Consider the following 114,575-nt stretch of genomic DNA (forward strand, 5'->3'; position numbering starts at 1 on the left):
AGCCCGTGCCCGGCCTCGTCCTGCACCTTGGCGAACAGGATCGCCTTGCGGCGCAGCGACGGGGCACGGGTGATCCACTCCCCCTCGGGCTGCATGCCGATGATCTCCGAGTGGGCGTGCTGCGCGATCTGCCTGATCAGCGTCCTGCGGTAGCCCTCGGGCATCCAGTCCCGCGGCTCGATCCGCTGGTCACGCGAGAGCGTCGCGTCAAAGTGCGCCTGTAGCTGCTCCGTCATCGATACCAGCTTCCCCAACCGACCATTCGTTCGGTACTCAGTCTGACGTGTTTCCGGCGGCCGAGCAAGACCCTTTCGCCGAACGAAAGCGGCCCAGGACACCCCCGAGGGGTACCTGGGCCGTCTGTCGAAGCGGTCCTGTCACACGTTCGGCACCTTCAGCTTGTCCCAGGTGACCTTGCCGGGGATGCCGTCCGCGTCCTTGCCCTTGAAGCCGAGCTTGTGCTGCCAGGCCGCGTAGGAGCGGCGGTCGGCCTCGGTCCACTCGGGGCTCGGGCCCTCCTCGTAGCGGCCGCAGCCCTCGGCGACCAGGCGGCGACCCATGGCGGTGATGATCGGCGACCGCTGACCGACGTGGAAGAAGCCGCTGCCCGGGAAGGGCTCGTACGCCGGCTTGGGCGCGGGCTTCGGGTCGGGGCCGGGCTCGCCGCCACCGCCGCCCTTCAGCCGCTGCGCGATGCGCTTGCGCATGCCGTCCATGGTGAAGCCCCGCGGGTCCTGCTTGCCCGGCTGCCACTCCTTGTGGCCGATGACCGAGCGCTCGCTCCAGCCGTGGTGGCGGCAGATCGCGGCCGAGACCTTCTCGATGGCCTCCTTCTGCGCCTCGGGCCAGGGGTCCTTGCCGTCGCCGAGGTTGATGCATTCGAAGCCGTAGAAGTGCGCGTTGCCGTCGGTGTCGGCCTCGTTGTCGTGCGGCAGCCTCGACTCGTTGATCACGGCGCGCAGGACGTCGCTGTCGCCGAGGCCGGCGTGGTTGGCGCGGCCGTTGCCGACGAGGTGGATCTCGCCCTTCTTGTCGATGACACCGTGGCACAGCGGGCCCGGCAGGCCGGAGTAGCCGTTGTAGCAGATGTTCACCGAGTTCTCGGTGCCCTTGGTGACGGTGTGGTGGATCATCACGCCGTTCACCGGTCCCCAGGGGCCCTTGCTGTTGCGGTTGTGGGTGCGCCAGCTGCGGACCTCGTGGACCGTGAGGCCCTCCGCGCGGAGGATCTCCACCATCTTGGATGCGCTCAGGGGCTTGGCCATTACTCGTCTCCCTCCGCCGCGGCCTCCGCTTCCGCCGTGGTCTGCGACCTCCCGCCCGAGGGGTCCTCCGCCAGCTGCTCCTCGCGGCGCGCCTGCTCCTCCGCCGCGAGCGTCGCCTCGTCCGCGGCCGGGATGCTGTTGGCCAGCGCGTTGAAGGCCAGGCGCAGGTCGACGGTGCTGCCCTCGCCCTTGACCAGGGCCAGCGGCGCGAAGCTGCGCACGATGCCGGAGGGCCCCTGGAGCAGCGGACGGCGCGCCGCGTCCGTGGGCCACTCGACGCTGCCGGTGGCGGTGCGGGCGGGGATGATCCAGTGGTCGCCGGTGCGGTAGGCGGCGCCCTTGGCGAAGTACACCTCGACGCCGTCCTCCAGCGGCACCCACTCCCCCTCCGCGACCGGGATCGCACCGCCCTTCAGCGCGGTCGTACGACCCTTGCGCCTGGGGCCCTCGTGGTGGTCCCAGCGCCGCAGGTACGGGTTGAGGTGGGGCAGCCGCCCGACGGCCGGGTCGGGCTCGGCGGACAGGCGCACCCGGCGGCCGGGCAGGTCCAGCTCCTCGACCCGCAGCAGGGGCAGGGGTTCGAGGCGGGAGGCGTACGCGGTGTCGACGAACTCCACGTGGTCGCCGACGTCCAGGTCCAGCTTGTCGTCGTGCCCGAGGGACGCCAACTGCACCCAGGTGCCGTCGAGTTCGTCGACGGGGAACACCACCGAGCCGTTCTCCCGGGACCACTTGAAGGTGGCGTCCTTCGCCTCGCCGCCCGCGTGCACCTCCACCCGGTACAGCTGGTTCTCCTGACCCCGGTAGCGGGCGTCCGGCCTGACCAGGCAGGGGTCCTCGTCGGCGTGGTCGGGCCGCCGGCTGCGGGCGGCGAGGCGGGCGGTCGGCGCCGCCTGCTTCTGCGCCCACTTGTCGAAGGCGGCCCGGACGACCTCCTTGGACGGGTTGCTGTCCTCGATCTCCAGCGCGGCGAGGGAGAGCGGCAGCACCTGCCAGACGACCTTCACGCGGGCGGCGGTGTCCGGCATGGCCGCGCCGAGCGCGACCTCGCGCAGCGCCGGGTCCTCGGCGGCGGAGACGGCACGCTCCCAGACCTGCAGGTAGACCACGAACGGCGACTGGGCGGGCGAGGGCAGGCGGTCGCCGGGCTTCTCCGGGTCGCGGAAGCCGTCGGGCTGGTCCCAGTAGGTCCAGTACGCGGGCGGGGCGACGGTGTCCTGCTCCGCGGAGTCCGCGGCGTCTTCGTCCGGGACGGGCACGCCGGGCGCCGGGCGGGTCGCGTCGCACAGGATGCCGTCGACGTAGTAGCGGCCGCCGTGGATGTGGAGGGTGTCGATCTCGTGCTTGCCGCCCACGTAGTCGATCTTGAAGCCCGCGTTCCGCGCGGGACCGCCGTACCGGCCGATCAGGTCGGCGGTGAGGGTGCGGGCCTGGTGGAGCTGGATCGCGGTCTGCTCGTTGATGTCCGCGTCGAGCTGGACACGCCCCTGCTGGGCGATGACCGCCGAGTAGCGCCGCTGCGGGCGGAACGTGAGGCGGGAGAGGTCAGCGTGCATGAAGGGGGTCCCCCTGGTTCAGGAAAGTGCGGGTAGGGCTTACGGCGGCGGCGCTCATCCGATGGCTCATGGCTCGCCTCACGTCACGAAGAAGATCCCGGCGTCCGTGCCCGCCGGGGTGTACTCCGCGAGCCGTGCCCTGAGGCCGTCCTCGCGCTGCGGCCGGTACAGGTCGTGGAAGGCGCCCATCTCCGCGCCGTCGTCCGCTCCGCGCCGGATCTCCTCGGCACACCGGTCGGCGAGCAGCCCGTACCAGGGCGTGCCGTACCGCTCGGAGGTGAACAACGGCCTTACCCGACCGGCCTGTCCGGGCCCGGCCAGGTCCGGCTGGCAGCGGTAGCGGCGCGGGGTGCGCGAGCCGGCCGGCACATACGAGTACCGCATGCACCCGATCCCGCGCCGGGCCACGTGCAGCCTGCCGGTGAAGACCGAGTTCTCGGCGATCTCCACGGCGTGGGTGTGGATCTCGCCGATGACGGTCGTGCGGTGCAGATGCAGCACCGCGTGGGCGTGGCGGCAGTCCGGCGCGGACAGGGCCTCACGGTCGCTGCCCGTGGCGTCGAGGACGCTGTCGCGCAGGTGGATGTCGAGGGGCTCCTCGCTCACCTCGTCGCCGATGACCTCGATGGTGCCGAGGATGCTGTGCTCGACCTGGAGGCACGCGGTGGTGCGCTCCAGCACGATGCTGGGCTCCTCCGGCGAGTGCGGCTCGCACTCGGGCTCCAGCGACCAGCCGGGGACGAGCGTGGAGTGCCGTACGACGACCGCGCCCACGGGGCCGGTGACGTTGATGCCGCGTCCGGCGACCAGCAGGCCGTCGAGGACGATGCGCGGACGCTCGTGCGGGGCGCAGTCCTCCGACACCGCACGGATGTTGAGGGCGTCGGGGCGGTTGCTGTACCAGTCGAGCAGGCGTATCACCGGGCGGGTGCCCTCGGCGGCCCGGACCTCGAGACGGTCGCCGGGGTCGAGGTCGAAGTCCAGCTGCTCCTGGTAGGCGCCGCTGTGCGTGATCTCGATGATGCCGGCGGGGCCGGTCCGGTCGGCCCGGCGGTCGTGCTGCCAGGCCCGGTAGGCGTCCATGATCTGGCGGTACGGCTGCCCCGGGCCGACGCGGTACACCTCGGCGTCGGGACGCGGCTCGCGGTCGAGGCGGTCGTACTCGCCGCCGCCCATGTCGGCCGCGAACGCGTGGTGGTAGTCCACCCACACGCCTTGCCGGGGTGCCGACCGCGACCCGAACGCGATCCGGCCCAGCTCCGGGTCGACGGCCACCTGACCGCGCCCCGGCCGGTAGCGCCAGTCGGACAGGTCGGCGACCACGATGTCCGACGGCGGTACGGGCTGGTCCTCGCCGTCGCGCCGGATGACGAGGCTCTTGCCGGGGCCGTAGTAGTCGGCGAGCCGGTCGTGCAGCTGTCGGCGGGTGATGAAGGCCGGCACGTTGTCGATGGTCGCGATGTGGGTGGGCGAGGGCTCCGGGAAGGGTTTCGTCACCAGCGGGGTGTCGTTGCCCAGGATGGAGAACGTGTAGAGGTTGCGGGCGCGGTCGATGCAGTACGCCGGGGACCGCGTGAGCGAGTGCGCCTTCAGCCGCCAGACGAAGAGCGCGACCCCCGCCGGGGTCAGACCGCCCTGCCGGTGGCGGGAGTCGGCGCGGCGCACGTCGACCGTGCGGGCCGTCGCGCCGAAGGGGCCGCCCGCGAGGTCGAGGGCGGAGTTGTCGCGCAGGTCGACAAGGCGCCCGCGCGTGCCGCGGTGCACGCCTGTGTCGCCGTGCAGCTTCACGGGCTGGGTGTGGGAGACCTGCCGGGACAGCTCGACGGCGCGGGCGGGCCAGCCGGCGACCCGCTCGGAGAGTTCCTCCAGGAGGTGGAGGGTGCCCTTGCGGCGGCGGTTGGCGACCGTGGCGGCCACGTCGGCGCGCGGCGCGACGGCCTCGGCGAGGGCGGCGCGGCCGCCCTCGTGCAGGCCGGTGGTGAGGACGCGCTCGTAGCCGGGCAGGGTGCGGTAGCCGACCAGGTCGCCGAGGTACGGCAGCACCCAGGGCGCGGCCGTCTCCACGAACAGGTCCTCGTAGCCCTGCCGGACGCCGTCACGGACCCGGTCGAGCTGCTCGGCGATCACCGCGAGCAGCGCGCGCAGGGGCTCGCCCTCCTCGGCGTCGCGCAGCAGGTGCCAGCGGGGCAGCAGCGCGGCGAGGCCGTCGGGCTCCCTGGACGCCGTCGCAGGGGTCTGCGTCTCGAACTGGACGTCCGGGGACATCACTTGACCTCCGTCAGAATCAGGGTGTCCGCGGCCTTCGGCGACAGCAGCGCGAGCTGGGCCGGGCGGATGCCGCGGAAGACGAACACCGAACGGCCCTTCGCCAGGCGCCGGGTGTCGGTGATGTCGGGGTTGAGGCGCAGGAGTTCGGCGAGCGGGACGCCGTACTTGGCGCAGATCTCCGACAGCGTCTCGCCGTTCGCGGCACGGACCGTGTGGATCTTCTCGTCGTACGCCGCCTCGTGCGCCGGGACCGACGCCCTGGGCGGGCCGGGGTCGGTGAGGATCCCGGTGAGCTCCTCGGGCGTGGCGGACGCGGGGACGCCGGTGAAGACATCGACGTCCACGTAGTCGACGCCGGGCACGGAGTGGGCCGTGGCCAGGACGTCGGAGAGTCGTGCGGGCCGACCCAACTCCCGTCCCTCGTAGCCGAGTCGGCGGAGCAGGGCCTGGCGCAGCCGCGGCTCCACGATCTCCCAGGCGTGGTCGGGAGCGACCTTCACCTTGGCGGCGAGGAGCAGCAGGACCAGCTCGCGTGCGTCCACCCGGACGGGAAGGTTCATGTCCCCGTACTCGGTCAGCGCACCGCGCAACGCGCGCAGGGTGTCGGAGTCTCCGTCGATCGGCACGTCGTCCGTGCCCGCGACCGTCACGTGCAGCACGCGCCGCCGCCCGTCGAAGAGTTCGCGTGCGGCGGCCCGGCCGATGCCGGCGCGGGAGCGCGCGAAGTCCTCGTAGTCGGACGCGGAGACCAGGCGATCGAGGGCCGAGACGGCGAGCGGGACCGTACGGCGGGTCAGGCCGGGCCCGTCCGCGTCGGCGCCGCCCCTGGCCGGGCGCGGGTTGGTGACCTGCGTGACGCCGAGCGGGCGGGTGAGCGGCTGGGTGACGCGGTCGGCGGCGACGTTGGCGGCCTTGCCGGTGCCGAAGCGGTAGCGGGCGCGGATGTTCTCGTGGCCGGACGGCAGCCGGGCGCCGTTGATGCCGTCGCCGAACGTCACCGTCGTCCGGCCGTCGGCGGTGGAGCCGGTGATGTAGACCCGCTCGCCCGGACCGCGCCCGGCGAGGCTGTCGACCTCGTGCCAGAGGACACCGTCGACCCGGATCTCCAGCACCGGGGTGGCGCCGAGGGGGTTGTCGTCGGCGAGCCAGGTGAGCGGGGACTGCCACAGCGCGAACGTCTGGTTGACACGGTCCGAGTCACCGCTGCCGATGGCCTCCTCGCGGCTCTCGCCGTGGGTGGCCTCGACGACGTTGCCGAGGATCCTGACCGTCTCGCGGCGGTAGCGGTGGGCGAGGTCGGCGGTCAGGGTCAGGCGGGTGTGGACGTGGTCGCCGGGCAGTTGCGGGTCGACGGCCGGGTCCGCCGCGGCGATCGTGACGACCTCGGTGGCCCGCACGCCCGCGGTCCCCGGGATGTCGCTGCGCTCTCCGCCGACGATGAGTGTCCGTCCGGGCCGCAACCCGTCGTACAGCGTGGCCAGTTCGATCTCGTTGCCGTGGACGTCCTCGCCCAGCGGTTCGTCGGCGAGGCGGAGCGGTTCGCCGGCCGCGTGGACGGTGGTGTCGCGGATGTGCGAGAGCAGGACGTCGAACTCGTCCAGCCACGGGTCGGCCAGGGTGAGTTGGGTGCCGCGGCCCGTGATGCCGTAGTTGGTGTACGCCGCCGTCCGTGCCGCCACCACCTGGGTCGTGACGAACGCCAGCTTCGGGTCGCCGGGGACGCCGCCCTGGGCGCCCTTGGCGGGGCGCTGGATCGCGACCCAGCTGCCGACCGTGATGCCGGTGTGCACCGTGTCCAGCTGGAGGACGCGTCGGTTCAGCGGCTCGGGCTTGCTGGCGATCACGACCTCGACGTTGGGCTCGGTGGTGCCCACCGTGTACTTGAGGCTGACCTCGTACTCGCCGTGCGTGAACTGCTCGCTCGTGTTCGGCCGCAGCGCGATCTGCTCGGACGTGCCGTTGTGGACGCCGACGTGGACCAGGCCCTCGTCGTCCGGGCGGGACACGAACAGGGTGCGCTCCGGCAGACCCGACTGGAAGCGGGCCGTGACGCCCGGTTCCTGGGAGTCGGTGGGGCGGCGGTTGAGCCAGCTGAGGTCACGGTCCTGGCCGGAGCGCACGGACAGCTCGACCTGGCCCGTGCCGAGCGGGAACCTGACCGGCTGGGCGACCGGCAGGTTCTCGGCGCGCTGGTCGGAGCTGCTGCCCTCGACGTACTGGAACTCGGCCCGGACCGGCGTCCGGCCCGCCGTGTCGTACACGACCCGCATGCTCGCCAGCACGGCCCCCGTGAGCGGCCAGTCGGCGGTGCGGATGACCCGTCCGCGGTCGTCCTGGACCGGCTTGAGGGGGGCCGTGGCGCCGAAGGGGGCGGCGGTGACGCGCATGGCGAGCAGTTCGCGCAGGAGTTGGGGGGTGCCGGGGGCGGCGGCGGTGCGCCAGGCCGGGTAGAGGGTGCCGAGACCGGGGTTCAGAGCGGAGAGCAGGCGCGCGGTGTCGCTGCCGGGGCGCTGGTGACCGGTGCCGCTGTGCGGGGCGGGCGTTGAGGCGCGCAGGGCGGGGAGGACAGCGCCCAGGGCCCGGAGGGCGGCCGTACGAGGGTCCACAGCCCTCTTCGCAGACTGCGCCTGCTCGTTCTCGGCAGGCTGGGCAGGCGCCAGCTCCAGGGCTCTCTCGGCGAGTTCCGCCAGCACCGCCTCCAACTGCTCGAACCAAGCGGCAACGTCGTCGTACGGCTCGGCCAGCACCTGCGCCTCCCCGAGCCGCGCCACGGGCTCAGCGAGCCGAGCCGCAAGCCGCTCGGGCGTCTTGATGCCGTCCAGGTCATCCCGCAGCGGCGCCAGAACCTGATCCTCGAAGTCCTCGATCAACCGACTGACCGGCCGCGGATTGGGCACCTCGGGCGTGGGCGGCTCATCACCCGGCTCACCCGGCACAGCAGGCGGGGCCGTCCAGCGCCGCACCTCATCCACGAGTTCCTTGAGAGTCGGCGGGGCCGACTTCGGCAGCGAGATCGCGGTGATCTCGTCGTCCCGGTCCACGCGCGCCTTGGCGACGGACAGCAACTTGCGTTCGCCGCCCGCCTGTTCACCGAAGACGAAGAGCAACTGGTCGCCGGTCCGGAGCGAGTTCGCCGTGCCCTCGACGAAGATCTCCGAGCGCCGCTCCAGGTCCTCGGGGGTGACAAGGGAGGGGCGCCGCCGCCGGACCTTCAGCTCGTTCCAGTCCCAGCGGGCCGTCAGATCACGGCTGGTCTCGAACGTGAGGGACTGCTCGTCGGCGGAAGCAGGCACGCTGTGGCTGCGGGCGCCGCGCGGAATGGTGACGGGCAGGGCCTCCGCGCGCGGGTCGCGTTCCAGCGTGTACGCCAGGTGGGTGGCGGCGGCGACGCCGGGGCGCGGGCGGTGGCCGACGAGGCGGCCGAGCAGGACCAGGGAGCGGTGCTCGTTGGCCGTGCGGATGTACGCCTCGTCGGCGATGCGCTCGGAGTGGAAGGTGAGCAGGTCACCGAGGACCGCGGTCGCGTCGAGCAGGCCGATCGCCGGGTCGTCCGGGGTGCGCACGGTCAAGGTTCCCAGCGCCGGGTACGCCGGTGAGGCGAGCCGGTCGAGGAGGGCGGCCCGGAAGGAGCCGTACTCGCCCACGCGGTAGTCGAGGGCCGTGCGGCCGGGCGGGTTGTGCACGGGGGCCGGGGCGAGCCGCTCGTCGTGGCCGCCGCGGCAGGCGCCGCCGCAGGTGCACTCGTCGATCGTCGAGTCGGTCGTCATCGGGCACCTCCCAGGGAAATCGCCAGCCGGCCGTTCTCCGGCCGGTCTGGGTCGTTGTCACAGGTGGCGATCTCCAGCGGGCCGAGCCGCAGCACGCCTTCCTCCTTCTCTCCTCGGTCCGGCTCGAACAGCCGCTGCAGCCGGGTGACTTGGACGCTCTCCACGCCGGGCACCGCCGCCGCGACGGCGACCAGACGGCTGAGCCGTACCGGTGCGCCGAAGGTCAGCGCGTCCGGGTGGAAGAAGCCCCGCACACCGCTGCCGAGCACGCGGTACAGCTCGGCCAGGATCTGCCCGTGCTGGTGGCCGGGCCGGGCGCACACGGTGAGCGCGATGTCCAGCGGGACCAGACGTGCGGCGCCCACCACGAGGTCGTGGCCGATGCGCCGGTACGGCTCCAGGGCCTGGGCGACCGAGGCCAGCAGCTCGGCCGACGGGGCGCCGGTGCCGTACGCGTCGATCGCGACATGCGCCTCCTGGACGCTGCCGGTCCAGCGCAGCTCCGCCGCCGCCCGCTGGACGCCGGGCAGGGCGGTGGCGAGGGCCGCGTAGTCGTCGGCGGTGACCGCGCGCAGGCGGGTACGGCGCAGGTCGAGCGGGGCCAACTGGCGTACCTGCTCGACCGGTTCGGGTTCGGTGCCGCCGGTGGCGGGCAGCGGGTTGCGGACCACGGCGGCGGGCGGGGTCTCGCAGTCGGACTGGACGACGAGGTGGTTGATGGCCTCCGCGCCGACGTTGCCGGCCGTCCCGCCGCCGAGCCGGTAGTGCAGGGCGAGCCGGGACCCGGGCGTCGGCTTCGCGCCGTGCCGCCCGTCGCCGAAGCGCAGGGCGAGGCGGCCGTCGTCCTCCAGCTCGCCGACGAAGTACCGGTCGCGGGGGCCGCCGGCGAGCAGGTCGCGGCGCGGCTCCCACACCGTGTCGTCGTCCGCCTCGTGGAGGCGTACGGCGGGCAGGGCGCGGCGCGGGTCCTGGTCGAGCGCGGCGGTCGCGGGGCCCCGCAGCACGGGCTCCTCGGGGTGCAGTCCGGCCGCGTACGCCGGGCCCCAGCTGTGGGCGATCTCCCAGGCGATGTCGCCGTCGAGCACGGTGCCCGCGCGGGCGCGCGCGGTGAGGACGTCGATCCTGCGCAGCTTCGCGTCGAGCAGCTCGTCGCTGCGGTGCAGGAGTTCGCGCAGGGCACGGACGGGGTGGCGGCGCAGCTCGATCCGCTCCAGGATCTTCAGACCGTAGATCACGGTGAGTTCGGCGATCTCGGCATCCGCGAGGCCGTCCCGGTCGCGGGCGCTGCGCCACAGCTCGACGAGCCGCTGCCGGACCCGCCCCGGAATCGCGGCGATCCGCTCGGCCTGTCCGGCCGCGACGGTGCCGGCGTCCGGGAACGGCACCGCCTGCGCCACGGGCGCGCGGCCGAGGACGGGACGGAAGCGGGGCTGGATGCCTGGGTAGACGGACTGGGCGAGCAGCGTGCGCAGGGCGGCGGCCTGGGCGTACGCGGTGCCGGGGACGACATGCTCGTGGCGCTGACCGGCACGCTCCAGACCGATGCCGGACCTCACCGTCGCTGCCTCGCCAACCACCTGGAACAGCTCACGGACGTCGTCCGGGGTGAGTGCCTCGCCGGATTCCGCCTTGTCCGTCAGCGAGTTGATGAGCCGCGCGGGCGCGTTGCCCTCGTCGCGGTCGTGGCAGCCGAAGGCGGGTGGATCGCAGGGGGCGACCACAGCGGGCACCTGCGGGACCGTGAACGTCTCGGGCAGCCCGTGCAGGGTACGTCCGTGGTCGACGAGGACGACGTTGCCGCGGGCGAGGGTCACGTCCTCGACGGGCAGGCAGTCGCGGCCGCCGCGGGTGGTGAGGCAGAGCGGGAAGCGCAGGGCGTCCTCAGTGGCCCACGTGACCTCCAGGACCGGCTGGTCCTCGATGCGATCCACGGCGGGGGTGACGGAGGTCAGGCGTACGGCCTGCCGGTGGCTCGGGTCCGCGTCGCCCGGTGTGCCGGTGCGCGGGCCCTTGATCTCCTCCAGGACGAGCACGTCGCCCGGCCTGAGGTCGAGCTGCCGCTCGCGGCAGGTCTCCGGGTCGACCCACGCGTCGCGCAGGGTGGCGGAGGTGGCGCCCTTCGGGAGGGTGCAGACCTCGCCTCCCCACGTCCACAGACGGATGGCATTGTGCGCGACCCTCAGCTGGAGCGGGTCGGCGGTGACGACGGGTTCGAACACCTCCACCGAACCGCGCTCGTCGAGGTCGCCGAGGTCGGCCTCGTCGATGACGGTGCCGGGTTCGGGGCGGTCGTGCGGGTCGAGGGTGCGGACGTCGACGGAGGCGAAGCGGTAGGTGCCCGGGGCGAGAGTGTGGTCGCCGGCCGTCTCGACGGCGACGTACGCGCGGGCGGTGCAGCCGTCGTGCATCGCGTAGTCGATGAGCCGGACGTGACGACGTACGGAGACGCGGCGGCGTGCGGTGTCGAGATACGCCTCGGTGGCGACCGCGTCCTGCTGGTAGCTGATCTGGTCACCGGTGTACGCGAGCAGCTCGACGAGGGTCGTGCCCAGGTCGGCGGGGTTGCGTTCGACCCAGTCGGGCGTGGTGAGCGCGAGCCGGTCGAGGAGCAGCTTGCGGATGGTGTCGTAGTCGCGGGCCGTGTAGTCGATGACCGGCGCGGACGGGAAGCCTTCGGGCTCCTGCTCGTCCTCCTTGCAGTCGAAGGGGGCCGGGCAGTCGGGCTGGAAGGTGAAGGTCGCGCTGTGGTAGCGCTGGTCGAAGCCGCGATACGGCTCCGTCCCGGGCCGTCCGTACGGGTCGGTCTCGACCAGGGAGAGCCGGTAGCGGGAGGTGTCGCCGGCCTTGTCGAGGGTGACGTAGAGCCGGTCGTCGAGCTCGGGGTCCTCCTCGCGCTCGACGCTGACGTCGACGGCGGTGATGCCGGTGATGCGGCGGCCGCCGTCGACGCGGACGTTCTCGGGGACGAGGCCGTGCGGGGCCTTGCCGAGGAAGGTGACGGTGAGCAGCAGGCCGTCGTCACCGACCTCGACGGCGTCGATGCCGTTGAGCTGGGCGGCCCTCACTTTGGCCCGCCGCGTCGCGGTGGTCATGCGGCCCTCCCTTCGAAGACGTCGTCGCGCCGGGCGCCGTCGGCGCGAACGACGTACGACAGGTACACGCGAACGACGTTGTCCTCGCTGACCACGTCGAGGGCCTCCACGTCGATGAGATCGCCGAGCCAGCGCTGCAGCGAGGCCTGGACGGACAGTTCGAGGGTGCTGATGAGCTCGGGGCTGGTCGGGGCGAAGACCAGGTCGAGGAGCCCGCAGCCGAAGTCGGGGCGCATGACGCGCTCGCCCGGGCTGGTGAACAGCAGCTGCTCGATGAGGTCGTGGACGTGCTCGCCGTGGCCGGCGTGCGCGGTGCGGCCCCGGCGGTCGGCGCGGAAGGGGAACGCGATGTCGCTGCGCGGGCGCCTGCTGGTGTGGCGGCTCATCGGACGGTGACCTTTCGCTGCGCGGCCTGGACGACGGGCGGCCCCTGCGGCACGAAGGCCGCGGTGAAGCACTCGGCCGCGGAGGTGTCCAGCAGCACGGGTGCGCCGTCGACGGTGATGCCGGTGCCGTCGGCGGTCCAGCGGACCGTGACGCACGGCGCGGGCACACCGTCGACGGTGTGCGGGCAGCCGGTGACGACGTAGCTGTGCGCGGCGGTGGCGACGGCGGCGCCACCGGCTCGTACGCCACCGGAGGGTGTGCCGGCGGCGGTGACGCGACCGCCGTGCGGGCAGCCGATCACGGCGTCGGCATCGAGCAGACTCCCGGGCATGTTCCTGGATCCCCCGTCTTTCTCATCGCTTGGAGAGCACGGTCAACTGGCCCTCGTTGATGGTCACTTCACGGCCGCGCAGAATGACCTCCGCTCCCGCGCCGGTCGCGATGACCACGGCCTCCTTGGTGATACGGATGTAGGCACCGCCCTGTGCCTGCAGGAGGATCCCCTGCTCGGCACCGGGCGTGTCGTTCATGACGAGCTTGTGCGCCTGCGGCGTCTGCACGACGACCGGCTTGTTCGGCGCGTCGGCCGCCAGCTCGCGCCGCGCGTCGGGCGGCAGCTCCTCGGCGGCGCCGTACCAGCACCCGGTCCACACGGGGAAGCTGGGATCCCCCTGCTCGAACTCCACCCAGACACCCGCGCCGGGCGGCGGCACCACGAACTGTCCCGACTCGGGCCCGGTGAACGGCAGACAGGGCAGCGCCCAGGTGGACGGCTCGTCACCGAGGACGTCCGGGACCTCGACGGTGATACGGCCGATGCGCAGCGGGTCGTCGTTGCTGACGACCCGGCCGCGGAACTTGCCGAGGTAGCGATTGCTGGGTGCCGCCATGGTGGAGGTGCTCCTGGTTGGTGGGTCGTGAGGTCGTGGGTGTCAGGGCCGGACGTAGTCGCTGCGCGCTTCCAGGCCCTCTCGGGAGAGGGTGAAGTTCTGCTGGTAGGAGCCCGGGCGCAGGTTGTGCGTGACGGACTTGACGAAGTAGTCGCCGTCGTACGCCCGTCCCGAGCCGCGTACGCCGACGAGCTGGCGCGGCTGGAGGATGTAGCCGTGCCGGATGACGTCGAGCGAGCCGGAGCCGGAGACGACGTCGGCCGATACGGCGGCGCGGGCCAGGAGTTCGGCCTCGGCCTGCTCGCGCTGCTGCTTGGCCGTGCCGGAGAGGGTCCTGCGTTTCAGCGCCGGGGTGGGCCGCTTGCCGAGGGGCGGGCGCAGCGGGCTGATGGACGGCTGCGGGAGCAGGGCCGACTGCCGGGTCTCGGGGTTCTGCCAGCGGGCCTGCGGCTCTTCGCGCGCGGTGCCGTCGTACGCGAACGTCAGCTGGTCGACCGTCGAGTTGGCGTCCATGTTGACGTTGAGGGCGTGCTGGCGGATGCCGAGGCGGACCTCCGGTCCCCAACGGGCCGAGGACTGGCCGGGGTTGGGGCCGGGCTCAAGATAGAAGGTGTAGCCGTTGGCGCGGGCGAGCTCGGTGACGTACTGCAGGTCGGTCTGCGTCTGGTAGTGCACCCGCAGGTCCTGGTGCGGGGGCTGGGCGACCTTCTCGGTGTAGACGTCGGGCCGGATGCCGTAGTCGGAGTACCGGCGCAGGATGGCGAGCACCCGTTCGGACGGCGGCAGGTTGGGGTAGCGGGCGGTGCGCTCCTCCAGGTCCATGAGAAGCGTCAGGTCCTCGCCGGTGACGGTGAGGGTGGAGTGGCCGGGCTGGTTGCTCGCTCCGACCTCGTGACGGACGATCAGCCCGTCGAAGAGCACGTCGGAGGTGCCCCGCACGGTCACCGTGACGATGATCCGGGTCTTGGGATCGAAGAACCCCTCGGGCAGGAGCCGTCGGCTGATGATCCCGTTCTTGGTGAGGTCGAAGGCCAGCTGGAAGCCGCTGCGCTCCCCCGCGGTCGCGGTGATCTGGGCGGACAGCAGGGCCTCGGTCACCTCGGCCGGGACGGGCCGGGCGAGCTTGGGCCCCATGAGGAGCGTGATGTGGACGGGGCCCTGCCCCACGGGCAGATCAAACACGCCGGTCTCCCCTGCCGCCGGGGAATCCGCCGGCGAGCGGGATGTCGATGACGCGCCCGGCCTCGTCGGTCAACTCGCGTGGATCGAGTACCGGGTTGGCGTCGGCTATCTGCCACCACTGGCCGGGGTCGCCGTAGTAGCGCTGGGCGAGGAGATCGGGGCGCTCGCCTGCGCCGACGGTGTGCGGCTGGGTCTCGTCGCCGTCCGGGGCGGTCTCGTCGAGCTGGGGGAGCAAGCGGCGCTTGGTGTAACGGACTTCGGTGCCGTCGGCTCGGCGGTGAATCCCGATCTCGGCGTCGTGGTACCGGCTGGTGCGCGGGTAGGGGTGGGCGCCCGGGATGGCGTCCAGGGCGTTCTCGTACGGCTCGATGTCGGCCATGGTCCTCTGCTCAGCCCCTTCCGATCACGACGTTGGTTCCGGTTCCGCCTATGCCGCCACTGAGCCCGAGCGAGCCGAGGCTGCCGCCGCGCGCGGCTGCGGCAAGCCGCTCCTTCTGCGCGAGGTGCGCCATGTAGAGGTCGGCGCCGCGATGCCCCGCGGGCAGATCACTGACCGTGAGGATCTTCATGCCGATGCTCAGGGATGCCCGGATCGGGTTCAGATTCACGTCGAAGGCGGACTCGTTGACGGAGAGCTCGGTGAGCCGGACGGGCATGACCCGCTTGCTGCCCCAGGTGAAGAGGGTCAGCGGCATCTCGATCGGGCTGATCTCGATGGCACCCTTCTGCGACAGCTTGCTCGCGGCGCGCAGCTGGGCGACGGTCGGCTGCACCAGCATCTCGAGCGTGGCGAGCTGCGGGTGGATGCCGTCCGGGGCCGCGATCTCGAACTGGTCGGTGGCGTCGATATCGGCGGTGAACTTCCAGGTCTCCTGAGCCGGGCCCTTCAGGCGGAGTGCCTCGTTACGGTCGCCGCTGCCGGTACCGCCGCCTCCGGCGTCACCGCCGTCGCCGGCGGACTGGGGGGCCACGCTGCGTTCCAGGGTGTCGGGGTTGAACTGCAGGACGATGATCCGCTGGGGGGTGCCGGTGTCGGGGTTGACGACGACTATTCCGGAGCGGATGGGTTTGGGGATGTCGGCGTAGCGGGTCATGCACCTACTCCATTCACGTTCAGGCCCGATGAACTACACATCCTCGCCGCGCCTCTTCTTCGCTGCCTCGAATGCCAGCAAGATTTGCTCCCTGATTCCGTCGACATCTTGGGACGACCAGGAAGCTATGACTTCTTCGATCGTCGAGCGATGGGCGTCCAGGTAGTAGCCGATGAGGAGGGCGAGCGCCTCGACCTCCAATTCCTTGTGCGGCAAGCGAGCGACCCTGGCCAGAATCTCCCCCACGGCGTCATCCTGCACGTGATTGAAGGCGAGGAGTGCGTCGACCCGGTCCTTCATCCTCCTGGATTCATCGAAGATTACTCCCGAAATCGCATCGACCAGTTGGGCATCAGGGGGGTCCACCTCGTCCGAATCAAGCAATGCGGCACCGGCCGCCCAAAGAGCGGAACTGAACACCTCGGAGGAATTGTCGGCGCTCAGCATCGCAGAGATGACGCCGGCGTCAGTGGAATCCCCAAGATCCCCCAGGACACGCAAAGCACTGGCGTGGTTCAGCCCGACATCGCCACCCTCGGCATCCTCGGACGGATAGGGCGGCGTGGTCAGCACCCGGCGGGCGACTTCCAGGACGGTCGACTCATGTTCCTCGTACGGGTGGGGCCCGCCGAACCGGGTCAGCGACTGCTGATACCGGTAGTGATCAAGCGCGACCCCGACCGCGACGACCGAGTCACTCTGCAGCAGTTCCAGGAATCCGTCGACACCAACCGCCCCGGAGGCAAGTCGGGCACGGACCTCGTCAAGATGGGCGTCCTGGGTGGCGTATGCAGCCCAATAGAACGAATCAAATGTCATTCCACTCATGCCCGTCCTCTCACCTCCAAGATGGCATCCTTCGGTATGCTCCCGCGAATCAGAATCTCCTGAGTGCGCACGACATCCTGCAGTGCCTGTCGCTCGCCCTTACCCAGTCCAGCGAGCCCCCAACGCGCCTGGTCTGCCGCATTCGTGAGGTCGAATATCTGACTTGGCGACACATGGAGGAGGTCGATCCTGACCGATCCGTACTCGCCACCGAGTCGATCACCCTGCGGGTTCCTCAACTCCTTGACCGGCAGCTTCGAGGTCGAGAAGAACGGGGTCACCCGCTTCACCGGGCCCCTTCTGTTCCTTTTGCCCCGCCGTCCACCGGACTCCGACTGGGGGCCGAGGACGTGCTCCTTCACCTGTCCAGGCGTGGCCGCCAGGTCAGGCATTTCGGCCGAGAGCCCGTCGCGCTCAGGCCGCTGGTCCCGCTCGGCGAGGTTGCGCTCGACTTCGCGAGGAACGAAGCTTCCGGACTCACTCTTGACATATTCCCTACCACCGCGGTCCCTGTACGCGGTCTGCTTCCCCTTCGTTTCGACGACCGTCATGTCTTCTTCCCGCAGCCTGCGCCGGAACTGACCGATCGCGGTCTTCTCCGGCTTCCCCTGGATGTTGCGCGGGTTGTCATATATCAAAACGACACTGTTCGGCGCCCTTTCTATCCACGCATCCTTCTTCCTGAACTGCCCGACCTCCGGATTCCACTCAAGCTTTCCCCGTCCAGTTCCACCACTGCCCTGGCCGTGACTCGAATCCGTTGAGTGTGCGACTCGATTGCCCCCCTGACCTCCGCCACCACTCTTACTTTGGGCACCACCCAGCACGCTGCCTTCGATGGCCTTCACCTTTTCAACCACCGCTTCCAGCGTATAGCTTCCAGTCAGTTCAGCCTTGATCCGGTCACGCAACTCGAGCGTCACCTTGTCCTCGGCGCCAAGGGGGAAAACTTCGAACTCTCCCTCCGCCGCAATGGCTGTTGGATTGAGCGTCGCGACAACATTGAAGTCATCTTCACCCTTGGCAGCGAGACTCGTGAGCCGATTCCAAACGCGCATCGCTGCGAGCGTCGCGTTCAGTGCCGGTGCAGGCAGGCCCTTGTCCAGCAGCCGTTTCAACTTGGGACGAATGCGCGCCACGATCTTCCGGAGCCGCTCGTCCTTCGACTCCTTGGAATTCTCGTCCTTCTTCTGCTTGTCCTTGTCCGTTTGGGACTTGGGCCGACCAGGACCGCTCTTCTCAGGCTTGGGCTTGGTATTGCCAGGACCCCGCCGGTCCGGCTTGGGCTTGGCCCGGTCCGGCTTCGGCTTTGTCCGGTCCGGCTTGGGCTTTGTCCGGTCCGGCTTGGGCTTGGTCCTGTCCGGCTTCGACTTGCCAGGGCCGTCCTTGTCCGGCCTGTCCTTTCCAGGCCTGGTGGTGTCTGGGCCGTCCTTGTCGCCCTTCGGCCCGGCCTTGCCCGGGGCGTCCCCTCTCTCGCCCTTCGGCTCGTTGGCGTCCTTGGGCTTGCCCGTGGTGTCCTTGTCGTCCTTCGGCCTGTCCGAGTCCTTGCCGTCGGCGCTCTTCGGCTTCGGCTCCGGCTTGGCCGGTGCTTCCGCCTTCGGCTTCGGCTTTGCCGCGGGGGTCGGCGTGGTGCCCGGCCTCTCGTCTCCGTCCTTCGGCCGGCCGTTCTTGTCCTTGCTCGTGGTCGGAGGCGTGGGCTTCTTGTCACCCGGCGTCTTGGACTTCCCGGGGGCGCCGCCAACCTTGCCCTGCCCCGGCTTCGGCGTCGTAGCCGTCGAAGCCTTCCCGTCCGCGCCCGGCTTCTTCGTCGTATCGACCGGGGGCTTCCTGTCCCCGCCCTTGTCGTCCGCCCCGTCGGCGCCCGCGCCCTTGCCCCCGCCCGGCTTGTCCCCCTTGCCCTTGCCTCCGAGCTTCGCCGCGATGCTCTTGAAACGGCGTCCCACCTTCGCCACGTACTTGCCGATGCCACTCAGCAACGCCTCATAGGCCAGCTCCAGAAGGGCCACGATGCCCGCCGCGACCGCCTTCGCGAAGAGGATGCCGGCGCCGCCCTGGCGGACCGCCTTGAGCCAGTCGAGGACGGCGCCCATCGCGCGCAGGATCTCACCGAGAGCACCGATGGCCGTACGGATGGCGTCGATGACCGCCATGACCCAGCCCGCGCCCGGGATCAGCTTGGCGATGACTTTGGTGATGACGATCTCGCCGATGATGAAGGGGAGTTGGGGGACGATTGCGTCCCAGGTCTCCTTGACGATCTGGTCCAGTGCAATGCCGCCCTTGACCAGCTTGTCCAGGATGGCCTTCGGGATGCCGATGATCTCTTCGATCTTGGACTGGAACCAGCTCTTGACGGCCGCCTTGACCTCGCGGAACAGGTGGTTCTTCGCGCCGTCCACCGCGGAGTTCTTGGCACCGCCCAGCCAGCCACCGGGGTCCGAGAGGAAGTCGACCGCGATGAGCATGAACTCGCCGAGCGCGCCCAGCAGCTTGGAGGCGAAGTCCAGCACGGCCTTCACCGCGCCGACGATCGCCTTGACCACATCCAGGAGCGCCTTCTTCAGGACGTCCAGGATGCTGCTCAGGAGTTTGCCGATGGCGTTCAGTAGGTCGGTGATCGCCTGCTTCAGCGCCTCGGCCAGGCGGTTGACGAGTGCGATGGCCGCCGCGATCAGATCCGTGATGAACTTGCGGATGCGGGCCGCCAGTTCGATCACCGCCCGCACCATCGCCAGCGCGAACTCGATCAGGTCCTTGATGAGGTTCTTGATCGCCTCGACGATGCCCTTGCGGGCCTCGTTGATCCAGCGCTCGACCGTTTCCTTGAAGTTCTTGATGAACCCGACGACCGCGTCGCGCGCCGCCCGGATGACCCGGACGATCGCGTTCTTGATCTCGATGACCTTCTGCTTGATCCAGTCGAAGGCCTTGGTGATCCAGTTCCCCGAGTCCTGGACGGCGCCGTCGCGCTGCTTCTCCGCGTCGCGCTCCGCTTTGGCACTCTCGTCCTGGATCTTCTTGTCGCTGCCCTCCTTCTCCTTCTCGACGTCGTCGTCGGTCTTCTTTTCCTTGTCCTCGACGTCCTTGCGGACCTTGTCGTGCCGCTCGGTCTTCTTGTCGCCGAGACTCTTGAGCTCCTCGTCCTGCTGCGTGCGCCAGTCCTCGCGCTGGGCGGTGACCTCGCCCATCGCCTTCTCGCGCTCACCGGCCTGTGTGTCGGTGTTCTTCGCGATCTCGGCGTCGACCTGCTGCTTGTGCTTGGCCTGCGAGTCGCGGAAGTCCCGGTCCTTGGCCTGCCGACCTTCGGACATGCCCTTCTGGCCGTCGCTGAACGCGGCCTGGAACTGCGGCCCTTGTTCGTGCTCGGCCACCTCGGAGGCCGCCTCCGGCGGTACGGCACCGGTCGCGCCGCCGCCCTCGACCGCGACGCCCTCGCCGCCCTGCGCCCCCGGGACCTGAGCGCTCAGCTCCTCCTTGGGGGCGTTGGGGTAGACCTGGTCCTCGCCCATACCCCGGTTCGAGTCGTCGCGAGCCGTCCCGACCGTCTCCTGGCCCTTGGCCTCGACATGGCCGTCCTGCTCACCGGCCGTCTGCTCCGCCGAGCCCTTCATCTCCACGCCCGGCGCGTTGCCCGCCTGGGCCTGCTTGAGCGCCTCGTCCTTCGTCGGCAGCCCGGCGAACTTGGCGGCCAGTTCCTGCGGGTCGACCTCGAAGCCGAGCCAGCTCGCGACCTTGCCGATGCCGAAACCGAGGGCCATCTTGAAGGTGTCCCAGCCGCTGGGCTCCTCGGCCTTCTCCGCCTCGATCTGACCCTCGGGCTCCTTGGCCCCAGTGACCTCGGCGTCCTCCTGCTCCGGAGCCTGGGCCTCCTGAGGCTTGTCCTGCGAGTACTCGGCAGGGGCGTCCGTCTTCGGCTTGCCCTGCAGCGTCTGCGGCGCACCCGCCGGACGCTGCATCGAGGGCGGTGCGGAAGCCAGCGTCTTGTGTTCGTCGCCGACCGTGCGGTCCACCGCGCCGCCGACTCCGCCCATGGCCTGAAGCGCCTTGTGCGGCTTGAGCTTCGAGGCCGTGGACAGGCCTGCTTCCGGGGAGACTCCGGCGAGGTTCGGCACCGGTGCGGAGTCCTTCTTGCCCTTGCCCTTGGCCGGAGCGGCCCCACCGCCACCGCCACCGCCTGCACCGCCGCCGCCACCGCCACGCGCGGCCTTCGGCGCGGGTGCGCTCTCCGGCTCGGCCTTCGGTTCCGGGGCCGCCTTCGCCGACGCGGGCTCGGACTTCGCAGCGGCGGCGGGCGCGGCTGCTGATCGCGCGGGCGCCGCCGACGTCTCCTTGCGAGCGGGCGCTTCCGTACCGCTCTCCTGCGCCGGCGGCTCGGTCGCCGACTCGGCACCCGAACCCCCGGAGGAACCGGGCGAGTTCACCGTGCCGCCACCCGCGCCGCCGGACGCGCCGGGCGCCGTGCTTCCGGCCTCGACGGCGGAGGCGTCCTGCGCGGACCCCGCGCTCTGCTCGCTCTGTGCGCCCTGTCCACCGGCCTCGGCCGAGCCCCCGCCGACGCCGCCGCCCCGGGCCGCTTCCTTAGCCCCGGCGTCACCCTGGGCCGACTGGCCGCCCTTCGCCTGCGGGGACTCCTTCTCCGGCGCGGCGCCGCCCTTGTCGCCCGCCGCGGCCGTGCCCTTCTCCTCCTTGTCGGCCGACTCCTTGGCCGCGCTGCCGCCCTCGGACCTGCCCTCCTGCTTGCCCGGCGCCTCCTGCACCGTGGTCTGAGCCGCGACCGGCCCGGCCTTGGGGTCGTCGCCGCTCTTGGGGTCCCGGGTGCCGGGCGCGGGCGGCGCGGTGGCGGCCCGCTCCAGTGCCAGGCCTCCCGCCCCGAGACCGCTGTCGGGTCCGCCCTCCGTCTCGGGGGCCGACGACTCCGGCTCCATGGCCGCGTCGGTCGGCTCCTCCTCGGGCTCGGCGGCCTCGTCCTCGGCGTCCTCCGCCTCCCGTTCGGCCTGAATCTGTTCGGCCTTCGTCGGTGGCGGCGCCGGGAAGGAGGGGGCCGCCTGTGCGGTCGCGGGCGCCGACGGGTCCAGTTTGTCCGCGGTCGGCACGGCGGACACGTCGAGGTCCTGCTGCGGTACGAAGTCCTCCGGCTGGAGCTTGACGTCCCAGGCGCTCGGCTCCCCTCCCCCGACCTCGACCTCGGACTCGCTGCCGGAACCGAACGGATCCTCGTCGGTCTCCTCCTCCTGGCCGGCGAGGTCCTGGTTGCGCTTGCCGTCGAGCGTGCTGAGCTTGCCGGGCAGCTGCGTGTCCTTGCCCGCCGCCGTCGGGGAACCCGTCGGCTTCTGCTGCCCCCGCTTGTCCTGCTGCTTCAGCTGCCGTCCGGCCGCGGCAGCCTCGGCCGCGCCCGGGCGGTTCTTCGCCGCGGACTCCTCCTTGCTCGCGGCGCGGGCGTTCTGCCGCTCGGTCTGCTCCTGGCCGCCCTTGTCCTTCTCCTTGCCGGCCGCGTCCCCTGACTTGTCCTTGCCGCCCGGCTCCACGGCACCCTTGCCCGACGCCGAGCCGGCGGACTTGTCCTCCCCCTGCTGTCTTCCGCCACCGGGTTCCGACGAGGCAGACGAGGACTGCTCCTGCCGTGAGGCGGCCCCACCGGGCGCGCCCCCGCCCCGCGGAGTGGTCCCGTGCTCCTGTGTGCCGCCGTTCTGCGGCGTGCTCCCGGCCGCGCCCTCCTCGAGGGCCCATTCCTTCTCCGGCCCGGGCGCCGGCGCCGGCCGCTCCTCCTCGGTCCGCCGCTCCTCGGCCGTCCGCAGGGCGTTCTCGCGCTCGGTCCGCACCTGCTGCGCGGCGTCGGGCTCGATCTCGGGGGCGTCGTGCGCATCCCGTTCGAGTCCGTCCTCGGCGTAGTCGTCGTAGGCGTCGATCTCGTCGACGAGGTCGAGCACCCGGTCGTGCTCCGGCGCGAGCAGACGGTTCTCCAGGCGGACGAGAACGCCGTCGAGCAACTCCTCGGGCAGCCGGGCGAGTTGCCTGCGAGTGCGCTGGGACAGGTCCTCGGGGTCGCCGCGCAGGGACCGTACGACGGAGTTGGCGAGGCGGTCGACGAGGGTCGCCGGGTCGATGGCCTCGGCGCGGTTGCGGTCGGCGTCGACGGTGGCGTACCGCAGCCAGCCGGGCGTGGCCTGCCGCTCCTCGACGTCCGGCGCGGACTCCTCCGTACGTGCCGCCTCGGGACGTACGAGATCCTGCGCCGCCGACTCCGCCTCCCGCTCGATCGCCTGCTGCGGCATGCTCACCGCGCCCAGCTCACGCCCGGCGCGCAGGGTGCCGAGGCCGTGCGGGTTCTGCACGGTGTGCAGGAGCTCGTGGGCGAGCAGCCGACGGCCCTCGTCGGTGCCCGGCTTGAAGGCGCCCTCACGGAAGAAGATGTCCTGGCCGACGGCGACCGCGTCGGCGCCGAGCAGCTCCGTCAGCTGCCCGGCGTCCCGGCCGGTGTGCAGGCGTACGCGGCCGAGGTCGTGCCCCAGCTGCTCCTCCAGCTCCCGGCGTACGCCGGGGTCGAGGGGCTGGCCTGCGCCGCTGACGATGTCCTTGGGTTCCGGCGTGCGGGACTTGGCGGCACGTTCCTTGCGCTTGCGGCGGCGCTGTTCGGCCGACTGCTCCGAACGGGCGTCCTGGGACTGCGAGTTGCTCACCGCGTCACCTCCCCGTGGCCGCTGAGCCCCTCGTGCACGACGCGGGCCAGCTCCTGGCCGAGGCGGCGGGCGGACAGCCCGGCGGGCAGCGGCGGCAGGCTCGTGAGCGCGTCGACGCTCAGGGCGCCGTCGGCGGCCAGCGGGACGCCGTGCGCGCGGACCAGCCGGGTCAGCTCCTGTTCGAAGGCGGCGGAGACCCGCTCCGGGTCCACGCGGAAGCCCTCCAGGGCGAGTTCGCCGATCTCCACGCGGATCTCGCGGGGCTCCGGCGACGCGGATGCGGCCGCCCGGCCCGGGGCCGTCCGGGTCGGTTCGCTGTTCACACCCATCCGCGGACCTCCGTCGGCGTCAAGGAGCGCTCCAGCTTCAGGTACTCCGTGCGTGCCGCCGCGAGCATGTGCCGCATCTGCAGCCGGTCGCCCTCCTCCGCGGCGAGGAAGGCCCCGGACAGGGCGATGTTGCGGATCGAGCCGCCCGCGACGGTGAGCTGGGCGAGGAGGTCCGGGTCGATGTCCTTCAGCGGGGCCCGCGACGGCAGCACCCGGCGCCAGATCTCGGCGCGCTCGTGCTCGGCCGGGAAGGGGAAGTCGACGACGAAGCGGATGCGGCGCATGAAGGCGGTGTCGAGGGCCTTCTTCATGTTGGTGGTGAGGATGGCGAGGCCGCGGTAGGCCTCCATCCGCATCAGCAGGTAGCTGACCTCGAGGTTGGCGTACCGGTCGTGGCTGTCCTTGACCTCGCTGCGCTTGCCGAACAGCGCGTCCGCCTCGTCGAAGAGCAGGAGGGCGCCGCCCCTTTCGGCCGCGTCGAAGACCCTGCGGAGGTTCTTCTCCGTCTCTCCGATGTACTTGCTCACGACCTGGGAGAGGTCGATGACGAACAGGTCGAGGCCGAGCTCCTTCGCCATCACCTCGGCGGCCAGCGTCTTGCCGGTGCCGGAGCCGCCCGCGAACATCGCGGTGACGCCGAGACCGCGGCGCAGGGTGCCGGCGAAGCCCCACTCCTGATGGACCGTGGCCCGCTGCCGTACGTGCGCGACGATCTCGCGCAGGACGCTCAACTGCCGTTCGTGCAGCACCAGATCGTCCCAGCCGGCCTCCGGCTCGATACGGCGGCCCAGCTCGTCCATGCCGACGCGGGCCTCCTCGAGACCGGCCCGCCAGGCGAGTTGGGCGGCGTCCAGCTCGTCCTCGTACGGCAGCCGGCGGCGCACGGTCGCGGCGGCGGACCGTACGACGTGCGGGGGCAGCTGGAACTGCGCGACCAGGGAGCGCAGTTCACCGTCGTCGAGGTCGGCGACGGGGTGGAAGGCCTGCGCCCACAGCTCGACCTGCTCCTCGTCGTCGAGGCGTGGCACGGCCACCCGTGCGCCGTGCGGCCGGTCCGTGCGCAGCGGGTCCTCGCTCGATACGACGACGGGTACGGCGGCCCCGGCCAGGAACGCATCGGTCGCCGCCCGCTGGTCGCGGTCCAGCTCGCCGACCTCGACGAGCAGCGCGGCGGGCAGCAGGATCGCCTCGCGCTGCCAGAGCCGGGCGAGCCGGTCGCGCTCGGCGGGGTCGGTGGGGATGTCCGCGGCGCCCATGGCGTAGAGCCCCAGCCCGGAGCGCGCGGCCGCCGCGGCGGCGATGTCCGCCCGGCTGCGCAGGTCGCCGCCGGTCACCTCGACCAGCAGCGGCGCGCCCGGGCTCGCCCCCGTCGTCCAGCCCTCGGCGGCACGGCTCGCGGCCAGGTCGTACGACGGCGGCAGCTGTTCCGGCACCGGGGTGCGGCGCAGGCGGCCGTGCAGACGGGCGTCCAGGTAGGGCGAGCCCAGCAGGAAGTGCAGGATCCGCTCGTCCAGGCGCAGCCGGGAGGTCGTGAGCCGGGACTCGTCGTCGAGCTCGACGATCCGCCAGCGCCGCAGCGGCGCCACGGGGGTGAGCGCGCTCCAGTGCGGTTCGGCGAGGGCGGCCAGGGCGAGGGAGAAGGTCGGGTACGCCCGCTGCGGATCACCGCTGGCCGCGGCGCAGCGGGCCGCCGTCGTGGGGTCGAGTTCGTCGGCGGCGGTGAGGAGGATCAGGTCCCGCTCGAAGGGGGTGAGGCCGAAGCAGCCGACGAGAGCGTCGAGGGGGGCGGTGCCCGGGGCGGCCAGGGGGGCCGGAGTCGCAGAGCCGTTGGCGTTCGGGGTGCCGGGCTCGGCGTCGGCCTGGGGCGCGGTGGTCTGTCCGGCGCCTGTGGCGTGGGCATCGATGCGGGACAGGACGCGTCGGATCTCCGCGGTCAGTGTCACGCCGGTGTCGTGTCCGTCCGCCGTCGCCGAAGTGCCCGGTGTGCCCGGCCCGTTCGTCCCCATGCCCTCACCTGCCCCCGTCGTTCCCATGCCGTCTCAGTTCTCGGTGCCTTCGGCCGCGCTGTCCGTCCGCGTGCCGCGCGCGGTGTCGCCCTGCCGTGTCTGCTTGCTGGGCTGCGCCGCCTTGCGGCCGCGTGCCGGAGCTTTGGCGGGCGCCTTCGCGGGCGATTTCGCGGCGGTCTTGGCAGCCGCCTTCACCGCGGTCTTGGCAGCCGTCTTCACTGGCGCCTTGGCCGTGGTCTTCCCCGCTGTACCGGCGGCGGGATTCTCCTGAATCTCGGCCTTCCCGGCCCGGCCCGTGGCCTCGACGTCGCCGCCCGACAGCGCGATTGGTGCCCCGTCACCGATCACCGGCGGCACCGGAGCGCCCGGCGCCCCGAACGGCAGCACCCGTACCTCGGGCCGCTCCACGGGCTTCGCCGGTACCGGTGTCTCGCGCCCGTCGAGGAAGATCAGGGACGCCTGGTAGACCACCGACAGCGAGTACGGGGTCTGGTAGAGCATCCCCCACAGCTTCGACGTCTCGTCGATGTCCATCACCGTCGGCGCGAACCGCACCCGCTGGGCCGCCTCCGCGAGGTCGCTGCCCGCCAGGTAGGGGCGCTCACCCGCCTGTTCGATGACGTCCTTCGGCAGGATCGGGATCTCGTGCAGGGTGCGCACGACGGCGCCGATCAGCCGCTGCCCGACCAGTTCCGTCTCGTCGCCGTACGCGCTGATCAGGTAGTGCAGGTCCAGGGCGGCGGCCGGCCGCTTGACCAGCGTGCCGTCGGACGCCCGGGTCGGCAGGTCGTTGCCCCGCATGGACGTGTTGGGGGTGACCTGGTACAGGAACACGTTGATGGTGGGCTGGTCCGGCGGTTCCGCCGGGGGCTTGCGCGGTTCGACCTTCACGGCCTCGTCGAACTCCGGGCCCAGGTTGGATTCGAGCAGCAGGGCGAGGGCCTGGGTGACATGGGCGATGGCGAGTGCGTTGCTCATGAAGTCGGTTCCTCGGTTCCTCGGTCCGTCATGTCACTCCCGCCCTCGCGCCAGGTACTCCGCCAGGCTCAACGTCGCCCCGGTACGGCCCCTTTCGGGCGTCCGCTGCCGGCCGCCGCCGGACGGTGCCGGTCCGGCCGTCACCTCCAGCCGCCCGATCTGCACCTGAACCACCTGCTCGGGCGCCTTCCCGGGCCGCCGGGCCGCGGCCTGCCGTACGGCGTCCCGGGCCGCCGCCGTGTCCGCGGCGCTCGGCCGCAGTGGGGTGGACACGGCGGCGTGGGGGGTGGCATCCGTGCCCGGGGGGATGGGCACGGACGCCACGTTCTGGGTGGAACCCTGTTCCGCACGGCCCCGGCCGACCGCCCGGTGCGCGGCGTCGGGTGTGGGGCGCGGGCCCGTGGTGACGGGTGCGACGGGGCGCAGCAGGGGCGCCTCGGGCAGGGCCCTCGGGGCGGGCTGCGGTGCCGGGTCCGCGGGGGTGTGTTCGGTGCGTACGACCGTCCGCTCGCGTTCCGTGTGCAGCCGGGCGGCGGGCGGCGCCGGATGCGGCGCCGCGTCCGGCCGTACCTCCGACGGCGTGCTGGACGGCCACAGCAGGTCGCTCCCGTCGTCGGGTTCCGGTGCCGTGGCCCGTACCGCCTCCACCCGTTCGAACGGGCCGGGCAGCCGGGGCCGGACCCGGGCCACGCCCGGGCGCGGCCCGGCGGCGGCCGGGGCGTGCCGGGCGATCAGCCGGTCGAGGAAGTCGGGAACCGGCGCCCCTTCGGCGTCAGACATCCGCACACAGCTCCAGGTAGTAACGGCGCCGCAGCGGGCTGAGCGCCAGGATCTCCGGCTCGCTCCAGCCGTACGAGGTGGCGAGCAGATGGACGTCGAGCAGCAGGTCCCGTGCCCAGGCGTCCAGTTCGGTCCAGAGGTAGGAGGCGATGTCGAGCTCGGCCCGGGTGCTCGCACCGCATTCGGGGCAGGCGACGTTGAGCGTCACGTCGGCTGCCGGGTCGGCGGCCTCGACGGCCTCGGCGATCCGGCGCTGGACCGGGACGGGCAGGTCGCCGGCGCCCACGGCGGTGCCGTCGCGCACCGCCGAGACGAGGCAGCGGGCGAGCAGGGCCGCACGCGGGTCCGCCGCCCGGGCCGCCGCCGTCAGGTCGGCGACTCCGGGCAGCCGGAACTCGAGGTCCCAGCCGTCCTGCCGGACGCGCACCACGGCCCCGGCGGACGGGTCGTCCCCGTCCACCGCGCCGCGCCGCCCGGCCGCTGAACCGCCCCTCCCGCCCAGCGACCGCGCGAATTCTCCCGCGTCCAGGTCGAACTCCATGTCCTCCCCGCACGCCGCGCACGCCAGCCGCACCTGCATCCGCTCCCCGAACAGGGCGCGGCGCAGCGCGAACAGGTCGGCCTCGCGCTCCCCCACCGGCAGCACGGGCAGGCTCGCGGCGTCGACGTCCGGGCGCGCCGTGCGGTGCAGCAGCAGGGCGCGCCCCGTCGGCGCCTCGGCGAGGCCCGCCTCCCAGGTGGCCAGCAGCTCGGCCGCCCCGGTGATCGCCATCTCGTCCCCCCTCGACTACCCAGTGCTCAGGCTGGGTTGAGGAAGGAGGGCTCCTCCGGCTCGGGCACCTCGTAGTCCCGCTCCCAGCCCTCGCACTCCAGCTTCAGCGACTGGATGGCCACCGCGTTGGCGTTGGCGTCCAGCTCGCCGAGGACCTGGTACTCGCTCGGCCAGGTCCGGTAGAGCTTGTGCGAGACGGCGACCTGGCCGGCCTCGTTGAGGACCTGGATCACTATGTCCTTGCGGAAGTCGGCGAGGGACACCTCGGAGCCGAGGCCCGCGCCGACCTGCCAGACCTTGTTGGCCCAACGGTCGAACTCGGGGTCGTGGGTGACGCCGCGCTCCAGGGTGATGCCCTCGAACTCGGAGCGGCCCGGCGACTTGCGGGGCGACGACGGGTCGCCGCCGTGCCGGTGCTTGACGACCTCCGTGGTCCGCTTCAGCGGACTGATCTTGCTGATGCCGGCGACCGTACGACCGTCCCACAGGACGAGGAACTTGAAGTTCTTGTACGGGTCGAAGCGATGCGCGTTGACCGTGAACTCAGCCATCGGATTCCTTCAGTTCTCCACGATTCCCCGCGCCTAGAGCGCGAACTGCCCGGACGTCTGCTGGATCTTGACGATCACGAACTCCGCCGGCCGCACCGGTGCGATGCCGACGAGGACGTTGACGATGCCGTTCTCGATGTCCTCGGCGGTCGTCGTGTCGCTGTCGCACTTGACGAAGTACGCCTCGCGCGGGGTGCCGCCCTTGAAGGCGCCCTGGCGGAAGAGGGTGTGCAGGTAGGAGGAGGCGGCGAGGCGGATCTGCTGCCACAGGTTCTCGTCGTTGGGCTCGAAGACCACCCACTGCAGGCCGCGCTGCAGGCTCTCCTCCACGTGCAGGGCGAGACGGCGTACCGGCACGTACTTCCACTCGCTGTCGAGCGCGTCCGAGCCCTCCAGCGTGCGCGCGCCCCACACGACGGGGCCGGTCAGCGGGAAGGTCCGCAGGACGTTGACGCCGAGCGGGTTGAGCAGGCCGGTCTCGCGGTCGGTGAGGTTGACGGTGAGCGAGTGCACGCCCGCGAGGCGCGCCTCGGTGCCGGCAGGCGCCTTCCACACGCCGCGCTCGGAGTCCGTACGGGCGATGACGCCCGCGATCGCGCCGGACGGCGGGAAGGAGCGCAGCCGCCCGGTGAGCGGGTCGGTGAGCTGGAGGTGCGGGAAGTACAGGCCGGCGTGGTTGCCGCGCACGGCGTCGAAGGCGGCGAGCCCGGCGCGGGCGGTGTCGACGCTGACCCAGGTGCTGGGCGCGTCGACCAGCAGGAAGATCCGCCGCTCGGCGCACAGCCGCTGGGCGGCGGAGATGACCGTGAGCGCGTCCTCGGTCTTCTCGTACGCCGCGAGCTCCGGCAGCGCCAGCAGGTTGACGTCGGCGACGCCGCGCAGCGCCTGGATGCCGGTCTTGTCGCCCTCGGAGCCGATGAGGTCGCGCGGACCGGGCGCCGCGCCGTCCTCGCCGCCCTCCAGCGGGAAGACCGGCGGGTTGACGGAGGCCTCCAGGCCCAGGTCGTTGGCGCACTCGCCGAGGAAGCGGACGACGTCCTCGGGGTCCGTCGAGCCGGCGACGACCTGGATACGACGGCCGAAGGCGGTGACCTCGACACCCGCGAAGGCGTGCTTGCCGGGCGCGTCGGGCAGGGCGCGCAGCTTGCGCTCCAGGAGCAACGCCAACTCGGCCACGGAGCACGGGGCTTCGCCGTCGCAGTCGGGGTCGTAGAGCGTGAACTCGCGCTCCACCTCGCCGATCTTGACGGTCAGGTCGACCGCCAGGTTCGGAAGCTGGTCCCCGAAGGGCTTGGAGACGGTGCCGGACGGGTCGGGGCGGCCCTCGCCGACGGCCTCGACGCGGATCAGGCGGGAGCCCGCGTTGATCACGGTCGGGGCGTAACGGCCGTTCGAGGAGTCCATGGACAGGCCCGTGAAGCTCTCGCGGGCGTCGCCCTTGGCGTCGTAGACACGCAGGTTGAACGTCTCGTCGGGGCACGGCGTGTCGTGGTCGACGGCGACCCGCAGGCCGTTGCCCCAGACGCCGGGCTCCTTGGCGTGCACTTCGAGGACCGGGCCCTCGCTGTGGCCCTCGGTGGACTTGAGGGTGACGCAGGCGGCCTTGCCGCTGCCGGCCTTGGCGACGCGGACGATCACCGCGACGGTGCCGCCGTTGCCGAAGAACTGGTGGACCGCGTAGCCGACGGCGCTCTGTGCGCTGAGGCCGCCGAAGCGGCGCTCGAACTCCGCGAAGCTGGTGACGCGTACCGGCTCGTTGAGCGGACCGCGCCGGGTGTGACCCACGAAGGCGGTCACGGACGTGGTCAGGGTCGAGATCGTGCGGGTGCTGCTGGGAAGTTCCTCGACGTAGACGCCGGGATACGTCGGCTTGGCGGCGCTCAGCGCGCTCATCGGCATTCCCCCTCCTACTCCCTGTCTCGGGTACCGGACAAAGGCACCAAGAGATGGCAGAGGGAGGCATTCCCGACTCGGAGCACGAAAACGCCACCCACAAGGGCGACGCCACTCACGTGCACCGCAACAGTTTTCCCCCGTCATCACCGTGGGCGATCGGCCGCACGGCTCAAGCAGCGCGCTTGTGACTCCTGATGCTCAAGTGCTCAACCCACCTTGGTGCGTTCGAAGTTGACCGAGCAAGACGCCTTCAGGCCACCCGGGGAGGGGGTTTGGTGAAGGCACTCTCGCGACATCCACACATCACACCTGCGCGCCCCGGCCAGCTGGTTCACGGATTCTGCACACAGGGTGCCGCCGTCGGACCCGGAGCGCCCCCCAACCCCCGCTGGAACCCCACACCCCCCACTGTTCGACTGGTCGCACACGCATGCGGCCTCCCCGAGTCGTCCACAACACGCCGTGGCCGGTTTTCCGACGGTGACGCGAAACCGCCGCACCAACGGCCGTCTTTGTGGGGCCCGTGAATTCTCGCGGTCATGTCTTGACGTACGACCGAGAGGGTTCACAGCCTGGCCGCCGCCGCGCCTCCCTGGACTCGGCGGCGGCCGTACGGACCGTCACCCGGATGACGCAGAACCTCTTCTGCGGCGACAAGGGCATCCTCCGGCCCGGCAGCGTCTCCGCCGTCACCCGCGACAACACCGGGTACATGCGGCGGATCCATCCGGCGTACGAACTGCGGCTGCCGCGCTGGTGGTTCCCCGGCTGCGAGGTCAGCGCCTCGACCCGGCGCATGACCTCGCGGCAGAACGCGCCGACCCCATCGGGATCGTCGATGAACTGCTTCGGCTTGACGCAGAACGTCGTGAGCCCTGTTCCAGCTGCTCGGGGATCGACGCGAGCGCTGCGCCGAGGCCAGCCGGGCAGTGGTTGTCGGGGAAGACGGCCTGGGTGCCGCCGATCATCTCCGGGTCGGCGCGGTCCCGGCCGGCCGCGGCCAGGGCGCCCCCCGAGCAGTCACAGGTCCTCGGTCCCCGGACGGCCGAGCGGATGGAACCCGTGTCCGTACCGGACGAGTCGGCGCAGCACCGGGCCGTGCAGGCGCTGTCCGCCGAACCACAGCCGCAAGGTCGCGGACCTCTGCGCCCTGGACCGTCCGCTGCTGAACCTCGACCCGCACGCGGCCACGGACGCCGAGGCGGTGATGACGGTGTTCGACGGACGGATCGCGTACGAGCGCTGAAGGCCCGGGCTCCTTCCGACCCATGGCCGCGCGAAGGGAACGCCGCTACCGTGATCGACCGGATTTTGCGCGGGAGAAGAAGTCGGGCGAAGAAGTCGGGCGAAGGAGTCAGGGTGGGCGCAGACGGGTCGGCGGCCGTGCTGGTGACCGGTGGCAGCGGGTTCGTCGGCAGTCATCTGGTCAAGCGGCTTCTGGAGCGCGGTTACGAGGTCCACGCCACCGTGCGCAGCACGGCCGACGCGGCGAAGGTACGGCCGCTGCGGGAGATGCAGGACGCGCATCCCGGCCGGCTGTCGCTGTTCGAGGCCGACTTGCTCACCGAGGGCGCCTTCGACGAAGCGATGAGCGGCTGCCGGGTGGTGTTCCATGTGGCGTCGCCGTTCCGCATGCCGGAGAAGATCAAGGACGGCCGCCAGGACATGGTCGACCCGGCCCTGCTCGGCACGCGCAACGTGCTGGCGGCCATCGAGCGGACGTCCACGGTCGACCGGCTCGTCCTCACCTCCACCGTGGGCGCGATCTTCGGCGACTACGCGGACGTCCTGGACATGGACGACGCGATCCTCTCCGAGCGGTACTTCAACACCACCAGCACGGTGGAGAACAACCCCTACCACTACGCCAAGACGGTCGCGGAGCGCGCGGCCTGGGACGCGGAGGCCGCCCAGGGCCGCTGGCGGATGGTGTCGGTCAACCCCGGCCTGATCCTGGGCCCCTCCCTCACGCCCGCCTCGGAGTCCGGCAGCCTGTTCCTGCTGGAGGAGCTGTTCAAGGGCTACTTCTTCTACGGCGCACCGGACTTCAGCTTCACCACGGTGGACGTCCGCGAGGTGGCCGACGCGCACATCGCGGCGGCGGAGAACCCGGACGCGAAGGGCCGTTACATCCTGGCCGCCCGGACCATGACGTCCTTCCACGACATGGCCCGCATCCTGCGGGCCCGGTACCCACGCGACCTCCGCCTCCCGCGCACCGCGCTCCCCCACTGGCCCGTACGCCTCCTCGGCCCGGCCTTCGGGCTGACCCAGGACTACATCCGCAAACACCTCGGCATCCGCTTCGAGGTGGACAACAGCCGGAGCGTCAGCGAACTGGGCATCACCTACCGCCCGGTCGAGGAGACGGTCCTCGACCATTACGCGGCGTGGCGGAGTCAGCGCGCCGCGAAGTGAATTCGGCCCTCGGTCTGCAGCGAGCGTCGAAGGTCACAAAAACGTATCGGACATTTCACACGTCAATCTTCACGTGAGGCACACAAGTTGGCTAGGTTACGCCTCAGGCCGCACGACGACCTCCGGCGAACCCGCCGGGACGTGCGGCCTCCGCCGAATCCGGTGCGCCCGGGGGGCCACTGGGACCGGGGACCCGACCGAGCTTGGGGCGAATCGGCCAACTGCCCTTGAGGGCAAGGGCGGTAGGGGACACCCTCCAACAGCCCGAAGCCTCCCCCAGAGCCCGAACGGCCTGGGGGTGCCCCCATCGCTGAACCGGTAGGCGGAGCACGGAAGGAGTACGTCGCCCATGGCGCCGGAACGCACCGCGCGTCCGGGGGCTCTGAGCCTCCCCGGCATACGCAATTCCGCACTCGCGTCGGCGGCCCTCACCTCTGTGGCCCTGCTCGCTCAGACGGCCAACGCCGCCCCTTCCGTCGGAGACGAGGCGCCGAGCCGCGAGGAGGTCAGCCGACGGGTCAGCTCCCTCTACGACCAGGCCGAGTCCGACACGGGGACCTTCAACGCCACCCGCGCGGCGGCGACGGGACCGCGCCAGCGCGCCGACCGGCCGACGGACGCCGGACGCGAGTCCGCCTCGGCGGTCCGGCGGGACGAGAGCAGGCGCAGCGACCCCGCCCTCGACAGCGTCGCCCGGCAGTGGTTCGACGTCGCCCGCTCGAAGCTGGGTCCGACCGTCCCGGCGAGGCTGCCGAGCGACCGGGTGCCGGACCGTCCGAGCGGGGCGCGGCCGGCGCGTACGGCGGAGCGTGCGGTCGAGGGCCTCACCGACCGGGGTCGCGAGGCATCCGGCCGCGCCGCCCTGGAGCTGCCCGCCGCCCCGGTCGCCGAACTGACGTCCGCTCCGGCCGCCGGAACGACTCCCTTGTCGGAGCTGACCTCCGGTCCCGTCGCCGCCCTGCCGGCCCCCCAGGCCTCCCTCGCCCTGCCCGCCCCGGCCACCGCGCCCGCGGCCGAGTCGACGGCCGATCCGCAGCAGCGCTCCTCACTGCGGACGACCAAGGAGCAGAGCCGGCAGAAACTCGACCGGGCCCGCCAGTTGCTGTCCGCGTACACCGCACAGCAGGGCACCGCGCTCACGCCGATCGACACCACTCCGGTCCAGGTACCGGCGGCCGAGACACAGTGGCAGGCACTGCAGGAGCTGGGAGCCGCCGACCTGACACCGGTCCCGGCCGGCACGACGGCCTGGCAGGACACCGCAGGCTGGTCTGCCGACCTCCCCATGGCCGCCACCACAAGCCGGACTCTCGGCACGGGTCAGCCCTTCGACACGGGCCAGGGACTGTACGCCGAGGCTCTCGACACGACCCCGGCCCTCGACACGAGCCCGCTTCCGGCCACGAACCCGGCTCCGGCCACGAGCACCGCCGACGCATCCACCGCACCCCAGGACACCCGAGCCATGCGGGCCCTGCACTTCGCCCGCGCCCAGCTCGGCAAGCCCTGCGTCTGGGGGACGACGGGCCCGGACGCGTACGACGGCGCGGGCCTCACCCAGGCCGCCTGGAAGGCCGCCGGCATCACGCTCCCGCGCACCCCGCAGGAGCAGGCGACCGCAGGCCGCGGCATCGCCCTCACCTACGTCGAGCCCGGCGACCTGGTCCTCTTCCACGCCGGCCACGTCGGCATCTACTCCGGGAACGGCATGATGATCCACGCCCCCGGCCCCGGCGCATCCATACGCGAGGAGTCGATCCACTACGCCGGTGAGGCGGCGATCCACAGTGTGATACGCCCTGCCTGATCCGCCGACCCGACACCGCCGGGACCGACTTCGGCACGCTGCATACGACGCTCAGGCCGGCTCCCGCGGGGCCGGCCCGCTCGTGCCTCGTACGACGAGCTTGGGATCCAGCACCGCCTCGCGCGGCTCCAGGTCCTGGTCCTCCAGCCGGTCCACCGCGAAGCGCACCGCGTGCTCGGCCATGAGGACCGCGTCCTGGCGGACGGTGGTCAGGCCAATCGGCATCAGGTGGGAGAGATGGCTGTCGTCGTAGCCGACCACGGACAGATCGCGCGGGACATCGACGCCTGCCCGCGTCAGGGCCATCAACAGGCCCATCGCACAACGGTCGTTGCCGGCGAGGACCGCCGTCGGCAGGGGACGCCCGCTGTCGCGCTCGGCCAGCAGCAGGCGGCCGGTCTCGATGCCCGACTGCTCGGTGTGCTCACCGGGGATGACGCGCAGCTCGGCCTCCAGACCGTGGCGGCGCATCGCTGCCCGGTAGGCACGCCGCCGCTCGGCCGAGCCGGGACCGCGGCCGCCGTCGATGTGCACGATCCGGCGGTGGCCCAGTTCGACGAGGTGGTCCATGGCCTGGCGTACGCCCTTGCCCTCGGCGGTGTGCACGCTGTCGACGCGGGCCTGGGGCACCCGGCGGCCGACCGAGACGGCGACCGTGCGGCGACCGAGGGCGTCGAGGTCGGCGGCCGGCGCATCCGGGCCGAGCAGGATCACCGCCTCGCAGCGGTGGCCGAGCAGCGCCTCGACGGCCTTGGCCTCGGTGCGGCCCTGGCCGGTGGCGGACAGCAGGACCTCGTAGCCGAGCCGTTCGGCCTCGGGATAGATGCCCTCGACCAGGTCGGCCTGGAAGGTCTGGTGGACGGTGAACATCACGCCGAGGGTGCGGCTGCGGCCGCGGGCCAGCAATCGGGCCGCGTTGTCCGGACGGTAGCCCAGCTCGTCGGCGACGCGCAGCACCCGCTCGCGGGTCTCCCGGCCCGCGCCCGGCAGGTCCCGGAAGACGATCGAGACGAGCGCCCGGGAGACGCCCGCCTTCTCGGCGACGTCCGCCATCGTGGGCCGCTGCCGGCCTGACGCATCCACCTGTGAACCCACCCTTCGACGCCGCTCACCTTAGCGAGGTCGCGAAATCTCCCAGCTGCAAGCTATTGACATGACATTTGGACCGAGGCCATCGTACTCGCACTAGAGCGCGCTAGTAGAGCGCGACAGCAGAGACGTCCAGTGACGCCTGTCCCCTCCCCGAAGGACATGCCATGGCAACGGCGCCAAACCCCCTCCGCACCACCATGGGCAACCTGTGCCTGGGCTCGGCCCGTACGGCTACCTCCCCGCCCCGAGGCATGGGACGACATGCTCACCCACGTCCGTCAGGCGGCCACGCCGACCGCCGAGCAGTGGGCGGGCTCAAGCGCGGCGTGTGCGTCTCCCCGCCGGCCGGCGTGCCCCAGCCCGCCGACGTCGTCACCGAACTCGCCGAGCTGGACGCCGAGTTGCTCCCGCTCGAAACCCTCGAAGCCGAACTCCGGGCGCGCTTCTCCTGACCGCCTTCTGTTCTCCCGTTCTAAGGAAAGAGAATGACCGTACGTGTAGGCGTCATCGGCGCCGGCTGGATCGGCAAGGAACACATCCGGCGCCTCACCGAGACCGTCTCGGGCGCCCGCGTCACGGCGGTGACCGACATCGACGACGCCCGCGCCGCGCAGGCGGCGGCACCGGTCGGGGCCCGGGTGCTGTCCGACGGGGCGACCCTGATCGCGGCGGACGACGTCGACGCCGTCCTCGTGACGTCCTGGGGCCCGAGCCACGCCGAGCACGTGCTGAACGCGATAGCCGCCGGAAAACCGGTGTTCTGCGAGAAGCCGCTGGCCACGACCGCCGAGGACTGCCTGAAGATCGTCGAGGCGGAGACGGCGCTCGGCCGCCGCCTGGTCCAGGTCGGCTTCATGCGCCGCTACGACGCCGGCTACCGGCAGATGAAGCAGGTCATCGACTCCGGCCGGATCGGCGAGCCGCTGATCGTGCACTGCGCCCACCGCAACCCGGCCGTCCCGGAGTCGTACACCTCCTCCATGGCCGCCCTGGACACGGCGGTGCACGAGGTGGACGTGCTGCGCTGGCTGCTCGACGACGAGATCGTCTCCACCCAGGTGGTCACCCCGCGCGCCACGAGCAAGCGGTTCGCACACCTGAGGGATCCGCAGATCATGCTGTTCGAGACCGCCAAGGGTGTCCGGATCGATCTGGAGGTTTTCGTCAACTGCCAGTACGGCTACGACATCCAGTGCGAGGCGGTCGGCGAGCAGGGCCTCGTCCGGCTGCCCGACCCCGCCGCGGTGGGCGTGCGCAGCGCCGGACAGCACAGCACGAAGGTGCTCACGGACTGGGTGGGCCGCTTCGTGGACGCCTTCGACACCGAGTTCCGCGAGTGGATCGCGGGCGTCGCAGCCGGGACCGGGCCCACCGGCCCCTCCGCGTGGGACGGCTACGCCGCCACCGTCATCACCGGCGCGACCGTCGAGGCCCTGGAGTCGGGCCGGGTCGTCGCCACCGACCTCGAGCCCCGACCCGCTCTCTACGGAGGCACCGCATGAAGATCGCCCTCGACCCGTACATGCTCCGCGCGCTACCCCTCGACGAGATGGTGCGCACGGTCGCGGAACTCGGCTACGAGTACGTCGAGTTGTCGCCCCGCGACGACTTCATGCCGTTCTTCCTGCATCCGCGCGCCGACGACGAGCGGATCGCGCTGCTGAAGAACGCCCTGCGCACCCACGGCGTCCAGCTGTCCTCGGTGCTGCCGCTGTACCAGTGGTCGTCGCCCGACGAGACGGAGCGGCAGGCGGCCGTCCGCTACTGGAAGCGCATGATCGAGATCACCGTCGACCTGGAATGTCCGTTGATGAACTCGGAGTTCAACGGCCGCCCCGAGCGCGCCGCCGAGAGCGAGGCGGCCTTCTGGCGCTCGATGGAGGAGCTCCTCCCGGTGTTCGAGCGCGAAGGCATCGCCTTGAACCTGGAGGCGCACCCGGACGACTTCTGCGAGGAGAACACCCCCGCCGTCGACCTGGTCCGCGCGATCAACAGGCCGTGGGTGAACTACCTCTACTGCGCCCCGCACTCCTTCCACCTGTCGGGGCCCGCGCAGGTCGGCGCCGACATCGCGGCGATGATGCGCTACGCCGGCGACAGGCTCCAGCACGTGCACATCGCGGACTCCTTCAACCACAAGGGTTCCTCCGGCCTGCGCTACATCCTCAACCCGCCCGGCACCCCGGCCCGTATCCACCAGCATCTGGACATCGGGCAGGGCGAGGTCGACTGGGACGCCTTCTTCGGCACCCTGCGCGAGCTGAACTTCGACGGCGTGGCCACGGCCTGCGTCTTCGCGTGGGAGGAGCGGGCCCTGGAGTCCTCGGCATTCATGCTGGACCGCATCCGCAAGGAGCTGGCCGCGTAAGGAGGTTCAGCCGGGCCGACGGCGGTCCGCCCTGCACTGTGCCAGCCACAGGGCGACCGCCTCGGAGATCGGCAGCCCGGTCTCCAGTTCGACGAACCCGAACTGGCCGCCCTGGTTGCACTCCAGGAACCACCAGATGCCGTCCTCGTCCTCGGCGAAGTCGAAGGCGGCGTACGCCAGTCCGGCCAGAGTGACGTACTCGTGCACCGACTTGCCGATGCGGTCGGGGACCTCGACCGGTTCCCAGGCGTGCCCGGTCTCGCCGTAGCGTCCGTCGACCTGACCGGGTTCGGCGGTCTTGCGTGCGGCGAACAACCGGCTGCCGACGCAGGTCAGACGGATGTCCGCCCGCTTGGGCACGTACCGCTGCAACAGGGCGGGCCCGGCCGCCACGGCGGAGAAGTCCGTGTCGGGCCCGATCAGCGTGGTGGGCAGGGCCAGCCCGGGTTCTCCGGGCGGCGGCCCCGAGGCGGACTTCACCACCACGTCCCCGTGCTCCTCGGCGAACTGCTGCGCCAGGCGGGGCGCGGTCGTGAAGACCGTCGGCGGTACGGCGAACCCGCTCAGGTGAGCGATCCGCAGCTGCCAGGGCTTCAGCCGGGCCTGGTCGGCGTTGCGCGGATGGTTCATCCACCGGGTCGCGGCGGAGTAGAGCATCCCGTACAACGCCTGACGGGTCTCGGCGGTCAGCCAGGGCGAGGGGTGTGCCGCGTGTGCGGCCGGCTCACCGGGCCTGCGCACCCATACGGAACGCAGGCCTCCCATGCTGAGCACATGCCCGTTGACCGACAGATGGCCGTCGAAGTCGCCGTGCGCGAAGTCGGCGGACAGCACGGCCTTGCCCGGCAGATCGGCGGGGTCGAGCCGCATCACGGGAGTCCCCGTCTCGTGCAGGCGGGCCACCACCATGTCGGCGGTCACGTCCTCCTCGGACGTGAGGATCAGTACGGTCATTCGCTCACGGTTCGTCAGTCGTCGAAGTGGGTCGCGGAACCGGCGGTGGACGTCGTCGTTCCGGCGGCGAGCAGGAGTTCCGGGTCACTGACCGCCGGGCGGCCGTCGGGCAGCACGTTCAGCTGCCGGGCCGGATCGAAGTGATACGGCGTCACCGCGTTCGGAAGCCCTTGGGCAAAGGCGTAGTTCAAGGTGAACGGTCGCACGCGAAAAACCTCCACGGACGTTGTCTGCATTACCGTCCCTTACGCGCTTCTTGCGTAAGGAATTCATCACTTTCAGCCACATCGGGGTGAAGGTCGTCACATCAACTGCACGAGTCGTGTGCACCTTCCCCACGGGACATCCATCGGATGGGTCGTCACATCTGTCACACGAGCCACAGGAAGTAACTGCAACCTCACGCTCGGCCGTCCGCGTCCCCTGGACACCTCAGGGCGTCGGCATCCCCCCGCCCTGAAGCCGTTCCAGGTCGGAGGGGCGGACCTGGATGACCAGGAGGGCGATCAGCGCGGCGATCGCGGTGAAGATCGCGGCGACGATGAAGGCGGCGGAGACGCCGGCGGTGAGGATCTCGTCGGCGTAGGGCGGCGGAAGCTGTCCCGTGCGTTCGAAGCGCAGCCGCTCGGCCGGGGTCGCCTGGGCCATGAAGGCGGGGATCTGCTGGTCGGCCTCGTTGTTGCTGGCCGTGCCGAACATCGTGACCAGGATCGACAGTCCGAGGGAGCCGCCCACCTGCTGGGTGGCGTTGAGGAGCCCGGAGGCGGCGCCCGTCTCGTGGGTGGCGACGTTGGACAGCGCCATCAGAGTCAGGGACACGAACTCCATGCCCATGCCGAGGCTGAAGACGAGGATCGGACCGAGGATGCTGCCCGCATACGTGGAGTGGACGTCGGTCAGCGTCAGCCAGGACAGGCCCCCGGCGGCCAGGATGGCGCCCGTCACCATGAAGGGTTTGGGCCCGAACTTCGGCAGGAGCTGGGACGCGAGCCCCGCGCCCACCGCGATGACCGCGCTCACCGGCAGGAAGGCCAGACCGGCCTGCAGTGGGCTGAAGTCCAGCACGTTCTGGACGAACAGGGTGAGAAAGAAGAACATGCCGAAGATCGCGGCGGCGAGGCTGAGCATCATGCCGTAGGTGCCCGCCCGGTTGCGGTCCGCGAACATGTGCAGGGGCGTGATCGGCTGCCGGGAGCGCCGCTCGATCAGGATGAACACCAGCAGGACGACGACGGCCGCCCCGAACGCGGCCAGCGTGAGCGGGTCCCGCCAGCCGTCCTGCGCGGCCCGGATGAACCCGTACACCAGCAGCACCATGCCGATGGTCGAGGTCAGCGCGCCGGCGATGTCGAAGTGCCCGGGATGGCGCTCGGACTCCCGGATCCAGCGCGGCGTGGCGAGCGCGATGAGCACCCCGATGGGCACGTTGACGAACAGCACCCAGCGCCAGGTGAGCCACTCGACGATGACCCCGCCCGCGAGCAGCCCGATCGCGCCGCCCCCCGCCGAGACCGCGGCGAACACCCCGAACGCCCGGTTGCGTTCGGGCCCTTCGCGGAAGGTCGTACTGACCAGGGAGAGAGCGGTCGGGGACGCGATGGCGCCGCCGACGCCCTGCAGGGCGCGCGCGGCGAGGAGCTGCCACTCGTTCTGGGCGAATCCGCCGAGCAGCGAGGCGAGCGCGAAGAGCAGCACCCCGAAGATGAAGACGCGCCGTCTGCCCAGGATGTCGCCGGTCCGGCCGCCGAGCAGCAGCAGACCGCCGAAGGTGAGCGTGTAGGCATTGACGACCCAGGACAGGCTGGTGGTGGAGAAGTCCAGGGCGCGCTGGATGTGCGGCAGGGCGATGTTCACGATGGTGATGTCCAGCACCACCATCAGCTGACAGGACGCGATGACCAGCAGCGCCATGCCGCTGCCACGGCCCTTGCCCCGCTCCGTCTCCTGCGGGGTGGTCCGCACTTCGGGTGTCGGCTCCGGATTGCTCATGGCATCGCGCCGTCGGCGGGGGGTCGGTGCTGGTTCCCGCCACCATTCGACCGTACGCCGCAGCCGGACGGCCCTCCAGTCGATCAGGGAGCCGTCCCGCGGCACCCGGTCAGCGGCCGGAGCGGATCAGGCCCGTGAGACAGCGCCGTGCCGAGCGCTGCCGGGCGGCCTGGTCCGGCAGCACGGGTGTCCGGGGCCGTCTGCGGTGCCGACGCCCGCCCCGGTGCCGGTGATCGCTCGGAGACCTGGGCGCCTGCGGGGACGGGGGCCAGTTCGTACCGTACGGGCAGGGACCGCAGGCCCCGCATGAACGGGGATGAGCGCCAGGCCAGTTGATCGGCCGGCAGCGCGAGGCCCGGATGGGAGAACCGCTCCAAGAGCCGGCCCGCGCCGACCGCCGCGACCGTGGACGCGAGCTGCCGCGCCGGGCACTGCGGCGGCCGGCATCCCAGGAACAGGTGCGCCCGGGTACTGATCGTGCTGTCCGGACCCGCGTCCAGCACCCGCCACATGTCCATCAGGGCGTCGTCGCCCTGGGAGCCGGGGAAGCCCAGCAGATGACTGGCCACCATCAGCGGCAGCGGGCCGCCGCCCTGCCCCACCAAGGTGATCAGTTCGTCGGCGTAGGCGGTGACGGCGGCCTTCGGCCGCTTCGCCCGGGGGTGGGCGGGAGCCTGGAACGGCTTGAGCGCAGCGCCGCCTCCCACGCCATGGGACTCGCCTGCCGCCCTCCGCCACTCCCCGCACCGGTGCACTACCAGTCAGTAGCCGACAATTCCGGCGACCCCGCCCCGGAGGTGCTTGAGAGGTGGACGACGGGTGCGGTGCAGGTGGACCGAGGCCCCGCCCTCGCCCTAGAAGCTGAAGTTCATGAACGCGCCGAGGCCGCGATCGGCCGCCGCGCCGAAGAACGCGACCAGTTCCTCGTAAGCGTCCTGGAGCCACTCCAGCTCACCCTCGGCGTCGAACCGCCACATGTTGGGGTACACGTCCTCCTTCGTCATCCGCTCCCAGTCGTAGTGGACCGCCAACCGCTCCCACGGGGTGGCCCGCAGTTGGCGTGCCACGCTCTCGATCTGCTCCGCGGTCCACCCGAACAGGGTGCCGTCCTCCAGGATCGGGAAGCCGTCCATCAGGAACTCGAGTGCCACGTCGGTCTCGTCGATCAGGAACTGCAGACCGGCGAACGCCTTGTCCGGACCGCCGAAGGGCCGGTCCGGCGAGGGAAAGTCGTCGCCGTAGAGCTCGTCGAGGCACTCCCGGGCCCAGTCCGGGTCCTTCTCCGCCCTGTCGAGTTCCTCCGTCGTCGCGCCGATGAACGACACACTCACACCCATGACAGCCAATCCCCCTTGGCACAACGCTTGTTCGGCTCTTGGCCGATGAACGACGGCGAGTGTTCCACAGGGCACTGACAATCGGGCTCGGCCGCCTCTGTTACGCTCGCCGGGCCTCCCGCGGGGGAAGTCCGGTGAGAGTCCGGCGCTGACCCGCAACGGTGTGCGCGGCGGTGTGATCGTCCGTCGCGCGAGCCCGATCGCCCGTGGTGGGTGCGACCCGTTGACTGCTCGCCGTGGACTGCGAGAGGGGACCGCGCGGCCGGCACGGTCGTACGGGCTGTCTCCCTGCTCGATGCTCACAGGCGGCCCCAGGCGAAGGACCGCCGCCCGTGCACCGAAGTCCGACACGGATACCCCGATCCGGCTCGCCCGTGGCGCCGCTCGCCCTCGGGCTGGGGCTGCTCCTGCTCGTCTCCCTCGTGTGCGGCGTCGGGCTCGGAGCCGCGGGGATCGGGTGGGGCGACGTCCTCCGGCTGCTCGGGGCGGGGCTGACCGGCGGGACCATCGACGCGCGGGACGTCGCCGCGTACACCATCGTCTGGGAGATCCGGCTGCCGCGCGTCGTGCTCGGCGCGGTCGCCGGGGCCGGGCTCGCGAGCGTCGGGGTGGCCGTGCAGGCGATGGTCCGCAACGCGCTCGCCGATCCGTTCGTGCTGGGCATCTCCTCGGGCGCCGCGGTGGGCGCCAACGCCGTGATCCTGCTGGGTGCGTTCGCGGGGCTGGGCGTCTGGGCGCTGTCGCTGTCGGCCTTCGGGTCGGCGCTCGCGGCCATGGCCCTGGTGTACGCCGTGGCGCGATCGCCGCACGGGCTCACCCCGCTGCGGCTGATCCTGACCGGGACGGCGTTGGCGTACGGCTTCGAGGCGGTCACCACCGTCATGGTGTTCGGCGCGGCCCGGGGCGAGGCGGCCCGGTCGGCGATGATGTGGCTGCTGGGCAGTCTGGGCGGCGCGACGTGGGCGCAGGTGCCGCTCGCCGCGGTGACCGTGGCGGCCGGGTGGGTGTGGCTGCGGTGGCGGGCGGAGGCACTGAACGCCCTCGCCATGGGGGACGAGACGTCCGCCGCGCTCGGCGTGCAACCGGCACGGCTGCGCCGGGAGTTGTTCCTCGTCACCGCCGCCGTGACCGGGACCGTGGTCGCGGTCAGCGGGGCCATCGGGTTCGTCGGGCTGATGGTTCCGCATGTCGTACGGATGCTCGTCGGTGCCGATCACCGGAGGGTGTTGGCCGTGGCACCGCTCGCCGGGGCCGTGCTGCTGGTGTGGGCGGACCTGCTCTCCCGGCTCCTCCTCGCCCCCGCCGAACTGCCGGTGGGCGTGATCACCGCCGTTGTCGGGGTGCCCGCGTTCCTGCTGCTGATGCGGCGCGGCGGCTATGCGTTCGGAGGTCGCTGACATGCGGCTCGACATCGAGGGTGTCGCGGTCGAGGCCGCCGGGGCACGGCTCGTCGAGGACATCCGGCTCACCGTGGACAGCGGACAGTTCGTCGGGCTCGTCGGCCCGAACGGCAGCGGCAAGTCCACGCTGCTGCGCTGCGTGTACCGGGCGCTGCGCCCGTCGCCGGGCGTGGTGCGCCTCGACGGGGACGACGTGCACGCCATGGCGCCGCGGGCCGCCGCCCGGGTGCTGGCCGCGCTGCCGCAGGAGTCGTCGGCCGAGTTCGACTTCACGGTCGCCGAGGTCGTGGCCATGGGGCGGCTGCCGCACCGCGACCGTACGGCCGCCTCCGACCGGGAGATCTGCGCCGCGGCCATGGACCGCACCGGCGTGGCCCCTCTCGCCGACCGCGGGTTCCTCGCGCTGTCCGGCGGCGAGAAGCAGCGGGTTCTCATCGCCCGCGCGCTCGCCCAGCAGCCGAAGGTCCTCGTCCTGGACGAGCCCACCAACCACCTCGACATCGCCCACCAGTTGGACGTTTTGTCGCTGGTGCGCTCCAGCGGCCTGACCGTGCTGGCCGCTCTGCACGACCTCAATCTGGCCGCCGCGCACTGCGACGTCCTGTACGTCATCGAGGGCGGCCGGATCGTCGCCTCCGGCGCCCCGCACGAGGTCCTTCGACCCGACCTGCTCGCCGAAGTGTTCGGGGTCCGCGCCCATCCGGTACGGCACCCGGAGACCGGCGCTGTCCAGCTCCTGTTCGACCTCCTCCCCCAAGGACCCATATGCGCAAGCTCATAGCCACGGCCCTCTGCCTCGCCGCGACCGTCACCGCGACGGGCTGCGGAGCCACGGTGGAGAAGCCGGCGGACGCCGAGTCCACCGCGGTCACCCTCACGAACTGCGGCCGCAAGGTCACCTACGACAAGGTCCCCGAGCGCGTCGTCACCAACGACGTCGGCATCACCGAGCTGATGTTCGCCCTCGGTCTGGAGGACCGCATGGCCGGGTTCGCCATGCCCGACGACAAGGGCGATATGACCGGAGTGCCGTGGAAGGACGGCTACGACAGGGTGAAGTGGCTGTCGAAGGACCAGCTCACCAAGGAGAACGTCCTCGACGCCCGCGCCGACCTCGTCTTCGCCGGCTGGAACTACGGCTTCCGCGAGGACAGCGGCTTCACCCCCGACGCCCTGAAGAAGCTCGGCATCCCCTCGTACGTCCTGACCGAGTCCTGCCGCAACGGCCGTACCGAGTCCTCACGCGGCATCATGCCGCCCCTGGACGCCCTGTACGCCGACCTCACCAACCTCGGGAAGCTGTTCGGCGTCGAGCAGCGGGCGGCCAGGCTGATCGCCGAGTTCAAGAAGGAGATCGCGAGCGTCCGTGACAAGGCCCCCGCGAGCCGGCCGAAGGTCTTCCTCTACGACAGCGGTCAGGACCAGCCCTTCACCTCCGGGCGTTACGCCGCACCGGAACAGATCATCAGCGAGGCCGGCGGTGTCAACGTCATGCACGACGTCCAGGACTCCTGGACCACCGTCGGCTGGGAGAGCGTCGTCGAGCGCGACCCCGACGTCATCGTGATCTGCGACTACGGCGATGTGAGCGCCGAGCAGAAGAAGAAGTTCCTGCTCTCCTACGCGCCCCTGCGGCACGTCACCGCCGTCAGGCACAAGCGGATCTTCGTCCTGGACTACGTCGACCTGGTCGAGAGCCCCCGCAACCCGTCCGCGATCGCCCGGCTCGGCGCCTATCTGCGGACCGTGGCCGAGGAGCGGTGACCGTCGGCGCGTGAGCCCGGTGGCGTGCGCTCGAAGTGGCTCGGTCGGCCGTCGCGGTGGACCAGGCGGCCGAGCCGCTGCGCCCTGGCGCGGGGCATGAGGGTCCAGGTGCCGTCGGGCTCGCGCAGGGCGGCGGAGTGCCAGGGGGTGGCCCAGACGTCCGGGGCGTCGAGGAGCCGGATGCCGAACTTGGGGGCGCCGGCCGGCTGGGGGTGGATCGACAGACGTACGGCGCGCGGGTGGTGATCGGCGATCAGGGCGCCCCAGGCCCGGCTGCGCTGGATGACGCCGTACGCCCGTCTGCGGCACTCGCGTTGCAGGGCGGAGCGGGTGCCGCGGACGTCGGCGGTGTCCTCCACGAGGAAGCGGGTGATGCCCCGGTACAGCGCGAGGGCGCGGTCGTCGGCGCGGACCTCGGCACGCAGGGCGTCGAGGGTGGGGGCGTAGGTGTCGTGGACGTGGGCGCGTTTGGTGTCGTGGGGAAGGTCGCCGAGGACGTCACGCAGGTCGAAGACGGAGAGCCGGTCGCTGCCCGACTCCGCTATGAGCGCGCGCAATTCGTCCGCGTAGGCGTCGATGTGTTCGTCGGGGACGCGGATCAGGTCACCGAAGACATGGCCGTCGGAGCAGATGACGACGCGGGCGCCGGGCGGGTGGATGCGCTCGATCCGCGTGCACAGGGCGTCGAGGAAGGTGAGTGAGAGTCGTTCGCCCATGTCGGGGAGGTGGCCCAGGGTCTTGGCCGGGTTGGGTGACTTGCAGGGGAAGCCGGGCAGGGTGAAGACGATGGGGGCGCCCTCACGGACGAAGTCGCCGATCCGGCGCAGCTGATGCGGGAACGCCTCGGCCGAGGCGCCGGACCGGTCGGTCGTGCGGTGGTGCGGCAGAAGCAGATTCAGGATCTCCGCGCCGGTGGTCTCGGGGAGGGTGTCCGGTGCGGTGGTCAGCAGCATGTCGGTTTCTCCGGGGGCGTGCGGGCAGGGCGGCGTGGCGCCTTGGCGGGCCGGGTGTTGTGGTCGGGTGGGCGGAATCGGCTGTGGGGGTGGCGTGGGGGTCGGCCGCGGTCGGTAGGGGATGGGCAGGGTCAGTCGGGGACGGGCTGGGGTCAGCCGAAGCCAGGCCGGAGCCAGCCGAAGCCAGGCCGGGGTCAGCCCACGACAGGCCGGAGCCAGCCGAAGCCAGGCCGGGGTCAGCCCACGCCGGGACGGGGCCAGCCGACGACAGGCCGGGCCCAGCCGACGACAGACCAGACTCAGCCGGGGACAGACTGGGGCCAGCCGAAGCCAGGCCAGACTCAGCCGACGACAGACCAGGGCCAGCCGAAGCCAGCCGGGCCCAGCCGACGACAGAAGACTCAGCCGGGGACGGGACGGGCCCAGGCCGGGACAGTCGACGGGCGGGCTGCTCACAGCCGTCGGTCGTAGGCGACGGGCAGGTGGTTCGTGCCGCGGCCCAGGACGGCGGGGATCCACTCGATGTCCTCGTCCCTGAGGGCGAGGCGCAGGCCCGGGAGGCGTGTGAGCAGGGTGCCGAGGGCGATCCGGAGTTCGGCGCGGGCGAGGGCGGCGCCGGGGCAGAAGTGGATGCCGTGGCCGAAGGCGAGATGGGGGTTGGGGCTGCGGTCGAGGTCGAGGGTGTCGGGGTCGGGGAAGCGGCGCGGGTCCCGGTTGGCCGCGCACAGCGAGACGATCACGGAGTCGCCGGCCGGAACCTCGGTGCCGTACAGGTCGCTGTCCTGGGCGAAGAAGCGCCAGGTGGTCAGCTCGAAGGCGCTGTCGTAGCGCAGGAGTTCCTCGACCGCGCGGGGCAGCAGACCGGGGTCGTCGCGCAGCCGGGCGAGCCGGCCGGGGTGGCGGAACAGGGCGATCAGGGCTGTCGTGATCTGGTTGGTGACGGGTTCCTGGCCCGCGACCAGCAGCTGGAAGATCATGGAGTCCAGCTCCTCCTGGGACAGCTCGTGCCGGTCCCGGGCCGCGACGAGACGGCCGAGCAGGTCGTCGTCCCCGTGCTCCCGCTTGTGGGCGACGACCTCGGCGATGTAGCTCTGCAGCCCGTGCAGCCGGGCTTCGTACATTGGCCGCCCCGGATCCGTCGGCCCGACCGGCTGGACGACCTTGCCCCAGTCCCGGTCGAAGCGCTCGGCCAACTCCTCCGGCAGGCCGATGACTTCGGCGAGGACCTGGAAGGGAAAGCGAGCGGCGAAGCCGGAGACGATGTCGGCGGGTCCGCTCACCGGCAGCGCATCGACGAGCGAGTCGGCCAACTCCTGGAATCGGGGCAGCAGTTGCTCGACTCGCCCGGGACTGAAGGAATCCGTCACGAGGCGCCGCATCCGGGTGTGCCGTGGCGGGTCCTGGTGGAGGAGATGGACCTGGAGCTGGGAGTGCTGCGGCTCGGGCATGATCGAGGCGCGGGCGCGCCAGCGGTCGTTGCCCCGGTCGTGGTGCTTGCCCAGGCGGTCGTCGTTCAGGGCGGAGTGCGCGGCCTCGTAGCCGGTGACGAGCCAGGCCTGTACGCCGCTGGGGAAGAGGACACGGTGCACCGGTCCGGCCTCCCGCATCCGGCCGTACAGCGGATACGGATCGGCCTTGTACGGGCAGCCCATCAGCGGGACCGGGTCGGGGAGCGTTTCCCGGTCCGCTGCCGAGAGGGGGTCCTGGAGGGTCATCGCGGGTCTCCTAGAGGGCGAGTTCGGGGCGGTGGTGGTCCAGCCACAGGGCGAGGTCGACGACACGTTCGAGCCGCAGCCGGTGACCCCACTGCAGCTGCTCGGGCGGTGTGTCGAGGCAGGGCTTGATCCGGGTCTCGTCGGCGAGCGCCCGGACCTGCTCGACGGACAGCGCGTCACGGGCCAGCTCCTGCAGGCCGCGGTTGTAGTCGGGGTGGTGGGTGGCCGGGTAGTGGTTCTTGGGGCGGTGCAGCACCGAGGAGGGAGCCAGCCCCGTTCCGGCGGCGCGCAGGAGGCTCTTCTCGCGGCCGTCGAAGCTCTTCAGCGCCCAGGGCGTGTCGAAGGCGTACTGGACGAGCCGGTGGTCGCAGTAGGGGACGCGGACCTCCAGACCCTGGGCCATGCTCAACCGGTCCTTGCGGTGCAGGAGCTGGCGCAGCCAGCGGGTCAGGGACAGGTGCTGCATCTCGCGTTGCCGGTGTTCGGTGGGGGTCTCGTCGTCGAGGTGGGGTACGGCGGCCAGGGCGCCGCGGTAGGTGTCGGCGCGGAACTCCCCCATGCGCAGGTCGAGTTCGGGGTTGAGGGGCATGGCGGCCTCGTCGCCGGTGACCAGCAGCCAGGGGAAGGTGTCGGCGGCCAGCGCCTGGGGGTTGTGGAACCAGGGGTAGCCGCCGAAGACCTCGTCGGCGGCCTCCCCCGACAGGGCGACCGTGGAGTGTCGTCGTATCTCCCCGAACAGCAGGTACAGCGAGGTGTCCATGTCGCCGACGCCGATCGGCGAGTCCCGGGCCGCGACGACGGCCTTGCGGCGCTCGGGGTCGAGCAGCGTCCGCGGGTCCAGTACGACGGTGCTGTGGTCGGTGCCGAGGAAGGCGCCGGCCTCGGTGGCGTACGGGGTGTCGTGGCCGGTGCGCAGCACGTCCCCGGTGAACTGCGCGGACTGGTCGCTGTAGTCGACGGCGTACGAGCGGATGCGGGCGCCCGGGCCCTCGCGCAGCCGGAGTTCGCCGGCCAGCAGGGCGGTCAGGACGGTGGAGTCGATGCCGCCGGACAGCAGGCTGCACAGCGGGACGTCGGCCTCCAACTGGCTGCGGGCGGCCGTACCGACCAGGCTGCGGATCCGGTCCACGGTCGCGTCCCGGTCGTCCGGGTGCGCACCGGCCTCCAGCTGCCAGTAGCGGCGCTCGCGGAGGCCGTCCCGGTCCAGGACGAGCAGTCCGCCCGGCTCGACCTCCCGTACGCCGGACCACACGGTCGGCCCGGTGCCGAACAGCAGGCCGTACGCCTCCCGGAGCCCGTCCGCGTCGACGCTGGGCCGTATCTCCGGGTGCTGGAAGAGTGCCTTGGGCTCGGAGGCGAAGGCGAGGCCTCCGCCGACGGCCGCCCAGAACAGCGGTTTGACGCCGAGCCGGTCGCGGACGAGGAGCAGCCGCTGGGCGCGCTCGTCCCAGACGGCGAAGGCGAACATGCCGTCCAGGCGGCCGGCCATCTCCTCGCCCCACTCGGCGTAGGCGCGCAGCACGACCTCGGTGTCGCTGCGGGTGCGGAACTCGTGTCCCCTGCCCCGGAGTTCGGTACGCAGCTCGTGGTGGTTGTAGACCTCCCCGCTGTAGCTGAGCACCGCCGTCGGCGCCTCGGGCCGGTCGGTCATCGGCTGGACGCCGCCCGCGAGGTCGATGACGGCCAGCCGACGGTGGCCGACCGCGGCGCGCTCGCCGAGCCACACACCGCCCGCGTCGGGGCCACGGGGGGCGAGGGTGGCGGTCATGGCCTCGATGACCGGGGCCCGGGTGCGGGCGTCGTGGTGGAAGGACGCCCAACCGGTGATTCCGCACATGGGGGTACGACTCCTCGGTCGGTGGTCAGGCCGTGCCGATGCCGTCGAACCTGCCGGACTTGGCGTCCGCGACCAGCGACGAGAACTGGTCGGCGCTCATCTGCACCCGCTGCCCGAAGTCGTCGGTGAGGATCACCCGGCGCTCGGCCGGGGCGGCGGGGTCGACGAACAGTTGCGGACAGCCGCAGTCGCAGTTGCCGCAGAAGGTCGCCACCGGGTCCAGGCCGTCCATACCTGCGATGTCGCTCATGATTCACAACCTTTCTCGATACAAGGGCGCTCACCGGTGTGACCGCCCGGGCCCGGCCCTCAAGCAGTGCTCGGGGCCGGCATGGGGATATCCGTCCCCTCCGCGGGGGCACGGTGGTCGAAGGCGATCAGCGGGTCGCCGGTCAGCGGATGGTCCACCACCGTCGCCCGCACGCCGAACACCTCGGCCAGCAGAGCCGGTCGCAGCACCTCACGAGGGGGGCCGGAGGCGACCACGTGGCCGTCGTGCAGGACGTGCAGGCGGTCGCAGACGGAGGCGGCGGCGTTGAGGTCGTGCAGCGACACCAGGGTGGTGCGGCGCCGGGTCCGGAGCAGGGCGAGCAGTTCGACCTGGTGCCGGATGTCGAGGTGGTTGGTGGGCTCGTCCAGCACCAGGACGTCCGGCTGCTGGGCGAAGGCCCGGGCCAGCAGTACGCGTTGGCGCTCGCCGCCGGACAGCGCGGTGAAGCGGCGCCCGGCGTGCTGCTCCATGCCGACGTCGGCGAGAGCGCGGGCGACGACCTCACGGTCGGCGGCGTCCTCACCGGCGAAGGCCCGCTTGTAGGGCGTACGGCCCATGGCGACGACCTCGCGGACGGTCAGTTCGAAGTCGCCGCCCCGCTCCTGCGGGAGCGCCGCGACATGGCGGGCCGCCTCGGCGGGGCTCAGCCGGCGCAGATCGGCGCCGGACAGCAGGACGCGGCCGGCGGTCGGCTTCAGGTGCCGGTAGACGGTGCGCAGGAGCGTGGACTTGCCGCTGCCGTTCGGGCCGACGAGGCCGGTGATCTCGCCCTCGGCCGCGATCAGCCGGGCGCCGGCGACGACCGTACGGCCGGCGTAGGCGACGTGCAGGTCCTCGATGTCGATTCTCACCGGCCACTCCTCCGAGTACTCAACTGCCGCTCCCCAACCGCCGGTCCAGCAGATACAGCAGGGCCGGTGCCCCGATGAGCGCGGTGACGACGCCGACCGGGAGTTCCCGGGTGTCCATCGCGGTACGGCAGACGATGTCGACGACCACCAGCAGCAGCGCCCCGAACAGCGCGGAGACCGGCAGCAGACGACGGTGGTCGCCGCCGACGACCAGTCGGCAGACGTGCGGCACCATCAGCGCGACGAACGCGATCGCGCCCGAGACGGCCACCAGCACGCCGGTGAGCACGCTGGTGACCGTGAACAGTTCGCGCCGCAGCCGGGTGACGTCGATGCCGAGCCCGGCCGCGGACTCGTCGCCCATCAGCAGGGCGTTCAGGCCCCGGGCGCGCGCCTGGAGGCACAGCCATCCGGCCGGTACCGCGACCGCCGGTACGGCCAACAGGTCCCAGTTCGCGCCGCTGAGGCTGCCCATGAGCCAGAACAGCACGCTGCGGGTCTGCTGTTCGTCCCCGGCCTGGAGGACGAGGTAGCTGGTGAACCCGGACAGGAACTGCCCGATCGCCACCCCGGCCAGCACCAGCCGCAGCGGCGCGAATCCGCCGCCCCGCCGGGCCACGGCCCACACGAGCGCGAAGGTGGCCAGGGCCCCGGCGAAGGCCGCTCCGGACAGCCCCAGTCCCAGCGTCCCGCCGGCCCCGAGGCCGAGCACGATCGCGGCGACCGCGCCCAGGGAGGCGCCGTTGGAGATGCCCAGCAGGTACGGGTCGGCCAGCGGGTTGCGCACCAGTGCCTGCACCGCCGTACCGACGACGCCGAGCCCGGCACCCACGAGCGCGGCCAACAGGGCACGCGGCACGCGCAGTTGCCACACGATCAGGTCGTTCGTGCCGGGACGCGGTGCCTCGCCGGACAGCCGCCGCCCCACCACGCTCCACACCTCGCCCGGCGGCACGGACGTCGAGCCCCGGGCCACGGCGGCCGTCAGCGCGGCGAGGAGAGCGACGGCCAGGACCGACACGAGCGGTCCGGCGGGCAGCGCGCGAGCCTGGGTGGCCGCCTCGCGCCGCGGCAGCAAGGAGGCCACGGTCAGCGGACCTTGCCGGGGTGGAGGGCCTTGGCGATCCGCTCGACCGTGTCGGCGTTCTCGACCCCGGCGATGGTCGTCCGCTCGGAGCCGATGCGCAGGAAGTGTCCCTCCTGGACCGCCTTCAGGCCCTTGGTCGCCGAGTTGGACCTCAGCCACTTCTCCGCCTCGTCGAACGCCTTCCGGTTCGCGGCCTCGCTGCCCCGGTCGCGCACGCCGAGCTGGATCCAGTCCGGGTTCTCGGCGATCACGTCCTCCCAGCCGACCTGCTTGAAGTCGCCGTCGCAGTCGGCGAAGACGTTGCGGGCCCCGGCGAGGGTGATGACCGCGTGGGCGATCTGCCGGTTGCAGACTGCTGTGGGCTGTTTGGTGCCGGCGTCGTAGTCGAAGAAGAAGTAGGAGGGCCGCTCGTCCTCCGGCACGCCGCCCACCGCCCGCTGGACGGCGTCGACCTTCTCCTTCATCCCGTCGACGAGTTCCTTCGCCTTGGCGCGCGTGCCCGTGACGGCGCCGAGCGAGAGGATGTCGTCCTCGACGGCGGACAGGTCGGTGACCGGGCTTTTGGCCCCGGCGGCGCAGGCCGTCGACTTCAGGTAGGTGTGCTTGATGCCGGCGGCCTCGAACTCCTCCTGGGTCGGGGAGTCGCCCATGCCGCCGCCCATGTTCATCGCGGCGAAGGTGTCGATGTAGAGGTCGGCGCCGGAGCCGAGGAGCTTCTCCTTGGGGATGACGGTGTCGCTGAGCACCTTCACCCGCTGGGCCCGCGCGTCGAGTTCGCCCGGCAGGGTGCCCTTGCCGGGCGGGAAACCGGTGCCGATCACCTTGCCCCCGGCGCCCAGCCGCAGCAGCAGTTCCAGGCTGGAGGCGTTGCTGGTGACGATGCGTTTCGGGGCTGAGGTGAAGGTGGTCTTCGCGCCCGTGCAGTCGGTGACGGTGACGGGGTGGCCCGCGGTGGCGCCCTTGCCGGCGGCGGGGCTCGCCGGGTCGCCGTTCCCGCTGCCGCAGCCCGCCGCGAACAGGCCGCCGAGCGCCACGGCCGTCGTGGCCCGCCCCATACGAGAACGCATCAGAACTCCCCTGGATCCACTGGATGGACGGCCGTATCGCCGCCGCCCGATCCAGTAGTCGGGGCGGACCCGGTGTCAGTTCCCCGCAGGGTGAACCGACACCGGGTGCCCGGTCAGGCCGCCACAGCGACCGGTTCCGCGACGGTCGTGGCTTCGACCACGCCACCGGCAGCGGCCTCGGCGTCGGCTTCGGCCTCGGTCAGCAACTCGACGAGGGTCGCCCGGGCGCGGGCGACGCGCGAGCGGACCGTTCCGACGGGGCAGTCGCTCCTTTCGGCCGCCTCCGCGTAGGGCAGGCCCAGGAGCTGGGTCAGGACGAACGCCTCGCGGCGCTCGTCGGGCAGCGCGTCCAGCAGATCGAGCAGGGCGATGCCGTCGTCGAAGCCGGGCAGCCCCGTCGGCTGGGCGCGCTCCGCCAGCAGCGTCCAGTCGTCCGCGTCGCACAGCCGTGGCCGGGCGGCGGCGTACCGGTGGCTGTCGATCACCGCGCGGCGCGCGATGGACAGCAGCCAGGCGCGCGCCGAGGAGCGGCCCTCGAACCGGTGCAGGCTGCCGAGCGCCCGCAGGAACGTGTCCTGCGCCAGGTCGTCGGCGGCCTGCGGATCGGCGGAGAGGTGCGCCACGTACCGCACGACGTCGCGGTGCAGGGAGCGCACGAAGCGGTCGGCGGCGTCCGGGTCACCGCCGCGGGCGGCGAGCGCCCACGCGGTCGTCGCCTCGTCGCAGGAGGCCGCACGGGCTGTACGGGCTGTACGGGCTGTACGGGCTGTACGAGGGGTGTTGTCCGCCTTCGTGTCTCTCACGCCTGTCGGGCGTGAGGAGGGCAGGGCAGGAGTGATCACCTGAGTCCTTCTCGGGTAGTCCGGGCTCCGGCACGGCGCGGGACACGGCCAGGCGCGCGAGACGCACAGCAGGCACGGCTGCGGGCACGACGGCGTCACCGCCGGGCGCCCGGGGCACGCGAGACGTACGGTGCGCCGTACCGGAGGGATCCGGGGATGCGGGATACGGCCGTACGGCAGGTACGGCCGGGGCCCGAGGCGCGGTCGGCGTCGACGACTCGACGCCCGTGTCCGTACCGCCTCGGGGAACCGGCTGTCTCAGACGACAGCGATCCCCGCAGGAGGCCCCCGAGAGGTGATGGTGTGAACGAGCGGCAACAGCCGCGGCGCCCGGTCGGAACGGCCGCGCCGCGGACGCAGACGCGGACGGTGCGGCGGTGCGGGCAGGGCGAGCGACAGCCGCAGCGGGGCGGCCAGCCATCCGGCGACCGCCCGCAGGATGCGGAACGCGGCACGCTCACCGTGGCCGAGCCACAGGCCGCACAGCAGGGCGGCGAGGGTGTGGGCGGCGAACATACCGAGGGAGGACGTGCCGGCCATGTGGTGGCCGCCCATGTGGCCCATGCCCATGTGCCCCATGTCCATGGTGTCCATGGAACCCATAGAGCCCATGGCACCCATGTGCGGGGGCATGGCCGTCATGTCGAGCCCGGCCCCGGCAGAGGACTGCCCGAACTCGAAGGCCGCGTGCAGCCCGCCCTGGGCGGCGACCACCACGGACACCACCAACGGCAGTCCGCGCTCCCGGCCCGCCAGGCACCAGCCCACGCCGCCCGTGAGGACGACACCGGCCGCCAGCGTCCACCACGGGACCGTCGCACCCGACATGAGGACGTGGCCGAGGGCGGCGAGCAGCACACAGACGGCGGCGAACACCGCGGCCCGTATCGTGCGCATACACCACCCAGCAGTCATGACGGCCCTCATCCTCGCATCCTGGGCCCGCTCGTCACCGGTGGGTACGCACCACACCCCCGTCCCGCACTCAAGCCCAGAAGAGTGATACAGGACACACGGACACGAGGGAACCGGACGCGCGCTCCGGCCGACGAGTCAAGGTGAGGGGGCTCCCTTCACTCGCCCTCGCCGGGGCGGACCACCACCGCCGACACGTCGACCCTTCCGCCGTGCTCGAAGTGCAGCGTGAACGGCACGACGTCGCCCGCCCGCCACCCCGGCCTCGTCCGCAGCGTCACATCCAGGCCGTACGGGGACATCGCAAGGCTGCCGCCGGCCGGGACACGGGCCGACTCGACCGTCTGTGCGTACGCCATGCGGCCACTGCTCATCCGATGCCGGCTGAGCGTCGCGTCGTCGCCGTCGCCATCGTCGGGCGACGTCACCTTCACCAGCCGGTCGTCCGCGCCCCCGGTGTTGGTGATCCGGAAGAACGCGGCGGTGTCCCGGGCGTCGCCGAACGGCAGGAAGACCCGGCCGTCGGTGACCGCGATCCGCGCCGGGCTGCCCGCCGCCCCGGAGGCCGCCCAGGTGGTCAGGCCGCCCAGGGCGACGCCGCAGGCCGCGATCGGGGTGAGCGCGGCGAGCAGGCCGTCGGCGATCCGACGGCGGGTCGGACGCCGGGCCGGGTGGGCGGCCGTCCGCTCGGGCATGGGTGTGGTCATCGGGTACGGCCCTCCTGGCCCCGTTGCGCAACGCGCCCCCGGCTCCGCGCGGGCGCCGGCTGCCAGGCCCGCAGCCTGAGGCTGTTGCCCACCACGAGCAGGGAGCTCACCGACATGGCCGCGGCGGCGACCATCGGGTTGAGCAGACCGACCATGGCGAGCGGCACGGTCACCACGTTGTAGCCGAAGGCCCACAGCAGGTTGGCGCGGATCGTGCCCAGGGTGCGGCGGGCGAGCCGTACCGCGTCCCCCAGCGCCTCGATGTCGCCGCGCACCAGGGTCACATCGGCGGCCCCGATCGCGGCGTCCGTCCCCGTGCCCATGGCGATGCCGAGGTCGGCGCCGGCCAGCGCCGCCGCGTCGTTGACGCCGTCGCCGACCACCGCGACCCGACGGCCCCGCTCCCGCAACTCCCGTACGAGGCCGGCCTTCTCCTCAGGGGTGCAGCGCGAGCGCACCTCCTCGATGCCGAGCGTGCGGGCGACCGCCCGGGCCGGTGCCTCGCGGTCGCCGGTGGCGAGCACGGGGTGCACACCGAGGCGCCGCAGCCGGTCCACGGCGCGGTAGGCACCGGGGCGTACGACGTCCCCGACTTCGATCAGCGCCTCCGGCACGCCGTCGACGCGGACGAGGACCGTCGTGTGCGCGGCCGTCTCCGCCGCCGGCAGCGCGTCCGCCAGTGCCGTGGGCAACTCGTCGTCCGGCGCGAGGACTTCCACGACTCGGCCCTCGACCCTGCCGCGCACGCCCCGGCCCGGCTCCGCGCGGAAGTCACGCACCTCGGGCAACGGCCCCTGCGCGGCCGGAACGCGGCGGGCGTACGCGACGACCGCGCGGCCCAGCGGGTGTTCCGAGCCCTGCTCGACGGCCCCGGCCAGCCGCAGCACGGCCTCCTTGCCGAGCCCGCCGGGCACGGCCGTGACCCGGGTGACGCTCATGTGTCCGGAGGTGAGGGTGCCGGTCTTGTCGAGGACGACGGTGTCGATGTGCTGGAGCCCCTCCAGGGCCTGCGGGCCCCTGACCAGCACGCCGAGCTGGGCGCCGCGTCCGGTGGCGGCCATCAGCGCGGTCGGGGTGGCCAGGCCCAGCGCACAGGGACAGGCCACGACCAGGACGGCCACGCACGCGGTGATCGCCGCCTGCGGATCCGCCCCGGCCCCGAGCCAGAATCCGAGCACGGTGACGGCCAGCGCCAGCACCACGGGCACGAACACCCCGGCCACGGCGTCGGCCAGCCGCTGCGCCCGTGCCTTGCCCGCCTGGGCCTCGGTCACCAGCCGGGTGATCCGGGCGAGCTGGGTGTCCGCGCCCACGGCCGTGGCGCGCACGAGCAGGAGCCCGCCCGCGTTGACGGCGCCGCCCACGACCGCCGAGCCGGGCCCGACCTCGACCGGTTCGCTCTCGCCGGTCACCAGCGACAGATCCACCGCGGAGTTGCCCTGCACCACCGCGCCGTCGGTGGCCACGCGCTCGCCGGGCCGTACGGCGAAGACCTGTCCGGCCGTCAACTCCTCGATGCCGACGAGGACTTCTGTCCCGTCGTCCTCGCGTACCGACACCTCCTTGGCGGCGAGTCGGGCGAGTGAGCGCAGCGCCGCGCCGGTGCCGTGGCGCGCCCGTGCCTCCAGGAAGCGGCCGGCCAGCACGAACAGCGGGACGCCGACGGCCGCTTCGAGGTACAGGTGCGCGCCGGATCCGCCGGCGGCTCCGGCCGAGGCCTCGGAGGCGGTGGTCAGCAGGCTGAACGGCATCCGCATGCCGGGCGTGCCCGCGCCGCCGAGGAACAGGGCGTACGCCGACCAGGAGAAGGACGCCAGCACGCCCAGGGAGACCAGTGTGTCCATGGTCGCCGTCGAGTGGCGCAGTCCGCGCAGTGCGCGCACGTGGAACGGCCAGGCACTCCAGACGGCGACCGGCGCGGCCAGCACGAAGCACAGCCACTGCCAGCTGCGGAACTGCCAGGCGGGCACCATCGACAGCACGAGCACCGGTCCCGCCAGCAGCGCGGTGACGGGCAGCCGGACACGCTCCTGCCGTACGTCCTCGGACGCCCCTTCGGCCCGGCGCTTCCCTTCGTCGGGGTGCTCCCGCTTCTTCGGCGGCTCGGGCAACGCGGCGGTGTATCCGGCCTGTTCGACCGTGGCCACGAGTTCCTCGGGACGGAGGCCGGGCGGGTGACTCACCCGGGCGCGCCCGGTGGCCAGATTGACCGTCGCGGTCACGCCCTCCAGCTTCGCGAGCTTCTTCTCCACGCGCCGCACACAAGCCGCGCAGGTCATCCCACCGACAGTCAGGTCCGTGACGGTCATCGCAGGTGCCGGTTCGGTCGCCATCAGCCGCCGCTCCCGTGCCGCATCGGCATGTCCCCCGTGTCGCCCATGTCCATGCCGCCTCCGTCATCGCCGCCCCCGTCACCGCCCGTTCCGGAGCGGTGCATGCCGGGCGCGACGGGACCGATGGCGGCTCCGACGGCGTACGACACCGTGAAGATCAGGGCGAGCAGCACCAGAAACCCGCAGAGGGCGGGCGGCACAAGTGGGGGTTGTTGTTTCATCGACGGCCTCCTGACGCACGTACCGCTACAGGAGTCGGGCCCGCAGGTCGGGGAGTTCCCGGCCGCAGTCTCGGGAAGCCGCACCGCGACGGCTCCTGACCTCAGGGCAAGGGGCCCTCGGGTCGGCCGGGGTGGCGCAGGCAGGAGGCGACGACCGCGAAGGGCCACAACGACTGAAGGGCCGTCACCAGACGCTCGGCCGCTCCGGCGGCGCCGTCGAAACGCAGTTCGATCATGAACCAGATCGCGCTGACGAGCATCAGAGTGGTCGCGGTCAGGGAGGGCACGGGCCTCAGTCCCCAGGGCGCGGTGCCACGGCGATCGGCGGCCAGCACCGGCCACACCGCCAGCAGGGCGAATCCGACCGCGGCCGCCGAACCGTGGCGCAGCGAACCTCCGCTGTTCGGCGGCGGGACCAGAGCCACCACGAACGCGGCCGCTCCCCCGGCGCCCAGCGCCACACGCCCGGGCAGCGCGGCGGGGCGCAGCCCGAGGGCGGTGACCATGTGGCAGACGCCCAGGACGGCCAGCGCCGCGGTCATCACCCAGGATCCCGCAGCGCCGTTGGCTGCCAGCGTGCTGATCGTCTGCGTCGCGGGGTCGTAGGCGGGCCCTTCGAGCAGCGCCGCGATCATCCAGCCGCCGATCAGCACGACAGGCGCAGTAACCGACGAAAGCAAGGCCCACCTTGGGACAGATCGCATCGGAACACCGTAAAACGCCCCCTCAGCCCGCCCATCCCGCACACGCCGCACCGTCAGCACCGGTGTCCGCACCGGCCGCACCGGCCGCACCGGCCCCACCAGTGTCCGCGGCGCCGCAAAAGCCGTTCCTCTTCAAGGAGATGGCCGTGCGCGGCCATGGGGAACGGCCATGCGGCCCTCGAACATCCCGGCCGAAATCGCCAGCCCGCGCCACACTGCGCCACCCCTTCCGGGACATAGAAATATCCACCAGCATGAATGACCCCGAACGGGACGGCGGGGCCGAGAGTGCTGGGGGTAGGACATGCAGCGCACCATGGGGAAGCAGGCCGTCGAGTGGCTCGCCGCGGCTGCCACGGATCCTCGGACGTGCAAACAGCAGTGGGACCAGGGCGCGGACGCGGTGCTCCTGGAAGCCGGACGGCTCTGGGACGTGCTCAGTGTCCCCGAGCACCTCGGACTGAGCGCCCTGGACCTCCTGAGACGGGCCCGGCTGCGGGCGACCGGCCCTGTCCTGGTGAACTGCGGGGCGCGCAGAGTCGGTTTCTTCCTGCCGCCCGATCCGGCGACCGAGTGGGTCGGGCCCGGCGTACGCCATGTCGGCAGGGGGGCCTGGGTCGCCGTACCGCCGCCGCACCGTTCCGCCGGATGGCGCCTGGAGTGGCTGCTGCCGCCCGACGGTACCGGCGCGCTGTACAACCCGGACATCGTGGAGCTGGCGCTGCGCGAGGCCGGCGGCACCGCTGCCGCCCCGGCGCGCGTCAGTCGGTTGTCGGCGGAACGGAGACGCTGACGCGCCCGCTGCTGCCGCTCCACTCCCACAGGCTCAAGGGCCCGGGAAGGCCACGGGGAACGACGACGGCCGGTACGCGCTCGGTGGCCTCGACGGACCCCTCGTCCACCGGTGCGGCCTCAAGAGCCCTGGCCAGGCCCGTCCACCGGCCGACCGCCCAGGAGGTGACGGCCCGCCCCGGGCCGTCGGCCACGGCAACGGAGTCCCACCAGGTGTCGCGGCGCCGTGGCACGGCACGGCCGTGGGCCTGCCACTCGGCGACCAGCGCCGCATAGATCGACGGCTGGCCCCGAACGCCGGTGACCGGTACGACGTACGTCACGGGTGCGGCATCGCCTCCGAGGACGCGCCGCGCAGTCTCAGAGCTGTTCATGCCCGGGCAACGCGGAGGTGTGCGCCGGTGGTACGCCGGCCGCCGCCGCTACCACCCAGTCGGGTGAGCGCATCCCCCGGATGGAGGCGTGGCCGTGCGCCACACCGTCCGCCCACGATCAAGACAGGAGTTGCTTCCATCGACGGCCCACAGCACATTCCCTTCTTCTCCGGCATCCGCGACGACGCCGACGACACCCCCGACTGCCCGTGGTGCGCCGCCTTGCACGAGGCGAGCCTCCCGTCGGCCGCACGGCCGTCCGGGTCACCGGGCCGCCGGCATGACCCGTACGTCTCGGGCGCCGAGTACGACGACTGGTGAGGCCGGCCCCCTGACCCGGCACGCGGCGGGCGGCGCCCCGGCGTGCTCCGTCGGCTCAGGGGCGCGCGCCCTGCTATCTGCCTGTTTGGTGCGCGGGCGCTCGCCCCATACGGGGAATTGGACTCCCGACGTATGGCCGCATCACCCGGCAGCGGGTGCACTAAGGCTCCACCGGTCAATGCACCAAGGCTCCACCGGTCATCGGGAGGCTTTTCATGGCGCTCATGGAGTGGACGAAGTCCATGGAGTGGCTGGCTGCGGCGTCGGAAGACCCCGGCGCCTGCAAGGAGGAGTGGCAGAACGGCATCACCGGGGTCGCGCTCCTCGCGGCCGGACGGTTCTGGGACGTGCTGATCGTGCCGGAACAGCTCGGGCTGCGCGTCGCCGATCTCCTGGACGAGCTGCCGCTGCTGGAGCCGGGCCCCTGCCTGCTGGATGCCCGGCGCCGCCACGTGGGTTTCTTACTGCCCCCGGAGCCGCAGACCGTCTGGATCGGCACCGGCGTACGCCTGCTGGGCGCGGGAACGTGGATCAGCGCGCCCGCCCCGCACTGCCGCTGGGGCGCGCTGCGCTGGCTCGTCCCGCCGGACGGCAGCGGCACCCTGACCATGCCCGAGGTCCTGGAAGTGGCCCTGCAGCGCTGCGCGGACGAACTGTCCCGCCTCCAGGGCCACCCCGCACCCACGGCGCACAGCCGGACGGCGCCGGACGACGGACAGGCCGACGGACAGGCCGGCGCGCAGGTCGATGGTCCGCAGAGGGTCCGTCAGTGCGCCGTACCGGGATTCGTACGGCCCTGACCGGCATGGGCCGGTCGGCGGGCTGGAAGCCGCACCGCGTCCGGTCGGTTCACCTCGTGACGGGCTCGTCGTCGAGGCGGAACCTCGGGTCGCCCGGGACGGACGCGAGGAGTTGAGCGGTGTACGGATGGCTCGGCTCGGCGAAGGTGGCTGCCGTCGGGCCGAGCTCGACGAGGTCCCCGTGCAGCAGGACCGCGACCGTGTCGCTGACGTGCCGGACGACGGCCAGGTCGTGCGAGATGAACAGCATCGTCAGCGAGAGCCGGCGGCGCAGATCGGCGAGCAGGTTGAGGATCTCGGCCTGGGTCGTCAGGTCGAGGGCCGAGGTGATCTCGTCGGCGATGACGAACCGGGGACGTGGTGCCAGGGCCCGTGCGATCGCCAGCCGCTGCCGTTGGCCGCCGGAGAACTCGTGCGGGTAGCGGTCCATGGTGTCCGGGTCGAGGCTCACCTGACTGAGCAGCTCGGCGATCCGGGTCCGGACCGGTTTGACCCTGGCCCGGATCGGATCGAGTGCCTCGGCGAGCGACTGGGCGACGGTGCGCCGCGGGTCGAACGAGGAGTACGGGTCCTGCGGAATCATCTGGACCGTCGCCGCTCCCGCCCGTCCGCGCGAAGTGCGCAGCGGGGCGCCGTCCACGAGGATCCGGCCGCTCGACGGCCTGTGGACGCCGACGAGTGTCCGCGCCAGCGTCGTCTTGCCCGACCCGGACTCGCCGACGAGTGCGAGAGTGCTGCCCCGGGGGATGTCGAACGAGACTCCCTTGAGCACCCTGCGGGCCGCGGCGCCGTGGCCGAGGTCGACGGTGAGGTCCTCGACGCGCAGCAGCGGGCCTGCCGCCTGCGGGGACGGTGCGTTGGCTGTGGCGGACATCAGCGGCTCCCTTCCGCGGCCGGGGGGCGGTCCGCGGCTTTGTCGGAAAGGTCGTCCGGCGGCGTCCCGTTCGGCTGCGCCGCGTGCGCGTCGGCCGTCCACCGGACCGCGCTGAGGGTTCCACCGGCCTCGACCGCGGCGGGTGTCGCCGCGAGCAGCGCGCGGGTGTACGGGTGGGTGACCGTCCCGCGGCGCAGGTCGCCGCCCGTCGTCCGGTCGACGACCCGGCCGCCGTGCAGCACCAGGACGGTGTCGCAGAGCACGCCGACCACGCCGATGTCGTGCGAGATGAACAGCATGGCCGTGTCGTGCTCGCGGTTGATGCGCCGGAACTGCCGCAGCACCTCCGCCTGGACGGTGACGTCGAGGGCCGTCGTCGGTTCGTCGGCGATGAGCAGCCGCGGGTTCGTCGTCATCGCGGAGGCGATCGAGGCGCGCTGGAGCATGCCGCCGCTCAGCTCGTGCGGGTGCTGGCGCAGCCGCCGCTCGGGCTCGGTGACGTGGATGTCGGCGAGGGCGCGGACCATGTCCTGCGCGGCCCGGCGGCGGGGCGTCCGCAGATGCACCCTGGCCACCTCGGTGAGCTGGGTGCCGAGTTTCAGCGCGGGGTTGAACGTGCCGATCGGGTCCTGGTAGACGATGCCGATCTCGGTCGCGAGGCGTCGCTCCGGCGGTGTTCCGAGCAGGTCGAGGTCGCCGAGGGCGAGGCGCGACGCGTTCGCCCGCACGCCCTCGGGGAGCAGACCCGCGACCGCCATGGCGATGGTGGACTTGCCCGAGCCCGACTCCCCGACCAGGCCGACGATCTGGCCGGCCCCGATGGTGAACGACACGTCGTCGACGAGTGTCCGGTCGCCGGCCCGCACGGTCAGCCCGGCGACGGTCAGCAGGCCGTCCGTCTCCGTGTCGGCTGCTGTCCCCGCACCGCCAGGCGCCTGAAGTGCCCGAGGGGCCTGTGCCGGGTCGGCCGGTCCCGCCGCGTCCGCCGTCCCGGTCGATGCGGGCGCCGTGCCGCGGGTTCGCGGGTCGACGAGCGAGGCCACGCCGTCTCCGAGGAGCATGGCGCCCACACCGGTGACGATGAGCATGATCGACGGGGCGAGGACGACCGACGGCTGGGCGAAGATCGAGGGCAGCGCCTCGTTGAGCAGCCGACCCCAGTCGTACTGCGGGTTCTGCACACCGAGGCCGACGAACGACAGGCTGCTGATGTCGAGCAGGGACAGGGTGAAGCTGGAACTGAGGAGCACCAGCAGCGGCCCGCTGATGTTCGGCAGGACGTGCCGGCCCAGGATGCGCAGGCCGGGGACGCCGAGCAGGCGCGCGGTGAGGACGTAGTCCTTGTCGGCGACGGTCGCGGCGAGATTCGCCGTCAGCCGCGCGAACCCGGGGACGCCGGCGACGGCGATCGCGACGATCGCGGGCACCGTGCCCGGTCCGAGCACCGCCGCGATGACGAGGGCGAGCACGAGCGAGGGGAAGGCCACCGCCGAGTCGATGAGCCGCAGACAGGTCTCGCGCAGCCACCCGGGGGCCAGGTGGACCAGCGTGCCGATCGCGACGCCGACGACGAACGAGGCGGCGGTGGCGGCGGCGGCCATGAGCAAGGTGAGCCGGGTCGCGACGAGGGCCCGGGCGAGGACGTCCCGGCCGAAGGCGTCGGTGCCGAGGAGGTGCCCGGCACCGGGCCCGAGCCGGGCGTCCCCGGTGAGGGTCTCGGCGGAGCCGCTCAGCAGCGGCGGGGCCACGAGGGCCACGACGAGGAGCAGTCCGACGATCACGGCGCCGGACAGCAGCGACGGGTTGCGGCGCCGTCGGCGCACGGTCGCGTCAGTGGCCACGACGACCTCCCTCAAGAGTGCGGGGGTCGACGATCCCGAGGACGACGTCGACGAGGAGGTTGACGAGCAGGGCGAGCATGCCGACGACGAGGATGATGCCCTGGATCACCGGATAGTCCTTGTAGATGATCGCCTGGACGACCTCGGTGCCCAGCCCGGGGTAGGTGAAGACGTTCTCCAGGATGATCGTCCCGCCGAGCAGGGACGTGAGGACGAGACCGCTCAGGGTGAGGACACTCGTCACCAGGTTGGGCAGCGCGTGGCGGAGGTGGAGGCGCAGGGCTCCCAGGCGGTGGCCGCGGGCGGTCCTCATGTAGTCCTGGGCGAGCACCGAGGCCGTCTCCTGCCGGACGACCCGGGCGATGGCGAAGGCCGGGCCGATGCAGAGCGCGGCGATCGGCAGGACGAGCGCGCTCGGTGTCGTGGCGCCGCCGGACGGCAGCAGCCCGAGGCTGATCGAGAACAGGACGATGAGGAGGGTCGCGACGACGTAGACCGGCGCCGACGCCAGGAGCCCGGCGACCGTGCCGAAGCCGACGCCGAGCCGGCGGCGGCGCCCGTCACGGGTGAGGACACCGACGGTCATGCCCAGCGGGACGGCGATGACCAGAGAGAGCAGGACGGCCGGGATGACGAGCTGGACGGTGTACGGCAGCCGGGTCGCGACGATGTCCGCGACCGGGGTGTCGAACCGGAACGAGGTGCCGAGCCGTCCGGACGCGATGTCGCCGAGGTAGTGGACGAACCGCGTCGCCATCGGCTCGTCGAGGCCCAGTCGTTCGCGTATCGCTGCGAGCGTGGCCGGGGACGAGTTGGTGCCGGCGATCGCCCGGGCCGGGTCCCCGGGCAGCAGGGGCACGATGAGGAACGTCACGAGGACGAGCAGCAGCATGGACATCAGCAGCCCGCCCGCCCGACGGACGGCGAACCCGGCCCAGCCTCCGCCCAGCCGCAGCCGGGGAACGCGCCGGACGGCTGCGGCAGGCAGCGGCCCGGTCGGGACCGCGGACCCGGCGCTCACAGCGCCGCCCCCGTGAGCGCCGCGTCGTCCGGGTGCCGCTCGTGCCAGCGGAACCGCGGTTCGAGCTGGGCCGACAGTCGCAGCAGCGTCGCCTCGTCGAAGGGGGCGCCGACGAGTTGCGCACCGACCGGCAGTCCGTCCGCGGTCGTGTGGACGGGCAGCGAGATGGCGGGCAGCCCGGCGATGTTGACGAACGCGGTGAACGAGACCATCCGGGTCTCGGTGGCCCGCGGGCCGTCCGGGTCGGAGTTCGCCTCGTCGTACACGGGGCCGACCGGTGGCGCCACGACCGCGGTGGTCGGGGTGAGGAGGACGTCGAAGTCCCTGCCCCACTGGGCGACCACCTCGCGTGACTCGGCCTGCAGGCGGGCCGCCGTCCGTGCGTAGTCGCCCGCGGTGACCTCCAGGGCGGTTTCCCGGCGGCGCCGGATGTAGGGGTCCACCGCGTCGGGATCGTCGACCTCGATGGCGTAGGTGGAGGCACTGATGATCGTCCAGGTGAAGCCCATGATCGCCTCATACGAGAACATCTTCGGGCGGGCGTCGACGACGTCGTGTCCCAGGTCGCGCAGTGCCTGCGCGGCCGTCAGCGCCGCCGTGCGGCACTCCTCGTCGACCGGCAGCCCGGTCGGCGCGTCGAGGAGCAGACCGATCCGCAGCCGTCCGGGATCGGCACCCACCTCCTCGATGTACGGGCGACCCGGTTCGGGCGCGCTGTACCAGGCGAGCCGGTCGGCACGGCCCATGACGTCGAGCATGAGGGCCGCGTCGCGCACGGTGCGGGTGATCGCGCCCTCAGTCGTCGAGTGTTCCCAGCCCCTCACGAGCGCGGGCACGCGTCCCCGGCTGGGTTTGAGGCCCACGAGGCCGGTGACGGACGCCGGGACCCGGATCGATCCGCCGCCGTCGGAGGCGTGTGCCACCGGGGCGAGCCCGGCCGCGACGGCCGCCGACGCGCCCCCGCTCGAACCGCCGGAGGTGTGCGCCGGGTTCCACGGGTTGCGCGTCTTGCCGTGCCGGGCGTTCTCGGAGACGGTCAGAGCGCCGAACTCCGGCGAGTTCGTCCGGCCGAGGGGGATCGCGCCGGCGTCGAGGAGGAGCTGGACGTCGGGGTCCGTGACGGTCCTCGGGGTGTCCCGGATCGCCAGTGAGGACATCGTGTTGGGTTGGCCTGCGAGGGAGTTGAGGTCCTTGATGGGGACGGGGACCCCGTGCAGCGGGCCGAGCGGATCGCCGCGCAGCACCGCCCGCTCGGCCCGTACGGCCGCCGCGCGCACGGCGTCGGCGTCGAGCCAGACGACGGCGTTGACGGCGGGATTGATCCGCTCGATGCGGTCGAGGTAGGTCTCGGCCACCTCCACCGGGCTGACCTCTTTGGTGCGCACGAGGTCGGCGATCTGCTGGGCGGTGCTGAATGGGTCGATCACCAGGGGACTCCTGTCGGAGAGGTGCAAGGGTCGTCTCGGGTGCGGGGCGCCGGAACCGCGCGGGGCATCTCCGTGCCGGACCGTCGGGCCCGGCCGCGCGGGTCTCCGCCGCGTGCGCGCGGCCTGCCGGTCAGCCGGTGATGCGCAGGATCGGGTCGTCGAGCGAGCCGCCCAGCATCTGTGCGCTGAATCCCTTGCGCAGTGCGTAGATGAACGGGTCGTTGACCAACGGCACCGCGTCCACCTGCGAGATCAGGGCCTTGGCGGCCTTCTGGTAGGCGGCGCAGCGGGCCTTGTCGGTCGTCGCCTCGGCGCCCTGGGCGAAGGCCTCGTTCACCACAGGGTTCTTCACCGCGCCGAGGTTGCCGCCGCCTTCCGGGACGGTCGGACCCACGAAGTGGGCGAGCGGGTTCGCGAGGCTGCCGAGGAAGTTGAGGTCGGCGAAGACCGTGAGGTCCCAGGCGTCGGGCTTGCCGAACACGGTCCCGACCCAGGCCCCGACGTCGACGTTGGCGAGGGTGACGTCCGCGCCCGCGGCCCGCAACGCCTCCTGGATGTACTGGTTTCCGGCACCGGCGGGCCCGACGACCTGGGGGCCGACGAGGCGGATCTTCTTGCCCTTGAGCACGGCGGACGCCGCGGCCTTGTCCGTCGGTACGAGGAAGGAGGTGCCGGGGTCGTTGCAGGGGATGCCCTTCTGCACGAACATCGTCGACGGCTCACCGGTGTCCTTCGAGACGACCTTGGTGAAGGCGGCGCGGTCGACGGCCTGGGCGACGGCCCGGCGGGTGGCGGCGTCCGCGAAGACGGTGCCGGGTCGTTCGTTGAAGAGCAGGTAGAAGTCGGAGAACCGGCTGATGCTCACGCTGTGGCCGCCCACGCCGTCGAAGCGCGGGATCCCGGAGGCGTCGATCTTGCCGATGTCGAGCTGACCGCTGGTCACAAGGTTGCCGGTCGCCGTCGGATCGGGCGAGACCAGGTACTCCAGCGTCGTGGCGACCTTGCCGGGGATCTTCGTACGCCAGGCCGGCCATGCCTTGTACTCCGGGCGAAGCCTGTAGTCGTACGACACGCCGGACTGGGACTTCTCAAGCAGGTACGGGCCGGACTGGGAGCCCTTCGCCTTGCCGGCGGCAAGGGCCTTGAGGTCCTTGAGTCCCGCCGGGCAGACGATGCCCGTGCTCGCGACCGACAGGCCGGTGACCATGTCGCCCCACGGCCTGGCGAGCGTGATCTTCACCGTCCGCGCCGCGTCGTCGGCGGTCATTTTCACCTTGTTGCCGGGGCCGAAGACCGTGGGCAGATCGGGCGCCGCCGTCTTCGGGTCGATGTAGCGGTCGAGGGAGCCCTTGACGACCGTCGGCGTGATCGGCGTCCCGTCGGCGCAGGTCGCGTCGGCGCGCAGGGTGAACGTGGCCGAGGTCGGCGTGCTCTTCCACCGGGTGGCGAGCCCGCCGATGAGCCCGCCGTCGTCCTTGCGCACGAGGGTGTCGTAACTGTTCCGGGCGAGCTGGTAGTCCGGCAGGGACAGCGCCTTGGCCGGGTCGAAACTTGCCGGCACGTCGATCGTCGTCCGGATCCTCGTCGCGGTGGCGGCATCGCCGCCGCCCGGGTCTGCGGACGTCGATCCCGTGGTGGTGCAGCCGGCGAGTACGGCCGTCATGGCGACCGCCGCGGTCACGGGGACCGCGCGGGTACGGGTCTGGCGCATGGGTGCTCCTGGAGAGGGATGTCGCGCTCTGCGCAGGTCGCAAGGGTTCGGGTCGGACGAGCGCGAGCAGTTCGGGTGGAGGCGGTGCGCGCGGCGCTCGGGGGACGCCGCTGAGCCGCGAGCCGTGGAGCGCTTGGTGGAGAGGATGCAGGCAAGTGAACGGCATAGTCAATAGCGTTCACTATCTTTGGGTGCGCGCCATCCTTGCCGCCGATTCCGGCGCGAGAACGCCGCTGGGCGGTGGCCGCGAGGACTGACGCAGGTCAGTCGCGCGGGAGCGCCGCCGCCTCCGCCTCGAGGGCCGCGAGGAGGATGTCCGTCTGCCGGTGGAAGACATCGGTCATGTCGATGCTGCGCAGGTGCTCCTTCGCCGCCTCGGCGTAGGGGTACGCGTCAGGATCCGCCGGCTGGTATTCCTGCACCCAGTTCACCTCGGCGCCGAACCGCTGGTTGACGAGCCGCCAGGCGTTGTTGCTCGCCATGGAGAGGATGAAGTTCGAGAACGCCTGGTAGTGCAGGACGGCCTCCCGGCCGCGCCAGCCGCCGCGGTGGAACGCTTCCAGGACGGCGTCGACGGCACGCAACTCGTGAACGCCCCGGGTGACTCTCCCCATGCAGAGCGCGGCGGCCGCCGGGTGGTCCAGCGCGGTGTTCCAGGCACGGATCGCCAGGTCCCGCAGCGACTCGGTCCACGACTCGTGCGGCTCGTACCCCTCGAGGGAGATCCTGTCGAGCTCTTCCGCGACGGCGACCATGATGTGGTCGCGACTCGCGAAGTGCCGGTAGACCGCGGTCGCGGAGGAGGACAGTTCCTTGCCGAGTCGCTGGAAGGTCAGCGCGTCCGGCCCGTCCTCGTCCAGGATCCGCAGCGCGGTCTCCACGATGAACCCCTGGGAAAGGGTTCCCCGCTGGAGCCGCTTCGTCGACCGCCCTCCGGCCACTGCCACGCCAACGCCTCCCTCGGACGGACGGCGGGCAACACCGCCGCAGCCTGCGCCTCCTCACCGGCGGCAAGGAACCAGCCTAAGCGACTGATGTTGTAACGCGCGTCATGGTCCGCCCGAGCAAACGCGCCGGGCCCCGGGCCTGCGGCCTCAGCGGGAGTGGCCGAGTTGGGCGAGGGCCAGGTCGAGCATGTCGGCGAAGAAGTCGGCTGCGGGGGTGTCGATGCACAGCGGTGGCTTGATCTTGAGGATGTTGAGGTGGTCCCCGGTGGGCTGGACGATCACGCCGAGGTCGAGCATGCGGTCGCAGAGTTCGGCGGTCTCCTCTGTGGCGGGTTCCAGCCCGGCGCGGTCCCGGACGAGTTCGAGGCCCAGGTAGAGGCCCGAGCCGTGGACGGCGCCGATGATGCCGTAGCGGTCGGCCAGTGCCTCCAGCCGGCTTTTCAGATGGCCGCCGACACGCGCGGCGTTGCCCTGGAGGTCCTCGTCGCGCAGGGTGTCCAGGACGGTGAGGCCCACGATGCTGGAGACGGGGCTGCCACCGGTGGAGGAGAAGAAGTAGCCCTGGTCGCGGTACCGGTCCGCGACCGCCTTGGACGTGATGACGGCGCCGAGGGGGTGTCCGTTGCCCATGGCCTTGGCGACACAGACGATGTCGGGGACGACCTGCTGCTGCTCGAATCCCCAGAACCAGTGTCCCAGGCGGCCGTATCCGACCTGGACCTCGTCGGCGACGGCGAGGCCGCCGTGACGCCGTACCGCCGCGTACACCTGGGCGAGATAGCCGTCGGGAAGGGCGACTCCTCCGGCGTTGCCGTAGAAGGTCTCGCCGATGAACGCTCCCGCCGGGCGGCCGGCAGCGGCCAGTTCGTCGATCACCGCTGCGGCCTCGGGTGCGTAGCGCACGGCGTCCGGCCCGCGATGGCGGCCGCGGTAGGAGTTGGGCGAGTCGACGGTGTGCACCCAGTCCGGGCGGGTGGCCAGGGCGTTGGGGTTGTCCTGGAGCGAGGTGGAGACCGCGTCGGAGGCGTACGTCCAGCCGTGGTACGCCTCGCGCAGTGCGACGACGTCGGGCCGGCCGGAGGCCCCGATGGCCAGGCGAAGACCCAGATCCACCGCTTCCGAACCGGAGTTGACGAGGAACACCGTGTCCAGAGGCTCGGGGAGGAGGGCGGCGAGGCGCTCGGAGAACTGCACCACGGAGGCGTAGTGGAAGCGCGAGTTGGTGTTGAGCCGCCGCAACTGCCGGGAGACCGCCTGATCGACGCGGGGGTGGGCGTGGCCCAACGGGGTGACGTTGTTGACGATGTCGAGGTACGACCGGCCGTCGGTGGACAGCAGGTGGTGGCGCCAACCACGCTCGATCCGCGGGGGGTTGGCGTAGTAGTGCTCCTGCACGGTGGCGAACGCGGCGTCACGCCGGTCGAGCAGATCCCTCGCGCGCGTACGGCCGGAGTCGGCCGGGAGGCCGAGGAGCGGGGCGGGGTCGGCGGTGAGCGCGAGCCAGCCGGCGGCGTACTCGGGACGGACCAGACGCGGGACGGCGGGGCCGTCGGTGTCGCGCAGCGCGACGTGGACCGAGGCACCGGAGCCGAGGTGGGTGACGTCCTCGCCCGCCTGCACCGTCGCACCAGTGGTGGCGACGGGCTGGACCGCGCGGGGGAAGGACAGTGACAGCACCTGGGTGCCGTAGGTGAGTTCCACGTGGCCCGGCGCCGCGGCGAGGACCTTCCCCGCGGCGGGCGCCTGCAGCACGGCATCCCGGCCGAGCCAGAGGTCGATTCCGGTGGGCACCGTGGCGGTGGACACCGCCGACAGCGCCGGTGTCCGAGTGAGGCGCGCCCGGGCGTACCGGGTGGCGACGGCGGCCGCTCCGTCCGCGAGGGCGGAGGTCACCAGCCGGGCCTCGGTGCCGGTGTCCGTCCAGGCTCCGTGGTCCATGGAATCGGCGTCGGTGGACAGGTCGAGGAGCGTGATGTCGTCGGCGACGAGGTCCCGCAGGAGAGGCCGCACCGGCGCATCGGCCTGCGCGGTCCGGTCGGGCACGCCGGCCGTGCCGGTCGCGTCCCCGATGAGGCGCATCATCACCGGCAGGGGCAGCGAGGTGGCCTGTTCGAATATGCGCCATTCGCGGTCGAGCGCGGCCTTGGCGTAGACGTTGTCCTCGTCGACGGCGGCCTGGTGCCGCCCGCTGGCCACCAGGACGGCGGCGCGCAGGACCACGAGCGGCCACACCGCCTCGGCCTCCTCGGAGGAGAGCGGCCGAACGGCGTGGAAGGCGCGGACGGCCGGCAGCACGTGCTGAGGCTCGATACCGTCGTGGTGGAGCATCGAGGACAGGGACACGGCGAGTTCGCCGACCGCCCAACTCGTGGTCACGTCACCGAAGTCGATGATCCCGTCCGGCACGGGCGGACGGCTGTCGGGAGAGCGGATCAGATTGTCGTCGGTGAGGTCCAGGTGCACGGCCTGCGACGGCAGCGCGGCGGCGAGCCTCCGGACATGTGCCCAGGCCTCGGCGGTCGCGGTCCGGACGGCGGTGCGCCGGTCGGGTTCGTCGATGTGCCCGGCGAGCTTGGCGACGACGCGATCGGCGTGCTGCGGGTCCCACTGGAGCACACGGTCGAGGCCCGAGTGCCGGAAGTCACGCAGGGCGGTGCTGACCTTTCCGGCGATCGTGCCCATGCCCGCCACGGTGGCGGGTGACAGGTGCCGTGGTCCCGAGAGCGTGCCGCCGGGCAGGTAGCGCAGCACGCGCGCGATGGCCCGACCCTTCTCGGTGTCCACCGTCGTGCGCCGCGGCGAGCCGTCAGGGTGGCGCAGGACCGTGGCGATGCGCAGTTCCGGGCGGGCCGTGGCGATCAGGTCGGCTGCCGCGTCCTGGGCTTCGATCTCCGCCGTGCCGAAGGCGGGGTTGGCGATCTTCAGAATCGCCGCGGGCGTCCCGTCGTCGGCGTGCAGCAGGAAGTTGGCGTCCTGCTGGCTACCCAGCGCCTGCGCGCGAGCAGTGATGCCGAGGTGTTCGGCTGCGATGAGCTCGGCCTCGGCCGGCGCCATACGGGGTGCGGGGAGAGCGTCCTCGGTGAAGAAGTCGATCGTGCGGTGCTCGTCGGGCAGCATGCAGGGTTCCTCGACTGGTGCGGGCGAACAGGGCTCGGACACTCGGATGCCTCAGTCGACGTGCCACAGGAAGCGGTGGGTGTGAATCGCGAAGTAGGGGAAGTTCTCCACGGATGCGACACCCTCGACGGGCCGAACGACGTCGTTGACGAAGTCCAGAAGATCCCGGGGCTGAGGGCACACCACCTCCGCGAACAGGTCGAAGCCGCCGGCCGTGAGGACCGTGTACACGACCTCGTCGTGCCGGGACAGTTCATCGGCCACCGCCCGGGGATCGCCGTCGACGCGCAGGCCCAGGAGTGCCATCGCCTGCTGGCCCAGGGTCATCGGGTCGGTCACTCCGACGACCTGGACCGCCTTGGTGTCGATCAGCCGCTGCAGCCGCAGCCTCGCGGCCGAGGGTGACAACCCCACCTTCGGACCCAGATCGGCGTAAGGAATCCGGCCGTCGACCTGCAGCTCCCGCAGGATCGCCCGGTCGATGTCGTCCATGCGGCACCTCCCTCTCCTGCACGAACGGCAGGCACTGCGCTTGTTTCAAGCACCATGCCGGATGGATTCGCTCGAATCAAGCGTGAGGACGATTGAATCGAGCGAATCGGGGTGAGCGCGGACTGCGGTCAGGCCCAGGGGCCGACCGCCGTGAAGGAACTGTCGGCGCGGAAGGTGTCGTCGTCCTGGTAGGGGTCGATACGCAGCTCGTAGTAGTAGTGGCGGAGGTAGCGGCCGGGGTAGTTGTACGACTCCAGACTCACCGAGCCGGTGGCCGCACCGGGCCGGGCGCAGTACGTGGCGTCCTTGTTGAAGGTCGCTGTGCCGTTGCTCGCGTCGAAGCGGACCCGGTAGTCGAAGTGGCGCAGGTAGCGGCCGGACGAGTCACGGAACGAGTAGCAGCTGCCGTCGGCGAGGCCGGGGACGACGGTGAAGGTGGCGCTCTGCTTGACCGCCGTGGTGCTGGAGGACGTCACCGGGTCGAGGTAGCCGAGGCCGTCGGATCGCACGACGGCGTAGCGGCCGGGGAAGTTGACCGACCGGAGTGAGCGGCTGGTGTCGGTCGGCAGGGCGGTGCCGCCGGAGACCGGGGCGATGCCGGCCAGGGTGGGGACGACCTTCTTGATGAGGCCGTCGGAGTCGAACTCCATTCTGTCGATGGTGGTTTCGCGGTGGGTGCCGTCACCGCCCGGGATGGCGAACCGGTGGTAGGCGATGTACCAGTCGTCGGTGTTCGGGATCTGCACGACGGAGTGGTGGCCGGGTCCCTTGATGCCGAGGGAGAGGTCCTTCTCCAGGATCACGCCGTGCTTGGTCCACGGGCCGGTGGGGGAGGGGCCGGTGGCGTAGGCGACGCGGTAGTTCTCGTCGCGGGTGTCGTTCTCCGACCACATCAAGTAGTAGGTGCCCTTGCGCTTGATGACGAAGGAGCCCTCGTTGTAGCCGCTCGGGGTGATGTCCTTGACCTTCGAGGTGTCGATCGAGGTCATGTCGGCGTTCAGGGGCGCCACGTACGCGTGCCCGTTGCCCCAGTACAGATACGACTGGCCGTCGTCGTCCGTGAACACCGCAGGGTCGATCATCTGGCCGCTGTAGGCGCCGCGGGCGATCAGTGGCTTGCCCAGAGGATCCTTGAACGGGCCGGTGGGCGAGTCGGAGACCGCGACACCGATGTTCGTGTCGGCGGAGTAGTAGAAGTAGTACTTCCCGTTCTTCGCGGTCGTCGTCGGGGCCCACGCGCGGCTGTTCGTCCAGCTGATGTCAGGACCGAGGTCGAGGATGACGCCGTGGTCCGTCCAGTGGACCAGGTCCTTGGAGGAGTACGCCTTGAACTGCGTACCGCTCCAGCCGGCGAAGCCGTCGGTGGTCGGGTAGATGTAGAAGGTGTCGCCGAAGCGGACGATGTTCGGGTCGGCGTTGAGCCCCGGCAGCACCGGGCTCTTCATGATCAGTGCCTCGACCGTCCAGGTGCGCTTCGCACCGTCGGACCCGGTCACCTCGTACGTCACCGGCTTGGTGAAGTCGCGCGGCGTGCCGGAGGCCGGGCTGATGGACGCGCCCTGGGCGAGGGTGAACTGCGGGGCGAGCGCGGTGAGGTCCGTGCCCTCCTTCATCGGCAGCGTGATCCTGCTGTCGGCGTCGTCGACGATGGCGTCGATCTTCAGCGCGGGATGGGTGGCCGCGGTGACACCCGTGGTGTTCCCGCTGAGTTCGAAGACCTCGCTGGGCGCCAGCGCGCGGTTGTAGACCCGGAAGTCGCGGATCCGGCCCTTGAAGAGCTTGTCACCGCTGTAGAGCGACTTGCCGATGTAGTTGGCCGTGGTGATGCCCGACCCGATGGAACCGGGCGTGACGGTGACCGACGTGTTGCGGGCCACCTCCACGCCGTCCTGGTAGAGGACGCCCGTGGTGCCGGTCTGGGTGTAGGTGACGTGCTTCCAGACAGAGCGCGCCAGCGCGGCGGAGGTCCGGGTGTTCTGCTCGGTGGAGTAGCCCGCGGAGGCGATGGCGGTCCGGAAGGTGTTGCCGGTGGTGAACAGGTACCCGTTGCCGGCGCCGTTGCTGGTGTTGCCGAAGCCGTAGAGGAAATACGGCGTGGACTGGGCGGCGTCGATCTGCACGTCCATCGCGACGGTGATCGCGTTCATCCCGCTCATGATGTTGTCCGGCACCTTGATGTAGGTGTCGGAGCCGTTGAACGTCAGTCCTTCCCCCGTGCCCGACCAGCCCGCGGTGCCGTTGACCGTTCCGTTCCGGCCGTTGCCCGAGGCGTCCACCGCCACGGTGCCCGACGTCGCGTCGAGTTTGTACCAGAGAGCCAGACCGTCGGTGATCTCCGCCGCCTGGGCGGATGCTGACAGACCGAGGACACCAGCCAGGAGGGCGGCGGCGGCCACGGTTGCAGCAGCGCCCGGCCAGAATCTTCGGCGGTGCTGAGGGCTCACGCTGTGCATGGGTTCACATCCCGTGACGAAGACATGCCTGAGGAGGGGGCTCAACACCTCGGCGGAGGTGCTGACATGCCGCCCGTATGACATCGCGCTGCGTGAGTGTGGAGGGGGCCGCGAGCCAACGTCAACACTTTACGAACAATGTCCGACAAGTCGAACAACTTCCTTCGGAGCAAGTGTGGAGCAAGGCCGTTCAGCGTCAGGTCCAGGGCGCCACGAGGACGAAGGAGCGGCTGGCCCGGTACGCGGCCGTGTTCTCCGAAGGGTCGAGCCACAACTGCAGGTTCTCCCGATGGCGGAGGTAGCGGCCCGGATAGTTGTACGACTCCAGGGAGACCGAACCGGCCGTGGAACCGGAACGGGGGCAGAACGTGGCGTCCTTCCGGAAGAGGGCGGACCGGTCGTCGGGGTCCAGCCGGATACGGAAGGCGTAGTGCCGCAGGTACCTGCCCGCGGCGTCCCTGAGTGAGTAGCAGCGGGGGTCGGCCAGGCCGGGGACGAAGGTGAAGGTGGCTGCCTGCCGGGTGGCCGCGGAGCTGGTGGCGCCGACCGGGACCAGCATGCCGAGCCGGCCGGACTGGCTCACGTAGTCGCCGGGGTTGTCGACCGACCGCAGGGCATGCCGACCCGAGAACCGCGCCTCAGCCGTCGTCGCCGGGGCTTCTTTCGGCGTCGATGTCGGTGTCGGGATCGGTGTCGGTGAGGCGGACGTTCTCGGGGGCGGCGGCACGGACGAGGCGGCGGGCGACAGCGGGGCCGCGACGGCGGGGGGCCGCTGGGCCGGCTCGTGCGATCCCGTGGCGGTGTACCAGGCCACTCCGGCAGCCGCGAGCGTGACGGCACCTGCGGCTGCCGTCGCCACGGGCTTGGCGGCCAGCCTGCCGATCATCCGGGCCGTACGGCCTGCACCGCTCGCCGTGCCCGTGCCCGTGCCCGTGCCCGTGCCGGTGCCCGTGCCCGTACCGACGGTCGCCCCGGCCGAGCCCGCTCCCAGCGCCTTGGCCAGTACCAGGCCGGCCAGGCCGACCGGCACCGGCACCAGCGCGAGGCCGGCCAGCAGCCCCTCCGCCGGTATCAGGTCGGACGAGCTCAACAGGCACTGCGGACAGTCGCGGACATGGCGTGCCAGCCGCTTGCGCCACAGCGCGGAGGGCCGTCCGTCCCACGAGGCGAGCACGGCGGCCAGGTCCGGGCACCGCGGCGAGGCCGTCACGGCTCGCACGACGGTGCGCGCCGTCTCCAGCCGTTCCTTGACCCGCTGGATTCGGACCGCCGCGTGCTGCGGTGTCAGGCCGCAGGCCGCCGAGAGCTCGCCGCGGGTCAGTTCACCGGCGTTCTCCATCCACCACAGCGCGAGCACCTCGCGTTCCTCGTCCCCCAGCCAGCGGGTCGCCTCCACCGCTTCACGCCGCTGGCCCGACAGCGCAAGCCGAAGAATCGCCAGGTCGGAGAAGTCGGCCTGCGGGTCTGTTTCGTGAGTGTTCTCCTCCAGGGGCTCCGCGGTGAGCCAGGCGCGCCCTCTACGCCACCGGTCACGGATCTGGCGCACGGTGATGGCGACGAGCCAGGACCGGAACCGATCCGGTTGCTCCAGTCCCGGCAACCCGTCCAGGACCCGCATCATCGTCTCCTGGACCACGTCGTCGACGTCGCTGTGCCCGTCCAGCGCCCGCCCGACGATGTTGTAGACCAACGGCAGAGAGTCCTGTATCAGCTGTTCCGAGGCCTGCCGGTCCCCGGCGCGCGCCGCCATGACGAGGGCGACGTCCGGCTGTTCCTGCCTGTCCTGCGAGCGCACCCCGCCCCACCCGTCCCGTCGCCGTGCCGATGTGTCGAGGGCGACAGTGTGCCAGGAGCGAATCCGGAGGATATGCGTGGGTCGCTTCTCGGATGCCGCCCCACGCCGTCGTCCGTTCCGTGCTTTCCGTTATGCGCGACGCGCCGGTACGTCTCCCGTGCGTACCGTGCCCCGGCCGTTGCAGAGCCCGGCACCCGCAGAAAGACAGGAAAGGGACATGCGCACACTTCTCTCCCGGCTGGCGGCGATATGGGTCGCCGCGTGCCTGCTCTTCACCTCCCAATCCCTGGCCGCACCCGACCGGGCGGCCGCCGCCGACCCGGGCTACCTGATGACGCACTTCATCGGGGAGGGGTCGAACGGTCAGCAGATCTACTTCTCGTACAGCAAGGACGGCCTGAACTGGACCGAGCTCAACGGCGGCGGAGTAGCTCTTCGCTCCACGGTCGGCACGAAGGGGGTGCGTGACCCCGCACTGGTGAGATCCCCGGACGGTGACAAGTACTGGATCATCGCGACCGACCTGTGCATCAGCTGCGGGCAGAACTGGGAGGCCGCCGTGTACAACGGCAGCCGCAACCTCGTGGTGTGGGAGTCGACGGACCTGATCAACTGGTCCGAGCCGTGGCTGCTCGACGTCGCCGGCGCGATCCCCGACGGACGCAACGCCTGGGCCCCGGAAGCGGTCTGGGACCCGGCCGGCAACGACTACGTCCTTTACTGGGCGACGAACAAGCCCGTCGACGGTGTGAAGAAGCACCGCATCTACTACGCCCACACCAAGGACTTCCGCTCCATCACCACCCCGCAGATCTACATCGAGCGCCCCGGCATGCAGGAGATCATCGACACCCAGATCGTCGAGATGCCCCCCGGCGTCGGCACCTACCGCTACGTGCGGGCCTCCGGCGACGGACAGATCACCCTCGAAGGCAGCAACTCGATCCTCGGGACGTGGACGAACCTCGGCAACCTCTCCGGCATCGGCCTGACCGGTGCCCAGGTCGAGGGCCCGATGTGGATGAAGTTCCGCGACCGCGACGAGTGGGCGCTCTACCTCGACCAGTACTCCTCCGGACGCGGGTACATGCCGGTCACGACGACCAACCCCTCCGCCCCCGGCGCCTACAAGCTCCCGGCGTCGGGAAGCTACAACATGGGCGTCACCAAGAAGCGCCACGGCTCGATCCTGAACCTGACGGCCGCCGAGGAGTCCCGCGTGCTCGCCCGCTGGAGCGACATCCCGGCCAACCGGCTCCAGTCGTACAACTTCCAGGACCGGTACGTGCGGCACGCCAGCTTCGACGTGCGCATCGACCAGAACATCACCGGCCAGGACGCCCAGTTCCGGCTGCGGCCCGGTCTGGCGGGCTCCGGCACCGTCTCCTTCGAGTCGGTGAACTACCGCGGCTACTTCCTGCGGCATTCCGGATACGACTTCCAGCTGGTCCGCAACGACGGCACGGCCCAGTTCGCCGCGGACGCCACCTTCCGGAGGGTCGCGGGGCTCGCCGACTCCACATGGTCCTCGTTCCAGTCGTACAACCACCCCGACCGGTACATCCGCCACTACGCGTACCAACTCCGCCTCGACCCGATCACCACCGCGACAGGACGCAGCGACGCCACCTTCCGTGTGACGAACTGACCTGAAGCCGGGATGCCAGCGATGAGGGTGGCCGACGGAGTCGCCTTGCGAACAGTCGGCACCCTCGTCACGCAAGGAACGACAACCGCACCTGCCGACGAGGATTGTCCGCCTGCATCGCGCGAGCCGTGGCGGGCGGTTTCTCCGACAGGTCGATCCCGATCGGGTGGGCCCCTGCTCCGGCCGGCCAAGCGGAAACGTAGGTGCTTGCCGCTCGGTACGTGGGTGCCGGAGGGCTTTCCCGGCCCGGCACCTGTCCCCGGGGAGCCAGGGACCGAACCGTCCTAAAATGGAACGAATCATCCACCGACGATCGAGGGCAACGTGTCGGCCAACGGTGTGGCATCGAACTTGTACCCGTTCGGCGCCGCAAGTGTCGGCGAAGCGCCCGAGCGCGACGACGCGCTGGTCAGTGCCGTCGTCGGTGCCGTGGAGCTGACCGGAGCGCATACCGGAAGCGTGTTTCTGCTCTCCGGCGACCACCGCTCGCTCGTAGTGGCCGCGTCGTGCGGGTCGCCGCCCTCCCTGCTCAGCGGGTGGCGTCGGATCCCGGTGAACAGCGGTCTGCCAGTGGCGGAGGCGTACCGCTCCGGGCGCATGGTCCATCTGGCCGGCGCGGAGGAGACGATGCGGCGCTTCCCGCAGCTCTCGGTCGCCCTGCCCTACCCGTTCGGTTCCGCATCGGTCCCTGTACGGGCGGGCGAGCGGACCTTCGGCGCCATGGCCGTGGTGTGGACGGCCAGGCCGGACGGGACAGGGCTGTCGAGGGCGCAGCGCCGGAAGCTGCGCTCAGCCGCCGACCGGCTGGGCGCCACCCTCGCCGGCCTGCGGGCCCGCGGCGCGCTCGGTGAGTACGACGAACGGACGGCTCCGGTAGTGGTCCCGCTGCCATCCGCCCCAGTGATCCGGGTGGGCCTGTTCGACTGGAATCTCGACACCGGAGCCCTCACGGCCGACGACGAGCTGTGCGCGATCTTCGGAATGCCGCCCCGCGAGTTCGACGGACGGGCGGCCACCCTGGCGGCCATGATCGAGCCCGCGGATCTGCCCGGCTTGCGGTCCGCCGCCCGTGCCGCGGTCCAGGAACGCCACGTGCTGGCCCACTGCCTGCGCATCCGGGACGGCCGCGGAGGCCACCACACCGTCGAGCTGTGGGGCCGGGTGCCCGAGAGCCCTGACGACCTGCAGGCCCCGGCCCATCTGGTCGGCGCCGTACTCGACTCCGGGAGCCGCATGGCCGCCGTGGCGGCGATCGAGCAGCTCGCGGACGGCTTCTTCGCGCTCTCGCCCGACGGACGCGTCGCCTACGCCAACCACAGCCTGGAGAATCTGCTGCGGGTCCGCCAGGACGAACTGCTCGGCCGACGCCCCTGGGACGTCCTGCCCTGGCTGGCCGATCCCGTGTACGAGGACCGCTACCGGGCCGCCCTGGTCTCCCAGCAACCGGTCTCCTTCCTGGTCCGCCGCCCACCGGCCACATGGCTGGTCTTCTCCCTCCACCCGGGCGCTCAGGGCATGACGGGGTGGGCGGCACCCGTGCGACAGCCGGTACCGGCCGGCACCGGACCCGGGGCAACCCTCGCGGAAGGGGGGCCGCCCGTCTCCTGGTCGCCTCCGCCCGCGGCCCCGCGCGTGGGCTCCCTCTACCGGGTGCTCACGCTGGGCAGCGCGCTCACCGAGGCGGTCACCGCGCACGAGGTGTTCGAGGCCGTCGCCGAGCAGCTGCTGCCCGCTTTCGGCGGCCAGAAGCTGGCGATCGCCGTGGTGGAGGAGCGGCGCCTGCGCCTGCTCGATCAGCGCGGCTACTCGAAACGCTTTCTCGCCCGGTTCGAAGGCACTCCGCTGCATGCCCGGCTGCCCGTGACGGACGCGCTGACCACCGGGGCCCCGTTGTTCGTCGAGTCCCGTGAGGAGCTTCTCGAGACCTACCCCGGGATCGTCGTCAGTCAGGCCAACTCCTGGGCGTTCCTGCCCTTGATCGCCTCGAACCGCCCGGTCGGCGTCTGCCTGCTCGGCTTCGACGACGTCCACCGATTTCCCGACGAGGAGCGCGGAGTCCTCACCGCACTGGGCGGCCTGATCGCCCAGGCCCTGGAACGCGCCAGGCTCTACGACGCCGAATTCGCGCTCGCCCGCGGCCTGCAGAACGCGCTGCTGCCGCACCGGCTGCCCACACTGCCGGGCCTTGATGTCACCGGGCGCTATCTTCCGGGCACCCGAGGGATGGACATCGGCGGCGACTGGTACGACGTCATCCCCACCGGCGACGAGGTCGCGCTGGTCGTCGGGGACGTCGAGGGGCACAACGTCGCCGCCGCGGCCGCCATGGGCCAGCTGCGAAGCGCGGTGCGTGCCTTCGCCACCGCCGGCCACCGGCCGAGCGACGTCGTCGCCAACACCAACCGGCTCCACATGGACCTCGACCCGGCGCTCCTCGCAAGCTGCTGCTACGCCCGCCTCCATCCTCGCTCGGGGGTCGTGCGCATCGTCCGTGCCGGCCACCCCCCGCCCTTGCTGCGCCTGCCCGACGGGCAGGCCGAAGTCCTGGATGTGCCCGGCGGCCCTCTGCTCGGCATCGACACAGCGGCACACTTTCCGGAGTCCGAGCTGCGCCTCGTACCCGGGTCGATCCTGGCCCTCTACACGGACGGACTGATCGAGAGGCGTGACTCGGACATCGATTCCGACATCGACCGGCTCCGCGCGTCACTGGCCCGCATGGGCGGGGGCCGCTTGGAGGATCTGGCCGACGCGCTGCCGCGGGACGCCTGCCGGTCCGCCGACAGGGCGGACGACATCGCCCTCCTGCTCACCGAGTACGCCCCGCCGCCCTGAGGCAGCAGGCTCTCCGAACCCCGCTGTCCCCTGCCTGGTGGGGCGGGTGGGACTCGAATCCACCGCCGGCGGATTATGAGTCCGCCGCTACAAAGCAAGGGCAAGCCGCACTCGTTCGGTACGGCCGGACTTCAGACCTACAGTCGGCACCCTCGTCACGCAAGGAACGACAACCGCACCTGCCGGCGAGGATTGTCCTTGTTCGTATCGACGAGGCACACCGACTGCCAGGTGCCGAGCTCCAGGCGCCCGCCCAGCACCGGCAGCGTCGCATGAGGCGGGACGAAGGCCGGGAGGACGTGGTCGCGGCCGTGGCCGGGGCTGCCGTGGCGGTGCTGCCAGCGGTCGTCGGCGGGGAGGAGGGTGTGCAGGGCGGCCAGAAGGTCGTCGTCGCTGCCGGCGCCCGTTTCGATGATCGCGACACCGGCCGTCGCGTGCGGCACGAAGACGTTCAGGAGACCGTCGCGGTCCGCCGCCGCCTCCCGCAGGAAGGCCTCGCAGTCGCGGGTGATGTCCACGACCCGCTCCGCGGAGCCGGATGCGATGTTCAGGACTCGGGTGGTGAAGGCGTCTGACATGCCCTCCATCCTCGCCCATGCACCCGCAGTTCACAGCCGAGGGCACGGCCGAGGGCACGGCCGGGTGATGGTCGGGTGATGGGTCGGGTGATGGGTCGGAATGACGGTCGAGCGGTGATACGCAAGGTCCACTTCGCGAGACACCATTGACCGCCGTCACGCCATCTGGCTACGTTCACCGGCATGTTGCGTTCAGCCCTGCTCACCACGCGCGGTCACATCGACCTGCTGCGGGTGGCCTCCGCCGCGTGTCGCCGCGGCCGCTGACGCCCACCTTCTCTCTTCACCCACGCTTGTTCCGCGTACCCGCCCGGTCCCGTCCTGACCGGACCGGGCGGCGCTGACACGCGTCTCCATCGAACGCTCATCGCCCCCCGGAGCACTCATGAGCATCAGCCATGCCCCACCCAGCTCTCCCGAGGCGGATATTCCCCTTAAATCCGGCTCTTCCAATCCGATCTCCGTCGACGTCGTCCCCCTCCTCCCCGCCTCCGCCCGCCGCACCCGCGTCCCCCGCTGGCTGCGCCGCACCGCCGGCCCCGTCCTGCTCCTCGCCCTGTGGCAACTGCTCAGCGCCACAGGTGTGCTGACGTCCGACGTCCTCGCCTCTCCCGGCCGGATCGCTCAGGTCGCGGGCGATCTGATCGCCGACGGCTCGCTCCCCTCGGCGATGGGTACGTCCCTTCAGCGCGTCGCGGCCGGGCTGGCGCTGGGCACGGTCGTCGGGACCGGACTCGCGCTGCTTTCGGGGCTGTTCCGGATCGGTGAGGACCTGGTGGACGCGCCCGTGCAGATGCTGCGGACCGTGCCGTTCGTCGGGCTCATCCCGCTGTTCATCATCTGGTTCGGCATCGGCGAGGCCCCCAAGGTCGCCATCATCACGCTCGGCGTGACCTTCCCGCTCTACCTCAACGTCTACGCCGGTATCCGCGGCGTGGACGCGCAGTTGATCGAGGCAGGGGAGTCGCTCGGGCTGTCCAGGTGGGGGCTCGTGCGACACGTCGTGCTGCCCGGTGCGCTGCCGGGCGCCCTGACCGGCCTGCGCTACTCGCTCGGCATCGCCTGGCTGGCCCTCGTCTTCGCCGAGCAGGTCAACGCCGACTCCGGCATCGGGTTCCTCATGGTGCAGGCCAGGGACTTCCTGCGGACCGACGTGATCGTGGTCTGCCTGATCGTCTACGCCTTCCTCGGTCTGTTCGCCGACTTCATCGTCCGCTCCCTCGAAAGGCTGCTGCTGCAATGGCGACCGACGTTCACCGGCCGGTGAGCCCCGAAGCCGGACCGGCCTCCCCGGCCGCACAGGCCACCCAGACCGTCCACGCCGTCCACGTGGCGGGGCTGACCCGCTCCTTCGACGGGCGTGCCGTCATCGACCGGCTCCGACTCGACGTCCGTCCGGGCGAGTTCGTCGCCCTCCTCGGCCGCAGCGGTTGCGGCAAGTCCACGCTGCTGCGCATCCTCGCCGGTCTCGACCGTGACATCGAGGGCACCGTCCTGGTCCCGCGCCGCAAGGCCGTCGCCTTCCAGGCGCCGCGGCTGATGCCGTGGAAGCGGGTGTGGCGCAACGTCCTGCTGGGACTGCCCGGCAAGCCCGACCGTGCCGTCGCCGAGCAGGCGCTCAAGGAGGTCGGCCTGGACCACCGTACGAACGCCTGGCCCAAGACGCTGTCCGGCGGCGAGGCCCAACGCGCCTCACTCGCACGGGCGTTGGTCCGTGAGCCCGATCTGCTGCTGCTCGACGAGCCGTTCGGCGCGCTCGACGCGCTCACCCGGATCAGGGCCCAGCGCCTGGTGGGCGAGTTGTGGCAGCGGCGCGGCTGCGCGGTCCTGCTGGTCACGCACGACGTCGAGGAGGCCGTGCTGCTCGCCGACCGCGTCCTCGTGATGGACGACGGGGTCATCGCGCACGAGCAGCGCATCGAGCTCGACCGCCCCCGCGACATCGCCGACCCCCGGTTCGCGGAACTGCGCGCCGGCCTCCTGGAGCGCCTCGGCGTCGACACCGCCGCCGAAGCCGCCTGACCTTCCCCTTCTTTCATGCAAGTTCCACAGAACGGATCTCCCATGCGACGACGCCTCGTCCCCGCCGCACTGCTTCTCCCCTTTGCCCTTCTCCTCACCGCCTGCGGCGGGAACGCGTCCGCCGGCACGGGGAGCGACACCGACGGCAAGGGCTCTCTCACCCTCGACGTCGGTGACCAGAAGGGCGGTTCGGAGGCCATCCTGCGTGCCGCCGGAGAGCTCGAGAACCTCGACTACAAGATCAAGTGGTCCACCTTCACCTCCGGCCCGCCACTGCTGGAGGCCGTCAACGCCGAGGCCGTCGACGTCGGCGGCGTCGGCAACACCCCGCCGGTCTTCGCGGCGGGCGCGGGCTCGAAGATCACGGTGGTGGCCGCCTTCCACGGCACCTCCAAGGGCGACGCGATCCTCGTGCCGCACGACTCCAGGCTGACGAAGCCCGAGCAGCTCAAGGGGAGGTCCATCGCCGTCGCGCAGGGCTCCTCCGCCAACTACCAGCTCGTCGCGTCCCTCAAGGCGGCCGGGCTGAGCCTGAGCGACGTCGACGTCAAGTACCTGCAGCCCGCCGATGCCCTGGCCGCGTTCACCTCCGGCAAGGTCGACGCGTGGGCCGTGTGGGATCCGTACACCTCACAGGTGCTCCTGTCCCGGCAGGGCCGGATCCTGACGACCGGGGACGGGATCACCAACGGGCTCACCTTCCAGGTGGCGGCACCCTCCGCCCTGCGGGACAAGAAGAAGGCAGCCGCAATCCAGGACTACCTGGCGCGGCTGCGGCGCGCCACGGCATGGGTCCACGACCACCAGGAGGAGTGGGCCAAGGTGTGGGCGAAGGACACCGGACTGCCGTACGACGTGGCGCTGGCCTCGGTGAAGCGCACCAACGCCACCCGGATCCCGGTCGCGGTCGACAAGCCGCTCATCGCCTCGGAGCAGGAGATCGCCGACACCTTCACCGAGCTGAAGATCATCCCGAAGAGGGTGGACTTCGGCGACTTCGTGGACACGCGGTACAACGGCGATCTGCCGCCGTCGACCACTGAGGGGCCCGCCTCGGAGGGTTCGTGAGGGAAGATCCGCGACCTCGGCACGGTTAGTAGAAATGTGAACGATATCGAGGTGCCCGAGGACGTCGACGTGGTCGTCATAGGCGCTGGTCAGGCAGGTCTGTCCAGCGCCTATCACCTGCGGCGCACCGGCTTCGAGCCGGGCCGCGACTTCGTGGTGCTCGACCACTCCCCCGGCCCGGGCGGCGCGTGGCAGTTCCGGTGGCCGTCGCTGACGTACGGCAAGGTGAACGGGATGCACTCGCTGCCCGGTATGGAGCTGACCGGCGCCGACCCCGAGCGGCCGTCCTCGGAGGTCATCACCGAGTACTTCGACCGCTACGAGCGCACCTTCGGCCTGCGTGTCCGACGCCCCGTCGACGTGCGCGCCGTACGCGAGGGCCCGGACGGGCGGCTGCTCGTCGGGAGCTCGGCCGGGACCTGGTCGACGCGGGCGCTGATCAACGCCACCGGCACCTGGAACCGGCCGTTCTGGCCGCGCTACCCCGGCCAGGAGACGTTCCGGGGGCGGCAGTTGCACACGGCCCAGTACGCCGGGCCCGAGGAGTTCGCCGGGCAGCGGGTCGTCGTCGTGGGCGGTGGCATCTCCGGCGTCCAGCATCTGCTGGAGATCGCCCGGTACGCGGCCGCGACGACGTGGGTCACACGGCGACCGCCCGTGTTCCGCGAGGGGCCCTTCGACGAGGGGGCGGGCCGGGCTGCCGTCGCGCTCGTCGAGGAGCGGGTGAGGCAGGGTCTGCCGCCGAGGAGCGTCGTCTCCGTCACGGGGCTGCCCCTGAACGACGCCGTCCGGCAGGGCCTGGCGGACGGGGTCCTGGACCGGCAGCCCATGTTCGACCGGATCACGCCGGACGGGGTGGAGTGGCTGGACGGGCGGCACAGTCGACATGTCGTCGCCGACGTCATCCTGTGGGCGACCGGGTTTCGGGCCTCCATCGACCACCTGGCCCCGCTGCGCCTGCGCGAGCCGGGCGGTGGGATCCGGGTGGAGGGGACGCGCGCGGTCGCCGATCCCCGCGTCCACCTCGTCGGCTACGGCCCGTCCGCCAGCACGATCGGCGCCAACCGGGCCGGCCGCGCGGCCGTACGGGACATCAGGCGGCTGCTGTCCGAGGAGCGGGTGGCTGTGTGACAGGCCCGGCTCGCGGGTCAGGAACCGTGTGACATCCCGCCGGCTCACTTCTTGGGCTGAGGGCTCGCCTTCTGCCGGGCGTTGAACTCGGCCACATTGCGCTGGTGTTCCGCGTAGTCGGCCGTGAAGCGGGTGTCGCCCGGCTTGACCGTGACGAAGTACAGCCAGTCGCCCGCAGGCGGACTGATCGCGGCGCGCATCGCCTCCTCGCCGGGGTTGGCGATCGGCGTGGGCGGCAGGCCCATGCGCTGGTACGAGTTGTAGGGGCTCTCGATCCGCGTGTCGGCCTCACTGGTCCGGATCGTGGAGCGGCCGAGCGCGTAGTTGATGGTCGAGTCCATCTGCAGCGGCATCCCGCGTTCGAGCCGGTTGAAGACGACCCGCGCCACCTTGCCCATGTCGGTCTCGCTGCCGGCCTCGGCCTGGACGATGCTCGCGATGGTGACCGCCTGATAGACGTTCAGCGCGTTGCGCTGCGCACCGGCGGCGATCGGGGCGGCGCTGAACTTCTTGTTGGCGGTGTCGACCATGGCCGACAGCAGGGATTCCGGCGTCGCCTTCTTGCCGTCCCGCTGCAGCGGGTACGTCGCCGGGAAGAGATAGCCCTCGGGATTGCCCTCGGCCTCGTTCGGCAGCTTCAGGTCGAGCTTGTCCAGTGACTTCTTGGTGCTGCCGGGCGGCAGGGCGAGGGCCTTGTCGACGGCGTCGTAGACCTGGTTCGCGCGCCAGCCCTCCGGGATCACCAGCGAGATGGGCTTCGCCTCCTCCTCGCCCGTGCTCAGCAGCGGCACCGCCACGGCGGTGCCGGCCACGACGGCACCGGCGGCGATGAGAGCGATACGGCCCCGGCGCGTCAGTCGAATCGTGCTCCGTGACGGAGTGTTGAAGTACATGCGGGAACGGTAACCCGCACATGCTCACAAACCCGGCATAACCTCACCCCGTCGGCTCCAGTTGGGCGTCCCGGCGGACCAGCCCCGCATACCGTCCCTCCCGCTCCAGCAGCTCCTCGTGCGTGCCCCGTTCGGCCACGCGCCCCGCGTCGAGCACGACGATCTGGTCGGCGCCCCGGACCGTGGACAGACGGTGCGCGATGGTGACCGTGGTGCGGTTGGCGGACAGCGCGTCGATGGCCTCCTGGACGGCGTGTTCGGTGCGGGTGTCCAGGGCGCTGGTCGCCTCGTCGAGGATGAGGACCGGGGGATCGCGCAGGATCGTACGGGCGATGGCCAGGCGCTGCTTCTCGCCGCCGGAGAAGCGGTGGCCGCGTTCGCCGACGACGGTGTCGTAGCCGTCGGGCAGGGCGGCGATGTGGTCGTGGATCTGGGCCGCCTTGGCCGCCGCGTGCAGTTCCTCATCGGTGGCGTCCGGCTTGGCGAAGCGCAGGTTGTCGGCGACGGAGGCGTGGAAGAGGTACGTCTCCTGCGAGACGACGCCGACCGCGCGGGCGAGGGTGTCGAAGTCGAGGTCGCGCACGTCGATGCCGTCGAGGGTGACGCGTCCGCCGGTCACGTCGTACAGCCGCGGCACGAGATGGCCGAGGGTCGACTTTCCGGCGCCGGTCGGGCCGACCACCGCGAGGCTGCCGCCGGCCGGGACGGTGAGGTCGATGCCGTCGAGGATCGGGGTGCCCTTGCCGTCGTAGCGGAACTCGACCTTCTCGAAGCGGACCTCGCCCTTGATGTGGTCGAGGTGGACGGGGTCCTCCCGCTCGGTGATGTCGATGGGCAGGTCCAGGTACTCGAAGATGCGCTGGAAGAGCGCGAGCGAGGCCTGGATCTGGACGCCGGTGGACAGCAGGCTGACGGCCGGGCGGAACAGGCCCTGCTGGAGGGAGACGAAGGCGACGATCGTGCCGATGGAGACCTGCGGGCCGCCGAGCTGGAGGGCGATTCCGGCGGTCCAGTAGATGACGGCGGGCATGGCGGCCATGACGATGGTGATGACGGCCATGCGCCACCGGCCGGCCATGTTCGACCTCACTTCGAGGTCGACCAGTTGCTCGGACTCCTCGGCGAAGGCCTTGGTGAGCGAGTCGGAGCGGCCCATCGTGCGGCCGAGGAGGATGCCGCTGACCGAGAGCGACTCGGTGACCGTGGCGGCCATCGCGGCCATCTGCTTCTGGCGCTGGGTGGTGATCTTCTTGCGTTCGTTGCCGACGCGGCGGCTGATCCACACGAACACCGGCAGCAGGAGCAGCGAGACGACGGTCAGGCGCCAGTCGAGGGCGATCATCGCGACGATGGTGGCGACCACGCTGGTGACATTGGAGACCAGGGAGGTCGCGGTGGAGGTGACGGTGGCCTGCATGCCGCCGATGTCGTTGGCGATGCGGGACTGGACCTCGCCGGTGCGGGTGCGGGTGAAGAAGGCGAGCGACATGCGCTGGAGGCGGCCGTAGACGGCGGTGCGCAGGTCGTGCATGACGCGCTGGCCGACCGTCGTGGAGATCAGGGTCTGCAGCACACCGAAGACGCTGGTGAGGACGGCACTGAGGATCATGCCGAGCGCGAGCAGACTGAGCAGGCCGGTGCGGCCCTCGGGGATCGCGACGTCGAGGATCGCCTTGAGGAGGAAGGGTGTGGCGACGCCTACCAGTGACGACGCGCCGACCAGGAGACCGACGACGGCCAGGCGTCCGCGGTAGGGACGGAAGAGTCGCAGGATGCGGCGCACCTGCCGGGGTTGGTCCTGCTGTACGGCGGGTGGCGTCCAGGCGGGTTCGTGGTCGGGGTGCATGGGCTCCTACGGGAGGTGTGGTGAGGCGGACTGTCGGACCTTAGCTCATTGTTACCTATGCTCACAATGAATGTCGTCCTGATATTGTTCCCGCATGACCACCCCCGATCCCGACGGCCCGCTCGCCGAGCAGCTCCTGCGCTTCACCCGCCGGGTCCACCGCATCCAGAAGCAACATCTCCAGCAGTGCGGCCTCGGCATCACCCCGGCCCAGTCCCGCCTGCTGCGCACGCTCGCGCACTACGGCTCCCCGCCCCGGATGGCCGATCTCGCCGAGCGCCTGGAAGTGGTCCCGCGCGCGGTGACGTCGCTGGTCGACGGGCTGGAGGCGAGCGGGAAGGTACGGCGGGTGCCGGATCCCACCAACCGGCGGGTGATCCGGATCGAGCTCACCGACGACGGGCGGGGGGCGCTGCGGGAGCTGCACGGCGCGCGACGGTCGGCGGCGGAGGAGATCCTGGCGCCGTTGACGGACGAGCAGCGCGAGGTGCTGGGCGGGTTGCTGGACACCCTGATCGACGGGACCGGGGCTCGGCAGTGCTGAACACATGAAGCTGAACGCGTGAAGCTGAACGCGTGAAACGGTCGCGGCCACCACTCCGTAGTGCCGGAGCGGTGGCCGCGACCGTGTGGGCGGCGTTCGGCGTCAACCCGCCTCGGCGGCGGTCTCCTTGGCCGGCGGGGCGGGTACCGCGGCGGCCGGCCCCTCGGGCTCCGCATCCTCCGTCTCGGCCACGATCTCGCCGTCCAGGACCTTCTTCGCCCGCTCCCGGTCGAGGGCGCCCTCCCAGCGGGAGACCGCGAAGACGGCGACGCAGTTGCCGAGCAGGTTGGTGACGACGCGCATCGAGTCCATGATGCGGTCCACGCCGAGCAGCAGGGCGACGGCTCCGGCCGGGATGGCGCCCAGCGAGGAGGCGGTCGCGGACAGGGCGAGGAACGCCGAGCCGGGGATGCCCGCCATGCCCTTGCTGGTCAGCATCAGCACCAGGACCACGGTGACCTGCTGGCCGAAGCTGAGGTCGACGCCCACGGCCTGGGCGATGAACAGCGTGCCGATGGACAGGTACAGCGAGGCGCCGTCGAGGTTGAAGGAGTAGCCCGTGGGCAGCACGAGACCCACGGCGTCGTCGCGGGCACCGGCCTTGCGCAGCTTCTGCATGACCCGCGGCAGGACCGACTCGGTCGACGCGGTGCCGAGCGCGAGCAGCATCTCCTCACGGATGTAGCGCAGGAACTTCCAGAGGCTGAGCCCGGTGACCATCTTCAGGGCGACGGCGAGCAGCGCGACGAAGAGGGCCGCCGCCGCGTAGCACAGGACGATGAGCTTGCCGTACGTTTCGATCACGCCGAGCCCGTAGTTGCCGATCAGGACGGCCATGGCGCCGAACACCGCGATGGGGGCGAGCCGCATGACGAAGCCGACGATCGCGAAGATGATCTCCTGGGCCTGCTCGATGGCGGGCAGCACCTGCGGCACCTTGGTGTGACCGAGGTGCAGCAGCGCGGCACCGACCAGGCAGGCCAGGATGAGCACCTGGAGCAGGGAGTTCTCGGCGAAGGCGCCGAGGAAAGAGGTGGGGATCGCGTTCAGCACGAACTCGGTGGTCGACGGCAACGAGCCGCCGTTCGTCTTGGCGTCGACCGCCGAGGCGTCGAGCGTGGACGGGTCGACGTTCATCCCGGACCCGGGCTGCACCACGTTGGCGGCGAGGAGCCCGATCAGCAGGGCGAGGGTGCTCGCGACCTCGAACCAGATCAGGGCCTTCAGCCCGATCCGGCCGAACGCCTTCAGGTCACCGGCTTTGGCGATGCCGACGACGACCACGCAGAACACGAGCGGCGAGATGATCGTCTTGATGAGCCGGATGAAACCGTCGCCGAGCGGCTGGAGATCCGCGGCGAATCCGGGCCACAGCTTCCCGACGACGATTCCGAGCACGAGCGCGCAGGCGACCTGCGCAAAGAGAGAGGTACGCAGCATGCGTGCGACGCGTCGCGGCAGGGACGGTACGGACGGCGGCACGGGCACTCCTTGGGGACGGTGGCACTGAGAAGCCCGGGGGACGACGGGGGGACTTCTGCAATACGGAAAGCGCATTCCGTGCCGATCACTTTGCGGGTGATGCCGCTCCGACACAAGACCATCGTGTTGCGATCATGTAAATCACGCCCCGAGTGACGCATCGCACACAACTGGCCTCAGCAGCCGCTGCGTTCCTCGGTGAGGACGCCCTGGACGCTGGTGAGGGAGCGGTCGTAGCAGCCGTCCGAGCCGTACAGCCGGTAGCGCTCGCTCGTGGTGCCGACGGCGTGCCGCTGGTCGCGCGGTACGTTCACCGTCCAGGTGGCGTCGCCCGTGTAGGTGTCGTCGAGCCGCGACCAGGCCGTGCGCCGGCCGCCGTACGACGTGACGACCGCGGCACGGTCACCGAGGGTCAGCACGGTGCGCAGCCGGTCGTCCGAGCCGAGCGTGGTCGTGCCGTCCATCGTGTACGTCCGCTGCGTGCGCGTCGTGCGGGCAGGTCCGGGTCCGTCGACGGTGAGGTACTCGTCGTCCGTCCAGGTGGCGTCGAGCCCGTCGAGGTTCTCGCCGTCGGTCCAGCGGTGGGCGGAGGTGTTGCTCAGCGCCCGGCGGACGGTCGTCGTCACCCGGCCGTGCGAGGTGTCGACGTAACCGGCCACGGTCAGCCGGTGACCGCCCTCCGTGTCCACCCTGTGCTCCGAACCGGGCGTGTAGGCCGAGGAATTGACGAGGTCGCCGGCCTTGTGCACGGTGAGCTTCCCGGTGACCCGTGCGCTCTTGGCGTCCTGCCAGACGAGGACGTTCACCGGCGCGCTCCAGCCGCTCTGCCCCTCGGGGACGCCGACGACGGAGACCTCGACGCGGTGCGGGCGGCCGTCGTTGAGGAGGCCTGCGAACGGTGTCAGGTCGTATTCGATCGGCTTGATGTCGAAGGCGCGCGGCCCCGGAATGACGTACCAGAGGAAGGGGTTGGACCAGCCGCCCGTCCACACGTGCGGGAACGGCGCGGCGATTCCGGCGAGCCGGCCGTCGACCTCGATCCGCACCTCGCGGTAGGGGCCGCCGCCGGCCTTGCACGAGTAGGGCGCCGGGTCGGGCACCGACAGGTACCAGTACTCCTCGCAGCCGCCGCCGGAGCCGGTCGCGTAGACCTCGGCGACGATGCGTTCGCTGTTGCGCGGGGTGGTGAGCGTGCCGTCCTGGAGGGTGAGGACGCGGTCGGGGGTGGCGGCCGTGCGGTCAGGCGTGGCAGGGGGCGCGGCGCGGCGGCCGGCGTAGAACGTCAGCGTGACCTTGACGTCGATGATGCCGGTGTACGTGTCGTCGACGACGTTCCCGATGAGCATCTCGACGTCCTGGCCTCGGCGGAGGGTGTCGCCGTAGCGCGTCACATCCTTCTCCACGGACCACTCGATGCCGTCCGGTGACGGCTCCGGAGTCGAGGTACGGAAGATCTCGACGCCGCCGACCCGCAGATAGCCCAGCCGGTCGTACTGGCGCCCCTTGACCTTGCCGTCCATGCGCAGCACGACCTTGTTCCAGCGGTCACCACAGCCTTCGGGTGGTGTGTAGGTGCCCTTGTAGGGGGTGAAGTCGCGGAACCGTGCTTCGGCGACGGTGACTCGGCAGGACTTGCCGGAGGGCTTCGGGACGGGCGGGGCTGCGGTGATGGGGTCGTGCCAGTCGGTGCCGAACTCGGCGGGCACATCGGTGGATTGGGCGGACTGGGCGGACTGGGCGGGGGTGGCCCCGAGGAGGGTGCTCGCCAGAAGGGTCGCTCCTGCGAGCATGGACATGACCATCCGTCTCTTCATGGCCGTGTTCTACGGGGAGTCGGCCCTCGCCCGCAATGACGCCTCCGCCGTCAGTGCGAGGTTTCCAGCTCCGCCTTGTCCCCCATCACCACCACAGGATGCCGGTCCGGATCGAGCGTGCGCAGCAGGTACTCCATCGCGGATCCGGACAGACTGACGCAGGCCGACGTACCGCTCCCGTGGTCCATGTGCAGCCAGATCCCCCCGCCCTTGGCCTGGCCCTCGGGGCGGGTGGGGTCGTTGGGGGACGTGCCCTTGACGCGGTTGTAGTCGATGGCGATGACGTAGTCGAAGTCGTGCCAGTGCGACTTCGCCCACCAGCGCGGCGCGGCGAAGCCCGCGGACCTCGTGTACGGCAGCTTCGCCCCGGGGTCCTTCCGTACGCCGCCCGCGTCGCTCAGTGTGAACACGCCGACGGGACTGCGGTTGTCGCCCTCGTGGTGGTCGGTCGTCCAGCCCTTCTTGCCGTTGTGCGCGGGCCAGCTGCTGATGCGGGCCCAGGTGGAGCCGCGTTTGGAGTAGAGCACGACCGTGGAGTCCGGGGAGTCCTTGCCGTCGCCGTAGACCGCCACGACCTGGCGGGAGTCGGCGGGGATGCGCCGCTGCCAGCGGTCGGCGACGCCAGGGATGCGGGTCGCGTCCCGCGTGGGGTCCGTGCCGTTGACCGGGCGCGTGCGGGCGCCCTTTGCGACGTCCGCGCCGCCGTCGTGCGCCGCGCCGCCGCACGCGGTCAGGGTCGTCAGGGCCGTCAAGAGGGATCCGAGGGCCGTCATCGCGACCATGGCACGCCTTAGTCCGCCGTTCCGCATCGTTCCATGGTGACACCGCGGTCCGGGTGACAGCCGGATTCGAGCCGCGCGCCGAGTTCGAACCGCGCGCCGACTTCGAGCCGCGCGCCGACTTCGAGCCGCATTCCGGCTTCGAGCCGCACTCCGAGTTATAGCCGCGCGCCGAGTTCTGGCCGCAAGCCGGATCTGTGCGGCGCCGCGGAAAACCGTTTGCGTCCGACCACGCTGCGACGCGAACCTGTCACGGTTTGCTGCCGCCGTGCGCCGGCCGTTCGGCGCACCGGCAGCCGGTCAACTCCCCATCCCTCCCCCCACTGACACGAGCCACTGGGACGTCATGCAGATTCAAGACCTTCCGTATCCCGACCCAGGCGTGCCGGACGCACGCTCGGGTCCCCGATTCCTGTGGTGGCTCTTCAAAAACCAGGCAGGCGGACAGCTGAAGTCCCTGGCCTGGGGGCTGCTGCACTTCCTGTCCGTCTCCGCGCTGCCGCTTTGCGTGGGTGTCGCCGTGCAGGCCGTCGTCGACCGCTCCGGTGCCCAACTCGCCCTGGCGGGCGGCCTGTTGGTCCTGTGCTGCGCCGGCAACGCGCTCGGCGACACCCTCCTGCACCGCACCGCCGTCACCAACTGGATCACGGCGGCCGCCCGCGTCCAGCAGGTACTGGCCCGCAAGGCCGCGCAGCTGGGCTCGGCGCTGACCCGTCGTGTCGCAGCCGGTGAGGTCGTGGCCGTCTCCACGGGGGACGTCGAGAAGATCGGCTGGTTCGTCGAGGCCTGGTCCCGGTTCACCGCGGCGGCGGTCACCATCGTGGTGGTCTGCGTCGGCCTGCTCGTCTACCAGCCGGCGCTCGGTGTGGTCGTCGCCGTGGGCCTGCCGGTCCTGGCCGTCGCCGTGCTGCCGTTGCTTCCCCGGGCCACCAAACGGGCCGACTTCCAGCGCGAGAAGGCGGGTCGCGCCACCGAACTGGCCTCGGACACCGTCGCCGGTCTGCGCGTCCTGCGCGGCATCGGCGGTGAGGAACTCTTCCTCGACCGCTACCGCCGCGCCTCCCAGGAGGTGCGCCACGCGGCGGTGCGCAGCGCGCGGATGTGGTCCCTGATCTCGGCGATCCAGGTGCTGCTGCCGGGACTGCTGCTGATCGCCGTGGTCTGGTACGGCGTCCATCTGGCCCGCCAGGGCCGGGTCACCGTCGGCGAACTGGTCACCGTCTACAGCTCGATCATGATCCTCACCTATCCGCTGAGGCACTTCGAAGAGATCGCGATGGCCTACTCCTTCTCCCGGCCCTCGGCCCGACGGGCCGCGCGCGTGCTGTCGCTGGAGCGGGCCACCGACACCGACGGGTCGCGCGACGGGTCCGAGGTGGCCTCCGGGGACCTGTACGACCCGGCCACCGGGCTGCTCGCCCCCGCGGGCCGGCTCACCGCCGTGGTGTGCGGCGACCCGGACGCGGCGGGGCGGCTGGCCGAACGGCTCGGCGGACACCCCTCGGAGGAGGGCACCGCGGTGCTCCTGGGCGGCGTCCCGCTCGACGAGTTGCCGCTCGACCGCGCGCGTACGGCCGTCCTCGTGCAGGACAAGGATCCGGTGCTGCTGTCCGGCACACTCCGCGAACTGCTCGACGTGCCCAGGTCCGGCGAGGTCGGTGCCGAGGAGGCGCTGGCGGCCGCGCAGTGCGCGGACGTGCTGGCCGCCCTGGTACAGGGATCGCTGGACGCCCAGGACCCGATGGACGCCCGTATCACCGAACGCGGCCGGTCCCTGTCCGGCGGCCAACGCCAGCGCCTCGCGCTCGCCCGGTCGCTGATCACCGACCCGGAGGTGCTCGTCCTGGACGAGCCGACCTCGGCCGTCGACTCCCACACGGAGGCACGGATCGCGGAGGGCTTGCAGAACCTGCGGGCGGGGCGCACCACGGTGGTGTTCACCTCCTCGCCCCTGCTGCTGGACCGCGCCGACCGGGTCGTGCTCGTCCACGAGGGCGAGGTGGCCGCGGTCGGCGTGCACCGGGAGCTGGTGCACGGAGAGCCGCGGTACCGGGCGGTGGTGACCCGGGAGACCGATGAAGAGGCCGCCCTGAGCGAGGACTTGGGCGCTTCCTCGGGCGCTTCCCCGGGTGCTTCCGCGGGCGCTTCCCTGCGCGAAAGGTCCGCGCTCGACGACGTACTGAAGGAACTGGAAGAAATCGAGGAATCGGCATGATCGGCGTGGCGCCACCGGCGTACGACCCGGCGGCCCCGACGACGGCGAACACGCTGCCGGTCGGCGCCCCCGCGACCGTACGCACCTATGTGGTCGAGTTGTTCCGTCGGCACCGCCGTGCCTTCCTGCTGCTCATCGGCGTCAACACGGTCGCCGTGGTGGCCTCGATGGCGGGGCCCTGGCTGCTGGGCGGACTGGTGGAGCGGGTGTCGGACGGCGGCGGCGTCAGCTCGCGGGAGCTCCATCTGGAGCTGACCGTCGGGCTGTTCGTGGCCGCACTGGTGGTCCAGGCCGTGTTCGTACTGCAGGTGCGGCTGCGCGGCGCGATGCTCGGCGAGCGGATGCTGGCCGATCTGCGCGAGGACTTCCTCGTCCGGTCGGTGGGGCTGCCGCCCGGTGTCCTGGAGCGGGCCGGGACGGGCGACCTGCTGTCCCGGATCACGACGGACATCGACCGGCTGGCCAACGCCATGCGTGAGGCGGTGCCCCAGCTGGCGATCGGCGTGGTGTGGGTGGTCCTGCTGCTCGGCGGGCTCGTGGTCACCGCGCCGCCGCTGGCCGCCGCGGTGCTGCTCGCCGTGCCGCTGCTGGTGATCGGCTGCCGCTGGTACTTCAGGCGGGCGCCGTCGGCGTACCGCTCGGAGGCCGCCGGATACGCCGCGGTGGCCGCCGCGCTCGCCGAGACCGTGGACGCCGGGCGCACCATCGAGGCCCACCGCCTCGGTGAGCGCCGCGTCGAGCTGTCGGAGCGGCGGATCAAGGAGTGGACGGCCTGGGAGCGCTACACGCTCTGGCTGCGGTCGGTGCTCTTCCCGTTCATCAACGTCACCCACGTGATGATCCTCGGCTCGGTCCTCATGGTCGGCGGTGTGTTCGTCCTGCAGGGCTGGATCGGGGTCGGTCAGCTGACCACGGGTGCGTTGATCGCGCAGATGCTCGTGGATCCCGTCGGGCTCATCCTGCGCTGGTACGACGAGCTGCAGGTGGCCCAGGTGTCGTTGGCCAGGCTGGTCGGGGTTCGGGACATCGAGCCGGAGGCGGGGGACGCCCTGCTGGCGCCCGACGGCCACGACGTGCACGCCGACCGGGTCCACTTCGGCTACCTGGAGGGAGTGGACGTGCTCCGCAAGGTCTCGCTGGAGGTCGCCCCCGGCACCAGGCTGGCGCTGGTCGGCCCCTCGGGCGCCGGCAAGTCGACCTTGGGCAGGCTGCTCGCCGGCATCTACGCGCCCCGGGACGGCCGGATCACGCTGGGCGGTGCGGAACTGTCCCGGATGACCGCGGAACGCGTCCGCTCCCACGTGGCCCTGGTGAACCAGGAGCACCACGTCTTCGTCGGCTCCCTGCGCGACAACCTGCTGCTGGCCCGCACCGACGCGACCGACGCCGAGCTGTGGGCGGCGCTGGGAGCGGTCGACGCGGACGCGTGGGCCCGGGCTCTCGACGACGGACTGGACACCGAGGTCGGCTCGGGCGGGTTCTCGCTCACCCCGGCCCAGGCGCAGCAGATCGCGCTGGCCCGCCTGGTGCTGGCGGACCCGCACACGCTGGTCCTGGACGAGGCGACCTCGCTCCTCGACCCCCGCGCGGCCCGCCATCTGGAGCGCTCCCTGGCCCGTGTCCTCGACGGCCGCACCGTGGTCGCCATCGCCCACCGCCTCCACACCGCCCACGACGCCGACGTCATCGCCGTCGTCGAGAACGGCCGGATCAGCGAGCTGGGCAGCCACGACGAGCTCGTCGCCGCGGACGGGGCGTATGCGGCACTGTGGCGGTCGTGGCACGGGTGAGCGACAGGGCGGGGCCCCGGGCCGGGCTGACGGCGACTGGGAGCCGGGCTCGGCCGGTCCGGTGCGCACGGATGCCCGGGTCGGGAACACCGACGGACCAGGTCCGGGAGCACTGGCCGACCGGGGCCGGGAGCAGTGGCCGACCGGGGCCGGGAGCACTGGCCGACCGGCGCTGGAAGGGCGATGGGGCGAGGCCGGCAGCGTCGGCAGACCGGGGGAGCGGTCGGCCGGAGCAGCGATCGGCCGGGGCAGCGAGCGGCCGGAGGATTGGCCGACCGGAGCAGGGCCGACCGGAGCCGAAGGCACGGCCGGCCTGGACCGCCGCGGGACGTGACAGGCCGAGAGGCCGCTACGCTCCGCCGGCACGACAGGACGGACCTCCCGAATGAGATCCGTGGCCGATCGTGCCGGGGAGCACGGTCGGCCGAGCCCGGGCCCACTGACCCACCGTGGGCCCGGAGTGCACGTCGCGGCAGTCGGGAGCGCGGCTCGCCGTGACCAGGGGCAGCTGTGGACGCACAGCGGGCCGGGCGGGCAGGGAGTGAGCCGGCCCATCGCCCGCCTCCGGTGCGGCGGGGCGGGGCGGCTCCGTGCCCGGGGAGCCGGAGTCCTCGACCTTGCGCCGTGCCGTTGCGCGGGGACGAAAAGGGGTGGAAGGCTGGATAGCGGCACCGGTTCGGGCGCGCCCGGTAAGCACGCAATCTCGCCGGGTGCGGTCTGTGCCCCGCGCCGCCCCGGACCGCCGCTGACCGCGGCGGCTTCGGGCCCGTCCTCACCACCTGGAGGTACCCGTGAACAGCGCCGACGGATGGGGGGACGACGTCTACCAGCCCGACGCATCCGATCAACGTGAGGACACGGGGCTGCTTGACGCGGAGGACACCCTGGACAACGACGGTGTCGACGACCCCCTGGACCGCGGTTGGTCCCCGCCGGAGCGACCGTGGGCGGTGGAGCACATCGGTGTCACGGCCGCCGAGCGCCAACAGGGCGAGACCCTCGACCAGCGGCTCGCCGAGGAGCTGCCCGACCCCGTCCCCGAGGACGGCGACGGCCTCGGCGACGCCGAGGGCACCGATGGAGAACTCCTCGACAACGAGGTCGGCGCCGCACGCTCCGGTCGGCTCGTCGCACCCGACGAAGGCGCCCACGAGGACGAGGAGAGCGCCCTGGTCGCCACGGACGTGGGGATCGACGGTGCGGCGGCTTCGGCCGAGGAGGCCGCCATGCACATCGTCGACGAGGACGCCCTGTCCGGCTGACCCCGCTGCCCCGGCCCCGCTGCCCCGGCCACGGTCACTACGCCCTACACCGACGCCGCACGAGGAGCAGGCATGCAGCAGGACAAGCACCCCGACTACCGCCCCGTCGTCTTCCGCGACCGGGCCGCCGGTTACGCCTTCCTGACCCGGTCCACCGCGACCAGCGACCAGACCATCGAGTGGGACGACGGCGAGACCTACCCGGTCGTGGACGTGGAGATCTCCTCGGAGAGCCACCCCTTCTACACCGGCAAGGCCCGCACGGTGGACTCCGAGGGCCGCGTCGCCGCCTTCGAGCGGCGGTACGGCGGCGGGGCCGGTCAGGGCGACTGATCCTGAATTCATGAATCCATGACGTCCGGCGGTCACATCCGCCCTTCGAGATCCGTCAGTGCTCCGGAAGCACACGGAACCTGCTCGAAGCATCCGGAAGGAAACGTCATGACCACGCAGCCCCGCATCCCCAACCCCGTGACCGTCGTCCCCGAGTTCGCAGCAGTCCCCGCGGCCCTCTTCAAGGCCGTCGGCAACGGTTCGGTCCCGCAGGCCACCATCAGCCTCGTGCAGCTGCGCGCCGGCCAACTGGTCGGCAACACCTACCTGACCGTGCTGCACACGGGCAATCTCCGCCGGACCGGAGAGTCCGAGGAACGGATCACGGGCGTGGCGACCTGGCAGGACGCGCCCTACTACACCGACAGCGAACGGGTGGCCCTGGCCCTGGTCGAGGCCGTCCTCACCGCGAACCCGCGGGGCGAGCGCGTCCCGGCCGACCTGTTCGCCGAGGTGTCCCGGCACTACGACGAGAAGGCGCTCACGACGCTGACGATCGCGATCGGGCAGGTCTGCTTCTTCGTCCCGTTCGCCCTCATCGGCCGGCCGCTGCCCGGCGTGGCGCCCGAGGACCAGTGGAAGGACTGACGGCCACGACCCGAGGGTCGGGAACGGCGATCGTGCCCCACCCCTGAGCCGTCGCCCGCCCGCGCGCCGTCCCCCGCCCTCGCCCTTGAGCCGTGCCCCACCCTTGGGGGGCCGGCCCCTCAGATCACGTTCAGCGCCGCCGCGCAGCCCACCCCGCCGAGCACCATGAAGGCCGGCATCAGCACCCTGAGCTCGACCCAGCTGCCCGCCCGGAACCGCATGGCCTTGGGCGGGCCCAGCGGGTACCAGCGCTTGCGGCCGACCGGTATCGGCCACAGGATCGGGCAGCCGGACACCGTCAGCGCGTCCCCTATGTCGTGGACCAGCGCGCCCAGCACGATCGGCAGCCCGAGCCACAGATACTCCTGGCCCGGCGCCGTGAACAGCCAGTCCGAACCGTTGCCCGGCTTGTCGAGGACGCCGGCGAGGATCCACGAGCTCGTGGCGGCCAGCAGCCACACCAGGACATCGGCACTGGTGCCACGGGTCGCACGCCACAGCAGGCCCTCGATGGCCAGCACCAGGTGCGCGAACAGGATCGCCAGCACCGCCCAGCGGCCTCCGGTGATCGCCAGGACCGAGGCGCCCCCGCCGATCAGGACCGCCCACAACCAGGTGTGCGTGAGCGTGCGGTGCCCACCGGAGCGACGCGGGTCGCCCTGCTTCTTGGTCGCCTTGTACACGGCGTACGAGAGCTTGTCGACGATCTCGCACAGCCAGCGCGAGAGGGGGCCGAAGGCCCGCGAGATGGTGGCGGCCTTGTGGTCGAGGTCCGGGGCGAGGGCTGCTCCGGCGCAGATCAGCGCGCCGGACAGCAGGACCGGCCAGGGCATTCCGTGCCCCGCGGCCGCGGCGGCCGCTCCGACGCCGAGCCAGGCGGCAGCGCCCGACAGTGAGTGTGCTGGTCCCATCATCGCCGTTGCCTGCCCTATTCCTCGTGTGCCGCTGTCCAGTTGACCGGGTTCGCTGACGTGTAGTCGGCGACACAGCGTAGCGTTCGCGATCTTCGTACCTGCAGCCGATTCCCCTATGGGCGGCCAGGCCAGGCAAGATGGGTGGGTGACCCTCATCGATCAGCTGCCGCCGACCGCCGACCCCGACGCTCTCTACGAAGCCTTCGAGTCGTGGGCCGAGGAGCGTGGTCTCACGCTCTACCCCCACCAGGAGGAGGCGCTGATCGAGGTGGTCTCCGGCGCGAACGTGATCGTGTCGACGCCCACCGGCTCCGGCAAGAGCATGATCGCCGCGGGCGCCCACTTCGCCGCGCTGGCCCGGGACGAGGTCACCTTCTACACCGCTCCGATCAAGGCGCTCGTCTCGGAGAAGTTCTTCGAGCTGTGCAAGCTCTTCGGCACGGAGAACGTCGGCATGCTGACCGGCGACGCCTCCGTCAACGCCGATGCGCCCGTCATCTGCTGCACCGCCGAGGTGCTCGCGTCGATCGCGCTGCGCGACGGCAGGCAGGCGGACGTCGGCCAGGTCGTGATGGACGAGTTCCACTTCTACGCGGAGGCGGACCGGGGCTGGGCCTGGCAGATCCCCATCCTGGAGCTTCCCCAGGCGCAGTTCGTCCTGATGTCGGCCACGCTCGGCGATGTCTCGATGTTCGAGAAGGACCTCACCCGGCGCACCGGCCGGCCGACGGCGGTGGTCCGCTCCGCGACCCGTCCGGTCCCGCTCTCCTACGAGTACAAGCTCACCCCGCTGACCGAGACGCTGACGGAACTGCTGGAGACCAAGCAGGCGCCGGTCTACATCGTGCACTTCACGCAGGCGCAGGCGGTGGAGCGGGCGCAGGCGCTGATGAGCATCAACATGTGCTCGCGCGAGGAGAAGGACCAGATCGCCGAGCTGATCGGCAACTTCCGCTTCACCACCAAGTTCGGCCGCAATCTCTCGCGTTACGTACGGCACGGCATCGGTGTCCACCACGCCGGCATGCTGCCCAAGTACCGCCGTCTCGTGGAGAAGCTCGCGCAGGCCGGTCTGCTGAAGGTCATCTGCGGCACGGACACGCTCGGCGTGGGCGTCAACGTGCCCATCCGCACGGTGCTGTTCACAGCCCTGACCAAGTACGACGGCAGCCGCGTCCGCACCCTGCGGGCCCGTGAGTTCCACCAGATCGCGGGTCGCGCCGGTCGGGCGGGTTTCGACACGGCGGGTTTCGTCGTCGCCCAGGCCCCCGAGCACGTCATCGAGAACGAGAAGGCGCTCGCCAAGGCCGGCGACGACCCGAAGAAGCGTCGCAAGGTCGTGCGCAAGAAGGCACCCGAGGGCTTCGTCGGCTGGACGGAGAACACCTTCGAGAAGCTCATCGCGTCCGAGCCGGAGCCGCTGACGTCCCGCTTCCGGGTGACGCACACCATGCTGCTGTCGGTGATCGCCCGTCCCGGCAACGCCTTCGAGGCGATGCGGCACCTGCTGGAGGACAACCACGAGCCGCGCAAGCAGCAACTGCGGCACATCCGACGCGCGATCGCGATCTACCGCTCGCTGCTGGACGGTGGCATCGTCGAGAAACTCGACGTGCCGGACGCCACCGGCCGCATCGTCCGGCTGACGGTCGACCTCCAGCAGGACTTCGCGCTCAACCAGCCGCTGTCCACCTTCGCTCTGGCCGCGTTCGAACTGCTGGACCCGGAGTCGCCGTCCTACGCCCTGGACATGGTCTCCGTCGTCGAGTCCACCCTGGACGATCCGCGGCAGATCCTGGTCGCCCAGCAGAACAAGGCCAAGGGCGAGGCCGTGGCCGCGATGAAGGCGGACGGCGTCGAGTACGAGGAGCGCATGGAGCGCCTCCAGGACATCACGTACCCGAAGCCCCTGGAAGAGCTCCTCTTCCACGCCTACAACACCTACCGCAAGAGCCACCCGTGGGTGGGCGACCATCCCCTCTCCCCCAAGTCGGTCATCCGCGACATGTACGAGCGGGCGCTGTCCTTCACGGAGTTGGTGTCCTTCTACGAGCTGGCCCGCACCGAGGGCATCGTGCTGCGCTACCTCGCCAGCGCCTACAAGGCCCTCGACCACAACATCCCGGACGACCTCAAGTCCGAGGATCTCCAGGACCTGATCGAGTGGCTCGGCGAGATGGTGCGGCAGGTCGACTCCAGCCTGCTCGACGAATGGGAGCAGCTCGCCAATCCGGAGGAGATGACCGCCGAGCAGGCCCAGGAGAAGGCCGACGAGGTCAAGCCCGTCACCACCAACGCGCGGGCCTTCCGCGTCCTCGTCCGCAACGCCATGTTCCGCCGCGTCGAACTCGCCGCGCTCGACCAGGTCGAGGAGCTGGGCGAGCTGGACGCCGAGTCCGGCTGGGACGCCGACGCCTGGGGCGAGGCGATGGACAAGTACTGGGACGAGTACGAGGACCTCGGCACCGGGCCCAACGCCCGTGGTCCCAAGCTCCTGGTGATCGAGGAGGAACCGGCGGACCGCCTGTGGCGGGTACGCCAGATCTTCGACGACCCGAACGGCGACCATGACTGGGGCATCAGCGCGGAGATCGACCTCGCCGCCTCCGACGCGGAGGGCCGCGCGGTGGTCCGGGTCACCGACGTAGGCCAGCTGTGAGCACAGGAGAATCCCATCCATGACGACGAACCCGGCCGAGAGGCTCGTCGATCTGCTCGACCTGGAGCAGATCGAGGTCAACATCTTCCGTGGGCGCAGCCCGCACGAGTCCCTGCAGCGGGTCTTCGGCGGCCAGGTGGCCGGCCAGGCGCTGGTCGCCGCGGCGCGCACCACGGACGGCGACCGGCCCGTGCACTCGCTGCACGCGTACTTCCTGCGCCCGGGCAGGCCGGGCGTGCCGATCGTGTACCAGGTCGAACGGGTACGGGACGGCCGGTCGTTCACGACCCGCCGGGTCACCGCCGTGCAACAGGGCCGCACGATCTTCAATCTCACCGCCTCCTTTCATCAGCCTGAGCAAGGGAGCTTCGAGCACCAGCTGCCGCCGGCCCGCAAGGTCCCGGACCCGGAGTCGCTGCAGACCGTCACCGACGAGATCCGGGAACATCTGGGCGCGCTGCCGGAGCAGTTGGAGCGGATGGCGCGGCGTCAGCCCTTCGACATCCGCTATGTGGACCGGCTGCGCTGGACCCCCGAGGAGGTCAAGGACGCCGAGCCGCGCAGCGCGGTGTGGATGCGCGCGGTCGGCCCGCTGGGTGACGACCCGGTCGTGCACACCTGCGCGCTGACCTACGCCAGTGACATGACCCTCCTGGATGCCGTCCGTATCCCGGTCGAGCCCCTGTGGGGCCCGCGGAGCTTCGACATCGCGTCGCTGGACCACGCCATGTGGTTCCACCGGCCGTTCCGCGCGGACGAGTGGTTCCTGTACGACCAGGAGTCGCCGATCGCGACAGGTGGACGGGGTCTCGCCCGTGGGCGGATCTACGACCGGGAGGGACGCCTGCTGGTGTCCGTCGTCCAGGAAGGCCTGTTCAGGGCGCTGTAGCCCGGGGCAGGCTCAGGGCGCCGCAGTCCGGACGGTTCGGCGGCGCAGCCAGCTCAGCAGACCGCGTGACGGCTCCGGCTCCTCAGGCCGGGGCGCACCGATGTGGGCGGGATGCGCCGGCGCCGGAGCCCGACTGGTGGTGGGGCGCGGCGCGGGCCGCTTCTTGCGCGCTTCGTCCAGGACTGCTGTCAGGTCGGCTCGCAGCAGGCTGATCTCGTCCGGGTCGTCCGCCGTCATGAGCTTCTCGGCGATGTGCGCGGCGGGCGATCCGGGTGCTCCGGACGCCGGTGGTCCTGGGCGGAAGCGGTTGAGGTGGGAGCGCTCGTAGGGGTCGGGGACGATTTCCGCGATCTGTACGGGATCGAGGAAGGCGGCCAGCGCGCCCGCCCTCTCCCATGGATCGTCGGCCTGCCGCAGCAGGAAGCCTCGGTGGCGTCCGCGCCAGTTGCGCGGACGGAGATCGACCCCTGCGGCCAGTATGGCGCGCAGCCCTTCGGGCGTGCGTCGGGCCTTCAGCAGGGGGGTGTTCTTCTCGTCGGCGGCGACCTGCTGCAACTCCTCGGCCAGATACAGCCAGACCACGGCCCGGTAGCGGTTGAGGTACCACTTCACCGGCACGACCAGGCCCAGGCGTGCGAGGCGCGTGAACCTGCCGGGGGGCATCTGCATCAGTTCCGCGCCCTCCGTCGTCCCGGTTACCTTCACGCGCTCCAGCAGCGATTCAGGGAACCCCGCGCCCGACCTCAGCCGTTCGACCTCGGAGCGGAGGACGCGGCGGCCCCCGCCTCCTTCGTCGGGCACGGTTCGGATGAGTCCGAGGTGGACGGCGAGGTCCAAGTCGCCTCGCTTCAAACCCAGTTCCCGGGCCGCCCGGCTCGGGGCAAAGGAGAGCTGGTGCGGTGTCGTGATGGTGTCGCCTGACATGGTCGTCTCCCCCGTGGAGTCGGTGGCTCACGCTGTGTGCGCTCGCCGTGACAAAACCGTAGCCGGTTCGCCGATGCTCGGGGCGAGCCTGTGGATAACTCCGCGGGGGACGACGAACCAGCAGGTCAGAGCTCCGTCGTCGGTGCCCGCTCGGGCTGTCGGGCGTCCACGTCGAGATGCTCGCCGACCCGGTTGACGAGCAGGGTCATCTCGTAGGCGATCTGGCCGATGTCGGCCTCGGCGCCACTGAGCACGCACAGACAGCTGCCGGTGCCCGCCGCGGTGACGAACAGCACGGCGTCGTCGAACTCGACCATCGTCTGGCGCACTCTGCCCGCGCCGAAGTGCCGTCCCGAGCCCTTGGCCAGACTGTGCAGTCCGGACGAGACGGCGGCCAGGTGCTCGGCGTCCTCGCGTCGCAGTCCCGTGCTCGCGCCGGTCACCAGGCCGTCGTTGGACAGCACCAACGCATGCCGCACATGATCGACGCGCTCCGTCAGGTCGTCCAAGAGCCAGCCGAGTCCCTGGTTCTGCGCCATGATCCGGTCTCCCCGTGTTGATGTCTCCCCCTGCACCGGAGGAACTCTTCGCCACCCTTCCCGACAATCCGGCCCACGGGCAAGGAGGATGGGGGCATGGCGCAGAAGATGACCGATGAGGAATGGCGTGCGTTCGTCTCGTACGGAACACGCACCGGAAAGCTGTCTACCGTACGAGCCGACGGGAGTCCGCATGTGACGCCGATCTGGTTCGTGCTCGACGGGGACGAGGTGGTGTTCAACACCGGCAGCTCGAGTGTGAAGGGGCGCAATCTGGCCCGTGACGGGCGGGTGGCGCTGTGCGTGGACGACGACCGGCCGCCGTACGCCTTCGTGATACTCCAAGGTCAGGCCAGGATTTCGGAGGATCTCGACGAGCTGCGGTACTGGGCCGGTCGCATCGGGGGGCGGTACATGGGCGAAGAACGCGCGGAGGAGTTCGGGGCCCGCAACGGTGTCCCCGGTGAACTCCTCGTCCGCGTCAAGATCGACAAGGTGCTGGCACAGAAGGGCGTCTCGGACTGAGGGCGCGCCCAACGCCGCTCGGCAGCAGAGGCCGACACGGCTGAAACCGGTCAGCCCACCGAGTCGAGCAGCCGGGCGGTGTGCATCCGCCCGGCGTACTCGACGAGCCGGATCAGCACCTCCTTGCCCGAGTCGCGGTCTCGCGCGTCGCACAGCACCACGGGCGTCCCCGGGTCCAGGTCGAGGGCACGTGAGACGTCGGCGGCGCCGTACGTACGGGCACCCGCGAAGCAGTTGACGGCCACGACGAACGGGATGTGCCGGTGCTCGAAGTAGTCCACGGCGGGGAAGCAGTCCTCCAGGCGCCGGGTGTCCGCGAGGACCACCGCGCCCAGGGCTCCCTGCGACAGCTCGTCCCACAGGAACCAGAAGCGGTCCTGGCCGGGGGTGCCGAAGAGGTAGAGGGACAGGCCGGAGCGGATGGTGATGCGTCCGAAGTCCATGGCGACGGTCGTGGTGACCTTCTGGTCCACGCCGTCGGTGTCGTCCACCGACTGCCCGGCCTCGCTGAGCAGTTCCTCGGTGCGCAGCGGCCGGATCTCACTGACCGCGCCCACCAGGGTGGTCTTCCCCACGCCGAACCCGCCGGCGACAAGTATCTTCAACGCCAGGGCGGTGCTCTCGCCACCGGAGGCGTCGGAGTGCTCTGAGACCATCGATCACTTCTCTCGGGAGTGCCGGCATCGGTCGACGTCGGTGTGCGAAGTCAGCATCATGACAACTGCGGTGGCCCTTTGTGGGATCGGACCGCATTTGGCCGGTTCTGAAATGTCATCTACAACGCCCGCAATCCTTCGATCACCTCGCGCAGAATCCGCTCGTCCGGAAGTTGTGCGGGCGGTACCGGACGGCTGACGGTGACGCGGCCCCGTTCCAGGAGATCGCCGAGGAGGACCCGGACGACCCCCACGGGCAGATCGGCGCCCGCGGCGAGTTCCGCGACCGACTGCGTTTCGGTCCGGCACAGTTCGACGAGGGCCTGGTGTTCCGGCCCGAGCGCGCTGTCGTCGTCGGCTCCGGGTGCGGCGGCGTCCAGCGTGACGAGGGCGATCAGGTCGAACCGTACTCCGGTGGGGCCGGGTCTGGTGCGCCCGCCGGTCATGGCGTACGGGCGCACCAAGGGTCCGGCCTCGTTGTCGTACCACTGACTGCCCTGCTCGCGCGGGGTGTCCGTCGTGTCCTCGGTCATCGTGCTCGGACCGCCCTTCCGCTCATCCCGCGGTGGGTGGCCGAGCGGCGGCGCGCGGCGGCGTGTAGAGGTGCTCGCCGACGCGTTTGACCAGCCGTGCCATCTCGTACGCCACCAGCCCGATGTCAGCGGTCACGGCGGTGAGGACGGCGAGGCAGGAGCCGTCGCCTGCGGCCGCCACGAACAGGAAGGCGTCGTCCATCTCGACCATCGTCTGGCGCACCCCGCCGGCACCGAAGTGCCGTCCCGCGCCCTTGGCCAGGCTGTGGAAGCCGGAGGCGACCGCGGCGAGGTGCTCGGCGTCCTCGCGGCGGAGGTCGGTCGAAGCGCCCACGGCGAGTCCGTCGGTGGACAGCACCACGGCGTGCCGCACCTCACTCACCCTCAGCACGAAGTCGTCCAGCAGCCAGTCGAGTTCACCGGACCTCCCCCACTCTCGGCTTCCCTCGAGCGGGGGGACCCCCACGGCGGCCCTCATGCTCGGATCCTGGATCATGCGAGGTCTCCTTCGCTGCTGTCGCTGCGCGCTGTGGAATCGGGAGTGGCACCGCGCCCGGGCTGCCTGCCGCCGCCGCGTGCCCAGCCGTCGCGATATGCCGCCATGCGGTCCCTGACGAGTTCGGGGGTGCGCCGGTCGTCGTCACGCGAGGGGGTGGTCTCCGGCGATTCCTCGGGGCGGCCCTCCCGCAGCTGGGGGGCGAGGTTCGCCTGCCGTACGCGGCGCGGAAGGTCGTCGGAGGCTTCGGAGTCGTCCGGAGGGCGGTGCAGTCGCAAGGTGGTGACTCCGGGGGGTGGGGTGTCGGTCGTGGTCTTGGCAGCGGGCGGCGCGGGGGCCACCAGGGCGGGCCGGTCGGCGGCCGCGCGGACGGACTCCTGGTGGTGGTCGGCGGCGGGCACGCGCGCGTACTCGCGTTCGGCCGGCTGCTCGTTGGCCGCCTTGCGGCCGGGGGAACGTTCCGGCGTGGCGGTGTGCAGCAGCGCCGTGGGGAGCAGGACGACCGCGGTGGTGCCGCCGTAGGGCGAGGTGCGCAGGTGCACCTTGATGCCGTGCCGGGACGCGAGCCTGCTGACCACGAACAGGCCGAGTCGGTCGCTGTCGAACAGGTCGAGCGCCTCGGACTGTTCGATGCGCCGGTTGGCCTCGGCGAGGCTCTCCTTGCCCATGCCCAGTCCGCGGTCCTCGACCTCGACGGCGTAGCCGTTGCCGACGGGCTCGCCGGTGATGCGCACGCGTGTGTGGGGAGGCGAGAACTGGGCCGCGTTCTCGACGAGTTCGGCCAGGAGGTGGGTGAGGTCCGCGACGGCCGCGCCGATGACGGACGCCTCGGGGAGCTGTCGCACCTCCACGCGCGCGTAGTCCTCGACTTCGGAGACGGCCGCACGGACGACGTTGGTCAGGGAGACGGGCATGCGCCAGGCCCGCCCGGGCGCCGCTCCCGAGAGGATGATCAGGCTCTCGGCGTGGCGTCGCATGCGGGTGGTGAGGTGGTCGAGACGGAAGAGGTCGCTCAGTTCGTTGGGGTCGTCGGAGCGCCGCTCCATGCTGTCCAGCAGGCTCAGTTGGCGGTGCACGAGGACCTGGCTGCGGCGGGCGAGGTTGACGAAGACCCCGGAGATGCCGCTGGCGAGCTCGGCACGCTCCACGGCGGCCCGGAGCGCGGCGCGGTGGACGGTGGCCAGGGCCTCGGCGACCTGACCGGTCTCGTCCTCGGCCGGCGGTCCGGGCGGTGCCTCGGCCCGGACGTCGATCTCCTCGCCGGCCCGCAGTTTCCGCATCGCCTCGGGGAGTTTGCGCCGGGCGATCTCCAGGGCGCTGTTGCGCAGGCTCACCAGCTCGACGACGAGGCCGCGTCCGATGCGTACGGAGATCACGAGGGAGGCGGCGACGGCGGCGAGGCCGAGCAGGACGGCGGCACCGGCCGGGGTGAGCAGCCCGCGGGTGAAGGGGTCGGCGCGATCGGCGACGCCGCGCCCGGCGTCCTGCTCGATCGTCCGCATTCCGGCCTGCACGCGTGCGTGCGCCTTGCTCCAGGTGGCCTCCGGCGCCGCGTCGATCGCCCGTACGCCCGGTCCGGCGGCGAGGGCCTTGTCCTCGACGGCGGCGACCTTCGCGTAAGCGCTGCCGTCGGCGAGGCGCTGCCAGGCCGTGCGTTCCGGGCCGCTCAGATCGGCGACGGCGGACTCGGTGAGGGTACGGCGGGTGTCGACGGCGCCGGTGAACAGGCGCAGCCGCTGTCCGTCGAGGCGCCCGGCGAGGCGTGCGGAGTCCAGCACGACGTCCTCCTGGGCCAACGCCTCGCCGGCGCGGGCGAATTCGAGCAGCACGCGCGCGTCGGAGCCGAGCTCGGCATCCTGGATGCCGGTGAGCGCACCGCCGACCGAGAAGGCGCTCGTGATGGTCTTCGTGTACTGCCCGTACGCCTCGTCCCAGCCCGAGCGGCGGTCGAGGACAGCACTGCGCACGGTGCTCAGCTGCTCGGCGCCGGTGACGAAGGCCTCGAGCCGGCGGGCCACTCCAGCGGGGAGTTCCTCGCCGTCGGCGACCGTGCTGCGACTGTCGAGCCGCAGCCGTGCCACCGCCTTGTCGGTGTCCTGCGCGAGCTTCCTGTAGGTGCCGCTCTGTCCGGTGGACGGGTCGCCCGCGTAGTGCACCGCGGCGGCGCGCTCGGCCTGGAGGGCGGCGACGGCGGCAGCGACAGGCGTCCTGATCCCGGAGTCGACGCGCTGCAGCTGGCGCAGTCTGGAGACGTCCTGAGCGGTGGTGACCGTGGCGTAGGCCCACAGGGCCAGCAGGGAGACGACCGGCACCATCAGCAGACAGACGATCTTGGCGCGGACGGTGCGCGGCCGTATGCGCCAGCGCTCCGCGCGCGTGGGCAGGTCGTCCGGCGCCCCGCCGGTTGGCTCTTCGGGGCCTTCGTCGGCCGGGGGCCCGGCGTGGGCGCGGCGGCCGCGCACGGGGGGCGGCGACGGCGTCTCGCCGCCGGCTGCGGTGGTCCTACGGGGTGTACGCATGGCCTCCTCGCTCGGAAGTGGTTCGGGGGCGTGCCTCGCGGCCGTCCCCGGTCGGACCCGCCGCTAGCCGGTGACGCCCCCGACCGGCCGCTGGGCCGACGCGGATGCCTCGCGTTCTCCCGTGGTGGGCGACAGGGCGACGAAGGCCGAGGTCAGGAAGAGGTAGGACCCGAGGCCGACGGCGAGGGGGAAGATGAACTGCATCGCCGTGGCCCCGGGCAGGACCCCGTCGGAGGGCGCGACGTCCACGCCGACCGCGAACATCCCGGTGTAGTGCATGCTGCTGACCGCCGCACCCATGATCAGGGAGGCGATGGTCACGGCGACGGGCGACTTGATGTTGAGCGCCGCCCACAGGGCCGCGGTCGCCGCGACGACGGCGATCAGGACGGAGAGTCCGACGAGGGTGGGGTCGTAGGTGACGTCGCCGTGGAGTCGTACGGCGGCCATGCCCAGGTAGTGCATGCTCGCGACACCGAGTCCGGTGGTGAGCCCGCCGAGGAGGAGCGCGCGGTTGCGGTCGCGGCTGTATCCGACGGCGAAGACGCCGGCGCAGACGACGGTCATGGCGACGAGGAGGCTCAGGATGGTGAGCGGCACGTCGTAGCGGATGTCGGTGCCGCTGACGCTGAACCCCAGCATGGCCACGAAGTGCATGGTCCAGATGCCGGTGCCGATCGCCGAGGCAGCGGTGACGAGCCAGTTGCGGCGCGAGCGCCCGGTGGCGCCGAGCGCGCGGACGGTGCAGCGCAGCCCCAGCGCGGCGCCGATGCACGCCATCACGTACGACAGCACGGGGGTCAGCCAGCCGAGGGCGGCGTGGTCCAGGTGTCCCATGGCCCCGGGACGCTAGCCGGGGCACGGGCGCACGAAGGGGGCGCATTTCGAAAGCTGTTGGAATATGACGCACAGATGCACCGGAACGATCGCGTCACGCTCGAACGTGTGCACAGCGACGTCATCCGTGCCGGTGAGGGATCATGCGGAACATGAGCGACGACCACACGCATGTGCAGGAGTTCTTCACCGCCCGCGCCGCCGACTGGGACAGCCGGTTCCCCGACGACGGGCCCGCCTACGCGGCGGCGGTCGCCGCGCTCGGGCTGCACGAGGGGGATCGCGTACTCGACGCGGGCTGCGGCACAGGACGCGCCCTGCCGCCGCTGCGTGCCGCCGTGGGGCCCTCGGGAGTGGTCGTCGGGGCCGATCTGACCCCGGCGATGCTGGAGGCCGCCGTACGGGCCGGGCGCGACCGGGACGGGCAGTTGCTGCTCGCCGACGTCTCCGCACTGCCGTTGCGGTCGGAGTCGCTCGACGCCGTGTTCGCGGCCGGCCTCATCGCGCATCTGCCACGTCCGGCGGCGAACCTGCGGGAGTTGGCCCGTGCGGTGCGCCCGGGCGGCATGCTCGCACTGTTCCACCCGATCGGCAGGGCGGCGCTCGCGGCTCGCCAGGGCCGCCGGATCACGCCGGACGACCTGCGGGCGGAACCGAATCTCCGGCCGCTGCTGGCGGGTTCCGGGTGGCGCATGACGTCGTACGTCGACGAGGACGACCGCTTCCTGGCGCTGGCCGTACGGGAATCCTGATACCTCAGCCCTGCCCGGCGACGGCCGCCACGAAGGCATCGGGATTGTCGAACATGACGTTGTGACCGGCGCCGGGCACGGTCACCACGCGCACACCGGCGGCCTCCAGAGCCTTCCTGCCCGGGAGTTCACCGCTGAGCTCGCCCTGAAGGAACACGCGGTCGATCGGCAGGGCCGCGAGGATGTCGCGCATGATCGGCTCGGAACCGCGCCGCAGCCACGTGGCGCTGCGGTGCAGGGCGCGCGGATCGGCCAACCGCATGGTCGCCGCCCACAAGGGCCCGACTGCTTCCAGCACGCGCGCGTGCGCGCCGCCCGCGAACTCCTCCTCGTCGTACGCCGTGATCCATGCGCTCCCGGCGGCAGGCGGAGGCGACGCGTCGAGGTTGGCCTCGGTGAGGACCAGCCTGGAGACGAGGTCGGGCCGACGGTGGGCGAGCACGATGGCCACGGAACCACCCATGCTGTGCGCGATCAGTTCCGCCCCGGTCAGACCTGCCGCGTCCACGGCGGCCGCGAGGGCGTCGGCGTGGTCCTCCAGCCGGTAGGCGAAGTCCTCGGGCCGGTCGCTGATGCCGTGCCCCGGCAGATCGACGAACAGGCTGTGCCGGCCTGCGACTTCCGGCCGGGCCGCGATGTGGGCGTGGTACACGGAGGAGACCGACCCCAGTCCGTGCACGTACACGCGCGCGGGCCCCTCCCCCGGCGTCTCCGTCCAGCGGATGCAGTTGCCCTTGCCGTCGAACTCGGCCTGCCTCATCGCGTCCTCCTTGGAGCTTCGGTCGGCGGACGCCCACTCTATACCTCGGTGTCGATGTATAGAAGAAGCGATGTATGACGCTCCCGATATATAGCGGCCCTGAGGAACAATGGGGGCATGCTGGAGCTCGCCATCCTCGGATTCCTCTACGACACCCCGCTCCACGGCTATGAGCTGCGCAAACGCATCGCCGCCCTGACGGGGCACGTGAAGCCGGTCGCGGAGAGCACGCTGTACCCCGCGATCAAGCGGCTGGAGAAGGGGGGCCTGCTGGCCCGCGCCACCGAGCCCGGATCAGTGGCCGCTCCGCGTCACGTCCTGACGCTCACGGAAGCAGGACGACGGGAACTGCGCCGCCGGCTGGCCGAGCCCGACCCGCGCGACATCAGCGACGAGAACCGCTGGTTCACGGTGCTCGCCTTCCTGCGCCACCTGGACGACGCGGCCGCCCAGAGCGCGGTACTGCGGCGTCGGCTGGCCTTCCTCGAAGAGCCCGCGAGCTTCTTCTACGACGGTGACCGGCCGCTGCGCGCGGAGGAACTCGACGATCCCTTCCGGCGCGGCATCCTGACCATCGCTCGGGCCACGTCCCGGGCGGAACTCGCCTGGCTGCGCCAGACGATCACCTCGCTCGGCGGCTGAGCGGTCGACGTGCCGCTCGTGACAGCCCCGTACGCCGGATCCGTGCGAGCCGCTCGACGGGCTCGGGCGCGCCGTCCCCCTTCTGCTCCCGAGCCTTCAACTCTACGTTGAATAGTGGAAGATGGATGATCAGTAAGGTCAGCCAAGCAGGGGGAAGGTGGTCAGCATGTGGGCCAGGGTACGCAAGTCGGGTGCGGGATTCTTTGGTTCCCCGCGCCCGGAGGCGGACACCGGCAAGGACAGGCGCACGCACAACCTGTTCGAGGCCGCCGCCGTGTATGTGTCGGCCCGCGCGGAGGACGACCAGGAGCAGATCGACGAGGCCGCCGGCTGGGTCTCTCCGGAGGCGCTCTCGTTCGGGGTGAGCGAGCTGGCGTGCCGGGCGGTCATCGCGCTCGCCCGGGAGCGTGGCGAGTCGCCGCAGACCGTCGCCCGGTCCCTCCTCGGGCTCCCGGCGGCCTGATCCCGGGGCCAATCGCGGTCGATTCGCCCCGTCCAGTCGGAAAACTGCAGCTCCGGGTGCGTCTGGGAGTCGTGACAAGCGGCTTCCGGTCGCACTAGGGTGCGCGCCGATGGACGAACCGATGGGGAGGCTGGGATGGCCGGGACGGACGAGGAGGCCGTCGCCGCCGCGGACGATGCGCTCTATGTGCTGACGGCGGTGCTGCTGACGCCGGCGAAGTTCCCGAGCGTGCTGGGCGACGACTATCCGGAGGCCTGCGCGGCGCTCGGCCTCGCGCCACTCGCCGACGGGTACGGCCTGGTACTCGGCCAGGACAGCGACGGCGCCCGATGGACGGTCGTCATCGACGACGTGTCCCTGGTCGCCGTCGCCATCGCGTCCTGGGACTGCGGCATGGAGTACGACCTGTCACCCGACGAACGTACGGTCGTGGCCGCGCTGCCCGGGTGGCCCCTCGCCGTGGCCGTCGCCGCGCCCAATGTCCCCGCGCCGCACGATCCCGGCCCCGAGGTCGCGGACGGCCCGCCACTGGCACCGCCGGACACGACCGTGTGGGGCCCGGCTCAGCGTCGCCTGGGCGCCGACGAGATCGCCCTGCAGTGGGCGATCTGGCGGGAGCAGCTCGACGACGCCGACTTCGCGACGCCGGGTGGCGGGTCGGACGCCGTCGGCGGCACGGACGGGGGTGACGGCGCGGGCGAGGGGGACGAGGGCGAGAAGGCCG

The 114,575-nt window shown here is 71.5% G+C and carries 94 protein-coding genes, 3 pseudogenes and 1 riboswitch (1 of these 98 running past the window's edge); of the genes and pseudogenes, 30 read left to right on the top strand and 67 right to left on the bottom strand.

Annotated elements, in window-relative coordinates:
* The 22 genes and pseudogenes from ACIBU0_RS28305 to ACIBU0_RS28410 form a co-directional block, all read right to left on the bottom strand.
* Positions 1-236, bottom strand: a 236-nt coding sequence (locus tag ACIBU0_RS28305) for a Phenylacetic acid catabolic protein (protein WP_398823840.1), incomplete at its 3' end; no start/stop codon positions are given.
* Positions 237-377: 141 nt separating this feature from the next.
* Entirely contained in the window at positions 378-1,265 is an 888-nt protein-coding gene (locus ACIBU0_RS28310) for a peptidoglycan-binding protein (protein ID WP_398823843.1), read from the bottom strand.
* Positions 1,265-2,821 (bottom strand): DUF6519 domain-containing protein, encoded by a 1,557-nt coding sequence (locus ACIBU0_RS28315; protein ID WP_398823846.1) that lies wholly within the window; start codon positions 2,819-2,821, stop codon positions 1,265-1,267. Before ACIBU0_RS28315 ends, ACIBU0_RS28310 begins: the two co-directional genes overlap by 1 nt.
* Positions 2,822-2,899: 78 nt before the next feature.
* Positions 2,900-5,086, bottom strand: a complete 2,187-nt coding sequence (locus ACIBU0_RS28320) for a hypothetical protein (protein ID WP_398823849.1) — start codon at positions 5,084-5,086, stop codon at positions 2,900-2,902.
* Complete coding sequence (locus ACIBU0_RS28325) at positions 5,086-8,856, bottom strand: putative baseplate assembly protein (RefSeq protein ID WP_398823852.1); 3,771 nt, start codon at positions 8,854-8,856, stop codon at positions 5,086-5,088. The genes ACIBU0_RS28320 and ACIBU0_RS28325 overlap by 1 nt, the downstream gene beginning before the upstream one ends.
* A complete protein-coding gene (locus tag ACIBU0_RS28330; protein ID WP_398823855.1) occupies positions 8,853-11,948 on the bottom strand; it encodes a putative baseplate assembly protein in 3,096 nt (1,031 codons plus the stop codon). Before ACIBU0_RS28330 ends, ACIBU0_RS28325 begins: the two co-directional genes overlap by 4 nt.
* Positions 11,945-12,334: a GPW/gp25 family protein gene (locus tag ACIBU0_RS28335; RefSeq protein WP_398823858.1), complete on the bottom strand. Its 390-nt coding sequence runs from the start codon at positions 12,332-12,334 to the stop codon at positions 11,945-11,947. The genes ACIBU0_RS28330 and ACIBU0_RS28335 overlap by 4 nt, the downstream gene beginning before the upstream one ends.
* Positions 12,331-12,666, bottom strand: a complete 336-nt coding sequence (locus tag ACIBU0_RS28340; protein WP_398823861.1) for a hypothetical protein — start codon at positions 12,664-12,666, stop codon at positions 12,331-12,333. Before ACIBU0_RS28340 ends, ACIBU0_RS28335 begins: the two co-directional genes overlap by 4 nt.
* Positions 12,667-12,688: 22 nt before the next feature.
* On the bottom strand, positions 12,689-13,225 hold the full coding sequence (locus ACIBU0_RS28345; RefSeq protein ID WP_398823864.1) for a phage baseplate assembly protein V: 537 nt from the start codon (positions 13,223-13,225) through the stop codon (positions 12,689-12,691).
* A 42-nt stretch (positions 13,226-13,267) separates the two neighbouring features.
* Positions 13,268-14,407 carry a hypothetical protein gene (locus tag ACIBU0_RS28350; RefSeq protein WP_398823867.1) on the bottom strand — a complete coding sequence of 380 codons (1,140 nt, stop codon included), beginning with the start codon at positions 14,405-14,407 and terminating at the stop codon, positions 13,268-13,270.
* Positions 14,400-14,786 (bottom strand): hypothetical protein, encoded by a 387-nt coding sequence (locus ACIBU0_RS28355; RefSeq protein ID WP_398823870.1) that lies wholly within the window; start codon positions 14,784-14,786, stop codon positions 14,400-14,402. The genes ACIBU0_RS28350 and ACIBU0_RS28355 overlap by 8 nt, the downstream gene beginning before the upstream one ends.
* A gap of 10 nt (positions 14,787-14,796) precedes the next feature.
* Positions 14,797-15,501: a hypothetical protein gene (locus ACIBU0_RS28360; protein WP_398823873.1), complete on the bottom strand. Its 705-nt coding sequence runs from the start codon at positions 15,499-15,501 to the stop codon at positions 14,797-14,799.
* A gap of 33 nt (positions 15,502-15,534) precedes the next feature.
* The gene (locus ACIBU0_RS28365; RefSeq protein WP_398823876.1) at positions 15,535-16,329 is read right to left on the bottom strand and encodes a hypothetical protein; all 795 of its coding nucleotides are present in this window, start codon (positions 16,327-16,329) and stop codon (positions 15,535-15,537) included.
* Positions 16,326-23,006 (bottom strand): DUF4157 domain-containing protein, encoded by a 6,681-nt coding sequence (locus ACIBU0_RS28370; RefSeq protein ID WP_398823879.1) that lies wholly within the window; start codon positions 23,004-23,006, stop codon positions 16,326-16,328. The genes ACIBU0_RS28365 and ACIBU0_RS28370 overlap by 4 nt, the downstream gene beginning before the upstream one ends.
* Positions 23,003-23,335: a hypothetical protein gene (locus ACIBU0_RS28375; protein ID WP_398823882.1), complete on the bottom strand. Its 333-nt coding sequence runs from the start codon at positions 23,333-23,335 to the stop codon at positions 23,003-23,005. The genes ACIBU0_RS28370 and ACIBU0_RS28375 overlap by 4 nt, the downstream gene beginning before the upstream one ends.
* A complete protein-coding gene (locus ACIBU0_RS28380; protein ID WP_398823886.1) occupies positions 23,326-25,341 on the bottom strand; it encodes an ATP-binding protein in 2,016 nt (671 codons plus the stop codon). The genes ACIBU0_RS28375 and ACIBU0_RS28380 overlap by 10 nt, the downstream gene beginning before the upstream one ends.
* Before the next feature lie 33 nt (positions 25,342-25,374).
* Positions 25,375-26,319: a DUF4255 domain-containing protein gene (locus tag ACIBU0_RS28385; protein WP_398823889.1), complete on the bottom strand. Its 945-nt coding sequence runs from the start codon at positions 26,317-26,319 to the stop codon at positions 25,375-25,377.
* A gap of 33 nt (positions 26,320-26,352) precedes the next feature.
* Complete coding sequence (locus ACIBU0_RS28390; protein WP_398823892.1) at positions 26,353-27,099, bottom strand: hypothetical protein; 747 nt, start codon at positions 27,097-27,099, stop codon at positions 26,353-26,355.
* Complete coding sequence (locus ACIBU0_RS28395; protein WP_398823895.1) at positions 27,092-27,871, bottom strand: hypothetical protein; 780 nt, start codon at positions 27,869-27,871, stop codon at positions 27,092-27,094. Before ACIBU0_RS28395 ends, ACIBU0_RS28390 begins: the two co-directional genes overlap by 8 nt.
* Before the next feature lie 26 nt (positions 27,872-27,897).
* Positions 27,898-28,422 (bottom strand): phage tail protein, encoded by a 525-nt coding sequence (locus ACIBU0_RS28400; RefSeq protein ID WP_004003113.1) that lies wholly within the window; start codon positions 28,420-28,422, stop codon positions 27,898-27,900.
* 33 nt (positions 28,423-28,455) lie between these two features.
* Positions 28,456-30,321: a phage tail sheath family protein gene (locus ACIBU0_RS28405; RefSeq protein ID WP_398823899.1), complete on the bottom strand. Its 1,866-nt coding sequence runs from the start codon at positions 30,319-30,321 to the stop codon at positions 28,456-28,458.
* A 768-nt stretch (positions 30,322-31,089) separates the two neighbouring features.
* A pseudogene (locus ACIBU0_RS28410) lies at positions 31,090-31,452 on the bottom strand (F420-dependent oxidoreductase); the annotation flags it as partial.
* A gap of 225 nt (positions 31,453-31,677) precedes the next feature.
* Between ACIBU0_RS28410 and ACIBU0_RS28415 the strand changes: the two are divergent.
* Both ACIBU0_RS28415 and ACIBU0_RS28420 read left to right on the top strand, forming a co-directional pair.
* Complete coding sequence (locus ACIBU0_RS28415) at positions 31,678-32,736, top strand: NAD-dependent epimerase/dehydratase family protein (RefSeq protein ID WP_398823902.1); 1,059 nt, start codon at positions 31,678-31,680, stop codon at positions 32,734-32,736.
* Between the two features lie 349 nt (positions 32,737-33,085).
* Positions 33,086-34,543 carry a C40 family peptidase gene (locus ACIBU0_RS28420; protein ID WP_398823905.1) on the top strand — a complete coding sequence of 486 codons (1,458 nt, stop codon included), beginning with the start codon at positions 33,086-33,088 and terminating at the stop codon, positions 34,541-34,543.
* A gap of 51 nt (positions 34,544-34,594) precedes the next feature.
* Here the strand turns inward: ACIBU0_RS28420 and ACIBU0_RS28425 are convergent, their stop codons facing one another.
* Positions 34,595-35,596 carry a LacI family DNA-binding transcriptional regulator gene (locus ACIBU0_RS28425; protein WP_398824599.1) on the bottom strand — a complete coding sequence of 334 codons (1,002 nt, stop codon included), beginning with the start codon at positions 35,594-35,596 and terminating at the stop codon, positions 34,595-34,597.
* Between the two features lie 353 nt (positions 35,597-35,949).
* Between ACIBU0_RS28425 and ACIBU0_RS28430 the strand changes: the two are divergent.
* From ACIBU0_RS28430 to ACIBU0_RS28440, 3 genes and pseudogenes are all read left to right on the top strand, one after another.
* Positions 35,950-36,039 (top strand): annotated as a pseudogene (locus ACIBU0_RS28430) (2-keto-myo-inositol dehydratase); the annotation flags it as partial.
* An 81-nt stretch (positions 36,040-36,120) separates the two neighbouring features.
* Complete coding sequence (locus tag ACIBU0_RS28435) at positions 36,121-37,137, top strand: Gfo/Idh/MocA family oxidoreductase (protein WP_398823908.1); 1,017 nt, start codon at positions 36,121-36,123, stop codon at positions 37,135-37,137.
* A complete protein-coding gene (locus ACIBU0_RS28440; protein ID WP_398823911.1) occupies positions 37,134-38,003 on the top strand; it encodes a sugar phosphate isomerase/epimerase family protein in 870 nt (289 codons plus the stop codon). The genes ACIBU0_RS28435 and ACIBU0_RS28440 overlap by 4 nt, the downstream gene beginning before the upstream one ends.
* Before the next feature lie 6 nt (positions 38,004-38,009).
* On the opposite strand, the gene tgmB is transcribed toward ACIBU0_RS28440, so the two are convergent.
* The 5 genes from tgmB to ACIBU0_RS28465 all read right to left on the bottom strand — a co-directional run bounded on the left by tgmB (position 38,010) and on the right by ACIBU0_RS28465 (position 42,283).
* A complete protein-coding gene (gene tgmB, locus ACIBU0_RS28445) occupies positions 38,010-38,957 on the bottom strand; it encodes an ATP-grasp ribosomal peptide maturase (protein WP_398823914.1) in 948 nt (315 codons plus the stop codon).
* A 14-nt stretch (positions 38,958-38,971) separates the two neighbouring features.
* Positions 38,972-39,163, bottom strand: coding sequence for a putative ATP-grasp-modified RiPP (gene tgmA / locus ACIBU0_RS28450; protein ID WP_398823917.1), 192 nt, complete (start codon positions 39,161-39,163; stop codon positions 38,972-38,974).
* Between the two features lie 226 nt (positions 39,164-39,389).
* Entirely contained in the window at positions 39,390-40,868 is a 1,479-nt protein-coding gene (locus ACIBU0_RS28455) for an MFS transporter (RefSeq protein ID WP_398824600.1), read from the bottom strand.
* Positions 40,869-41,029: 161 nt separating this feature from the next.
* Entirely contained in the window at positions 41,030-41,653 is a 624-nt protein-coding gene (locus tag ACIBU0_RS28460) for a hypothetical protein (protein WP_398823920.1), read from the bottom strand.
* A 147-nt stretch (positions 41,654-41,800) separates the two neighbouring features.
* On the bottom strand, positions 41,801-42,283 hold the full coding sequence (locus ACIBU0_RS28465) for a YfbM family protein (RefSeq protein ID WP_398823923.1): 483 nt from the start codon (positions 42,281-42,283) through the stop codon (positions 41,801-41,803).
* Between the two features lie 123 nt (positions 42,284-42,406).
* Positions 42,407-42,489: riboswitch (cobalamin riboswitch) on the top strand.
* Positions 42,490-42,657: 168 nt separating this feature from the next.
* Between ACIBU0_RS28465 and ACIBU0_RS28470 the strand changes: the two genes are divergently transcribed.
* Genes ACIBU0_RS28470 through ACIBU0_RS28480 form a run of 3 tightly spaced genes read left to right on the top strand, consistent with a single transcriptional unit; the run spans position 42,658 to position 45,447 of the window.
* Positions 42,658-43,680, top strand: coding sequence for a FecCD family ABC transporter permease (locus ACIBU0_RS28470; protein ID WP_398823926.1), 1,023 nt, complete (start codon positions 42,658-42,660; stop codon positions 43,678-43,680).
* 1 nt (position 43,681) lies between these two features.
* Entirely contained in the window at positions 43,682-44,464 is a 783-nt protein-coding gene (locus tag ACIBU0_RS28475) for an ABC transporter ATP-binding protein (protein ID WP_398823929.1), read from the top strand.
* Positions 44,449-45,447 carry an ABC transporter substrate-binding protein gene (locus tag ACIBU0_RS28480; protein ID WP_398823932.1) on the top strand — a complete coding sequence of 333 codons (999 nt, stop codon included), beginning with the start codon at positions 44,449-44,451 and terminating at the stop codon, positions 45,445-45,447. The genes ACIBU0_RS28475 and ACIBU0_RS28480 overlap by 16 nt, the downstream gene beginning before the upstream one ends.
* Here the strand turns inward: ACIBU0_RS28480 and ACIBU0_RS28485 are convergent.
* From ACIBU0_RS28485 to ACIBU0_RS28545, 13 genes are all read right to left on the bottom strand, one after another.
* On the bottom strand, positions 45,417-46,400 hold the full coding sequence (locus tag ACIBU0_RS28485) for an L-tyrosine/L-tryptophan isonitrile synthase family protein (protein ID WP_398823935.1): 984 nt from the start codon (positions 46,398-46,400) through the stop codon (positions 45,417-45,419). The genes ACIBU0_RS28480 and ACIBU0_RS28485 overlap by 31 nt on opposite strands.
* A gap of 452 nt (positions 46,401-46,852) precedes the next feature.
* On the bottom strand, positions 46,853-48,115 hold the full coding sequence (locus ACIBU0_RS28490) for a cytochrome P450 (protein ID WP_398823938.1): 1,263 nt from the start codon (positions 48,113-48,115) through the stop codon (positions 46,853-46,855).
* 10 nt (positions 48,116-48,125) lie between these two features.
* Positions 48,126-49,952 carry an asparagine synthase (glutamine-hydrolyzing) gene (gene asnB, locus ACIBU0_RS28495; protein ID WP_398823941.1) on the bottom strand — a complete coding sequence of 609 codons (1,827 nt, stop codon included), beginning with the start codon at positions 49,950-49,952 and terminating at the stop codon, positions 48,126-48,128.
* 25 nt (positions 49,953-49,977) lie between these two features.
* Positions 49,978-50,202: a hypothetical protein gene (locus ACIBU0_RS28500; RefSeq protein ID WP_398823944.1), complete on the bottom strand. Its 225-nt coding sequence runs from the start codon at positions 50,200-50,202 to the stop codon at positions 49,978-49,980.
* 59 nt (positions 50,203-50,261) lie between these two features.
* The gene (locus ACIBU0_RS28505; protein ID WP_398823947.1) at positions 50,262-51,074 is read right to left on the bottom strand and encodes an ABC transporter ATP-binding protein; all 813 of its coding nucleotides are present in this window, start codon (positions 51,072-51,074) and stop codon (positions 50,262-50,264) included.
* Positions 51,075-51,093: 19 nt separating this feature from the next.
* A complete protein-coding gene (locus tag ACIBU0_RS28510; RefSeq protein WP_398823950.1) occupies positions 51,094-52,161 on the bottom strand; it encodes a FecCD family ABC transporter permease in 1,068 nt (355 codons plus the stop codon).
* A 2-nt stretch (positions 52,162-52,163) separates the two neighbouring features.
* Positions 52,164-53,228 (bottom strand): ABC transporter substrate-binding protein, encoded by a 1,065-nt coding sequence (locus ACIBU0_RS28515; protein ID WP_398823953.1) that lies wholly within the window; start codon positions 53,226-53,228, stop codon positions 52,164-52,166.
* A gap of 113 nt (positions 53,229-53,341) precedes the next feature.
* The gene (locus ACIBU0_RS28520) at positions 53,342-54,031 is read right to left on the bottom strand and encodes a sigma-70 family RNA polymerase sigma factor (protein WP_398823956.1); all 690 of its coding nucleotides are present in this window, start codon (positions 54,029-54,031) and stop codon (positions 53,342-53,344) included.
* Between the two features lie 297 nt (positions 54,032-54,328).
* On the bottom strand, positions 54,329-54,985 hold the full coding sequence (locus tag ACIBU0_RS28525; protein ID WP_398823959.1) for a hypothetical protein: 657 nt from the start codon (positions 54,983-54,985) through the stop codon (positions 54,329-54,331).
* Positions 54,986-55,143: 158 nt separating this feature from the next.
* On the bottom strand, positions 55,144-55,692 hold the full coding sequence (locus tag ACIBU0_RS28530) for a copper chaperone PCu(A)C (RefSeq protein ID WP_398823962.1): 549 nt from the start codon (positions 55,690-55,692) through the stop codon (positions 55,144-55,146).
* Positions 55,689-58,025: a heavy metal translocating P-type ATPase gene (locus ACIBU0_RS28535; RefSeq protein WP_398823965.1), complete on the bottom strand. Its 2,337-nt coding sequence runs from the start codon at positions 58,023-58,025 to the stop codon at positions 55,689-55,691. The genes ACIBU0_RS28530 and ACIBU0_RS28535 overlap by 4 nt, the downstream gene beginning before the upstream one ends.
* Positions 58,025-58,246: a hypothetical protein gene (locus tag ACIBU0_RS28540; RefSeq protein WP_398823968.1), complete on the bottom strand. Its 222-nt coding sequence runs from the start codon at positions 58,244-58,246 to the stop codon at positions 58,025-58,027. Before ACIBU0_RS28540 ends, ACIBU0_RS28535 begins: the two co-directional genes overlap by 1 nt.
* Before the next feature lie 101 nt (positions 58,247-58,347).
* Positions 58,348-58,950: a DUF998 domain-containing protein gene (locus ACIBU0_RS28545; RefSeq protein WP_398823971.1), complete on the bottom strand. Its 603-nt coding sequence runs from the start codon at positions 58,948-58,950 to the stop codon at positions 58,348-58,350.
* A gap of 304 nt (positions 58,951-59,254) precedes the next feature.
* On the opposite strand from ACIBU0_RS28545, the gene ACIBU0_RS28550 reads away from it, so the two are divergent.
* Positions 59,255-59,743: a bifunctional DNA primase/polymerase gene (locus tag ACIBU0_RS28550; RefSeq protein ID WP_398823974.1), complete on the top strand. Its 489-nt coding sequence runs from the start codon at positions 59,255-59,257 to the stop codon at positions 59,741-59,743.
* Here ACIBU0_RS28550 and ACIBU0_RS28555 read toward each other — a convergent pair.
* Positions 59,712-60,116 (bottom strand): hypothetical protein, encoded by a 405-nt coding sequence (locus tag ACIBU0_RS28555; RefSeq protein WP_398823977.1) that lies wholly within the window; start codon positions 60,114-60,116, stop codon positions 59,712-59,714. The two genes, ACIBU0_RS28550 and ACIBU0_RS28555, sit on opposite strands and share 32 nt — an antisense overlap.
* 536 nt (positions 60,117-60,652) lie before the next feature.
* On the opposite strand from ACIBU0_RS28555, the gene ACIBU0_RS28560 reads away from it, so the two are divergent.
* Complete coding sequence (locus ACIBU0_RS28560; protein WP_398823980.1) at positions 60,653-61,237, top strand: hypothetical protein; 585 nt, start codon at positions 60,653-60,655, stop codon at positions 61,235-61,237.
* A gap of 49 nt (positions 61,238-61,286) precedes the next feature.
* On the opposite strand, the gene ACIBU0_RS28565 is transcribed toward ACIBU0_RS28560, so the two are convergent.
* The 10 genes and pseudogenes from ACIBU0_RS28565 to ACIBU0_RS28610 all read right to left on the bottom strand — a co-directional run bounded on the left by ACIBU0_RS28565 (position 61,287) and on the right by ACIBU0_RS28610 (position 76,915).
* On the bottom strand, positions 61,287-62,111 hold the full coding sequence (locus tag ACIBU0_RS28565; protein WP_398823983.1) for an ABC transporter ATP-binding protein: 825 nt from the start codon (positions 62,109-62,111) through the stop codon (positions 61,287-61,289).
* Positions 62,111-63,952, bottom strand: a complete 1,842-nt coding sequence (locus ACIBU0_RS28570) for an ATP-binding cassette domain-containing protein (protein WP_398823986.1) — start codon at positions 63,950-63,952, stop codon at positions 62,111-62,113. Before ACIBU0_RS28570 ends, ACIBU0_RS28565 begins: the two co-directional genes overlap by 1 nt.
* Positions 63,942-64,973: an ABC transporter permease gene (locus tag ACIBU0_RS28575; protein WP_398823989.1), complete on the bottom strand. Its 1,032-nt coding sequence runs from the start codon at positions 64,971-64,973 to the stop codon at positions 63,942-63,944. The genes ACIBU0_RS28570 and ACIBU0_RS28575 overlap by 11 nt, the downstream gene beginning before the upstream one ends.
* Entirely contained in the window at positions 64,970-66,400 is a 1,431-nt protein-coding gene (locus tag ACIBU0_RS28580) for an amidase (protein WP_398823992.1), read from the bottom strand. Before ACIBU0_RS28580 ends, ACIBU0_RS28575 begins: the two co-directional genes overlap by 4 nt.
* A gap of 130 nt (positions 66,401-66,530) precedes the next feature.
* Positions 66,531-68,111 carry an ABC transporter substrate-binding protein gene (locus tag ACIBU0_RS28585; RefSeq protein WP_398823995.1) on the bottom strand — a complete coding sequence of 527 codons (1,581 nt, stop codon included), beginning with the start codon at positions 68,109-68,111 and terminating at the stop codon, positions 66,531-66,533.
* A gap of 263 nt (positions 68,112-68,374) precedes the next feature.
* On the bottom strand, positions 68,375-69,058 hold the full coding sequence (locus tag ACIBU0_RS28590) for a TetR/AcrR family transcriptional regulator (RefSeq protein ID WP_398823998.1): 684 nt from the start codon (positions 69,056-69,058) through the stop codon (positions 68,375-68,377).
* A 147-nt stretch (positions 69,059-69,205) separates the two neighbouring features.
* Positions 69,206-72,175: an aminotransferase gene (locus ACIBU0_RS28595; RefSeq protein ID WP_398824001.1), complete on the bottom strand. Its 2,970-nt coding sequence runs from the start codon at positions 72,173-72,175 to the stop codon at positions 69,206-69,208.
* Positions 72,176-72,226: 51 nt separating this feature from the next.
* On the bottom strand, positions 72,227-72,667 hold the full coding sequence (locus ACIBU0_RS28600; protein WP_398824004.1) for an Lrp/AsnC family transcriptional regulator: 441 nt from the start codon (positions 72,665-72,667) through the stop codon (positions 72,227-72,229).
* A 128-nt stretch (positions 72,668-72,795) separates the two neighbouring features.
* Positions 72,796-75,027 (bottom strand): annotated as a pseudogene (locus tag ACIBU0_RS28605) (family 43 glycosylhydrolase); the annotation flags it as partial.
* A 289-nt stretch (positions 75,028-75,316) separates the two neighbouring features.
* Positions 75,317-76,915, bottom strand: a complete 1,599-nt coding sequence (locus ACIBU0_RS28610; RefSeq protein ID WP_398824007.1) for a sigma-70 family RNA polymerase sigma factor — start codon at positions 76,913-76,915, stop codon at positions 75,317-75,319.
* Between the two features lie 217 nt (positions 76,916-77,132).
* On the opposite strand from ACIBU0_RS28610, the gene ACIBU0_RS28615 reads away from it, so the two are divergent.
* Both ACIBU0_RS28615 and ACIBU0_RS28620 read left to right on the top strand, forming a co-directional pair.
* The gene (locus ACIBU0_RS28615) at positions 77,133-78,563 is read left to right on the top strand and encodes a glycoside hydrolase family 43 protein (protein WP_398824010.1); all 1,431 of its coding nucleotides are present in this window, start codon (positions 77,133-77,135) and stop codon (positions 78,561-78,563) included.
* Between the two features lie 339 nt (positions 78,564-78,902).
* Entirely contained in the window at positions 78,903-81,398 is a 2,496-nt protein-coding gene (locus ACIBU0_RS28620) for a SpoIIE family protein phosphatase (RefSeq protein ID WP_398824013.1), read from the top strand.
* A gap of 155 nt (positions 81,399-81,553) precedes the next feature.
* On the opposite strand, the gene ACIBU0_RS28625 is transcribed toward ACIBU0_RS28620, so the two are convergent.
* On the bottom strand, positions 81,554-81,976 hold the full coding sequence (locus tag ACIBU0_RS28625; protein ID WP_398824016.1) for a YjbQ family protein: 423 nt from the start codon (positions 81,974-81,976) through the stop codon (positions 81,554-81,556).
* Positions 81,977-82,159: 183 nt separating this feature from the next.
* Here ACIBU0_RS28625 and ACIBU0_RS28630 point away from each other — a divergent pair, with 183 nt between their 5' ends.
* The 5 genes from ACIBU0_RS28630 to ACIBU0_RS28650 all read left to right on the top strand — a co-directional run bounded on the left by ACIBU0_RS28630 (position 82,160) and on the right by ACIBU0_RS28650 (position 86,197).
* Entirely contained in the window at positions 82,160-82,243 is an 84-nt protein-coding gene (locus ACIBU0_RS28630; RefSeq protein WP_313884353.1) for a putative leader peptide, read from the top strand.
* A gap of 118 nt (positions 82,244-82,361) precedes the next feature.
* A complete protein-coding gene (locus ACIBU0_RS28635) occupies positions 82,362-83,243 on the top strand; it encodes an ABC transporter permease (protein WP_398824018.1) in 882 nt (293 codons plus the stop codon).
* Positions 83,216-83,998 (top strand): ABC transporter ATP-binding protein, encoded by a 783-nt coding sequence (locus ACIBU0_RS28640; RefSeq protein ID WP_398824021.1) that lies wholly within the window; start codon positions 83,216-83,218, stop codon positions 83,996-83,998. Before ACIBU0_RS28635 ends, ACIBU0_RS28640 begins: the two co-directional genes overlap by 28 nt.
* 42 nt (positions 83,999-84,040) lie before the next feature.
* On the top strand, positions 84,041-85,066 hold the full coding sequence (locus ACIBU0_RS28645) for an ABC transporter substrate-binding protein (protein ID WP_398824025.1): 1,026 nt from the start codon (positions 84,041-84,043) through the stop codon (positions 85,064-85,066).
* A gap of 36 nt (positions 85,067-85,102) precedes the next feature.
* Entirely contained in the window at positions 85,103-86,197 is a 1,095-nt protein-coding gene (locus tag ACIBU0_RS28650) for an NAD(P)-binding domain-containing protein (RefSeq protein ID WP_398824028.1), read from the top strand.
* A gap of 44 nt (positions 86,198-86,241) precedes the next feature.
* Here the strand turns inward: ACIBU0_RS28650 and mltG are convergent, their stop codons facing one another.
* Together mltG and ACIBU0_RS28660 are read right to left on the bottom strand one after the other, a co-directional pair.
* Positions 86,242-87,090: an endolytic transglycosylase MltG gene (gene mltG, locus ACIBU0_RS28655; protein WP_398824031.1), complete on the bottom strand. Its 849-nt coding sequence runs from the start codon at positions 87,088-87,090 to the stop codon at positions 86,242-86,244.
* Between the two features lie 43 nt (positions 87,091-87,133).
* Positions 87,134-88,936 (bottom strand): ABC transporter ATP-binding protein, encoded by a 1,803-nt coding sequence (locus ACIBU0_RS28660; RefSeq protein WP_398824034.1) that lies wholly within the window; start codon positions 88,934-88,936, stop codon positions 87,134-87,136.
* Between the two features lie 94 nt (positions 88,937-89,030).
* Here ACIBU0_RS28660 and ACIBU0_RS28665 point away from each other — a divergent pair, with 94 nt between their 5' ends.
* The gene (locus ACIBU0_RS28665) at positions 89,031-89,480 is read left to right on the top strand and encodes a MarR family winged helix-turn-helix transcriptional regulator (RefSeq protein ID WP_398824037.1); all 450 of its coding nucleotides are present in this window, start codon (positions 89,031-89,033) and stop codon (positions 89,478-89,480) included.
* Between the two features lie 102 nt (positions 89,481-89,582).
* Here ACIBU0_RS28665 and ACIBU0_RS28670 read toward each other — a convergent pair whose 3' ends face one another.
* The 3 genes from ACIBU0_RS28670 to ACIBU0_RS28680 form a co-directional block, all read right to left on the bottom strand.
* On the bottom strand, positions 89,583-90,962 hold the full coding sequence (locus ACIBU0_RS28670; protein WP_398824040.1) for a cation:dicarboxylate symporter family transporter: 1,380 nt from the start codon (positions 90,960-90,962) through the stop codon (positions 89,583-89,585).
* Between the two features lie 176 nt (positions 90,963-91,138).
* Positions 91,139-92,776 (bottom strand): peptide-N4-asparagine amidase, encoded by a 1,638-nt coding sequence (locus ACIBU0_RS28675; protein ID WP_398824043.1) that lies wholly within the window; start codon positions 92,774-92,776, stop codon positions 91,139-91,141.
* A 50-nt stretch (positions 92,777-92,826) separates the two neighbouring features.
* Entirely contained in the window at positions 92,827-93,585 is a 759-nt protein-coding gene (locus ACIBU0_RS28680; protein ID WP_398824046.1) for a hypothetical protein, read from the bottom strand.
* Positions 93,586-93,901: 316 nt separating this feature from the next.
* Here ACIBU0_RS28680 and ACIBU0_RS28685 point away from each other — a divergent pair, with 316 nt between their 5' ends.
* The 5 genes from ACIBU0_RS28685 to ACIBU0_RS28705 all read left to right on the top strand — a co-directional run bounded on the left by ACIBU0_RS28685 (position 93,902) and on the right by ACIBU0_RS28705 (position 99,743).
* The gene (locus ACIBU0_RS28685) at positions 93,902-95,770 is read left to right on the top strand and encodes an ABC transporter ATP-binding protein (RefSeq protein WP_398824049.1); all 1,869 of its coding nucleotides are present in this window, start codon (positions 93,902-93,904) and stop codon (positions 95,768-95,770) included.
* Complete coding sequence (locus ACIBU0_RS28690; protein WP_398824052.1) at positions 95,767-97,560, top strand: ABC transporter ATP-binding protein; 1,794 nt, start codon at positions 95,767-95,769, stop codon at positions 97,558-97,560. The genes ACIBU0_RS28685 and ACIBU0_RS28690 overlap by 4 nt, the downstream gene beginning before the upstream one ends.
* A 791-nt stretch (positions 97,561-98,351) precedes the next feature.
* Complete coding sequence (locus ACIBU0_RS28695; protein ID WP_398824055.1) at positions 98,352-98,822, top strand: DUF5709 domain-containing protein; 471 nt, start codon at positions 98,352-98,354, stop codon at positions 98,820-98,822.
* A gap of 72 nt (positions 98,823-98,894) precedes the next feature.
* Positions 98,895-99,155, top strand: a complete 261-nt coding sequence (locus ACIBU0_RS28700; RefSeq protein WP_398824058.1) for a type B 50S ribosomal protein L31 — start codon at positions 98,895-98,897, stop codon at positions 99,153-99,155.
* Between the two features lie 108 nt (positions 99,156-99,263).
* On the top strand, positions 99,264-99,743 hold the full coding sequence (locus ACIBU0_RS28705) for a carboxymuconolactone decarboxylase family protein (RefSeq protein WP_398824061.1): 480 nt from the start codon (positions 99,264-99,266) through the stop codon (positions 99,741-99,743).
* A gap of 119 nt (positions 99,744-99,862) precedes the next feature.
* On the opposite strand, the gene ACIBU0_RS28710 is transcribed toward ACIBU0_RS28705, so the two are convergent.
* Positions 99,863-100,657 carry a metal-dependent hydrolase gene (locus ACIBU0_RS28710; protein ID WP_398824064.1) on the bottom strand — a complete coding sequence of 265 codons (795 nt, stop codon included), beginning with the start codon at positions 100,655-100,657 and terminating at the stop codon, positions 99,863-99,865.
* A gap of 145 nt (positions 100,658-100,802) precedes the next feature.
* On the opposite strand from ACIBU0_RS28710, the gene ACIBU0_RS28715 reads away from it, so the two are divergent.
* Together ACIBU0_RS28715 and tesB are read left to right on the top strand one after the other, a co-directional pair.
* Positions 100,803-103,316 carry a DEAD/DEAH box helicase gene (locus ACIBU0_RS28715; protein ID WP_398824067.1) on the top strand — a complete coding sequence of 838 codons (2,514 nt, stop codon included), beginning with the start codon at positions 100,803-100,805 and terminating at the stop codon, positions 103,314-103,316.
* A gap of 19 nt (positions 103,317-103,335) precedes the next feature.
* The gene (gene tesB / locus ACIBU0_RS28720; protein WP_398824070.1) at positions 103,336-104,205 is read left to right on the top strand and encodes an acyl-CoA thioesterase II; all 870 of its coding nucleotides are present in this window, start codon (positions 103,336-103,338) and stop codon (positions 104,203-104,205) included.
* Between the two features lie 12 nt (positions 104,206-104,217).
* On the opposite strand, the gene ACIBU0_RS28725 is transcribed toward tesB, so the two are convergent.
* Positions 104,218-105,129: a DUF6397 family protein gene (locus tag ACIBU0_RS28725; RefSeq protein WP_398824073.1), complete on the bottom strand. Its 912-nt coding sequence runs from the start codon at positions 105,127-105,129 to the stop codon at positions 104,218-104,220.
* 125 nt (positions 105,130-105,254) lie between these two features.
* Positions 105,255-105,668, bottom strand: a complete 414-nt coding sequence (locus ACIBU0_RS28730) for a roadblock/LC7 domain-containing protein (protein WP_398824076.1) — start codon at positions 105,666-105,668, stop codon at positions 105,255-105,257.
* Between the two features lie 96 nt (positions 105,669-105,764).
* On the opposite strand from ACIBU0_RS28730, the gene ACIBU0_RS28735 reads away from it, so the two are divergent.
* On the top strand, positions 105,765-106,193 hold the full coding sequence (locus tag ACIBU0_RS28735) for a PPOX class F420-dependent oxidoreductase (RefSeq protein ID WP_398824079.1): 429 nt from the start codon (positions 105,765-105,767) through the stop codon (positions 106,191-106,193).
* Between the two features lie 50 nt (positions 106,194-106,243).
* Here the strand turns inward: ACIBU0_RS28735 and ACIBU0_RS28740 are convergent, their stop codons facing one another.
* The 5 genes from ACIBU0_RS28740 to ACIBU0_RS28760 form a co-directional block, all read right to left on the bottom strand.
* Positions 106,244-106,849 (bottom strand): GTP-binding protein, encoded by a 606-nt coding sequence (locus tag ACIBU0_RS28740; RefSeq protein WP_398824082.1) that lies wholly within the window; start codon positions 106,847-106,849, stop codon positions 106,244-106,246.
* 119 nt (positions 106,850-106,968) lie between these two features.
* A complete protein-coding gene (locus ACIBU0_RS28745; RefSeq protein WP_398824085.1) occupies positions 106,969-107,382 on the bottom strand; it encodes a DUF742 domain-containing protein in 414 nt (137 codons plus the stop codon).
* 22 nt (positions 107,383-107,404) lie between these two features.
* A complete protein-coding gene (locus ACIBU0_RS28750) occupies positions 107,405-107,878 on the bottom strand; it encodes a roadblock/LC7 domain-containing protein (protein ID WP_398824088.1) in 474 nt (157 codons plus the stop codon).
* Positions 107,875-110,397 (bottom strand): nitrate- and nitrite sensing domain-containing protein, encoded by a 2,523-nt coding sequence (locus ACIBU0_RS28755; RefSeq protein WP_398824091.1) that lies wholly within the window; start codon positions 110,395-110,397, stop codon positions 107,875-107,877. The genes ACIBU0_RS28750 and ACIBU0_RS28755 overlap by 4 nt, the downstream gene beginning before the upstream one ends.
* 63 nt (positions 110,398-110,460) lie before the next feature.
* A complete protein-coding gene (locus ACIBU0_RS28760; protein ID WP_398824094.1) occupies positions 110,461-111,234 on the bottom strand; it encodes an MHYT domain-containing protein in 774 nt (257 codons plus the stop codon).
* A gap of 152 nt (positions 111,235-111,386) precedes the next feature.
* On the opposite strand from ACIBU0_RS28760, the gene ACIBU0_RS28765 reads away from it, so the two are divergent.
* A complete protein-coding gene (locus ACIBU0_RS28765; protein ID WP_398824097.1) occupies positions 111,387-111,986 on the top strand; it encodes a class I SAM-dependent methyltransferase in 600 nt (199 codons plus the stop codon).
* 4 nt (positions 111,987-111,990) lie between these two features.
* Here the strand turns inward: ACIBU0_RS28765 and ACIBU0_RS28770 are convergent, their stop codons facing one another.
* Positions 111,991-112,746: an alpha/beta fold hydrolase gene (locus ACIBU0_RS28770; protein ID WP_398824100.1), complete on the bottom strand. Its 756-nt coding sequence runs from the start codon at positions 112,744-112,746 to the stop codon at positions 111,991-111,993.
* Between the two features lie 117 nt (positions 112,747-112,863).
* Here ACIBU0_RS28770 and ACIBU0_RS28775 point away from each other — a divergent pair, with 117 nt between their 5' ends.
* The 3 genes from ACIBU0_RS28775 to ACIBU0_RS28785 all read left to right on the top strand — a co-directional run.
* Positions 112,864-113,388: a PadR family transcriptional regulator gene (locus tag ACIBU0_RS28775; RefSeq protein WP_398824103.1), complete on the top strand. Its 525-nt coding sequence runs from the start codon at positions 112,864-112,866 to the stop codon at positions 113,386-113,388.
* 166 nt (positions 113,389-113,554) lie between these two features.
* Positions 113,555-113,851 (top strand): hypothetical protein, encoded by a 297-nt coding sequence (locus tag ACIBU0_RS28780; protein ID WP_398824106.1) that lies wholly within the window; start codon positions 113,555-113,557, stop codon positions 113,849-113,851.
* A 135-nt stretch (positions 113,852-113,986) separates the two neighbouring features.
* Positions 113,987-114,575 carry the 5' portion of a hypothetical protein gene (locus ACIBU0_RS28785; RefSeq protein WP_398824109.1) on the top strand. It continues 281 nt past the right edge of the window, so 589 of the gene's 870 nt are visible here — the first part of the coding sequence; the start codon lies at positions 113,987-113,989; its stop codon lies beyond the right edge, outside the window.

Source organism: Streptomyces sp. NPDC049627 (genome assembly GCF_044465645.1).
In the GTDB taxonomy this organism is placed as follows: Bacteria; Actinomycetota; Actinomycetes; order Streptomycetales; family Streptomycetaceae; genus Streptomyces.

Bases quoted from the DNA above. Each gene is read 5' to 3' on its own strand.
- ACIBU0_RS28355 (WP_398823870.1), bottom strand. From the start codon at position 14,786: ATGGCCGACATCGAGCCGTACGAGAACGCCCTGGACGCCATCCCGGGC.
- ACIBU0_RS28765 (WP_398824097.1), top strand. From the start codon at position 111,387: ATGAGCGACGACCACACGCATGTGCAGGAGTTCTTCACCGCCCGCGCC.
- ACIBU0_RS28640 (WP_398824021.1), top strand. From the start codon at position 83,216: ATGGCGACCGACGTTCACCGGCCGGTGAGCCCCGAAGCCGGACCGGCC.
- ACIBU0_RS28680 (WP_398824046.1), bottom strand. From the start codon at position 93,585: ATGCGGAACGGCGGACTAAGGCGTGCCATGGTCGCGATGACGGCCCTC.
- ACIBU0_RS28625 (WP_398824016.1), bottom strand. From the start codon at position 81,976: ATGTCAGACGCCTTCACCACCCGAGTCCTGAACATCGCATCCGGCTCC.
- ACIBU0_RS28540 (WP_398823968.1), bottom strand. From the start codon at position 58,246: ATGAAACAACAACCCCCACTTGTGCCGCCCGCCCTCTGCGGGTTTCTG.
- ACIBU0_RS28740 (WP_398824082.1), bottom strand. From the start codon at position 106,849: ATGGTCTCAGAGCACTCCGACGCCTCCGGTGGCGAGAGCACCGCCCTG.
- ACIBU0_RS28745 (WP_398824085.1), bottom strand. From the start codon at position 107,382: ATGACCGAGGACACGACGGACACCCCGCGCGAGCAGGGCAGTCAGTGG.
- ACIBU0_RS28725 (WP_398824073.1), bottom strand. From the start codon at position 105,129: ATGTCAGGCGACACCATCACGACACCGCACCAGCTCTCCTTTGCCCCG.
- ACIBU0_RS28480 (WP_398823932.1), top strand. From the start codon at position 44,449: ATGCGCAAGCTCATAGCCACGGCCCTCTGCCTCGCCGCGACCGTCACC.
- ACIBU0_RS28645 (WP_398824025.1), top strand. From the start codon at position 84,041: ATGCGACGACGCCTCGTCCCCGCCGCACTGCTTCTCCCCTTTGCCCTT.
- ACIBU0_RS28565 (WP_398823983.1), bottom strand. From the start codon at position 62,111: ATGTCCGCCACAGCCAACGCACCGTCCCCGCAGGCGGCAGGCCCGCTG.
- ACIBU0_RS28535 (WP_398823965.1), bottom strand. From the start codon at position 58,025: ATGGCGACCGAACCGGCACCTGCGATGACCGTCACGGACCTGACTGTC.
- ACIBU0_RS28685 (WP_398824049.1), top strand. From the start codon at position 93,902: ATGCAGATTCAAGACCTTCCGTATCCCGACCCAGGCGTGCCGGACGCA.
- ACIBU0_RS28775 (WP_398824103.1), top strand. From the start codon at position 112,864: ATGCTGGAGCTCGCCATCCTCGGATTCCTCTACGACACCCCGCTCCAC.
- ACIBU0_RS28435 (WP_398823908.1), top strand. From the start codon at position 36,121: ATGACCGTACGTGTAGGCGTCATCGGCGCCGGCTGGATCGGCAAGGAA.
- ACIBU0_RS28420 (WP_398823905.1), top strand. From the start codon at position 33,086: ATGGCGCCGGAACGCACCGCGCGTCCGGGGGCTCTGAGCCTCCCCGGC.
- ACIBU0_RS28315 (WP_398823846.1), bottom strand. From the start codon at position 2,821: ATGCACGCTGACCTCTCCCGCCTCACGTTCCGCCCGCAGCGGCGCTAC.
- ACIBU0_RS28585 (WP_398823995.1), bottom strand. From the start codon at position 68,111: ATGCGCCAGACCCGTACCCGCGCGGTCCCCGTGACCGCGGCGGTCGCC.
- ACIBU0_RS28635 (WP_398824018.1), top strand. From the start codon at position 82,362: ATGAGCATCAGCCATGCCCCACCCAGCTCTCCCGAGGCGGATATTCCC.
- ACIBU0_RS28320 (WP_398823849.1), bottom strand. From the start codon at position 5,086: ATGTCCCCGGACGTCCAGTTCGAGACGCAGACCCCTGCGACGGCGTCC.
- ACIBU0_RS28400 (WP_004003113.1), bottom strand. From the start codon at position 28,422: ATGGCTGAGTTCACGGTCAACGCGCATCGCTTCGACCCGTACAAGAAC.
- ACIBU0_RS28375 (WP_398823882.1), bottom strand. From the start codon at position 23,335: ATGGGTGTGAACAGCGAACCGACCCGGACGGCCCCGGGCCGGGCGGCC.
- ACIBU0_RS28710 (WP_398824064.1), bottom strand. From the start codon at position 100,657: ATGATGGGACCAGCACACTCACTGTCGGGCGCTGCCGCCTGGCTCGGC.
- ACIBU0_RS28690 (WP_398824052.1), top strand. From the start codon at position 95,767: ATGATCGGCGTGGCGCCACCGGCGTACGACCCGGCGGCCCCGACGACG.
- ACIBU0_RS28760 (WP_398824094.1), bottom strand. From the start codon at position 111,234: ATGGGACACCTGGACCACGCCGCCCTCGGCTGGCTGACCCCCGTGCTG.
- ACIBU0_RS28360 (WP_398823873.1), bottom strand. From the start codon at position 15,501: ATGACCCGCTACGCCGACATCCCCAAACCCATCCGCTCCGGAATAGTC.
- ACIBU0_RS28465 (WP_398823923.1), bottom strand. From the start codon at position 42,283: ATGGGTGTGAGTGTGTCGTTCATCGGCGCGACGACGGAGGAACTCGAC.
- ACIBU0_RS28455 (WP_398824600.1), bottom strand. From the start codon at position 40,868: ATGGCGCTGCTGGTCATCGCGTCCTGTCAGCTGATGGTGGTGCTGGAC.
- ACIBU0_RS28705 (WP_398824061.1), top strand. From the start codon at position 99,264: ATGACCACGCAGCCCCGCATCCCCAACCCCGTGACCGTCGTCCCCGAG.
- ACIBU0_RS28440 (WP_398823911.1), top strand. From the start codon at position 37,134: ATGAAGATCGCCCTCGACCCGTACATGCTCCGCGCGCTACCCCTCGAC.
- ACIBU0_RS28665 (WP_398824037.1), top strand. From the start codon at position 89,031: ATGACCACCCCCGATCCCGACGGCCCGCTCGCCGAGCAGCTCCTGCGC.
- ACIBU0_RS28560 (WP_398823980.1), top strand. From the start codon at position 60,653: ATGGCGCTCATGGAGTGGACGAAGTCCATGGAGTGGCTGGCTGCGGCG.
- ACIBU0_RS28345 (WP_398823864.1), bottom strand. From the start codon at position 13,225: ATGGCGGCACCCAGCAATCGCTACCTCGGCAAGTTCCGCGGCCGGGTC.
- ACIBU0_RS28550 (WP_398823974.1), top strand. From the start codon at position 59,255: ATGCAGCGCACCATGGGGAAGCAGGCCGTCGAGTGGCTCGCCGCGGCT.
- ACIBU0_RS28660 (WP_398824034.1), bottom strand. From the start codon at position 88,936: ATGCACCCCGACCACGAACCCGCCTGGACGCCACCCGCCGTACAGCAG.
- ACIBU0_RS28730 (WP_398824076.1), bottom strand. From the start codon at position 105,668: ATGGCGCAGAACCAGGGACTCGGCTGGCTCTTGGACGACCTGACGGAG.
- ACIBU0_RS28385 (WP_398823889.1), bottom strand. From the start codon at position 26,319: ATGAGCAACGCACTCGCCATCGCCCATGTCACCCAGGCCCTCGCCCTG.
- ACIBU0_RS28600 (WP_398824004.1), bottom strand. From the start codon at position 72,667: ATGGACGACATCGACCGGGCGATCCTGCGGGAGCTGCAGGTCGACGGC.
- ACIBU0_RS28475 (WP_398823929.1), top strand. From the start codon at position 43,682: ATGCGGCTCGACATCGAGGGTGTCGCGGTCGAGGCCGCCGGGGCACGG.
- tesB (WP_398824070.1), top strand. From the start codon at position 103,336: ATGACGACGAACCCGGCCGAGAGGCTCGTCGATCTGCTCGACCTGGAG.
- ACIBU0_RS28675 (WP_398824043.1), bottom strand. From the start codon at position 92,776: ATGAAGAGACGGATGGTCATGTCCATGCTCGCAGGAGCGACCCTTCTG.
- asnB (WP_398823941.1), bottom strand. From the start codon at position 49,952: ATGTGCGGAATCACCGGTTGGGCGTCCTTCCACCACGACGCCCGCACC.
- ACIBU0_RS28325 (WP_398823852.1), bottom strand. From the start codon at position 8,856: ATGACGACCGACTCGACGATCGACGAGTGCACCTGCGGCGGCGCCTGC.
- ACIBU0_RS28405 (WP_398823899.1), bottom strand. From the start codon at position 30,321: ATGCCGATGAGCGCGCTGAGCGCCGCCAAGCCGACGTATCCCGGCGTC.
- ACIBU0_RS28780 (WP_398824106.1), top strand. From the start codon at position 113,555: ATGTGGGCCAGGGTACGCAAGTCGGGTGCGGGATTCTTTGGTTCCCCG.
- ACIBU0_RS28735 (WP_398824079.1), top strand. From the start codon at position 105,765: ATGGCGCAGAAGATGACCGATGAGGAATGGCGTGCGTTCGTCTCGTAC.
- ACIBU0_RS28395 (WP_398823895.1), bottom strand. From the start codon at position 27,871: ATGGCGATCACCGGGGCGGCCGAGCTGCTGGCCACCTGGGAGGCGGGC.
- ACIBU0_RS28555 (WP_398823977.1), bottom strand. From the start codon at position 60,116: ATGAACAGCTCTGAGACTGCGCGGCGCGTCCTCGGAGGCGATGCCGCA.
- mltG (WP_398824031.1), bottom strand. From the start codon at position 87,090: ATGTACTTCAACACTCCGTCACGGAGCACGATTCGACTGACGCGCCGG.
- ACIBU0_RS28700 (WP_398824058.1), top strand. From the start codon at position 98,895: ATGCAGCAGGACAAGCACCCCGACTACCGCCCCGTCGTCTTCCGCGAC.
- ACIBU0_RS28545 (WP_398823971.1), bottom strand. From the start codon at position 58,950: ATGCGATCTGTCCCAAGGTGGGCCTTGCTTTCGTCGGTTACTGCGCCT.
- ACIBU0_RS28530 (WP_398823962.1), bottom strand. From the start codon at position 55,692: ATGACCACACCCATGCCCGAGCGGACGGCCGCCCACCCGGCCCGGCGT.
- ACIBU0_RS28500 (WP_398823944.1), bottom strand. From the start codon at position 50,202: ATGAGCGACATCGCAGGTATGGACGGCCTGGACCCGGTGGCGACCTTC.
- ACIBU0_RS28340 (WP_398823861.1), bottom strand. From the start codon at position 12,666: ATGCCCGGGAGTCTGCTCGATGCCGACGCCGTGATCGGCTGCCCGCAC.
- ACIBU0_RS28525 (WP_398823959.1), bottom strand. From the start codon at position 54,985: ATGACTGCTGGGTGGTGTATGCGCACGATACGGGCCGCGGTGTTCGCC.
- ACIBU0_RS28380 (WP_398823886.1), bottom strand. From the start codon at position 25,341: ATGGGGACGAACGGGCCGGGCACACCGGGCACTTCGGCGACGGCGGAC.
- ACIBU0_RS28595 (WP_398824001.1), bottom strand. From the start codon at position 72,175: ATGCTGCCCGACGAGCACCGCACGATCGACTTCTTCACCGAGGACGCT.
- ACIBU0_RS28425 (WP_398824599.1), bottom strand. From the start codon at position 35,596: ATGGCGGACGTCGCCGAGAAGGCGGGCGTCTCCCGGGCGCTCGTCTCG.
- ACIBU0_RS28755 (WP_398824091.1), bottom strand. From the start codon at position 110,397: ATGCGTACACCCCGTAGGACCACCGCAGCCGGCGGCGAGACGCCGTCG.
- ACIBU0_RS28615 (WP_398824010.1), top strand. From the start codon at position 77,133: ATGCGCACACTTCTCTCCCGGCTGGCGGCGATATGGGTCGCCGCGTGC.
- ACIBU0_RS28335 (WP_398823858.1), bottom strand. From the start codon at position 12,334: ATGAGCCGCCACACCAGCAGGCGCCCGCGCAGCGACATCGCGTTCCCC.
- ACIBU0_RS28330 (WP_398823855.1), bottom strand. From the start codon at position 11,948: ATGACCACCGCGACGCGGCGGGCCAAAGTGAGGGCCGCCCAGCTCAAC.
- ACIBU0_RS28515 (WP_398823953.1), bottom strand. From the start codon at position 53,228: ATGCGTTCTCGTATGGGGCGGGCCACGACGGCCGTGGCGCTCGGCGGC.
- ACIBU0_RS28750 (WP_398824088.1), bottom strand. From the start codon at position 107,878: ATGATCCAGGATCCGAGCATGAGGGCCGCCGTGGGGGTCCCCCCGCTC.
- ACIBU0_RS28630 (WP_313884353.1), top strand. From the start codon at position 82,160: ATGTTGCGTTCAGCCCTGCTCACCACGCGCGGTCACATCGACCTGCTG.
- tgmB (WP_398823914.1), bottom strand. From the start codon at position 38,957: ATGACCGTACTGATCCTCACGTCCGAGGAGGACGTGACCGCCGACATG.
- ACIBU0_RS28485 (WP_398823935.1), bottom strand. From the start codon at position 46,400: ATGCTGCTGACCACCGCACCGGACACCCTCCCCGAGACCACCGGCGCG.
- ACIBU0_RS28365 (WP_398823876.1), bottom strand. From the start codon at position 16,329: ATGAGTGGAATGACATTTGATTCGTTCTATTGGGCTGCATACGCCACC.
- ACIBU0_RS28770 (WP_398824100.1), bottom strand. From the start codon at position 112,746: ATGAGGCAGGCCGAGTTCGACGGCAAGGGCAACTGCATCCGCTGGACG.
- ACIBU0_RS28310 (WP_398823843.1), bottom strand. From the start codon at position 1,265: ATGGCCAAGCCCCTGAGCGCATCCAAGATGGTGGAGATCCTCCGCGCG.
- ACIBU0_RS28490 (WP_398823938.1), bottom strand. From the start codon at position 48,115: ATGACCCTCCAGGACCCCCTCTCGGCAGCGGACCGGGAAACGCTCCCC.
- ACIBU0_RS28390 (WP_398823892.1), bottom strand. From the start codon at position 27,099: ATGTCTGACGCCGAAGGGGCGCCGGTTCCCGACTTCCTCGACCGGCTG.